This is a genomic window from Burkholderia sp. LS-044 (genome assembly GCF_004803625.1).
In the GTDB taxonomy this organism is placed as follows: Bacteria; Pseudomonadota; Gammaproteobacteria; order Burkholderiales; family Burkholderiaceae; genus Burkholderia; species Burkholderia cepacia.
Genome location: NZ_SSWO01000005.1, coordinates 456,908 through 569,257, shown reverse-complemented (window position 1 = coordinate 569,257; position 112,350 = coordinate 456,908). Strand labels below are relative to the sequence as shown.

Sequence of the window (112,350 nt, the reverse complement as noted above, 5' to 3'; positions counted from 1 at the left end):
AAGCGGCGCGGAAACACTTCGTCGGCCGTCTTGCCGAGCAGGTCACGCTTGTCCTTGTAGCCGCAGCGCATCGCCAGCGTGCGGTTGACGAGCGCGTAGCGGCCGTTCGCGTCCTTCACGAAGAACGCGACGTCCGGCAGCGCATCGAACACCGGTTCGAGCAGGCGGAAGTGCGCGAGCATCGCGCCGAGATCGGCGTTGTCGGGCTGGTGGCGCAACGTATCGGACAGGCTCATGGGCGGTACGGCTGGCAAGGTCGTCATCCCGGCAACCGCAATGCGAGTGGCAGATGGCGTCGATTATAGAAGCGCCCCTCCGATCGCGTCGCGCCGATCGCAAGGGCGGGCAAGCTGGCGGCAGCCGTCACGTCGCGCCGTCGGCCGACCGGCTTCGACACGCAACATATGTTGCGTGTACAACCACTGCGCCGCGCATGCAGCGGCCGGCCGCAAATCCGCATGCGACGATGCCGACCTGCCGTGAGCGCACAGGCTCACCGGCGCACCGGCACGGCGTGCTCGAACTCGCCAGCATAAAAATGCAACCGTACAGCGTCTTGGCGCGTTTGCGCATTCGGCATGACGATTTCGGCATATATCAGGGTTATCGACGATATGCCGATATCGTCGCCGGTCGCGCACCGAACGCGCAAGACGCACGCATTTTCGCTGTCTAGACTTCGCTTCACGGTCACGAGACGACCTTCCGCCGCGGCAGCGACCGGCGTGCAGGGCCTGCGGCATCGGCCACCACACGCGCCGATTCCGGCACAGCCCGGGCAGCACGCGGCACGCACGCACGGCCCTCGCATCGGCCTGCCGACCGAACCGTCTCGCCCGGTTTACCGGTGCCGGCCCGCCAGCCGGCGGCGGCCCAACCACGCCATCAAGGGGAAGTGAAAGTGAAGCTGAAGGTATCGCACGTCGCGCTGGCCGCTGCCTGCGCACTGTCGGGCGCGCACGCCATTGCCGCCGACGTCGTCAAGATCGGTTTCGCCGCACCGCTGACCGGCCCGCAGTCGAACTACGGCACGGACATGCAGAAGGGCGTGCAGCTCGCGATCGCCGATTTCAACGCGACGCGTCCGACGATCGGCGGCAAGCCCGTCACGTTCCAGCTCGATTCGCAGGACGACCAGGCCGACCCGCGCACGGGCACGACCGTCGCTCAGCGGCTGATCGACGACAACGTCCGCGGGATCATCGGGCACTTCAACTCGGGCACGAGCATTCCCGCGTCCGACCTGTACGATCGCGCGGGGCTGCCGCAGATCTCGATGGCCACGTCGCCGCAATACACCGCACGCGGCTACAAGACGACCTACCGGCTGCTGACGAGCGATGCTCAAGCGGGCCGCATCGTCGGCACGTACGCGGTGAAGACGCTGCGCTTCAAGCGCATCGCGATCATCGACGACCGCACGGCCTACGGCCAGGGCATCGCCGACGAATTCGCGAAAGCCGTCGAGGCGGCGGGCGGCACGATCATCAAGCGCGACTTCACGAACGACAAGGCGCTCGATTTCTCCGCGATCCTGACCAACCTCAAGGGGATGAACCCGGACGCGATCTTCTACGGCGGCGGCGACGCGCAATCGTCGCCGATGATCCGCAAGATGCGCCAGCTCGGGATGAAGTCGGCGTTCGTGACGGGCGAGATGTCGCGCTCGCCGACGTTCCTGAAGGTCGGCGGCGACGCGGCCGAAGGCGCGATCGTCTACATGGGCGGGCTGCCGAAGGAGAAGATGCCGGGCTTCGCCGGCTACGCGGCACGCTACAAGGCGCGCTTCAACGAAGACGTGATCACCTACTCGCCGTACTCGTACGACGGCACGATCGCGCTGCTCACCGCGATGAAGGACGCGAACTCGACCGACCCGAAGGTGTACACGCCGTATCTCGGCAAGGTGTCGGTCAAGGGCGTGTCGGCCCCGAGCATCGCGTACGACGCGAAAGGCGACCTGAAGGATGCGCCGGTGACGATCTACAAGGTCGAGCGCGGCACGTTCAAGCCGGTCGATACGATCGCCGGCAACTGATACGCAACCCGGCCCCGCGCGGCGCGTCGGCGGCTCACCGGCCGCCCGCGCCGCGCGCGCTTTTGCCCCGGCCCCGCCCGCACGCTCCGAAGCCTTCCCCGTCGCCCACCCGCGCACGCATTTCGCGCTCCTGTAGAATCCTCCCACCCGCTTTGACGCTTCGTCCCTGCCGTGCCCCATCCCGGTGCGGCGGCGAGTGTTGCGCGCCTCACCCGGCACACGACACGCTTCGACGATGCAAGCCGCGCCTTGTCAGTCCATGCCGATAGCGGGCCCTGGAGACGCAGCACCGACAACAACATTCGAAAACCGATCGTCCTGACCATGCAAGCTTCCGAATTGAGCGGCGTGCCTCGCGCCGCCGAACGCGCGCTCACGCGCAGCGACTACAAGACCCTTGGCCTTGCCGCACTCGGCGGCGCCCTCGAGTTCTACGACTTCATCATCTTCGTGTTCTTCGCGCCGGCGATTGGGCAACTGTTCTTCCCGCACGACATTCCCGACTGGCTGCGCCAGTTGCAGACGTTCGGCATCTTCGCGGCCGGCTATCTCGCGCGTCCGCTCGGCGGCGTGATCATGGCGCACTTCGGCGACCTGTTCGGCCGCAAGCGGATGTTCACGCTGAGCGTGCTGATGATGTCCGTGCCGACGCTGCTGATGGGCCTGCTGCCGACCTACGACACGATCGGCATCCTCGCGCCGGTGTTGCTGCTGCTGTTCCGCGTGCTGCAAGGCGCGGCGGTCGGCGGCGAGGTGCCGGGCGCGTGGGTGTTCGTGTCCGAGCACGTGCCGTCGCGTCATATCGGCTATGCATGCGGCACGCTGACCGCAGGCCTGACGGCCGGCATCCTGCTCGGCTCGCTCGTCGCCGCCGGCATCAACAGCCGTTACTCGACCGCCGAAGTCGCCGCGTTCGCATGGCGCATCCCGTTCCTGCTCGGCGGCGTGTTCGGCCTGTTCTCCGTGTACCTGCGCCGCTGGCTGCATGAAACGCCGGTGTTCGCCGAAATGAAGGCGAAGAAGGCGCTCGCGGCCGAGATTCCGCTGAAGGCCGTGCTGCGCGACCACGGCCGCGCGGTGATCGTGTCGATGCTGCTCACGTGGATGCTGTCGGCCGCGATCGTCGTCGTGATCCTGATGACGCCCGCGCTGCTGCAGAAGCAGTTCCACCTGACGCCCGCGACGACGCTGTTCGCGAACAGCGTCGCAACGCTGTGCCTGACCGCCGGCTGCATCACCGCGGGTTCGCTCGCGGGCTGGATCGGCGCGAAGCGCGTGCTCGGCATCGGCGGCATCGGGCTGGCCGCGTGCTACTACCTGCTGTTCGTGCAGGTCGCGGCCGATGCGTCGACGCTGCCGCTCTACTACGGGATCGCGGGCTTCATGGTCGGCACGATCGGCGCGGTGCCGTTCGTGATGGTCAAGAGCTTCCCGGCCGTCGTGCGCTTCTCGGGCATCTCGTTCTCGTACAACGTCGCGTATGCGATCTTCGGCGGCCTCACGCCGGTGATCGTGTCGCTGATGATGAAATCGAATCCGCTCGCGCCGGTCGTGTACGTCGCGGCGATCTGCGTGCTCGGCGCGATCGCCGTGCAGTTCTCGAAGGATGCGAAGGACGTGAAGGATGTGAAGGGCACGCACTGAACGTCGGCGCCCGCTTGATGAACGAAGGGCCGAATCCCGCGGCGTGCGGGATTCGGCCCTTTTGCCTTGCCTCGGCCTGGCGGCGCGAGTCGGCCCGGTTCAACGCAGCACGCCGTACGACGAACTCGGCCGGCGCAGCGCGTCGATACTCGCGCCGCCGGCGCCGGTGACGAACAGCAGCAGGAACCCGCCGGCGATCGCGACGTTCTTCCAGAAGTGAATCACCATGTCGTGCTGGACGGCGGCGCTCGTCGCGTCCCAGAAATTGTGCCCGACCATCGCGGTCGCGATCGTGTACACCGCCATCAGCAGCGCGAGCGGCCGCACCTTGTAGCCGACGATCAGCAGCAGGCCGCCGAGCCCCTCGATCGCGACGACGATCGGCGCGACGACCTGTTGATAGGGCACGTTCATTCCGTGCAGATACGCGATGAAATCGCTGTAGCCGAGCAGCTTCATGATGCCGCCCCACAAGAACAACGCCGCCAGCGCCAGGCGTGCGAAAAAAATGACGCCGGAATCGACGGTACGCGTCATGCCTCTCTCCTCGTATGCAATTCGGCCGCTTGCCCCGGGCGCGCCCGGGCGGTTCGACGCCGCGCGGCCCGGGAGGGGGCGCGGCAAATGGGCCAGCATAGAGGGTCTTTTCGCCGTGTCCAAGAAAAAGGTTGTAGCAAATCTTTACACTGCGGCGGCCGCGCCGGCGGCTCGACGCACTGAAAAACGCGTTTAGCCCGCGTCGCTCAACAACACGCCTTTCTTGAAGATGAAGCAGCCATAGCCGCGCAGTTCGCCGGTGACGATCACCGCGTAGGCCTGCTGCGCACGCTCGTAGAACGCGAAACGGTCGATGCCCGCGAGCGGCACCGCGCGCCCTTCCGCGCGGTCGATCTCGGCCTGCACCTCGCGCTGCACGGGCGGCACCGCGGCTGCGTCGCCGACGACTTCCATCCGCCATGCGGGTGTGTCGACGAACGTGTCGAGCGGCAGCACGGACAGCACCGCGCGCACGACGCGCGCCGAATCGGCGCCGTCGATGCGCAACGCGCGGCCGACCACCGTGTGCTCCGCGACGGATTCCGCCGGGAAATTGGCGTCGCAGATCGCGATTTCGTCACCGTGCCCCATCGCACGCAGCGTGTGCAGGATGTCGGCGTGCAGCAGCGGGTCGAGATTCTTCAGCATGTCGGCTAGTCTCCGGGATCAGGAACGAATCGCATAACGTTACCCGATCCCGGTGGCCGTTGCGCATGCATCGCTCGCGTCACGGCGCCGCGGCCGGCATCTCGTCGATGAAACCGGTGACCGTCGCGAGGCGGCCCGACGCGTCGACCGTGCCGAAGTCCGAACCCTTCACGATCGCCGCGCCGTCGGGCGACACGAGCGCCCACGAGAACCGCAGGTGCTGGCCGAACGCGTCGACGTCGGTCGTGCGGCGAAAGCGGAACGCGGGGAAACGCGCCTGCACGGCCGCGATCATCGCGTCGATGCCCGCGTGGCCGTCGCCGGCCATCAACGGATCGCGATAGGCCGCGTCGCTCGCGTAGGTCGCATCGATCAGCGCGCGGCGGCGCGCGACGTCGGGTTCGTTCCAGGCGTCGAAGTAGCGGTCGATCAGGTCGGCGTGAATGGACGAGGCGGACGAAGCGGATTGAGCGGTGTTCATGGCGAGGCTCCTTGTGTCGATGAGGGGACGAGGTCGCGAACGTTGCGTGTTTCGTATTCGCGTGCCGTCATCGTCGCCGGCCTCGCGCGGGCGGTCGATTACGTACGAGGTAAGGAAATCGCGCCCGCGCCGCCGCGATCAGCCGGCCGCGTAGTTGGCCGCGTAGTTGGCCGCGTAGTTGGCCGCGTAGTCGACCGCCAGGCTCCACGCCGGATCCTCGTGCTTCGCCCAGTACGCGTCGAACAGCCGGCGCATCATCGGGCCCGGCCGGCCGTCGCCGATCGGTGCGCCGTTCAGCCGCGTGACGGGCATGATCCCGCCGGCCGTCGACGTGATGAACACCTCGTCGGCTTCGCGCAGTTGCGCATCGTCGACGCGGCCGGCCTGCGCGTCGATGCCCATCGACGCCGCCAGCTCGAACACGGTCTGCCGCGTGATGCCGTGCAGCACGCCGCGCTCGGGCGTCCGAAGCCGGCCGTCGCGCACGATGAAGACGTTGAACCCGGGCCCTTCGGCGATGCTGCCGTCCGTGCACTTCAGCACGACCGACTCCGCACCCGCGTCATACCCCTTCAGCAGCCCGGCGACGAGGTCGAGCCAGTGGTAGTTCTTGATCTGCGGATCGACCGATTCGGGCGGAATCCGCCGCACGTCGTCGACCAGATGCAGGTGCAGGCCCTCGCGCAACTGCCGCTCGTTCGCGACCGAGCCGTACGGCACCGCGAACGCGATGAACTGGTTCACCGCGTCGCGCGGGTCGCGGCTGAAGGTGGGCGATACGCCGCGCGTGCACAGCATTTCGACGTACGCGTTGCGCAGGCCCGAGCGGCGCACACATTCGACGAGGATGTCGCGCAACGCGTCGTCGCCCAACGGCACGTCCAGCCGCAGCCTCGCCAGCGAGCGCCTGAACCGCGCGATGTGCCGGTCGAGGCGGAAGAAGCGGCCGTTCCACACGTGCACGGTGTCGTACGTGACGTCGGAATGCAGGAAACCCCAGTCGAGCACCGACACGCGCGCGTCGGCGATCGGAATGAAGCGGCCATTCATGTACGCGGCGCCCGGCGGATACGCGGATGCTTCGGCGGACTGAATGCGCTCCGGCGCCGAACGTTTCACGTTGGGCGCGTGCGGCGCGTAGTCGACCTGCGCGACAAACGACGCGCGATCGGCGTCGAACACGCTGCGATGCACGACCGCATTCGGCCCCGCCGCGCGATCGAACGACAGCTTGCCGTCGAGATGGTCGATCTCGTGCTGCATCAGCTCCGACACATCGGGCGACAGCGCGTCGCGCCGATGCAGCTCGCCGTCGAGCGTCGTGTAGTGCACGCTCACCGACGCGTGGCGCTCGACACGCACGAACAGGTCGGGAAAGCACATGCAGTCGTCCCACAGCGTCATCCGCGCGTCGCTGCGCCACACGATTTCGGGGTTCACGATCACGTCGGGCCAGCCGTCCAGCGCGAGCGCGATCATCCGTTGCCCGACGCCGATCTGCGGCGCGGCGACCGCGCGGCCGAAACCGTGTTCGTCGCGAAACGCGCGCAGCGCGGCGCGCAGTGCGCCGGCGGCTTCGCGTACGGCGGGATCGGTAACGTCGCCGACCGGCCGCGCGACGTCGCGCAGCGATGCGGTGCCCACCGGAAGAATCCGCGTATTCATTTCACTACCTCCGACAAAGTCACCTTGTTGCCTCCCTTGAACGTCGAAATCGTTGCCGCCGGATTGCGCAGCTCGCCGTTCGCGTCGAACGCGATCCGGCCGGTCACGCCCTGGAAGTCGACGCGATGCAGCGCGTCGACGATCTTTGCCGGATCAGTGGACTGCGCGAGCATCACCGCGTGGTAGACGGCCATCATCGCGTCGTAGGCGTACGGTGCGTAGAGCTGCACGGGGGCGCCGTACTTCCGCGTGAAGCGCGCCGCGAACGCGGGGCCGCCCGGCATCTTCGCGAGGCTTCGGCCGCCGTCCGCGCACACGAGGTTGCCGTCGAGCGCATCGCCGGCCAGGTTCAGGATCTCGTGCGTGCACAGACCGTCGCCGCCCAGCAGCGGCACGGCAATCCGCAGCTTCTTCATCTGCCTGAGCATCGGCCCGCCCTGCGTGTCCATGCCGCCGAAGAAGATCGCGTCGGGCGCACGGCCCTTGATCAGCGTCAGCGGCGCGCCGAAGTCGAACGCCTTGTCGGTCGTGTATTCGCGTGCGACCACGGCGGCGCCCGTGTTCCCGAGCCCGCCGGCGAACACGTCCGCGATGCCCTGCCCGTAGGCCGTGCGATCGTCGACGACACCGATGCGGCGCGCGTGCAACTGCTCGACCGCATAGCGCGCGACTGCCTGCCCGAGAAAGTCGTCGTTCGCGAGCATCCGGAACGTGGTGCGATAGCCGAGACGCGTGAACGCCGGATTGGTGGCCGACGGCGTCAGCTCCGCGATGTTCGCCGTCGCGTAGAGCCGCGCGACGGCGATCGACGTCCCCGAATTCTGGTGGCCGATCACGGCGCTGACGTGCGTATCGACGAAGCGCTGCGCGACCGTCGTCGCGACCTTCGGGTCGGCCTGGTCGTCCTGCGCGTCGAGTACGAACGTGACCGGATGCCCGGCGACGCCTGGATGCGCCGCGTTGATTTCGTCGATCGCGAGCCGAATGCCGCGCGCGCTGTCCTCGCCGAAATGCGCCTGCGCACCCGTGAGCGCGCCGGCAAAACCCACGACGACCGTATCCGCGCCGAACGCGGGAACGGCCGGTACAAGCGACACAAGTGGCACCAGCAGCACGAGCGGCACCAGCAGCAGATGTCGGAAACGCATGATGTTTTCCTCGCAGCTTCATCGTTGACGGGTGCTACGATTATCGGCAGCCGTCGCGAAATCCGATAAACATCGGGCGGCATCATTCGCGAGTTTGTTTCGTTTTTTCTCTCCGAAGGAAATCCGATGAATCCCGCCGCCACACCGCTCGACGATTTCGACCTGCGGATCCTCGCCCGCCTCCAGCACGACAACCAGATCACCAACCAGGCGCTCGCCGCCGAGATCGGCCTGAGCCCGCCCGCATGCCTGCGCCGCGTGAAGCGGCTGCGCGACGAGCGCTATATCCAGCAGGACGTTTCCGTCGTCGATCCGACCAAGGTCGGCCTCCCGTTGACGATGCTCGTCCTCGTGCAGGTCGAGCGCGAACGGGTCGACCTGCTCGACGAATTCAAGCGGTTCCTGAAGTCGCTGCCGGAAGTCATGCAGTGTTATGTGGTGACGGGGCGCGCCGATTTCGTGCTGATGATCGCGATGCGCGACATCGACCACTACGAGGAGTTTTCCACGCGCGTATTCCGGCAGCACCACAACATTCGTCACTTCGAAACGATGGTCGTGATGTCGCGCGTCAAGGTCGGGCTGTCGCTGCCGATCGACATCGCATAACGATCGCCGCAATGAAAACGGGCGCCGTCGGGCGCCCGCATCGTCCGGCGGCATCGGCCTCGCGCGTCAGGTCACCGGCGCCGGATTGAACAGCGTCAGCGCATTCGCGAGCTTCCACTGCTCGGCCCACGTGCGGCGCTTGCCGCTCGCGACGTCGAGCATCAGCCGGAACAGTTCCCAGCCGGTGTCCTCGATCGTCGCCGCGCCGGTCGCGATCCGCCCCGCGTCGAGATCCATCAGGTCGTGCCAGCGGCGCGCGAGATCGCTGCGCGTCGCGACCTTGATCACCGGCACCTGTGCGAGTCCGTACGGCGTGCCGCGGCCGGTCGTGAAAACGTGCAGGTTCATCCCGGCCGCGAGCTGCAGCGTGCCGCAGATGAAGTCGCTCGCGGGCGTCGCCGCATAAAGCAGCCCCTTCTGCTTCGCGCGATCGCCGGGACGCACGACACCGGCGATCGGCGCGCTGCCCGACTTCACGATCGAGCCCATCGCCTTCTCGACGATGTTCGAGAGGCCGCCCTTCTTGTTGCCGGGCGTCGTGTTCGCGCTGCGGTCGACGCGGCCGCGCTGCAGGTAACGGTCGTACCAGTCCATCTCGCGAATGATCTCGCGCGCAACGTCCTCGTTCGCCGCACGCGACGTGAGCTGCGCGACACCGTCACGCACTTCCGTCACCTCGGAGAACATGATCGTCGCGCCCGCGCGCACCAGCAGGTCGGCCGCGAAGCCGACGGCCGGATTCGCGGTGAGCCCCGAGAACGCGTCGCTGCCGCCGCACTGCACGCCGACGACGAGATCCGACGCGGGGCACGTCTCGCGGCGGCGGCGGTTCAGCCGCTCGAGATGCGATTCGGCCATCTTCATGATCGAGTCGATCATCGAGTTGAAGCCGACGTGCGCGGCGTCCTGCAGGCACACGACACCGCCGTTGTCGCCGTCGGCCGCCACCGGAATCGCGCCGGGCGGCAGCAGGCGCTCGGGCTGAAGCTTCTCGCAGCCGAGGCTCACGGTCATCACCTCGCCGCCGAAGTTCGGATTCAGGCTGATGTTGCGCAGCGTGCGGATCGGGATGTCGGCGTCGGGCGCGTCGATCGCGACGCCGCAGCCGTACGTGTGCTCGAGCCCGACCACGTCGTCGACGTTCGGGTAGCGCGGCAGCAGCTCGGCCTTGATCCGCCGCACCGCATGCTCGACGACGCCCGACACGCACTGCACGGTCGTCGTGATCGCGAGGATGTTGCGCGTGCCGACCGAGCCGTCGGCATTGCGGAAGCCCTCGAACGTATAGCCTTCGAGCGGCGGCAGCGGCGGCGCGGCACGCGTCGCGAGCGGCAGGTTGTCCAGCCCCGGCGGCTCGGGCATGCGCATCGTGCGCTCGTTGACCCAGCTGCCGCGTCGCAGCTCGGCCAGCGCATAACCGATCACCACGTTGTAGCGGACGATCGGGTCGCCGGCCGCGAGATCGACCAGCGCGACCTTGTGCCCCTGCGGCACGCCTTCGCGCAGCGTCAGCCCGTCGGCGAACGTCGCGCCCTCGGGCAGGCCGCCGTCGTTGACGACGATCGCGACGTTGTCGTCCGGATGCACACGGATGTAGAGCGGGGAAGCAGTCATCGGAAATCCTGGAGGCTGTCGGCCATATCGTTAGTCATCATACGACATTCAACTCTGGCCGGCGATGCTGCGTAAACCCTTATCCGGAAAGACCCTATCATTTACCCGCCAGCAAACCGCTTGCGTGGTCCTTTCCCTCGTTGTACGATGACATACAACGACATCGCCAATTTGGCTCGTATGCCGTTCCCGACGAACCAGCACTCGCGCTAGACGGACGACCCAACCATGACTTCACCGCAAGAACTCAAACAGATCATCTCCCACGGCCTGCTGTCCTTTCCGCTGACGGACTTCGACGCCGACGGCAGCTTCCGCCCGTCCACCTATGCCGAGCGCCTGGAATGGCTCGCGCCGTACGGTGCGAGCGCGCTGTTCGCGGCCGGCGGCACCGGTGAATTCTTCTCGCTCACGCAGCGCGAGTATTCGGACGTGATCCGCGTCGCGACGGAAACCTGCAAGGGCAAGGTGCCGATCCTCGCCGGCGCGGGCGGCGCGACGCGCGTCGCGATCGAATATGCACAGGAGGCCGAGCGCCTCGGCGCGAGCGGCGTGCTGCTGATGCCGCATTACCTGACCGAAGCCAGCCAGGAAGGGATCGCCGAGCATGTCGAGCAGGTGTGCCGCGCACTGAAGATCGGCGTCGTGGTGTACAACCGTGCGAATTCGAAGCTGAACGCCGACATGCTCGAGCGCCTCGCCGATCGTTGCCCGAACCTGATCGGCTTCAAGGACGGCGTCGGCGAAATCGAAAGCATGGTGACGATCCGCCGCCGCCTCGGCGACCGCTTCGCGTATCTCGGCGGCCTGCCGACGGCCGAAGTCTATGCCGCCGCGTACAAGGCGCTCGGCGTGCCGGTGTATTCGTCGGCCGTGTTCAACTTCATCCCGAAGACGGCGATGGAGTTCTACGAGGCGATCGCGAAGGACGACCACGCAACGGTCGGCCGCCTGCTCGACACGTTCTTCCTGCCGTACCTGAAGATCCGCAACCGCCGCGCGGGTTATGCGGTCAGCATCGTGAAGGCGGGCGCGAAGCTCGTCGGCCACGACGCGGGCCCCGTGCGGGCGCCGCTCGTCGACCTCACCGAGGCCGAAGCGGCCGAACTCGACGTGCTGATCAAGAAGATGGGCTCGCAGTAAGCGGGTACGGCCTGCGCGGCGCCTTGATCGGCGCCGCAGGCCGGTTGTCGCGTCGCGTGCCGGTTCGACGGTATCGCGACCGTCCGCAGCAGTATCCGCGCCCGCATCCGCCGCGACGAGTGCCGCCTCCGGCGCGACGCTTCGCGTGACGCCAACCCGCCTCGCAAGCCGGCCGGCCGCGTCACATCTGCGCGATGATTCCGACGATCCGGTGGCGCACGTTCGCGAGCCTGACCCGCGTCGCCTCGATCTGCCCCTGCGTCCCGGCCCGCGCGCGTGCATTCGATTCGCCGTCGAGGATCTGCCCGAGCACGTCGCGGTCGACGACCGCATCGAAGAACCGGCCGACCGTGATCGTCGCCGACTGCTTCGCGGTCGCGAGCTGGCTGTTCGCCTGCAGCAGTGCTTCGGTGCGCAGGCCCGGGTCGCGTTCGTCGATGCCGCGCCGGTACTGGAGCGCGAACACCAGCGCTTCCATGTCCTGCCGGAAACGGCGCACGGCTTGCCCGAACACGAGCGAATGCGCGTCGGCGCCCGTGACGACGCGCCCCTGGTTGATCGTCACGTCGAATTCGCTGCCGCCCAGGTCGCGCTGGAATTCCAGCAGCGCATTCGCGAGCACGCGCCCTTCGCTGTACTGGCCGACCTGGGTGCGCACGGATTTCGCGACGTCGCCGATCGCTTTCCACAATCCGGCCGCGAACAGGTGATCGCCACGCTTGTTGATGTTCATCGGGGGTTCCCTCGTTGTCTTTTGTCGGTCTCTCAGGCTTGCCTGCGGGCCGGCCGGCCCGAGGCTTCGCTACTGTAGGAGAAAACCGGGGGACGGGGAAGACGGCAAGATCCACGGCAGTCACGTACCCCGAGGCCGCTGCTCCGACCGCCGACTTCCATGCTGCCCCGACATGATTCTTGTCGACACTTCGAACAAACCCATCAGCACCGAAACCCGCCATGCAAAAAAGGCGGACGCGGCCCACCGGCCACATCCGCCTTTTGGTTTCCGCGTGCCGGCACCGACCCCGACGCACTGGCCGCCGGAAATCACACGCTCAATCGTCGCCGCCCGTCACTCCGCCTTCCCGTCCCGCAGCCGCGGAATCGCGAGCGGATTCTTCTCCTGCAGCCCTTCCGGCAGCAGATCGTCCGGGAAATCCTGGTAGCACACCGGGCGCAGGAAACGCTCGATCGCCGTCGCGCCGACCGACGTGACGGACGGGTTCGACGTCGCGGGGAACGGCCCGCCGTGCACCATCGCGTCACACACCTCGACGCCGGTCGGGTAACCGTTCACGAGCAGGCGCCCGGCCTTGCGTTCGAGGATCGGCAGCAGCCGGCGGGCCAGCGGCTTGTCGTCGGCGTCCATCTGCAGCGTCGCCGTGAGCTGGCCCTCGAGCGCGTCGAGCACGCGCGCGACTTCGTCGAGATCGCGGCAGCGCACGATCAGCGACGCCGGGCCGAACACTTCGTGGCTGAACGCCGGCTCGGCCAGGAACGCCTGCGCACCGACTTCGTACAACGCGCCGCCGGCCTGGCAGTCGGTCTGCGCGGCCTCGCCCACGCCGATTTCGCGCACGCCCGGCAGTTCGGCCAGCTTGCCGCGGCCATGGCGATACGCATCGGCGATCCCGGGCGTGAGCATCACGCCGGCCGGCTTCTTCGCGAGCGCCTGCGCGGCAACGGATTCGAAGCGGTCGAGCTCGGGGCCGTCGATCGCGAGCACGAGGCCCGGATTGGTACAGAACTGGCCGACGCCGAGCGTCAGCGAATCGACGAAACCCGTCGCGATCGCATCGCCGCGCGCGGCGAGCGCCGCAGGGAACAGCACGACGGGGTTGATGCTGCTCATTTCCGCGTAGACGGGAATCGGCTGCGGGCGGGCATTCGCGATCTGCACGAGCGCCATGCCGCCCTGCCGCGACCCCGTGAAGCCGACGGCCTGGACCGCCGGATGGCCGACGAGCGCCGCGCCGATCACGCGGCCGGGGCCGATCAGCAGCGAGAACACGCCGGCCGGCATCCCGGTTTTCGCGACGGCGGCGCGAATCGCGCGGCCGACCAGTTCGGACGTGCCGAGGTGCGCCTCGTGCGCCTTCACGATCACCGGGCAGCCGGCCGCGAGCGCCGACGCCGTATCGCCGCCGGCCACCGAAAACGCGAGCGGGAAATTGCTCGCACCGAACACGACGACGGGCCCGAGCCCGACTTTCTGCAGCCGCAGGTCCGAGCGCGGCAGCGGCGTGCGGGCAGGCTGCGCGGGATCGATCGACGCGGCGAGGAAGCGGCCGTCGCGCACGACACGCGCGAACAGCCGGAGCTGGCCGACGGTGCGGCCGCGCTCACCCTGCAGCCGCGCGACGGGCAGGCCCGTTTCAGCGTGCGCGCGCTCGATCAGCGCGTCGCCGAGCGCGACGATTTCATCCGCGATCGCGTCGAGAAACGCCGCGCGGGCCGCGAGTGGCTGCGCGCGGTACGCGTCGAACGCGTCGCGTGCGAGTTCGCATGCACGCTCGATGTCGGCCTGCGCCGCGACGCCGAATGCCGGCGCATCGATCGGCGCGCCCTTCGACGGGTCGAACGCGCGCAAGGTACCGGCCGAGCCGGCGACCGCTTCGGCGCCGATCAGCATCTCTCCTGTCAGTTGCATGGGTGTGCTCCGTGGTTCGGGAATGATGGGCTCATTGTAGCCCAACAGATACGATGTCTGCCGACATGATTTTGCGATTCACGCGGGTCGTCGATCTTGCCACACAATGCGCGAATCCCTTATTTATTCGGCCCATGCCCAAATGGTGGACGTTTTGCGTCGTACCCAACGGGAAAACCCGAGGTTTCCGGGGTCGACCAACCCACATAAACTCCGCACCATGTCATACGACGACGTACATTAAAGTGCCGAATCAGACCACCCCTCGCGATCTTCCGCTCGACCTCGCGCGCACCGCGCGCCGGACCGCCGTGCGCTACTGGATCCTGGCGATGCTGTTCGTCGTCACGACGCTCAACTATGCGGATCGCGCGACGCTGTCGATCACCGGCACGCCGATCCGCAAGGCGTTCGGCATCGACCCGGTGACGATGGGCTATATCTTCTCGGCGTTCAGCTGGGCGTACGTGCTCGCGCAACTGCCGAGCGGCTGGCTGCTCGACCGCTTCGGCGCGCGCCGCGTGTATGCGGCCAGCATCTTCCTGTGGTCGGCGTTCACGCTGCTGCAGGGCACGATCGGGCTCGGCGGCAGCGCCGCGTTCGCGGTGGCCGCGCTGTTCGCGATGCGCTTCGCGGTCGGCATCGCCGAGGCACCCGCCTTTCCCGCGAACGCGAAAGTCGTCGCGAGCTGGTTCCCGACCGCCGAGCGCGGCACGGCGTCCGCGATCTTCAACGCCGCGCAATACTTCGCGGCCGTGGTGTTCTCGCCGCTGATGGCGTGGCTCACGCATGCGTACGGCTGGCACCAGGTGTATCTGTGGCTCGGCCTCGCGGGCATCGCGCTCGCGTTCCTGTGGCTGCGGGTCGTGAAGGATCCGGCCGACCATCCGGCCGTGAACCGCGCGGAACTCGAGCATATCGAGCAGGGCGGCGGCCTCGTGCGCACGTCCGTGCGCGGCACCGACGGCCTGCGCTCGGAAGGCCGCCGCGTGGCGGGCTGGTACTACGTGCGCCAGCTGCTGTCGAACCGGATGCTGATCGGCGTGTATCTCGGCCAGTACTGCGTGAACGTGCTCACCTATTTCTTCCTCACATGGTTCCCGATCTACCTCGTGCAGGCGCGCGGGATGTCGCTGCTGAAGGCCGGCTTCATGACGTCGCTGCCCGCGATCTGCGGGTTCCTCGGCGGGGTGCTCGGCGGAATGCTGTCGGACGGGCTGATCCGCCGCGGCGTGTCGCTCACGCTCGCGCGCAAGATTCCGATCGTCGGCGGGATGGCGCTGTCGATGGTCATCATCGGCTGCAACTACGTCGACAGCGAAGCGCTCGTGATCGTGCTGATGGCCGTGTCGTTCTTCGGCAAGGGCATCGGCTCGCTCGGCTGGGCCGTCGTCGCGGATACCGCGCCGAAGGAAGCGATCGGCCTGTCGGGCAGCCTGTTCAACATGTTCGGCAACACGGCCGGCATCGTCGCGCCGATCGCGATCGGCTACCTCGTCGGCGCGAGCGGCTCGTTCAACGGCGCACTCGTGTTCGTCGGGCTGAACGCGCTCGTCACCGTGTTCAGCTATCTCGTGATCGTGAAGGACATCAGGCGCGTCGAGCTGCGGCATCGCGACGCGTGAGATTCGGCGAAAAGGGAAGAAAAACGACGGCGGCCGCGTAACAGCGGCCGCCGTTTTTGCATCAGGCCGCGGAATGCGCGACGCGCAGCATGTCGTGCACGCCGGACGTCATCAGCGCGAGGAACGCGAGCAGGCCGACGTAGCAGAGCGCGTACGTCGTCTTCGTCTCGATCGACGTCGCGTAGTACACGCGATTCTCCGGCGCGTCGGGATCGTAGCGCCACGCGCGCTTGAGCTGCGGCAGCGCGAGGATCGCCATCACGATCAGCAGCGGGCTCGGCCGATACACGAACAGCGCGATCAGCACGGGCACGCCCGCGAACCAGATGCGCGGCGACAGCACCGCGGTGATCCGCCCGCCGTCGAACGGCGACAGCGGAATCATGTTGAACAGGTTCAGGAAGAAGCCCGTGTACGACAGCGCGAGCAGCAGGTTGCTGTCGTAGTGGCGCGCGGCCGCGTAGCAGGCCAGCGCACCGAGCGTGCCGACGAACGGCCCGGCGAGCCCGACGTACGCCTCGGTTTCCGCGTCGTGCGGCATCTCCTTCAGCTGGATCCACGCGCCGACGAACGGGATGAAGGTCGGCAGCCCGACGTCGAGCCCGCGCCGCTGCGCGGCCACGTAGTGGCCGGCCTCGTGCACCAGCAGGAGTGCCACGAAACCGGCCGCGAACCGCCAGCCGTAGAACAGCGCGTAGACCGCGATCGACGCGAGCATGGTGCCCGCCGACACGAGCACCTTGCCGAGCTTGAGGCCGCCGAAGATCAGCAGCAACAGCTTCGTCATTCCTTGCGCTCCGTGGCGGATGCATCGGACATGCCGGACGCGCCGGACGCATCGGCGACGGCCGGCACCGCGGCCGGTTTCGGCTTGCGCCCGAAGAAGCGTTTCAGCGCGGCGCCGCCGGCCAGCAGCGCAACCGCGCCCACCTTGAAGAACTTCACCGCGAACGCGCCGATCAACGCGAGCAGGCCGAGCTTCTTCGCGCCGACGCCGACGATCAGCGCCGCGAGGCCATACTCGGCGACGTGGTCGGTCGACTTGTTGAAATCGGCGTAGCGCTTGCCGTCGTTGAAGCTGATGTTCGACAGCAGCTCGTCGGCCGACGCCTTGTATTTCGGCAGATCGGCGAGCGTCGACGCCATCGTCAGCGACAGGTAGCCGTCGCGGCCGAGCACGAGCGTCCGGTAGTTCACGCCGTCGTTTTCGGCGTTCGGGGCCGCGCCCTTGTCGCGGATGATCGCGGACCACACGAGCCGGTGCGTGGCCGCGTCGTACGCGGGCGCCTTCGCCCAGCCGACCACCTCGGTTTCGGGCAGGCCGCGCTCCTTGCGCCCGGGGTTGTCTTCCTCGGTGCCGGCCTGCAGGCTCTTCAGCAGCTCGTCGGGTTTCCAGTCCTTCGCGTCGTCGTCGCGGATATAACCGCTCGGCTCGAACGACACGACCGAGATCCAGTCGGCGTCGGGATCGTCGGGCAGCACGAGGCCGACCAGCCTGGTTTCGTCGATCGAGTTGCCCATCGAGCGCAGGTAGCGGCCGGCTTCGGCGGCCGGCACGAACGATTCGCCGGCTTTCAGCTTCAGCACGGCTTCGTGTTTCACATCGATGTCGGTCGGGCCCTTCACGACCGCGTCGTTGGCGGCGGCGGCCGCGGCCCTCATTTCCACCTGCGCGGCTTCGGTCTGCGCGTGGCCGCTGATCGCGGTGAATGCAAGCGTCGCCATGCAGGCGAGCCGGACGGCAAGTTTTTTCATTGTTGGATTCCCCTGGAATGCCTTGTCGTAAATATGCACGGCGTCGGCCCTTGCGTTTTCAATCGCGGGTCCGGCGTCGTCTCTCAGTTGGCACGGGGGCTATGGTAACGCAGCGCCGCGACACGCCCGGGGAGGCGCGATGCTTACGTCGCAGGTAATGCCCAAGGCACTCGGGATTGCCTATCATCTGCTGCATGAACCCGACCGCCGCCCTCCACTCGCCCTCCCCGTCAGCCGGCCGCGCGTCCGGCATCGGCCCGCTGCTGCGCACGTGGCGACAACGCCGGCGCCTGAGCCAGATGGCGCTCGCGCTCGACGCGGACGTTTCCGCGCGCCACCTGAGCTTCGTCGAATCGGGCCGCGCGCAGCCGAGCCGCGAGATGGTGCTGCATCTCGCGGAGCGTCTCGACGTGCCGCTGCGCGAACGCAATGCGCTGCTCGTCGCGGCCGGCTTCGCGCCGCTGTTTCGCGAACGGCCGTTTTCGGATCCGCAGCTCGATGCCGCGCGCCATGCGGTGGAAGCCGTGCTGCGCGGCCACGAGCCCTATCCGGCGCTCGCCGTGGATCGTCACTGGACACTGCTCGCCGCGAACCGGATGCTCGGCGCGCTGGTCGCGCAGGCCGATCCGTCGCTGCTGCAACCGCCCGTCAACGTGCTGCGGCTGAGCCTGCATCCGGACGGCCTCGCGTCGCAGATCGTCAACTGGCACGAGTGGCGCGCGCACATCCTGCATCGGCTGCAGCGGCAGATCGATGCAAGCGGCGACCGCACGCTGCACACGCTACGCGACGAACTCGCCGCGTATCCGGCACCGGCCGGCCAGCCCGACGACACGCATGCGCGCACCGATTTCGCGGATATCGCCGTGCCGTTGCGGCTGCGCACGGCGGCCGGCGAACTGACGTTCTTCAGCACGACGACGGTGTTCGGCACGCCGGTCGACGTGACGCTGTCGGAACTCGCGATCGAGGCGTTTTTCCCCGCGAATCCGGAGACGGTGGAAGCAATGCGGGCGCTCGCGGACGCTTTGCCCGCGCAATAACGCGTGCGCCACGGAGCGTGAAGGAAAGCGGCACACGAACGCCGGCTTCCAGGCCAACGCCGGTGCTGCCGATGCAGTTGCGCTCGGCATCGACAGCTCGGCATCCGCGACCGGCAGCGTCGCGATCGCCCGCGCGACGGCCTCCGCGGTAAATGCGGTCGCCATCGGCGAGGGCGCGAATGCGGCCGACGCGAATTCCGTGGTGCCAGGTTCGAAAGCGGCCACGCGCGCGACGACACGTGCACGAGCGCCCCGCCATCAGCGACGCTCGAGCGCCAGCTTCACCCCGAGCCCCAACAGCACCACCCCGCTGACGCGGTGCATGCGCGTCAATATCCGCGGGTTGCGGCGAATCGATGCGGACAGCAGGCCGGCGAACACCGCAACCGGCCCCTTGACGAGAAACGTCAGGCCCGCGAAGGTCGCGCCCAGCACGAACAGCGACAGCATCGGATGCGCGGCGCCCGCCGGCACGAACTGCGGCAGGAACGCCAGATAGAACAGCGCGATCTTCGGATTCGACACGTTCGACAGCGCGCCTTGCGCGAACGTACGCAGCCGCGATGCCTGCGCGCCGTCGCCGCTCGCGAGCGTCAGTTCGCCCGACGAGCGCAACAGCGTGATGCCGAGGTACAGCAGGTACAACGCGCCGACCACCTTCAGCGCCGTGAACAGCCATTCGGACGCCTGCAGCAGCGCGCCCAGCCCGAGCGTCGCGAGCATCGTGTGCACGAGCAGCCCGACGCTGACGCCCGCGGCGGTCACGAGGCCCGCGCGCGTGCCGTCGGACAGCGTACGCGACATCACGAGCACCATGTCCTGGCCCGGTGTGACGATGATCAGCAGCGACGTTGCGATGAACGGCAGCCAGGATAGATGCGACATGGGAAAGCTCCTGAACGGGATTGCCGGCGGACGGGAATCGCCCGGCCTGTCGTCGGATTATCGGCGCCTTCCCATGGAGATTGGATGCGTATTCGGCTACTTCGACTACCGATTTTGGCGCTATTCTCTAACATTCACCGCTCGGGTAGTCAAATATGTCAATCAAACTGGATGCAATCGACCGGCGCATTCTGCGTGCGTTGCAACGGAATTCGAACCAGACGAATGCCGAACTCGCGCAACAGGCCGGACTGTCCGCCACGCCCTGCCTGCGCCGCGTTCACCTGCTCGAGGAACAGGGCGTGATCGACGCGTATGTCGCGCTGCTGAACCCGGCCGCCGTCGACCTGCGATTCACGGCGTTCGTGCGCGTCACGCTGGAGCGCCAGGACAAGACGACGGTCGAACGCTTCGCGCGCGAGATGGAGCAGGCGCCCGAAGTGCTCGAATGCCACCTGATGGCCGGCAGCTACGACTATCTGCTGCGCGTGATCGCCCGCGATCTCGACGACTACCAGCGCTTCCAGATGGAAACGCTCACGCAGATCGAAGGCGTTCGCAACGTCGAAACCGAGATTCCGCTGAAGCGCATCAAGCAGACGGTTCGCCTGCCGATCTAGGCGTCCAGGAACGTGACGGCCTGCCCCTGCGGCTGCCCGTTCAGCGCGCCGTCTCGCACCACGACCTGGCCGCGCACGACCGTATGCACGGGCCAGCCCGTGACCGCGCACCCGTCGTACGGCGTCCAGCCGCTGACGCTGGCGATCCATTCGTCGCGGATGATCCGCCGCGCGCGCAGGTCGACGATGCTGAAATCGGCGTCGTAGCCCACCGCAATGCGCCCTTTGCCCGCGATGCCGAAGACGCGCGCCGGCCCGGCGCTGGTCAGGTCGACCAGTCGTTCGAGGCTCACGCGGCCCGCGTGCACGTGATCGAGCATCAGCGGCAGCAGCGTCTGCACGCCGGTCATCCCGCTCGGCGACTGCGGATAGGGCCGGCGTTTTTCGTCGCGCGTATGCGGCGCGTGATCGCTGCCGATCACGTCGACCACGCCGTCGCGAACGGCCTGCCACAGCGCGTCCCGATGATGCCGTTCACGCACCGGCGGATTCATCTGCGCGAACGTGCCGAGCCGTTCGTAGCAATCGGGGGCATGCAGGCTCAGGTGATGCGGCGTGACCTCGACAGTCACGCGCTGCCGGTGCCGCGCGAGCAACGCCATTTCCTCGGCGGTGGACACGTGCAGCACATGCAGCCGGCGGCCCGTCTCGGCGGCCAGCGTGACGATGCGCCGCGTCGCCTCCAGCGCGCTTTGCACATCGCGCCAGCGCGGATGGTCGCGCACGTCACCGCTTGCTTCGACGAGCGCCCGGCGTGCGCGCAGCCGCGCTTCGTCCTCCGCGTGCACGGCCATGCGCCGCCGCCCGTTGCGCACGATCCGGCGCAACACGGCTTCGTCGTCGGCCAGCAGGTCGCCGAACGAACTGCCCATGAAGACCTTCACGCCCGCGCAGCCCGGCAGCGCTTCAAGCGCCGGCAACCGTTCAGCGTTCGCGGCCGAGCCGCCGATGTAGAACGCGTAGTCGCACCACGCGCGGCCGCGCGCGCGTTCCAGCTTGGCCTGCAGATCCTGAGCGGTCAGCGTCAGCGGATGCGTGTTGGGCATCTCGAAGATCGTCGTGACGCCGCCGAGCACCGCGCCGCGCGTGCCGGCCTCGATGGTCTCCTTGTGCGTCAGGCCCGGTTCGCGGAAATGCACCTGGCTGTCGACGACGCCCGGCAGCACATGCAGGCCGCCGGCATCCAGGAGAACGTCGGCGCTCCACGTGCCATGCAACGCACCCAGCGCGACGACACGGCCATCCACGCACGCGACGTCGACCTGCTCGGCACCGTTGGGTGTCATCGCCGTGCCGCCGTGCACGAGCAGGTCGACATGGCGTCGCTTCAGCGCGTCGCGCGCGCCCTCTTCACGTCGAACGGGTTCGTCCATGGCTCAGAACTCGTTCTGGATGTGCTTGTAGCCCAGCACCAGCGCATTGTTCGTGCGCGCGACGTCCTCGGAGAAGTCGCTCGCGTCGGCCGTCACCTGCGGCAACACAGCGAGATCGGTTTCCGGCCCGATGCGCTCGGTCGAGCGCACGTAGAAGCCCGGCGGCAGGTGGCAGCCGTCGACGACCGCGTTGTAGCGCACCACGCAGCCGTCGTCGATGGTGCAGTTGAACAGCACGCTGTTGAAGCCGACGAACACGCCGTTGCCGACCTTGCACGGCCCGTGGACGATCGCGCGATGCGCGATCGACGTGTGCTGGCCGATGGTGACGCTCGCGCCCGACTTCGAATGGATCACCACGCCGTCCTGGATGTTCGAATGCGTACCGATCACGATCGGCGCGATCCGGCCGTCGCCATCCGTTTCGTCGGCGCGGATCACCGCGTACGGGCCGATGAACACGTTCTCCTCGACGATCACGAGCCCGCACAGAATGGCGGTCGGATCGACGAATGCACTCGGATGTATCTGCGGCAGGTCGCCGCGCGGGTTCTTTCTGATCATCAGGATTCCTGTCTTGACATCGAACGGCCGCGCTTGATCCGCTCGAACAGGCCCGGATCGCGCCACTGTCCGGCGATGGCCGGCGCGAACACGATGTCGTCCAGATCGATGCGGCCCATGCGCGGGTTGAACGCATCGTCGCGAAAACACTGCGCGTAGCCGGTCTCGGTTTCGTGAATGATGATCGAATGCAGCCGCACGCCGGCTTCGCCGTTCGACATGCGCGTGCAGGACAGCGCCGCATCGACGAGGCGAAAGAACACGCGCGAGAACTGCTCGGCGCTCGGCGACACCGGCAGCAGCACCCAGCGCTCGGAATGCCGGCGCATGCTCTCGACATAGCAGGGATCGTCGTCCGACCACAGCGTCACCGCGTGGTCGAACGCGTCGATCAGGTCGCGCACGTCGCCCTTGAGCAGCCCGAAGTCGTAGATCATCTGCCCGTGGTCCAGCGCATGCGCCTCGAGCAGCAGCTCGACGCGATACGAATGGCCGTGGATCGAATGCGAGCAGCGCCGCGTGCTGCAGCCGCGCACCACGTGCGCGTTCTCGAACCGGAACAGCTTGCGGATCAGCATGCGTCGGCGCCTTCGCGAACCGGCGCGGCCCAGGCCACCGCATCGTGCGGGTGCAGGCTTTCCAGATGGCGCACGTGCACGCGCGAGTGCGCATGGCGGCCGTCCAGCGCGGCCTGGACCCGGCGCGCGGCATCCTCGACGAACATCAGGTTGCCGCCGTTCAGCACCGCGAACGCCTGCTCGTCCGCGCGTTTGACGGCCGTCTGCACCGGCGTGCCGAGCGCGTGCTCGATGCGATCGATCAGGTCGATCAGCCCGAGCGTCGCGCCATCGGCCGGCAGCCCCACGCTGACGACGGCTTCGCTACGCTGGCTGTGCGGCGTGGCCGCCGTCGCATGCCGTTTCAGCCACGCGGCGACCGCTGCCGGTTCCACGCGATCGTCGCGGCCGAACGCCGCCAGGAACGCCTGTTCGACCCAGTGCCGCGACAGCGCGGCCGAGCACGGGCACGTCGACGAATAGACGACCGTCACCTGCGCGCGCAGCTCGAACCCGACGTCGGTCAGCATCGCGTCGATCCGGACCGGATAGGCCTTCCACCCGGCAAGTCCGTCGGTCACCAGCGCGGCGCGGCGCGCCAGCAGGTCGAAGTGCAGCCGTAGCCGCGCACGGCGCGTGTCGCAGTCGCGATGGCTGTCGACCATCGCCTGCAGCACCGGCCGAAGGCCGGCCGGCGACAGCGCGGCGCCATCGCCGAGCCCGTCGAGCAGCCTGTACAGCCGCGACATGTGGATGCCCTTCACGTGCGGTGCGGGAAGGTCGACCTGCACGTCGGCACGCGCATGCACGTCGCGCCGGCAGCCGGGCTCGGCCACCGCAACGGGCAGGTCGATGCCCTGCATGCCGACCCATTCGAGCGGGCGGCGGCCCGGCGCGGCATCGGTCAGGGAGATATCGGGAAGGGGGGCATTCATGCTCGGGATCCGGTGGAGCGCCTTCTCCATCCGGATCGATGCAGGAAGCGCGTTCAGGTCAGGGCCAGTCGCGAAACGGGTTGTCCCACGTGGTCCAGTGTTCGGGGCCGGTGGCCATCTCGGCGTCGGTCAGCAGACACGCGTCGAAGCGCGCGCGCAGCGCGGGCTCGTCCATGTCCATGCCGATCAGCACGAGTTCCTGCCGCGCGTCGCCGACGCGCTCGTCCCAGCGGGCGCGGATCTGCGCGACGGCTTCCGCGTCCTGCGGCCAGCGCTCGGGCGGCACGGCCGCCCACCAGTGGCCGGCCGGCCCGTGCCGCGCGACCGCGCCGGCCTGCGACCACGAACCGGCGACGGTCGGATGGGTGGCCAGCCAGTAGAACCCCTTCGAGCGGACGACGCCCGGCCATTCGCTTTCGACGAGCGCGAAGAAACGCTGCGGATGGAACGGCCGCCGCGCGCGGTAGACGAAACTGCGGATGCCGTATGCGTCGGTTTCCGGCGTGTGCGTGCCGCGCAGCTCCTGCAGCCAGCCCGGCGCGCGCGATGCTGCGTCGAAATCGAACAGGCCCGTGTCGAGCACGCGCTCGAGCGGCACCTTGCCGAATTCGGCGATCTCGATCCTTGCCCGCGGATTCAGCCCGCGCAGCAGCGCGACCAGCCGCTCGCGTGCGCTGTCGTCGATCAGGTCGATCTTGTTGATCACGATCACGTCGCAGAACTCGATCTGGTCGATCAGCAGATCGACCACCGTGCGCGCATCCTCGTCGCCCATCGATTCGCCGCGTGACTGCAGGCTGTCGAGCGACGCGTAGTCGCGCAGGAAATTGAACGCATCGACCACGGTCACCATCGTGTCGAGCCGCGCGACTTCGCCGAGGCTGCGGCCGTCCTCGCCTTCGAACGTGAACGTCTCGGCCACCGGCAGCGGCTCCGAGATGCCGGTCGATTCGATCACGAGCTGGTCGAAGCGCCCTTCGCGCGCGAGCCGGTCGACCTCGATCAGCAGATCCTCGCGCAGCGTGCAGCAGATGCAGCCGTTGCTCATCTCGACCAGCTTCTCGTCGGTGCGCGACAGCCCTGCGCCGCCGTCGCGGACGAGCGCGGCGTCGATGTTGACCTCGGACATGTCGTTGACGATCACCGCGACGCGCCGGCCCTCGCGATTGTTCAGGATGTGGTTGAGCAGCGTCGTCTTGCCGGCGCCGAGAAAGCCGGACAGGACGGTCACGGGAAGCCGCGTGGACGGAGGGAGGGCGGTGCTCATCGGGCGATTCCGGAAGAGGACGTTGAGGAACGAATGATATATTGTATCGCAACGATATAACATATCATTTTGAACGTCCAGCAGATCGGCCACGGTGCAGCGCTTCGGCACCGCGCGTGGCATGCCGATTGAAAGGTGTGGTTGATAAGCTTGCCGGCGAGACCGTTGGCCGACTACCTACACGATGAACAAGAAAATACTGACCGCGTTGTCACTCTGCGCCGCGCTGCCCGGCGTCGCCCTCGCCCAATCGATCGCCGCGCCGACACTGAAGCCCGGCGATACCTGGACCTACATCAACACCGTCGAAATCGGCCCGAACGGCTGGCGCCAGTCGCGCGACGAGGTTACCGTGCAGCGGACGACACCCGGGCACATCTACATCGAAACCCGGCAAAGCGGCACGACGCAAGCGCCGCACGAATTGATCGTCGACGCGGACTGGAGCCGCGCGCGCAGCGTCAACGGCACGGAAACCGTGGTGAACCGCCCGTTCACGTTTCCGCTGACGGTCGGCAAGACCTGGGCGATCAGTTATGCCGAGACGAACCCGAATCCGCAGCATGCGTCGGAAGCGTACGACACGCATTACAAGGTCGTCGGCCGCGACACGGTCACGGTGCAGGGCGGGAAATTCGATGCGATCAAGATCGAAGCCGAAGGCACGTGGAAGGCGCAAAACGCGCCCGGGCAGTCGATCACGTCCGGCTTGTCCCGCACCGTGAACGGCTCGACGATCCTGATGCAAAGCCACAACAACGGCACGGCGGAACAGACCGGCAAGACCTACAAGGCGTTCTGGTACGTGCCGGCGGTCGGACGCTGGGTGAAGTCGGTCGAGGAGTACTACGACTCGAACAGCATGCGCACCGCACGCTATACGAACGAACTGGTGTCGTACCGGCGCGCGGGAACGGAAGGCGGCGCGCCGCTGCCCGCTCAGCCCGCGCCCGCACCGATGGCGCCGGAAGGCACGCCCCCCGGCGATCAATGACCCGGCGCGCGCCCGCTTACGTATAGAGCGACGCCGGCGGCAATTCCCCGGTCAACGCGAACCGGCCGACGTCACGCAGCCGATAGTCGAGCGGATCGTGCAGCGTATGCGTACGCGCGTTGCGCCAGAAGCGGTCGAGGCCGAGCGACGCGGCCGTCGCGCGCGCGCCGCATGCGTCGAACAGCGCCTCGCCGTTGTCGAGCGCCGCGCGCTGCGCGACGATCTTCGCCTCCGATACCGCGAGCGCCACCTCGGCGCGCTCGTCCGCCGTCAGCGCATCCTGCCGCGCCCACGCGCGCTGCAACGCGGCCGCCGCGCGATCGGCCAGCGCCGCCGCGGCGATCGCCCGCACGCGCATGTCGCCGAAGCGCTGCAGCGTGTACGGATCGTCGCTTGCCTGCGCGACCTCCGACTGTATCCATGGGCGGCCATGCTTCAGCACGTAGTCGCGCGCTTCCGCCAGCGCACCTTCCGCGAGCCCGACGAACAGGTTCGTCAGCACGAGCTGAGACACGAGCGTGCGCAGCGTCGCGCGCGGTGTCGGCGGCGCCTCGGAGCGGTGCAGCACCTCGTCCGGCGCGAGCGTCACGCCGTCGAAGCTCACGCTGCCGCTGTCGGTCTGGCGCTGGCCGATCGGGTCCCAGTCTTCGTTGACCGTGATCCCCGCGCGATCGGTCGGCACCACGCCGAACACGGTGCGGCCCGCTTGCGGATCGTGCGCGGACACCGTCATGCGCTGCGAGCCGCGCGTGCCCGAACAGAAGCCCTTCACGCCGTCGAGCCGGTAGCCGCCGTCCGGCGTCGCGGTCGCCGCCAGCCGCGTGTCGAGCGGGTTGACCGCATTGCCCCACCACCAGCGATGCTCGACCGTGCCGCGCAGATAGCGTTCGCGCTGTGCCGCGCTACCCCACACGTCGACGCTCACCACCTGCAGGATCTGGAACCCGACCAGATGCGCGAGCGCGCTGTCGACGCGCGCGATCCGCCGGATCGTGTCGTAGATCGCCGGCCACCCGGCTTCCTGCCCGCCGAATTCGCGCGGCACCGCGAGCGTCAGCAGGCCCGCGTCGGCGAGCCACTGCTTTTCCTGCGCGGCGTGGCCGCCCGCGCGATCGCGCGCGGCGGCGGTTTCGCGCAGCGTTTCGATGACGCGCGCCAGTGCGTCCGGATCGACGGCTGACACATCCGTTGCAGCGGCGAGCGTCGCCGGGCCGCGGGGATCGTTCATGCGACGGCTTCCTGTTCCTGGGTCGAGACAGCTTCCGACAACGGCACGAGTTTCCCGAGTTCGCGCCTGCCGGTCAACCGCGCGAGGATCTCGCGCCGCCAGTCGTCGTAGATCGCGCGGTATTCGGCGATATCCGCGCCGAACACGTGCGCGGTGTGCGCGTACTCGTCGTGCAGGTAACCGTCGAGCCGCGCCTGCGTTTCCTCGTCGGCCGCGATCACGCGATCGATCAGCGCGTCGCGTTCGGCCGCCGGCAGCGCCTTCAACGTGTCGAACCACCACTGGACGATCTGCACGCGATGCCACTCCTCGTCCGGCCGGATCCGGTTCTCGCCATGCTCGCGCATCGCGCTGTCGCCGATACGGCCGGTCTTGCGCTGGATCCACAGCTTCGCGAGGATGTGCAGCTCGTAATGCCACTCGAACGCGAGAAAGCCCGCGACGTCGCGCACCGCGATGTCGCCGATGCGCGCCCAGTGCGCGGCGACGAGCCGGTCGATTTCCGGCAGCGGATCGCGCCCCGTCAGTTCGGTCACGCGCTCACGGCCGATCACCGCATGCGCGCCGTCGTCGCCGAGCTGGCGCGACAGGATCAGCTGGAAATGCGGGTCGTCGCGGAACAGCGTGTCGATCGCCTTCGCGACGACCTGCACGATGAACAGGTCGTGCGACGCCATCTTCGTGTAGTAGTCGGCGACGGCGGCCAGTTCGTCTTCGCCGCGCGGCTCACGCGGCGGTGTCGCCAGCTTGTCCGGGAAGCCGGGACGATGGCGTCGTGCGACGTCCAGGAACAGCGCTTCCTCGAATTGTCCGTTCCATTCGCGCGGCGCGCCGATGGGTAAGGTCATGGGTATCGTTCTCTCAGGGTCTTCAATGAAAAGAGCCGGCGCTTGTGGCGCCGCTCAGGTACGCCGGGTCACGCGTCGGACCAGGCGGTCGCCCGTGATTTGCACGGCCGAAACGAGTGCGATCAGGATCACGATCACGGTCGCCATGACGGTCGTGTCGAAACGCTGATAGCCGTAGCGGATCGCGAGATCGCCGAGCCCGCCCGCGCCGACGGCACCCGCCATCGCGGTCGAGCCGATCAGCGCGACGACGGTGATCGTGAAGCCGCCGAGCATGCCGGGCAGCGCCTCGGGCAGCAGCACGTGCCAGACGATGTGACGGCGCTTCGCGCCCATCGCGAGCGCGGCCTCGATCAGCCCGCGATCGACTTCGCGCAGGCTCACCTCGGCGATCCGCGCGAAAAACGGGATCGCGGCGATCGACAGCGGCACGACGGCCGCCCACACGCCGATCGTCGTGCCGATCAGCACGCGCGTGAACGGCAGCAGCGCGACGAGCAGGATGATGAACGGCGTCGAGCGGAACACGTTGACGAGCGCGCCGAGCACCGCGTTCACGCCGCGCCGCTCGTAGATGCCGCCGGGCGCCGTCGTCACGAGGATCACCGCGAGCGGGACGCCGAGCAGCGCCGCGACCGCGGCCGACGCGGCGACCATCGACAGCGTGTCGCGGATCGCGTCGAGCAGTTCGGGCCACCAGAGATCAAACATAGCCGAGCACCTCCGCGTGATTCGCGTGGCGGCGCGCGCGTTCGAGCAGCGCCGCCACCGCACCGCCGCGGGCCGCCGGCTGGCCGGCGTCGTCCGCGCGCGGCGTCGCCGCGATCACGAGCCGCCCTTGCGCATGCCCCTGGATGCGCTCGATCCCGCCATGCAGGAAACGCACCGAGCCGCCGAGCGCCGCCGCGAGCGCGCCGACATCCGGCTCGCCGCCGCTCTCGCCCGTATAACGGACGTCGAGCACGACCTGTGCGCCGTCGGGCAGCGCGGCCTGCTCGGGCAGCGGCTGCACGCGCGCGGCCAGTTCGGCCGGCAGGTCGTGCACGAGCGTGCTGAGCAGCGCGCGCGTCGCGCCGTGGCGCGGATCGCCGAACACGCGCCACACGGGACCCGTTTCGACGACTTCGCCTTGTTCGATCACCGCGACCGTGTCGCACACCGCGCGGATCACTTCCATCTCGTGCGTGATCAGCACGATCGTCAGCCCGAGGCGACGGTTGATGTCGGCGAGCAGCGCGAGGATCGACTGCGTCGTCTCGGGATCGAGCGCCGAGGTCGCCTCGTCGCACAGCAGGACCTCGGGATCGTGCACAAGCGCGCGGGCAATGCCGACGCGCTGCTTCTGCCCGCCCGACAGGCTGGCCGGATACGCGTCGCGTTTCGCGGCGAGCCCGACGAGTTCGAGCAGCGCCTCGACCTTGCGCACGCGCTCGGCCTTCGGCACGCCGGCGATCTTCAGCGGCAGCGCGACGTTCTCGAACACCGTCTTCGCGGACAGCAGGTTGAAATGCTGAAACACCATGCCGGTGCGACGCCGCAGCGCGACGAGCCCGTCCTCGTCGAGCGCGCCGACGTCGACGCCCTGCACGCGCACGCGACCCGAACTCGGCCGCTCGAGCCCGTTCACGAGCCGCAGCAGCGTCGACTTCCCCGCGCCGCTGCGGCCGATGATGCCGAACACCTCGCCGCGCCGCACGTCGAGCGTCACGTCGCGCAGCGCGGCGGCCTGGCCGCGCGGCGTCGCGAACACCTTGCCGACCTGCTCCAGCGACACGGCGGCGCCACCGGCGGCGGCCGCGGCCGCCGCGTCATGCGGGCCGGCAACGGTGCCGGCACGCGCGGCCGATGCATCGACGAAACCCAGCGTATCGAACAATTGCGTCATCGCTTCGCTCCGTCACGTTCAGGCATGCGCGGGATGCGCGGGTTCGGATGCCGGCACGGCAGCCGGCCGGTGCTGCGCGCCCGTGTGCCACGCGGGCAGGCGCGGGCCTGCGCCGAACAGTTTCTCGCGCAGCGTCGGCGCGGGATCGTAGTCTTCCTTGTAGACGCCGCGGTTCTGCAGCTCGGGCACGACCCAGTCGACGAAATCCTCGAACGACTCGGGCATCACGGTGCGCGTCAGGTTGAAACCGTCGATGCCCGTCTCGTCGATCCACGACTGCAGTTCGTCCGCGACCTGCGACGGCGAGCCGACGATCGGCGCATACCGGCCGCCGAGCGACATCTGTTCGAGCATCCGCCGCACGGTCCACGTGCCGGTCGTGCTCTTGCGCGAGATCGCGTCGACGGCCGACTGGATCGAGTCGGTCCTCACGTACGAGATCGGTTCGTCAAGGCCGTACTTCGCGAAGTCGATGCCGGTCGAACTCGCGAAATGCGCGAGGCCCGCTTCGGGGCTCGCATAGCGCCGGTATTCGTCGAACTTCTCGCGCGCAAGAAGTTCGGTCTCGGCCGTCACGACGCTCACGCCGGCAAAGATCCTGATCGACGCCGGATCGCGCCCCTGCCGCGCGGCAGCCGCACGGATGTCGAGCGCCGCCGCACGCGCGGCGGCCTTGCTCTGCCCGTTCACGAACACGCATTCGGCGTGACGGCCCGCGAACTCGACGCCGCGCGCGGACGAACCGGCCTGGTACAACACCGGCGTGCGCTGCAGCGACGGCTCGCTCAGGTGGATCGCATCGATCGAATAGAAGGGCCCGTCGTGCTTCACGCGCCGCACCTTGCCCGGCTGCGCGAACACGCGCGCCTGCGCATCGCGGATCACCGCGTCGTCGTCCCAGCTCTGCTCCCACAGCTTGTAGACGACGTCCATGTAGTCGTCCGCGCGCTCGTAGCGGTCGTCGTGACCGATCTGCTGCGCGAGGCCCATCCCGCGTGCGGCGCTGTCGAGATAACCGGTGACGATGTTCCAGCCCACGCGCCCTTTCGTCAGGTGATCGAGCGTCGACATGCGGCGCGCGAACAGGTAAGGCGGCTCGTAGGTCAGGTTCGCGGTCACGCCGAAGCCGAGATGCCGCGTGACCTGCGCCATCGCGGGCACCAGCAGCAGCGGATCGTTAACGGGCACCTGCACCGATTCGCGCAGCGCGGCATCGGGGCCGCCGCCGAACACGTCGTACACGCCGACGATGTCCGCGAGGAAGATCCCGTCGAACTTGCCGCGTTCGAGCGTTTTCGCGAGGTCGGCCCAGTAGTCGAGATCGGTGTAGTGCGCGGAGCGGTCGCGCGGATGCGTCCACAGCCCATGGTTGATGTGCCCGACGCAGTTCATGTTGAACGCGTTGAGCAGGATCTTCTTGCGGTTCGCCGTCGTCATGTGCGCCTCCGTCACCACGCGATCGCGTACAGCGAGCCGAACGCGTTGTCGAGTGCCTTGCGCACGGCCGGCGACTGCTGGTAGATCGCGATGAACTTGCGGATGCGCGGATCGTTCACGCTGTCCGGCCGCACGACCCACTGGATCGCGAAGATCTTGTTCTCGGTGCCGTCGAACAGCAGCGCGCTGTTCGGGTCGGTCGTGCCGGCGAGCTTGATGAAGCTCGGGTAGCCCTGCGCGAGATCGACGTCGTCGAGCGAACGCGCGAGTTGCGATGCCTCGAGCGGGATGATCTTCAGGTGCTTCGGGTTCGACACGATGTCGTGCGTCGTCGCGCGGTAGTCGGCGCCCGGCTTCAGCTTGATGAGCCCCGCGCGCTGCAGCAGCAGCAACCCGCGCCCGCCGTTCACCGGATCGTTCGCGATCGCGACCTTCGCGCCGTCCTTCAGCTCGCTGAAGCTTTTCACCTTCTTCGAATAGAGGCCGATCTTCATGATCGTGCCGGGCGCGATCGACACGAAGTTGTAGCCGCCCTGCTTGTTCGCGTTCTCGAGGAACGGGATGTGCTGGAAGTAGTTGACGTCGATGTCCTTGTTCGCGAGCGCCGCGTTCGGCGTATTCCAGTCGGTGAATTCGACGATCCGCACGTCGAGCCCCTGCGCCTTCGCCTCCTTGGCGGCAACCTTCAGCGCCTCGATCTGCGGGCTCGTCGAAATGCCGACCTTCAGCGGCGCGGTGTCGGCCCGCGCACCATTGAGCAGCGCGACGCCGAGCAGGGCGGCAGCCAGCAGGCGCGCGACGCGGCCGGCGGAAAGACGGGCGGAAAAAACGGCATGCAGCATGGGAACCACTCTCCTGTCCAAAGACGGTATCGACGGATGAGCGACGCCGCGGCGAACGCGCGGGCGTTCTCCGGACAAGGGTCAAGCGCGTCGGAAAAGGATCAGCCGATGATAGAGAGCGGAGCCGGGACGGTCTACGAAGCGATTGTGCGAAGAAAATCGCGCGCGGCGATATGGGCGGCGGCCACGCAGGATCGGCGGCCCGACCGGGCGCCCGGCCGAAATCTCGGCCTGGACGCCGGGCGAATTCCGAAATCTCGGCCAGCCGGCCGGGCCGTCATTTCCGCAGACGAAATAAATCCCTTATGAATCAATGGATTAAAAATATTCCGGCAGGCTGCATTTCTGGCATGGGGGTTGCGTAATAGACGGCACACGATGCCGCGAAGCGATGCAGGCATTCCAACATCAGGAGACACGTCTTGCAGACCTCTATCCATACCCCGTCCCATCCGGAGCCGGTTTCCAACGCCGTCGCCGCCCCGCGCGAGCGCTTCTGGCCGGAAGGTTGGTGGAAGCTGATGGAAATCCGCATCGGCATCATCCCGCTGCCCGTCTATTTCATCCTGCTTGCGCTGATCGTCGGCTTCTCGGTCACCGGCAAGGTGCCCGGCGAGATCTCGATGGCGATCGCGGTGCTCGCGTTCTTCGGCTTCACCTGCGCGGAACTGGGCAAGCGCTTGCCGCTCCTGCGCAACATCGGCGCCGCCGCGATCTTCGCGACCTTCGTGCCGTCGGCGCTCACGTACTACCACGTGCTGCCGAAGCCGGTGCTGAACCTGACGGTCGAATTCACGAAGTCGACCAACTTCCTGTACCTGTTCATCGCGTCGATCATCGTCGGCAGCATCCTGAGCATGGACCGGCGCGTGCTGATCCAGGGCTTCGTGAAGATCTTCATCCCGCTCGCGGCCGGCTCGGTCGCGGCCGCGATCGTCGGCACGGCGGTGGGTACCGCGCTCGGCCTCGGCGCGCGCCACACGCTGCTGTACATCGTCGTGCCGATCATGGCGGGCGGCGTCGGCGAAGGCGCGATTCCGCTTTCGATCGGCTATTCGGAACTGATGCACCTGCCGCAAGGCGAGATGTTCGCGATGGTGCTGCCGCCGGTGATGCTCGGCAGCCTGACCGCGATCATCCTGTCGGGCGCGCTCGACATGCTCGGCAAGCGCTTCCCGCACCTGACCGGCAACGGCCGCCTGCAGGTCGGCGAATCGGGCGACATGACGCCCGAGAACGAGGAAATCCGCGGCCACGTCGACGTCTCGCACATCGCGGGCGCCGGCATCACGGCGATCACGCTGTACCTGGTCGGCCTGATGGCGCACAAGCTGTTCGGCCTGCCCGCGCCGGTCGCGATGCTGTTCCTCGCGGTGCTCGTGAAGCTCGCGCGCGCGGTGTCGCCGCCGCTGCAGGAAGGCGCGTTCGTCGTCTACAAGTTCTTCTCGACCGCCGTCACGTACCCGCTGCTGTTCGCGATCGGCGTCGCGATGACGCCGTGGGACAAGCTGACCGCCGCGTTCACGATCGTCAACGTGGTCACGATCGTGTCGACCGTCGCGACGCTGATGGGCACCGGTTTCGTGGTCGGCCGCCTGATGAAGATGTACCCTATCGACACCGCAATCGTGAACGCCTGCCACAGCGGGCAAGGCGGCACCGGCGACGTCGCGATCCTCACGGCCGCGAACCGGATGCAGCTGATGCCGTTCGCGCAGATCGCGACCCGCATCGGCGGCGCGATCGTCGTCACGGTCACGCTGATCCTGATCGCACACTTCGGATGACGCGCCGCCGCGCGCTCCGTCGCGCAGGCCGCTTCGCACGCGCCGCCGCCGGCCTTGCCGGCGCGCGGCGCGCGTCGTTCGGGGCGTCGCTCCGGGCGGCCGGTTGCGGGCTTCGATGAGGGCGAACGTGCAGAAGAGCTTCAAGGGAATCCCGTGGTGGGGCTGGGCATCGGCCGGCGTGCTGTACGTGTGCGTGGCGGCCGCGGCCGTCGATTTCGCGTGGGAACGCGCGATCGACGCGCTCGAGGAAACCGGCGCGCATCGGCTCGACCTGTATGCGTCGAGCCTGAAGAGCGAACTCGGCCGCTTCGAGATCCTGCCCGGCCTGGTCGCGCGGCAGGACCGCGTGCGCGCGATGCTGAAAGCCGCGCCGCACGATGCCCCCGAGCTCGTGCACACGGTCGACACGTACCTCGAAGCCGTGAACCGCGACGCGGGCAGCGGCGCGGTCGACGTGATCGACCTGCAGGGCGACGTGATCGCCGCCAGCAACTGGAACGAAACGCTCAGCTTCGTCGGCACCAACGTGTCGTACCGGCCGTATTTCAAGGACGCGCTCGCGCGCGGCAGCGGCCGCTTCTTCGGCATCGGCACCAATACCGGCGTGCCGGGCGTCTACTTCGCGAGCGCGGTGCGCGACGACGGCGTGCCGATCGGCGTCGCCGCCGTGAAGATCAGCGTCGACCCGCTCGAATCGGCGTGGCGCGCGCCGGGCGTCGCCGCGATGGTCGTCGACGGCAACGGCGTGGTCGTGATCTCGACCGAACCCGCGTGGAAATTCACCGCGCTGCGCCCGATCACCGCGCAGCAGCAGCGCGACATCCAGGCGTCGCGACAGTACGCGGGCCGCACGGTCGACGCGCTGCCGTACCGCCGCATCGGCGACCGCAGCGCGGCCGCATGGTTCGGCACCTTTCCCGATCCGCGCCACGCCGGCCGCACCACACGCTATCTCGTGATGTCGCGCCCCGCGCCGCAGGCCGGCGATTCGCTGATGGTGCTGCTCGACATCGCGGGGGCACGGCGCCAGCAGCAGACGGCCTTCGTGTTCGTCACCGGCGCGTTCCTGATCGCCGCGCTGCTGGCCGGTTACGCGATCCAGCGCCGCCGCGCGATCGTCGCGCGGCTGAACGCGCAGGACGCGCTGCGGCGCGCGAACGACCGGCTCGAGCTGACCGTCGCGCAGCGCACGGCCGCGCTGACGGCCGCGAACGAACGGATGCAGCGCGAGATCGTCGAGCGCGAGCGCACCGAGCAGCGGCTGCGCGCGTCGCAGCAGGAAGTCGTGCATGCGGGCAAGCTCGCGGTGCTCGGGCAGATGGCCGCCGGCCTCACGCACGAGCTGAACCAGCCGCTCGTCGCGATCCGCACGCTGTGCGACAACGCACGCACGTTCTTCGAGCGCGGCCAGCCGGCGCCGGCGCTCGCCAATCTCGAACGGATCGGCAAGCTCGTCGACAGCATGGCCGTGCTCACCGGCGAGCTGAAGACCTTCGCGCGCAAGCCCGACGTCGAGCGCGTCGCGGTCTCGTTGAACGAGGCCGTCGCACATGCGCGGCTCATCTACGATGCGCGGATCCGCGACGAAGGCGTGCAGCTCGACGTGCACATCGCGCCCGGCACCGCCGTGTCGGCCGAATCGAGCCAGTTGCAGCAGGTGATCGTGAACCTGCTCGGCAACGCGCTCGACGCGGTCCGCGACGCGCCCGTGCGCCGCATCGTCATCGAGGCCACCGGGCCGGACGAAGCCGGCCGTGTGCGCGTCACGGTCGCCGACAGCGGCGCGGGCATCGCGCCCGAGGTGCTGCCGCACCTGTTCGAGCCGTTCGTCACGACCAAGCCGCGCGGCCAGGGCCTCGGGCTCGGCCTCGCGATCACGTCGCGCATCGTCGAGGCGTTCGGCGCGAAGATCGCCGCGACGAACCGCGACGAAGGCGGCGCGCAGTTCAGTATCGAATTCGCGGCGGCAACGCTGCAAAGGACAGAGCATGGAAGATGAGATTCGGGTGCTGGTCGTCGAGGACGATGAAAACGTCCGGATCGGCGTCGAGCAGGCGGTGGCGCTTGCCGGCTTCGCGGTCGATGCCTTCGCGTCGGCCGCCGACGCGCTTCATCACGTCGCGCCCGGCGCGCCGGTCGTGATCGTGTCGGACGTGCGGATGCCGGGCATCGACGGGCTGCAGCTGCTCGATCGCGTGATGGCCATCGACGCGCAGATCCCGGTCGTGCTGATCAGCGGCCACGCCGATATCTCGACGGCCGTCGGCGCGATGCAGGTCGGCGCGTACGACTTCATCGAGAAGCCGTTCTCGTCGGACGTGATCGCGGGGCGCGTCGCGCGCGCGGTCGAGAAGCGCCGCCTGACGCTCGAGGTGCAGGGCCTGCGCGCGGCGCTGAACAACTGGCAGGGCATCGAGGCGTTCGTGCTCGGCAAGTCTCCTGCGATGGCCGACGTGCGCAAGAAGATCCTGCGCCTCGCCGATACGTCGGTGTCGGTGCTGATCACCGGCGAAACGGGCACCGGCAAGGAACTGATCGCGCGCAGCCTGCACGACTTCGGCGGCCGGCGCGACGCGCATTTCGTCGCGCTGAACTGCGGCGGCCTGCCCGAGCAGGTCTTCGAAAGCGAACTGTTCGGCCACGAGGCCGGCGCGTTCACGGGTGCGATCAAGAAGCGCATCGGCAAGATCGAATGGGCGGACGGCGGCACGCTGTTCCTCGACGAGATCGAGACGATGCCGGTTCCGCTGCAGGTCAAGATGCTGCGCGTGCTGCAGGAGCGCGTGGTCGAGCGGCTCGGCGCGAACGAGCTGATTCCGGTGGACTGCCGCGTGGTCGCCGCGTCGAAGGCCGATCTTGCCGAACTGGCGGCCGACGGCCGCTTCCGCGCCGACCTTTTGTATCGCCTCAACGTCGCGCAGATCGAGCTGCCGCCGCTGCGCGAGCGGCGCGAAGACGTGCCGCTGCTGTTCGAGCATTTCGTGCTCGCGGCCGCACGGCGCTTCGGGCAGCCGGCGCCGGTCGTCACGGCCGCGCAGGTATCCGAACTGATGACGCACGCATGGCCCGGCAACGTGCGCGAGCTGCAGAACGTGGCCGACCGCTTCGTGCTCGGGCTGACCGGCGACAGCCTGCTGTCGTCCGGCGGCACGCCGGCCGCGGGCGGCACGCTCGCGGAGCAGCTCGCGTATTTCGAGCGGATGCTGATCGAAGACATGCTGCAGCGTCACAACGGCAACGTCGCGGAGGCCAGCGAAGCGCTCGGCATGCCGAAGAAGACGCTCTATCACAAGCTGCGCAACCTGCGGATTCCCGCGCGCGGCGACGCGGCAGCCGATGGCGGCGAATGACGCGAACGAGGACACGCACGACAGCATGGATCGCATCGACATCACCGAACACGGCCGCGTCGCCGGCCACCTGATCCGCGGCGTCACGCGCGCGCAGAAAACCTTCCGCCCGAGCGACTGGCCCGAGCGCCTCGCGGGCGTCATCACGCTGTTCGTCGGCGAGCGGCGGCCCGGCTATCCGTGCGCGCTGTCGCGGCTCGCGATGCCCGTCGTCGTCGGTAGCGCAAATGCCTGTTCGTGTCGGATGAATTGCGCACCGTATGCGCGGACGCCTTCGACTTCGCGATGCAGTTCGCGGCCGACAACGACCTCCCCGTCGAGCTTCAGACCGCGCCCGCGCTGGCGGTGCGCTGAAACGCGGGCCGCGTTCGCGGCGCGCGTCCTTGCCGTTTCCCCGTTTCCCCGGTTGCGGTGCACGGGTGCGCAGGCCGTCGCACGCGCCTTTCCGGGCTTGTCCGGCTTCACGGCCAATCGTTAGACGATTGAAAGCATCGGCACCCATCCCCTTCCGACAAGGGTTTGCGGCCGAGCCATCAAAAAAATTGATCGTCACGATGAAAATTATGCGTTTTCCTTGCAGGTCGCCGTGATGCATAGTTGCGTCGTGTTGACGCACCTTTGAGTCTTTCAGTCATGAACATGCGAATCGAGCCGTCCGTGCTCGCGAACCCCGACCTGCAATTTGCGACGCTTTCGTCAGGCATCAGCCTGCCGTATGTCGAGCGGGGCAGCGGCGCGCCGATGGTGTTCGTGCACGGCTCGCTGTGCGACTACCGCTACTGGGATCCGCAGCTCGCGTCGCTGTCGGCGCACTACCGCTGCATCGCGCCGAGCCTCAGCCATTACTGGCCGGCCGTCGAAGCGGGCATCCAGGACGAGTTCAGCTGGCAGAACCACGTCGACGAGCTCGCCGAGTTCATCGACGCGCTCGATCTCGGCCCCGTGCATCTGGTCGGCCACTCGCGCGGCGGCAGCGTCGCGTTCAACGTCGCGCGCCAGCATCCGCAACTCGTCGAATCGCTGACGCTCGCCGATCCGGGCGGCCCGCTGCAACAGCCGGGCGTGCGCGAAGCCGCGCTGCCGGCCGCCGCGATCGCGCTGCGCACGAAGGCCGTGAGCCTGATCGGGCAAGGCGACGTCGAAGCGGGCCTCGAGATGTTCGTCGATTCCGTGAGCCTGCCCGGCGCGTGGAAGAAAAGCACGTCGCGTTTCCGCACGATGGCGATCGACAACGCAAGCACGCTGCCGAAGCAGTTGCGCGACCCGCTGCCCGCGTACTCGCAGCACACGGCCGGCGACATCTCGTGCCGCACGCTGCTGATCGACGGCCAGCGCAGCCCGAAGATGTTCCGCAACAACGTCGATACGCTGACGCAGTGGATCGGCAATGCGCAACGGCAGACCGTCGCCGGCGCATCGCACGGGATGAACGCGGCAAGCCCCGCCGTGTTCAACCGTTACGTGCACGAGTTCGTCGCCGCGTAACGCGAGCGGGCGGCATGCGCGCCGCCCGGCCTTCCCCTCTCTTGCGGAAGCGAAACGGCGCGGGCAATCCGCATCGTTTCGCATCCCCCTGCATCACGCAGCCGATGCCGCCTTGCGCGTCACCGCATCCGGCAACCCGAACACGCTGTCGAACGCCCAGTTGTACGTGAACGTGAAGATCGGGAAGAACACGATCAGCACCGCGTCGTACAGGAACGCCTGCCATAACGACACGTCGAGCCACCACGCGATCAACGGAATCAGGAACGTCACGAGCGCGACCTGAAACCCGATCGCATGCACGACACGTCGCCCGACGGTGCGCGTCGTTTCGATGCGCCGCCGCTCCCACGCCTCGAACCCAAGGTTGTACAGAAAATTGACGGTGACGCCCGTCGTCGAGATCATCACGCCGAGCAGGCCGCTCGTCGCCGCGCTCGCGCCGCTCAGCATGCCGAGCACCGACGACGCGACGAGGATGCCGAGCACCTCGAACATCACGACGTAGACTATGCGTCTCTTCCATCCTTGCATGACCGACCACCTTCGTTTCGAACAAGGTGGCGAGACTACAGCGGACACTTCGTCCGTAAAAGTCAGGTCCTTTCAATTTTTCTGACAGGAGGCGGCCGACCATGCTGACCAGCGATCACATCGACATGCTGCTGACCGTCATCGACGAAGGCTCGTTCTCGGCGGCCGCGCGTGCGCTCGGCCGCACGCCGTCGGCGGTCAGCATGGCGATCGCGAACCTCGAGGCCGAACTCGACCTCGTGCTGTTCGACCGCGGCACGCGCGAGCCGACGCCGACCGCCGCAATGGCCGCGCTGCTGCCCGACGCGCGCGCGATCGCCGAACGGCTGCATGCGCTGCGTGCGCATGCGCAGCACTTGTCGGAGGGTGTCGAGGACACGCTGCGACTCGGGCTCGCGGCCGAAATCGACGGTGCGCCGATTGCGCGCGCGCTGGCCGCCGTCGCCGCGAAATATCCGGCGCTCGCGGTCAGCGTCGTCACCGCACCGCAGGATGCGATCGTCGACGCGCTGCATCGCGGGGCCGTCGATCTTTGCGTCGCGTACGGCGGGCTCGATCTTCATCCGCAGGAACAGATTCACGCGCTGTGGACCGAGACGCTGATCGCGGTCGCCGCGCCCGGCCATCCGGCGATTGCCGAAGCCGCGCATCCGGAGGCGATCGAGCGCTTGTCGGGGTTTCGGCAGATCGTGATCGCCGATCCGGAGCGGCCGCTCACCGACGTGCGGCCGCTTATCGGCAACCGCACGTGGAAGGTGACCGACATGGCGACCGCGATCGCGCTCGTGAAGGCCGGTCATGGCTGGGCGAACTTGCCGGAATCGATCATCGACCGGTATGTGGCGGACGGCGAACTCGCACCGCTCGTGTTCGCGAACATTCGCAACGGGCTGCCGCTGCCTGTGTATTTGCGGCGGCCGAAACATACGGGGCTCGGCAAGGCCGCCGGGGAACTCTTGCGGGCACTGCGGGCTGAAGACAGTCCGCATTGAGCGGTGCGGCGATGGCGTCGCGACACCGTCCGTCAACGCCGGACGACTTGACCGTTAGTTGCAGTCACTGGACCACCGCCGCGCGCGTTCGGCGGCAGAAACGCGTTCCCGGTCGGTCATCGCTCGACCTGCCCGACCATGCCGGCCGTGAGGCGGGTCATACGACCGTGATGGCGAGCTCCTCCGCAAACGCCTCCAACCGGTCTCCTACCCGCAACTTAAGGACATCGATGAACCGTTTGATCTTCGCGTCGACGAACTGACGGGACGAATACACCGCATAGACGTTGCGCTGAGCGGTGTGGAATTCAGGCAGCACGCGAACGAGCGATCCTGTACGCAAATCGTCGATTGCCGAGAAGGCGGCGATCAGCCCGATCCCCGCGCCCTCGCGCAGTACCGTGGACATCGCATCCATGTCGTTGACGCTGAAGTGCGATCCCGCCGGACGATACACCGCCTCGCCGGCCCTGCCTTGCAGACGCCATTCGTCGGGCGCGTAATCGACCGTGCTCAGGAGCACACATGTGTGGTCGACGAGGTCTTCCACGCACGCGGGAGCCGGACGATGCGCCAGATAATCGGGCGACGCCGCCAGAATGCAATGACTGACGCCGATCTTCTGGCTCACATACGCCGAGTCCGGCAGCGTGCGCGCAATCACGATCGCCACGTCGAGTTGCTCTTCGAGCAGGTTCGGCATCCGCTGCGACAGCATGAGATCGACCGATACCTCCGGGTATGCGTTCCGATAGGCAAGCACGGCTTGCGAAACGAGTTGACGGCCTAATCCCGGCACCGCATGCACGCGCAACACGCCGCGCGGCTCCAGCAGCGCATCGCGCGCTTCCGCTTCTGCCCGTTCGATGTCCGAGAGGATCGCAACGCTGCGCTCGTAAAAACGTCGCCCCGCATCGGTGACGACGAGCCGTCGCGTCGAGCGCTGCAGCAACCGCGTGTTGAGATTGTCCTCGAGTACCGAGACCGCTCGGGAAATGTTGCCGACCGTCGTATCGAGGTGGTTTGCGACAGCCGTGAAACTGCCCATCTCGACCACCTTCGCAAACACCGACATGGTGTGAACCTTGTCCATTACGCACCCTGGTTTTGAATTGATCGCCGAATCGCTGCGTTTCGGCCCGCGCGAGCCTGTTGATCATAGGGCCCGCGCCTGCTTCGTGCAGTCAGCGCGCAATCCCCCTGTCGTTTTCGCGCATCCTTTCAATACGCTTTCATGCTGGCATGGAGATTTTCCCTCCCGAGACAAGATTCATTCTTTCCGGCCCCTCTAAGTTGCCGCCCGCTTCACGCCTAGACTGGGTCCCGAAGTCAGGCAATCAGAACGCGGAAGTATCGAACCCGAGCTCGGCCCGCCACGGCGAATCGTCCAGATACGGCGTGGCGCAGGTTCCCCTGTCCGGCTCGTGGCGAACACACATCGAATCGCAATCCTAACCATAGAGGCTAATACCATGGACATCAGTTACGACGCGCTTCATCTTTTCATCAACGGCGAATGGATCGGTGCGAGCGAACGCGAAACGGCGCCGGTGATCAACCCCGCCACGCAAATCGAGATCGGGCGCGTCCCGCTGGCGACGGCAGCCGATCTGGATCGCGCCCTGCAGGCCACCGCACCGGCTTTTGACGTCTGGCGCAACACCGTGCCTGCCGAACGCGCGCGCATTCTGAAGCGTGCGGCGGAACTGATGCGCGAGCGCGCCGAGCACATCGCGACCGTCATGACGCTCGAGGAAGGCAAACCACTGGCAGAAAGTCGCGACGAAGTCCTGCGTGCCGCCGACTATTTCGAATGGTTCGCCGAAGAGGCTCGCCGTATCGACGGCCGCGTGGTGCCATCCAACCGCCCGGGTGTGCAACAGCTCGTGAAAAAACAGGCAATCGGGCCCGTTGCCGCATTCACGCCATGGAATTTTCCCGCGATCACCCCGGCGCGCAAGCTCTCCGCCGCACTCGCCGCCGGATGCAGCGTCATCATCAAACCCGGCGAGGAAAGCCCCGCAACGGCGCTCGCGCTGGCACGTGCACTGGACGACGCCGGTTTGCCGAAGGGCGTGCTTCAAGTCGTATTCGGCGTGCCCGACCAGGTGTCGAAGCATCTGATCGCTTCCCCGGTCATCCGGAAGGTGACGTTCACGGGCTCGGTACCGATCGGCCGCCTGCTGTCGGCGCGTGCCGCCGAAGGCGTCAAACCCATCACGCTGGAGCTGGGCGGCCACGGGCCCGTCCTCGTATTCAACGACGCGGATGTCGAGAAGGCCGCGGTCGACGGTGCGGCGAACCGCTTTCGCGGTACGGGCCAGGTCTGCATCTCGTCGACGCGCTTCCTGATCCAGCGCGAAGTCTACGACGCGTTCGTCGGGCACTTCGTGCGCGCCACCCAGGCCCTCAAGGTCGGGAATGGCATGGATGCCGGCACGCAGGTCGGGCCGCTGGCCAATCCGCGCCAGCTTGCCAAGATGGAAGAACTCATCGCCGATGCGGTGGAACGTGGCGCAAGGGTCCTCGCCGGCGGAAAGCGCATCGAGGGCGAAGGATATTTCTTCGAACCCACGGTCCTCGCCGACGTACCGAAGGACGCGCGCGTGATGCATGAAGAACCGTTCGGCCCGATCGCGGTGCTGATGCGCTTCGATGCCCTCGCCGACGGGCTCGCCGAAGCGAACCGGTTGCCGTACGGGCTCTCCGCCTATGCGTTCACGCGCAGCGCGCGCACGGCCATTGATGTCGCGGACGGTCTCGAAGCCGGGATGATCGGCATCAACCAGTACCGCATCGTGTCGACCGAACTGCCGTTCGGCGGCATGAAGGAAAGCGGCCACGGCTCGGAAGGCGGCACCGAGGGCATCGAGTACTACCTCACGCACAAGTTCATCAGCCAGGCTTGAAGGAGTATCGCCATGTCTCATACGCATTTCGACAGTCCGCGCGAGGCCGCGCGGGCCTTCACGCCGACGCTCTCGGCATTCGTCGACGACACGCTCTACCCGCGCATCTGGAGCGATCCGTCGCTCGCGCCGCGCGACCGCAGCCTCGTGACCGTCGCCGCCCTGATCGCGGGGGGCCATCTCGATGAGTTGCCGGCGCACCTGCGGCGCGCGTTGACGAACGGCGTCACCCGCGAAGAGCTCTCCGCGGCAATCACACACCTCGCGTTCTACGCCGGGTTTCCCGCAGCGATTTCCGCTTCGGCCGTGGCGCAGGCAACGCTGGGCGCACAACCTCGGTCCGACGATCTCGCCGGTCATTCAGCTCCCGCACAGGAAGGTGTGAAATGAAAGCCATCACATTCAAGGAGTTCGGCGAGGCCGAGGTTCTCCAATTGGCCGAAGTCCCGGCACCCGAGGTTCGCCCCGACGATCTACTGGTACGCGTTCATGCCGCGGGCGTGAATCGCGCGGATCTGACACATCGGCGAGGCGGATACGGCCGGCCCAATTTCGGAGACTCCACCCTCATGGGGCTCGAAATCGCCGGCGAGGTGATCGAGACGGGAAGCGCCGTGCAGGGCTACAAGGTGGGTGATCGTGTAATGGGCGTCGTGGGCGGCGGGGCCTATGCGGAACAGGCGCGCATCGACTGGAGAATGGCGATGCCCATTCCGGCAACGATCGACTACGTGCACGCGGCTGCCATACCGGAAGTTTTCGTCACTGCGCACGAAGCGTTGTTGCATCTGGGCCGCTTGCAACGCGGCGATTCGGTGCTGATTCACGCAGCGGCGGGCGGGGTGGGTTCCGCGGCGGTCCAGCTCGCCTACGCAACCGGCGCGACGATATTCGCGACCGCCGAAGCGGCGAAACTGGAACGGATCGTTCAACTCGGCGTGGACCATGCGATCGACTACAAGGCGCAGGATTTTTCGGAAGTCGTCGCAAGCAGGACAGGCAAACGCGGTGTCGACGTCGTCATCGACTTCGTGGGCGCGCCGTATTTTTCGCGGAATGTCGCGTCATTGGCAAACGGCGGCCGGCTGGTGCAGGTCGGCATACTCGGCGGCGGCGGTGACGTGAGCGTTGCGCTCGATCAGATCCTGTACCGTCATCTGCAAATCATCGGCACGGTGATGAAGTCGCGCGACCCGCGCGAGAAACACGCGATGGTTCGGCGATTTCGCGAACATTGGCTGGACCGCTTTGCGGGAGGCGCGGGTCTCGAATCGGTCGTCGACAGCGTGTTTCCTCTCGCCGATGCCGCGGCGGCTCATCGACGGATGGAGTCGGCCGCGAACGTAGGCAAGATCATCCTGACGATGAGCGAAAACGCGTGACGCCATAAAAAAACCCGGCATGCAGACCTGAGCCTGCATGCCGGGGTTCTTCGCTTCACTGCCGGCGAGCGACGAATCGCCCGCCGTTCGCGCTCAACGCGCGGCGACTTCCGCCTTGACGGACGCCGCATCGCCGACCGCCGTCGGCGCGGGCCCCCATCCGCCGCCGAGCGCGCGGATCAGGTTGACGGTCGACACGGCCTGCGCACCGGTGAGCTGGTTCGCCTGCAGTTGCGACTGCAGCACCGAGCGCTCGCTGTCGATGACGTCGAGATAGGCGACTTCACCTTCCTGATACTGCGTGCGCGACAACGTCGCCGCGCGCCGCGACGCATTGACAGCCGCATCCTGCGCGCGGATCTGGTCGTCGAGCAGGCGCAGGTCGGCGAGATTGTCCTCGACCTCGCGGAACGCGACGAGCACCTGCTGCCGGTAGTTCGCGACCTGCTCGTCATACTGCGCGCGCGCCTGCTGCACGCCGGCCGCACGGCGTCCGCCGTCGAACAGCGGCAGCGTCAGCGCGGTGCCCGCGAACGGCCCGAGCAGGAACGTGCGGCTCGACCACAGGAACAGGTTGCCGAGCGTCGACGCCTCATAGCCGAACGCCCCCGTGATGTCGAGCTTCGGGAAATACGCCGACTTCGCGAGGCCGATCCGCGCGTTCGCGGCCGCCATCGCGCGCTCGGCCGCCGACACGTCCGGACGGCGTTCGAGCAGCGCGGACGGCAGGCCCGGCGGCACCTTCACCGCGACCGGCACGATCGGCGTTTCCTTGAACGCGAAATCCGCGGGCGCCTTGCCGAGCAGGATCGCGAGCGCATGCTCGGATGCCGCGCGCCGGCGCGCGACACCGACCGCATCGGCCTGCGCGCTGGCCAGCTCGTTCTTCGCGCGCGACACGTCGAGCTCGCTGATGTCGCCTTCGTTGAAGCGGCGCTGCACAAGCTGCAGTGCCTGCTCGCGCAACTCCACCGTGCGGCGGTACAGATCCTGGTCGGAATCGAGCTGGCGCAGTTCGAAGTAGTTCTGCGCGACGTCCGCCTGCAGCGCGAGCTGCACCGAACGGAACAGCGCTTCGCTCTGCGCCTGGTCGGCACGCGACGCCTCGACGTTGCGGCCGACACGGCCGAACAGGTCGGCTTCGTAGGACACCGTCCCCTGCGCGCGCCACAGCGTCGCATTGGTCGGGCCCGTGCCCTGCGGCTGGAACTGCGATGCCGACGACAGCCCTTCGCGCGTCGGCCCGAACCCGGCGCCGATCTGCGGGAACCATTGCGAGCGCGCCGAACGCGTCGCCGCGCGCGCTTCCTCGACCCGCGCCGCCGCGGCTTTCAGGTTCTGGTTCGCGGCGAGCGCCTGGGTCTCGAGCGAGTCGAGCACCGGATCGCCGAACACCTTCCACCATTCGCCGCGATGTTCGCCGTCCGCCGGCTCGGCCGTCTTCCAGGTGCCGGCCTGCTCGCCGGCGGCGAGCGTCGGCGCTTCCTTGAACGCGGCGGGCGCCGCCGCATCCGGGCGCTTGTAGTCGGGGCCCACCGCGCACGCGGCGAGCAGCGTCGCGAGCAGGGTGCTCGCGGCCGTCACCTTCGCGAAGCGCATCAGGCCGTTCGTGTTGTGCATGTTGTCCATCTTTTTATCCTCAAGCATCCGAAGCCGGTACGCCCTGGGCCGGCACGCCGTAGCCGGACGAGTCCTTGCCGGCGACGTGGATCTTGCCGCCTGCCAGCGTACGCAACACGACGTAGAACACCGGTGTCAGCATCAGCCCGAACAGCGTCACGCCCAGCATCCCGAAGAACACCGCGACACCCATCGCATGGCGCATTTCCGAACCGGCCCCCGTCGACGTGACGAGCGGCACGACGCCCATGATGAACGCGATCGACGTCATCAGAATCGGGCGCAGCCGCAGCCGGCTCGCCTCGATCGCGGCCTCGAGCGGCGTCCTGCCGTCGTGTTCGAGCTCGCGTGCGAATTCGACGATCAGGATCGCGTTCTTCGCCGACAGCCCCACCAGCACCATCAAGCCGATCTGCGTGAAGATGTTGTTGTCGCCCTGCGTGAGCCACACGCCCGTCAGCGCCGACAGAATGCTCATCGGCACGATCAGGATCACCGCGAGCGGCAGCGTCAGGCTTTCATACAGCGCGGCGAGCACGAGGAACACGAGCAGCACGCTGATCGGGAACACATACATCGCCGAATCGCCGGCAAGGATCTGCTGGTACGTGAGGTCGGTCCACTCGAACCGCACGCCGCGCGGCAGCGTTTCATGCGCGATGCGCTCGATCGCGGCCTGCGCCTGACCCGACGAGAAGCCCGGCGCCGGGCCGCCGTTGATGTCGGCCGCCGTGTAGCCGTTGTAGCGCACGACCATTTCGGGGCCGAACGTCGGCGTCACCGTGACGAGCGACGACAGCGGCACCATCTCGCCCTTGTCGTTGCGCGTCTTCAACTGCAGGATGTCGTCCGCACGCTGGCGGAACGGCGCATCGGCCTGCACGCGCACCTGGTACACGCGCCCGAAGCGGTTGAAGTCGTTCACGTACAGCGAGCCGAGATACACCTGCATCGTGTTGAACACGTCGGTCACCGGCACGCCGAGCTGCTTCGCCTTCACGCGGTCGAGATCGACGTTGAGCTGCGGCACGTTGATCTGATAGCTCGTGAACAACGGGCCGAGTTCCGGCGCCTGCTGCGCGCGCTTGATGAAGTCGTTGGTCGCATCCGCGAGCCGCGCATAGCCGACTGCGCCGCGATCCTCGATCTGCATCTTGAACCCGCCGAGCGTGCCGAGGCCGAGCACCGGCGGCGGCGGGAACACCGCGACGAACGAGTCCTTCATCGCGCTGTACTGCTGGTTCAGCGCACCCGCGATCGCGCCCGCCGACAGCGCCTTGCCATGCCGTTCCGAGAACGGCTTCAGCGTGACGAACACGATGCCCGCGCTCGAGCTGTTCGTGAAGCCGTTCACCGACAGACCCGGGAACGCGACCGCACTCTCGACGCCCGGCTGCTTCAGCGCGATCGAGCCCATGTCGCGGATCACCTTCTCGGTGCGGTCGAGCGATGCGCCGTTCGGCAGCTGCGCGAATGCGATCAGGTATTCCTTGTCCTGCGCGGGCACGAAGCCGCCCGGCACGACCTTCGACACCAGCACGGTCGCGCCCACGAGCACGAGGTACACGCCGAGCATCAGGGTCTTGCGCGACAGCACGCCGCGCACGCCGCGGCCGTAGTTCTCCGCACCGCGATGGAACACCTTGTTGAAGCCGCGGAAGAAGCCGCCGAGCACGCGATTCATCACGCGCGTGAGCCAGTCTTCCTTGTCGCCATGCCCCTTCAGCAGGATCGCGGACAGCGCCGGCGACAGCGTCAGCGAGTTGAACGCCGAGATCACCGTCGAGATCGCGATGGTCATCGCGAACTGCTTGTAGAACTGGCCGGTCAGGCCCGACATGAACGCGAGCGGCACGAACACGGCGACGAGCGTCAGCGCGATCGCGATGATCGGCCCGCTCACTTCCTGCATCGCCTTGTAGGTCGCCTGCCGCGCGTTCATCCCGCTTTCGATGTTGCGCTCGACGTTCTCGACCACCACGATCGCATCGTCGACCACGATCCCGATCGCGAGCACCATCCCGAACAATGACAGCGCATTGATCGAATACCCGAACGCGAGCAGCAGCGAGAACGTGCCGATGATCGACACCGGCACCGCGATCAGCGGAATCAGCGACGCGCGCCAGGTCTGCAGGAACACGATCACGACGATCACGACCAGTGCGATTGCTTCGAGCAGCGTATGCACGACGGCCTTGATCGACGAACGCACGAACTGCGTCGGGTCATAGACGATCTTGTAGTCGACGCCCGCCGGCATGTCCTGCTTCAGCTCGGCCATCGTCTTGCGCACTTCGTCCGAGATCTGCAGCGAGTTCGCGCCCGGCGACTGGTTGATCGCCATCGCGACGGCCGGCTTGTTGTCGAGCAGCGAGCGCAGCCCGTATTCGGATGCGTCGAGCTCGATCCGCGCGATGTCGCGCAGATGCGTGACGCCGCCGTCCGGCGTGGTCTTCACGACGATGTCGCCGAACTCGTCTTCCGTCTGCAGACGGCCGCGCGCGTTCACCGACAGCTGCAGCGGCGTGCCGGGCAGCGACGGCGACGCGCCGATCACGCCGGCCGCGACCTGCACGTTCTGCTCGCGGATCGCCTGCACGACGTCCTCGGCCGACAGCCCGCGCTGCGCGACCTTCTGCGGATCGAGCCACACGCGCATCGCGTAGTCGCCCGAACCCCACAGCTGCACCTGGCCGACGCCCTGGATCCGCGACAGGCGATCCTTCACGTTGATCAGCGCGTAGTTGCGCAGGTAGGTCATGTCGTAGCGGTTGTCCGGCGAGATCAGGTGGACCACCATCGTCAGCGTCGGCGAGCTCTTCACCGTCGTGATGCCGAGCCGCTGCACGTCTTCCGGCAGGCGCGGCAGCGCCTGGTTCACGCGGTTCTGCACGAGCTGCGTGGCCTTGTCCGGATCGGTACCCAGCTTGAACGTGACGGTGATCGTCATGTTGCCGTCGCTGTTCGCCTGCGACTGCATGTAGAGCATGTCCTCGACGCCGTTGATCTGTTCTTCAAGCGGCGACGCGACCGTCTCGGCGATCACTTTCGGGTTCGCGCCCGGATACTGCGCCTTCACGATCACGGAAGGCGGCACGACTTCCGGATATTCCGAGATCGGCAGCAGGAACATCGCGATCACCCCGCCGAGCAGGATGATCACCGATAGGACTCCTGCGAAGATCGGCCGGTCGATAAAGAATTTTGAAATGTTCATGTGTGGCTCTGTCTGGTTGAACGCGGATGCGAAGCGGCGGGCCGCTTACGAATCCGCCTTCGCCGGGGCGGCCGGCTTCGCGTTGTCCGCCAGCGGCGCGGACGGCGCGTCACCGCCCGTCATCGGGACCATGTGCGGCTTCACCTGTTCGCCGGGGCGCACGCGCTGCGTGCCGTTCACGACCACGCGATCGCCTGCCGCGAGGCCGCTCACGATCACGCGCCGGTTGCCGTGCTGCAGCCCCTGCTGCACTTCGCGGTACGACACGCGGCCCTGCTGGTCGACGACGAACACGAACTTCTTGTCCTGGTCGGTGTTGATCGCCGCGTCGTCGACGAGCAATGCCTCGTGCGGCGCGCTGCCGCCCACCTTCACGCGTGCGTACAGGCCCGGGACGAGCGCACCGTCCGCATTGTCGAAGCGTGCGCGCACGCGGATCGTGCCCGACGACGTGTCGAGCCGGTTGTCGACCGAGTCGATCTCGCCGCTGCGCGAGTAGCCGGTTTCGTTCGCGAGGCCGAGCTCGACCGGCACCTTGCGGCCGTTGCGCGCGCCGTTGATGTATTGCAGGTAGGTCTGTTCGTCTGCGTCGAACGATGCGTAGATCGGCGACACCGACACCAGCGTGGTGAGCGGCGCGGCCGACGCACCGGCCGACACGACGTTGCCGAGCGTGATTTCCGCGCGCGACACGCGGCCCGACACCGGCGCGGTGATCCGCGTATAGCCGAGGTTGATGCGCGCCGTTTCGAGCGCGGCTTCGGCGGCCTTCAGGTTCGCGGCCGCTTCGCGCGCCGCGTTCTGCTTCTCGTCGTAATCGCGCTTCGCGATCGCGTTGTCGCCGATCAGCCGCTGTGCGCGCTGCCAGTCGGTCTGCGCGTAACCGTTGCGCGCTTGCGCGGCCGCGAGCTGCGCGGCCGCGCGATCGGTTTCGGCCTGGTACGGGCGCGGGTCGATCACGAACAGCACGTCGCCCTTCTTCACGAGCGCGCCGTCCTTGAAGTTCACCGCGACGATCGTGCCCGACACCTGCGGGCGCACGTCGACTTTCTCGACCGCCTCGAGGCGGCCCGAATAACTCTGCCAGTCGGTGACGGTCTGCGGCACGACGGTCGCGACGTCGACTTCGGGCAGCGGTGCAGCCGCTTTCTCGGGTGCGTTCGCGTTCACGCGCATCGCGCCGAACGTTCCGAGGCCGACGACGGCAAGCGTCACGATCGCCGCTGTCGCGATTCGGGAACGGGAGGTGCGTAGGATGGCCATGTGGATCTCCAGGTAAACGTGGATTGGTTCTGGTTATTCGGAACGGTTGGGCTGTCGCGCCTGGAAGCGGCACTGGAAGAAGCGCACGGCTTCCTCGAAGGCGGCTTCGTGCGTCGCGAGCGCGGCGTGCGTGATGTCCGGATAGCGGATCACCTGCGTGAGCACGCCCGACGAGATCAGGCAGCCCGCATATTTCTCCGCCTCGACGTGCAGCACGTCGTTCTGCGCGGTGACGACGAGCGTCGGCGGCAGGCCCGCGAGGCGCACCGATTCGAGCGGCGCCGCATACGGGTGCATGCGTTGCGCGGCCTGCGGCAGATATGCGCGATAACAGGCCGCGCATTCGCGCGCGGTGATGTCGGACGCGAGGCGCTCGGCGTCGCCGATGCGCGTCATGCTCGGGTCGAGCATCGGCCCGAACAGCGCCTGCGCGACGATCGACACTTCGCCGCGATCGCGCGCAATGAACGCGAGGCAGTTCGCGAGCTGGCCGCCCGCGTCGTGACCCGCGACACCGATCTTCTTCGGGTTGCCGCCGAACGCGCGGGCGCGCGTCGCGGCCCACACGGCGGCGCGATACGCATCCTCCGGCGCGGCCGGAAAGGGAAAGGCCGGCGCGAGCGAATAGTCGACCGACACTACGAGAGCTGGTAAGCGTTCTGCTAAAAAACGCGCAGCGAAATCGGCGTCTTCGAGCGAACCGCGGACGAAGCCGCCGCCGTGGAAGTAAAGCACTACTGGCAACCCGGTCTTGTCCGGGCGCCGGTACAGGCGCAGCACGATGTCCTGCGCGTAGCCGGGAATTTCCACTTCGGCGACCGTCAGCGCCGCGCCCGCCGTGGCTTGCGCGGGCAACGCGGCCTTCAGGAATTTGCTGAATTCAGAAGCGTCCATGACGATGCAGCATCCATTTCGAGATGGAACGAATTCTGGGTCCGGCAGACATTGGGATAAATGCCTATAATCCGGCAACACAATTCAACGCCCCCGAACAATCCGAGGCTGCGTTTACCCACGAGGTAGCGCAGCCTTCTTGTTCCGGCGGCAAATTAGATTGCGGAGGTTGTGATGGACCGGCTTCAGGCCATGCAGGTGTTTACTCGCGTCGTCGATACAAGCAGCTTCACCAAGGCAGCAGAAACGCTCAGCTTGCCGCGGGCGTCCGTCACGACGATCATCCAGAATCTCGAAGCATTCCTCGGTGTGCGGCTGATGCACCGGACCACGCGTCGGCTGTCGCTCACGCCGGACGGCGCCGCCTACTACGAACGATGCGTGCGGATCCTCGCGGACGTCGAGGAAACCGAGGCGAGCTTCCAGGCGAACAACCGGAAGCCGCACGGAAAGTTGCGTATCGACATGCCGGGCTCGATCGGGCGGCTGCTCGTGATTCCGTCGCTGTGCGAATTTCATACGCGCTACCCGGACATCGACCTGCAGCTCGGCCTGTCCGACCGGCCGGTCGACCTGCTGCAGGAAGGGGTCGATTGCGTGATCCGCGTTGGTGCATTGCAGGACTCGTCGCTCGTCGCGCGCCGGGTCGGCCTGTTCGAATGCGTGACGGTCGCGTCGCCCGACTATCTCGAGCGCCACGGCGAGCCGAAGACGATCGACGACCTGAGCCAGCACAAGGCCGTCAACTACTTCTCGAGCCGCACCGGCCGCACGATCGACTGGACGTTCCTGACCGACGGCCAGGAAGTCGAGATGAAGATGGAGGGCATCGTGTCGGTGAACGATGCCGATGCGTACGTGACCTGCGGGATCGAAGGCTTCGGGCTGATCCAGCCGCCGCTCTTCATGGTGCTGCCGCATCTGCGCGAAGGCCGGCTCAAGGAAGTGCTGCCCGGCGTCAAGCCGCTGCCGATGCCGATCTCCGTCGTGTATCCGCACAGCCGCCATCTGTCGCCGAAAGTGCGCGTATTCGTCGACTGGATCGCCGAGGTGTTCGACCGTTGCCCGCTGCTGAGCGGCAAGGGCAGCCTCGACGCGACATGCAGCAAGCGCACGTTCGAGGAAGCCGAACGCGCGCCGGTGCTCGACACGCCGGTCATCAACGAATGGGTCGCGTAGGCGCGACGCTCCCGCGCACGCCTGTCACTTCGTTCGCCACGTGCGCATGAACTCCGCGGCCCCCGTGCCTGGCGCGCAACTGCCCGGCCGCCTTGCGCGCGCCATCGCCCGCGCGAGTTCCGCACGCTGCGCGCTTACGTGCCGAGCGCAATAGCGGTCGATCACGCCGAGTTGGCCTTTCAGGAACGCGATGGTCTGCTCGATGCCGCCGCGCACGCTCGCGTGCGATCGCGCGAGCACTTGATATTCGGCCATCATCGTGCGCGCGAGCTGCCGGCGGCGCTGCACCAACGCCTGAACATACTGCAGCGGCGGATCCGACAACGGTTCGGCGAGCCGCGCGCACATCGGATACCGGTCGAACTCGCGGGCCAATGACGAGAGCAGACGGGCACGCGCGCCCTTGCCTTCGGGCGGCATCCCGGCCGCCCCCGCGATGAAATCGCAAGCCTGATGCGCGTGGGCGACGGCCACCGGCAGTCGCGCCGCCTGCAACGCGCATGCCGCGTGGGACTCGGCACCGCCGGACGACTCCAGCACGATGCGCGCCGGCGCCCATTCGGCAATCGCATCGGTCAGCGACTCGATGCCGTACGTCTCGTTCCGGTAACCGAGAATCACTCGCAACGACGAGACGTCGACCTCGAGGATCTCGCGCGTCACGCTAATGCCGACGAATACGCGCTCCGGCGTCAGTTCGTTGCCGTCCCGTCGCGCTGCCGCCTCATTGTTCATACGAATCTGCCCGTCGGGCTCGTCTTGCGATCCGGTCGAAGACAAGAAAAATGGGGCGTTATTGTTCGCCACTAGAACTGTCATAATCTAAATGTAATATTCACGGACAGAACCGGTTCCATTCGCGGCGCGGCTCAACCCGAGCCATCGCGGTCGGCCCTCGGCGTGTTCCATGCCGACGGTACCCGGCCCTCGCATCGACACCCCCGATACCCGCATGACAAGAAAACGCCCTTTCATCCGCTCACTAATCAGGAATCCTGACCCTGCGACTGCTCGAACGACGACCTGTCGATCAGAAACCGGTCGCGATCCTGACCACGCAGCCATGCCGGCTCGCGGCCCACGCCGCACCACGTCTGCCCCGTCCGCGGGTCGAAATACTTTGCCCTGCGCTTCCGGGCGCCGGCCGCACCTGCCGGGAATACATCCTTGTACGTGAACCCGAATTCCTCGATGCAGCGCCGGACTTCGAGCAGCACCGTCTCCGATATGGCGAGACGCTCGCGTTCGAGCTGCTCTTCGAGCAGCGCCTTTTTCTCCATGAACGACTTGTATATCAGCATGCGATTTTCCCCTCAATTCGGCTCTTTACAGGACTTCACCGAGACGTTGCCGGCACATCCAAGCGTAATCACGCTGCCGCTTCGTATTGACAACGTTTGTCAACAACAATCGTTGAAAACAGATGATTCATACGTCGTTAAAGGCTGTTTTTGCCTATGATTAGCATGTTTTATGCGTTCAAAATTGTTGACAATTACGAACATGAAACGATGCGAACATGCGCGGCAAACCACCGGCCGCCCGCCCTCGCACCGTTCGTCAGAATCCTCCGACCCACGCTCGATGCAGCACGATCGACCTGCTCGCTAACAAAGGAGTGCGAATCATGAACGTTTTATATCTCGAGGACGACAACGCATATGTCGAAATGATCACTTCAATACTCGAGAAATCCGGACACCGCGTGCATGCGGTCGGCAACGGCTGTCACGCGATCCGTCACCTGGAGAACGCGGTCGTCGACCTGCTGATTCTCGACTGGCAAGTGCCGGGGCTGTCGGGGTTCGAGGTACTGAAATGGACGCGCGAGCGCATCGGCGGACGCTTGCCGATCCTGTTCCTGACGAGTCGCGTTCGGGACGACGAGATTTTCTCCGCGATCAACGCCGGCGCCGACGATTACATGGTCAAGCCGATCAACCAATTCGAACTGCTGGCCCGCGCCAACGCGCTGCTGCGGCGCGCGTATCACAGCGGCGGCGCGCCGCAGGACGCCCTCGATATCGGCGGCTACCGGATCGACACGAAGGCGCGGACCGTGCTGCTCCATGGCGAGCATGTCCGGCTGACGCCGCGCGAATTCGATCTCGCCGTGCTGCTGTTTCGCAACCTCGGCCGCATCATGCCGCGCGACGCGCTGATCCTTTCATTGTGGGGTCGCGACATGACCGGCGTATCGCGTAGCCTCGACACGCACATCTATCGACTCCGGATGAAGATGGCGCTCCAGCCGTCGAACGGCGTGCGGCTCAGCGCGGTCTATACGCTCGGCTATCGGCTCGAAGCGATCTGACGTTCGACGGCGGCCACGCCCGTTCCGCCGGCGGACGGCATCGCCGGGCTGCCGCGTTCGTCGGCCGCCGCATGCACCGGCGCGTCGCGGTGTGCGGCATTGCACCACCGCGTGCAGAAGACTATTGCGTCATTCGGATTGATCGCCGCGCGACGCCCCGCCCGATCGGTCGAATTCCGCTGCCGCCCCCGGCCAGCAAGGCGTCCCGTATCCCCCACTAGCTGTGCGGCTTTCGATTGTTCCGCCATCGCGACAATTCAATTCGCGTCTGCCGCATTTATCGCGACGGAACAGATACCTAGAGTAAACCCTGTCGCGCACCTCGTTGCGCATCGAACAGATCCCGCTTGATGGGACCGGGGCAAGCGCTCAAGCGCCAGCTCCGACAGTGCAAAGCATGGGATCTGAGTAAGCGCTGAAGCGCTAACTCATATCGACCGCAAAGCATGGGATCTGAGTAAGCGCTGAAGCGCTAACTCATATCGACCGCAAAGCATGGGATCTGAGTAAGCGCTGAAGCGCTAACTCATATCGACACAGGAGCTACATCATGAACCGCCGCCACCTTCTCTCCGCCCTGGCCCTCACGCTCGCCGTGTCCGCCCCGGCCTTCGCCGATTCGGGCACGCCGCATGCCGGCGACTACAGCAATACGTCGTGGTACTCGCAGCACTACGGCCCGCGCACGCGCGCCGAAGTCAGCGCGGAAGTCGAGCAGGCCCGCAAGGACGGCACGCTCGCGTACCTGCGCAAGGCAAATTCGTACCCGCAAGGGCTCGAACTCGCGCAAGGCCCGTATCGCTCGATGCCGGAAAGCAACCAGCTCGCCGGCGGGGGCCGGTAAACGTGCAACGCCGCGCAGCGGGGTGCCCCGTGCGCGGCGTCGCGACACACCTATCGACGACTCGCCGAGTCAGTCAGTTGCAGGAGCACATGATGAACGACCAACTCCCTTCGCCGCTCGATCACTGGGACGACACTACCCCGGTCTGGACGCCTTTCCGTTCGGCCCCGCACTCGCATTGACCGCCGGCTGAGCCGTCGCCTGGCCCTCAACGGCGCGGCACCCCGTCGCGCCACTCGCCCCAGTGCGTCACGATGTCCTGCACGAGCGGATTGCCCGCGCGATACAGGTTTTCGGTCGCCGGAGCAAAGCCGCCCTGGTCCGCGTAGTTCAGCAGGTTGTCGGCACTCGTCTGCCCCGCATACGGCCGGTCGAAATCGGACCCGGTACGCAGCACCGCGACGCGCGACAGGTCGACCCGCTTCACGCTCGCCGCACGCTTGAGCGCTTCATACGTCGCGTTGTCTTCCTGGGCGGTCATGCAATAGGTGCCCTTGCCGTCGGTCAGGATCTTCGTCCACTGGCGCGCGCGCTCGCCGATCAGCGTGCCCGAGAACCACGTGTTGCCCGATGACGTATCGCACTGGATCACCGTCGGCGGCCGGTTCGCCGGCGCATACGTGAACTTCGCGCGCGCGGCCTGCGCCTGCGCGCTGTCGGCGAGCACGACGTTGCGCGACAGCGCGACCGCGGCGTCGGTCAGCTGCGGATTGAGCTGGAACACCTCGGTGCGATAGTCGAGCGGCGGCTTGTCGTTCGGGCTCTTCGTGTTGATGCCGAGAAAGCCGGTATTCCAGCCGGCCGGAATCTCGCGTGCATCGAGCTCCCACTGCAGGCTGAAATCGACGAGGTACTTCGACCACGCGGCCGAGCCGACCGTGCCTTGCGCGGGGTCGACGCCCGCGATGCCGGAGATCAGGAAATACGTGCGGCGCAGGTCGAAGCGCTGCGAGAACGTGAGCGCCATGATCGTCGCCGACGCGTTCGCATAGCCCATGCCGGTCGTGACCACGCACACGTCCTGCTTGTTGCAATGAACGTTCGGGTAGTCGGGCGACAGGCCCGGCACGGCGATGTCGCGCCACGGGCCGAGCCGGTCGAGCCATGCCTGGCCCTCCGGACCGAACATCGTGATGATCATGACCTTGACCGGGCGGCCCTGTGCACCGGTCTCGGCGAATGCATTGTTGCCCGCGTTGTTGCCCTGGTTGTCCTGCGCGATCGACGGCGCGGTTGCACAGGCTGCGAGCGAGAATGCAGCGGCGGAAAGAATGGAGCGAGTCAGCATCGGCGTTCCTTGTTTCGATGATGTTGGGTGAGAACGGCTCTCGTAGACTGCGCGACGGAGTATAGAACGGGCGTGCGCGTTGCGGAACCCGACTACGAAACGACGGCCGGTGCGTCGGTTCGGGTGCGGCGCACGCGGGAAGCACAACGGAAATTCGCTCCGCACCTCGACATACCGTCAGGAATACTATCCGGTTGATCGCCACCGACACGTCGATCGCACTTGCGTGCCCGCCGCCCGGCAAACCGCTACAGCCGTGCCAGTCCTGCCACCCCATACCCCAGCACGACAAGCGCCGCGACCACGTGGCTCGCCGCGAGCAGCCCCGGCGACTTCACGATCCGGCCGATCACGCTGCCGCCGAATGCGAACACCAGCTGCCCCGCGAGGCTGCCGGCAAACACGCACGCGGCACCGAGCAGCCAGTGCCGCTGCGCGCCAGCGGCGGCCGTTGCATAGCCGTAGAACAACAGGATCGTCAGCGGGTTCGCCAGCGTGACGAAGAACATCGATGCAAACGGGCGGCTGCCCGGCGGCCGCGCATCGCCGTCGAGCGTGCGGCGGCGATCCCGCAACGCCTGCCACAGCATCCGCGCGCCCATCGCGAGCAGCACGAGCGCCCCCACCAGACGAAACAGCGACAGATGTGCCGCGAGCGTGCTCGCCAGCATCGCGCCGAGCGTGAACGCGACGACCGCGTAGCAGCCGTCGGCCGTCGCGACACCTACCGCCGCGCGCACGCCGCTTGCGGTGCCGGCGCGCATCCCGTAGTTCGCGATCATCAGCGCAACGGGCCCGACCGACAGCGCGATCATCAGCCCGAACAGGAAATCGTTCATCGGTCGTCGATGCCTTCGATCGAAGGCACCGATTCTAGCGAACGCAAAAATCTCCGGTGCGGCGATTCGGCGTCACGCGACATCGACGCGCGCCGGCCCGTCCACCATCTCGCCGATCACGCCCGCGCGGTCGAAGCCGTCGGCACGGAAGCACGCGAGCACGTCGTCGACGGCCTCGGGCGCGCACGCGACCAGCAGGCCGCCCGACGTCTGCGGATCGGTCAGCAGCGCCTGCGCGACGGGCGGCAGCGTGTCGGCCAGTTGAACGTCCGCGCCGTACGCGGCCCAGTTGCGGCCCGATGCGCCGGTGAACACGCCGTCGGCCACGAACGCCTCGACGCCCGCGAGCCACGGCAGCGACGCGTAGTGCACGCGCGCGGTAAGGTGCGCGCCACGTGCGAGCTCGAGCGTATGACCGAGCAGCCCGAAGCCCGTGACGTCGGTCAGCGCATGCACGCCCGGCAGCGCGGCAAGGTCGGCGCCCGGACGGTTCAGCTTGGTGGTCGTCGCGACCATCTGCGCGTAACCCGCGGCATCGAGCTGGTTCTTTTTCAGCGCGGCCGACAGCACGCCGACGCCGAGCGGTTTGCCGAGCACGAGCACGTCGCCCGCACGCGCGGCCGCGTTGCGCTTCACGCGCGACGGATGCACGACGCCGATCGCCGCGAGCCCGTAGATCGGCTCGACCGAATCGATCGAATGGCCGCCCGCCACCGGAATGCCGGCGTCCGCGCACACCGATTCGCCGCCGCGCAGCACGGCCGCGATCGTCTCGTGCGGCAGCACGTTGATCGGCATCCCGACCAGCGCGAGCGCGAGGATCGGCTTGCCGCCCATCGCGTAGACGTCGGACAGCGCGTTGGTCGCGGCGATGCGGCCGAAGTCGAACGGATCGTCGACGATCGGCATGAAGAAGTCGGTGGTCGCGACGATCGCCTGCTCGTCGTTGAGACGGTAGACGGCCGCGTCGTCGGACGTCTCGGTACCGACCAGCAGATCCGGGAACAGCGCGGGCGGCGTCGCGCGCTTCAGCAGCTCGGACAGCACGCCCGGCGCAATCTTGCAGCCGCAGCCGCCGCCGTGCGACAGGCTCGTGAGGCGCGGAACGGCAGGCTGGGCTTGGGTGGCTTCGGTCATCGTCGGCATCCGGTGAATAACAACACGACATTATCGACAATTCCGTGCGAGTGCGCCCGATAGCCACATAATGGCGGCGCACTCCCCGCCCCCGCTGCCGCCCGCACCTTCCGTCCATGGATCACCTCTTCATCGGCCTCGTGCTGTGCTCCGCGTTGCTGCACGCCATCTGGAATGCCTTCCTCCACGTCAGCGAAGACCGGCTCGTACAGCTCGGCACGATGTCACTGCCCTATTTCGCGTTCGGCGTCGCCGGCGCCGCGCTGCTGCCCGCGCCAGCACTCGCCGCGTGGCCGTATATCGCCGCGTCGGCCGCGCTCGAGGTCGCGTACTGCTTCACGCTGGCGCACGCCTATCGCAGCGGCGAGTTCGGGCAGATCTATCCGATCGCGCGCGGGATCTCGCCGCTGCTCGTGTCCGTGCTCGCGCTCGCTTTCCTCCACGAACAGCCGACCCCGTTCGGCTTCGCGGGCATCGCGCTCGTGTCGTTCGGCATCATGTCGCTCGCGCTGCGGCGCGGCTTCCGGTTCTCCGGTGAAGGCGTGCCGTTTGCGCTGCTCACGGGCGTGTTCATCGCCGCGTATTCGATCTGCGACGGCATCGGCTCGCGCGTATCCGGCAGTGCGCTCGGCTACATCGCGTGGGTGTACGTGCTGTGGAGCGTGCCGCAGTTCGTGCTGGTCTGCGCGGTACGTGGCGGCCCGCGCGCGGTGCTCGCCTCGCGCACGGCGCTCACGCAGGGCGCGATCGCCGGCACGATCTCCCTCGCCGCTTACGGGATCGTGATCCTCGCGTACCGGTACCTGCCGGTCGGGACGGTGTCGGCGCTGCGTGAAACGAGTTCGATCTTCGCGGTCGCGATCGGCTGGCTCGTGATGCGCGAGCGGCCCGGCGCGCAGCGGCTTGCCGCGTGCGCGCTGGTGGTCGTGGGCGCGGCGCTGATCCGCCTGTAGGCAGCGCGCGCGACACGCGTTCGTCTGCAGGTCGTGCCGACCTGCCAGGCGTCAGACCGCGACCGCCGCCCCGCCGAATGCCCGCTCGTCGATCGCCTCGGCGAGCGTCGCGAACGCCGTCGCGATCTCGTCCTCCGGCACGCACGCATAACCGAGCAGCAACCCCGGCGCCGCGCGTTCGCGGTCCGCGTAATAACCCGACAACGGTCGCACGACGATATTGCGTTCGAGCGCGGCCTGCGCGACCGCACGATCGTCGACGCCCTCCGGCAACTGGGTGACCAGATGCAGCCCGGCATCGCTGCCGAGCGCGTGCAGCGTGTCGCCATAGCGTTGCGCGACCGCGTCGAGCAGCACCTCGCGGCGCTGTCCGTACAGCGTGCGCATCTTGCGGATATGCGACACGAAGTGCCCTTCCGCGATGAATTCGGCAAGCACCGCCTGCTGCAGCAGCTGCCCTTCGCGGTACAACTCGGCGCTCGCGGTCGCGAAACTTTCCGCGAGCGGCTCGGGCGCGACCAGGTAGCCGACCCGCAGCCCCGGGAACAGCGTCTTGCCGAAACTGCCGACGTAGATCACCTGCCCGGCCGTGTCGAGCCCCTGCAGCGACGCAAGCGGGCGGCTGCCGTAGCGGAATTCGCTGTCGTAGTCGTCCTCGATGATCCAGCAACCGTGCTGGCGTGCGTATTCGAGCAGCATCCGCCGCCGCGCGAGGCTCATCACCATCCCGAGCGGATACTGGTGCGACGGCGTGACGAGCATCAGCTTCGGCGGTTCGGCGAGATCGGCCGCCGACGGGGCGATGCCTTCCTCGTCGACCGGGATCGGCCGCGTCGTCAGCCCCGACACGTTCAGCACGCTGCGCACGCCCCAGTAGCACGGATCCTCGGTCCAGATCGCGTCGCCCGGGTCGGTCAGCAGCCGTACCGCGAGATCGATCGACTGGTGGATGCCGGTCGTAATCACGATCTGCTCGGGCGTGCAGCGCACCGAGCGCGACGTGCGCAGGTAATCGGCCAGCGCCTCGCGCAGCAGCGCGAGCCCGCCGCCCGGCGCGTAGGTCAGCAGGTCGGGGCGCAGCCGCCGCCAGTATTTGTTGTGCAGCCGCGTCCACACGCGAGCGGGAAAGCGCGACACATCGGGCACGCCCGGCATGAACGCACCGCCCTGCCGTTTCGACACGCCGGCCCCTTCGACGAGCCGCGTACCGCGCGCCGACAGCCGCCGCGCTGACAGCTGCACGAGCGCCGGGTGGGTGGCGGTCGCGTCGGGCGGCGCGCCGACGATCTCGTCGGGCGCGCTGTCGGCCACGAACGTGCCGCGGCCGGTCGCCGAGTTCACGTAGCCTTCAAGTGAAAGCTGTTCGTAAACCTGCGTGACCGTGTTGCGCGCGATTCCGAGTTCGGCCGCGAGGAGCCGCGACGACGGCACGCGCGTGCCGGCCGGCAGTTCACGCGACAGGATCGCCTGTTGCAGCAGCCGGTGAAGCTGCCGGTAGATCGGCTGTTCGCCGCCTCGCACGAGGCGCTGCGCCAGCCAGTCCGACAACACGCTCGCGCGCATGATTGGCTCCTGAATATTTATTGAAATGGCTCTGATTGTCAGAGCCAAATGTGATTATAGTCGCCTCCATGGGCTGTCGAAGCGCCCGATTTTCACCTCACCGGAAAGAACATCAAGGAGATGACCGTGAAGAATGCCGACCTGCAGGCCCGCAAGAACGCCGCCACCCCGCGCGGCGTCGGCGTGATGTGCGATTTCTACGCAGCCCGCGCCGAGAACGCGGAACTGTGGGATGTCGAAGGCCGCCGCTTCATCGATTTCGCTGCCGGCATCGCGGTGCTGAACACCGGCCACCGCCACCCGAAGATCGTCAAGGCGATCGCGGATCAACTGAACAACTTCACGCACACCGCTTACCAGATCGTCCCGTACGCGTCGTACGTCGAGCTGGCCGAGAAGATCAACGCACGCGCGCCGGGCGATTTCCCGAAGAAGACCGCGTTCTTCACGACCGGCGCGGAAGCCGTCGAGAACGCGATCAAGATCGCACGCGCGGCCACCGGCCGTCCGGGCGTCATCGCCTTCTCGGGCGGTTTCCACGGCCGCACGATGATGGGCATGGCGCTGACCGGCAAGGTCGCCCCGTACAAGCTGAACTTCGGCCCGTTCCCGGGCGACGTGTTCCACGCGCCGTACCCGAACGCCGTGCACGGCGTGACGACGGCCGACTCGATCAAGGCGATCGAGATGCTGTTCAAGGCCGACATCGATCCGAAGCGCGTTGCCGCGATCATCTTCGAACCGGTCCAGGGCGAAGGCGGCTTCAACCCGGCGCCTGCCGAATTCGTGCGCGCGCTGCGCAAGATCTGTAACGAACACGGCATCCTGCTGATCGCCGACGAAGTGCAGACGGGCTTCGCGCGTACCGGCAAGCTGTTCGCGATGCAGCACTACGACGTGCTGGCCGACCTGATCACGATGGCGAAGAGCCTCGCGGGCGGCATGCCGCTGTCGGGCGTCGTCGGCCGTGCCGACCTGATGGACGCGGCAGCGCCCGGCGGCCTCGGCGGCACGTATGCGGGCAACCCGCTGGCCGTGGCATCGGCGCACGCCGTGCTCGAGATCATCGACGAAGAGAAGCTGTGCGAGCGCGCGACGCAACTCGGCGACGTGCTGAAGGCGAAGCTGAACGCGCTGCAGGCCGACGTGCCGCAGATCGCCGACGTGCGCGGCCCGGGCGCGATGATCGCGGTCGAGTTCCTGAAGCCGGGTTCGGGCGAGCCGGATGCCGAGTTCACGAAGCGCGTGCAGACGCGTGCGCTCGAGCGCGGCCTGCTGCTGCTCGTGTGCGGCGTGTACTCGAACGTCGTGCGCTTCCTGTTCCCGCTGACGATCCCGCAGGCCGTGTTCGATGAAGCGCTCGTGATCCTCGAGGAAGTGCTGAAGGAAACGGTCGGCGTGCCGGCCTGAGTTCCTGCCTTCCGAATGAGCCGCCGCCGTCGTCACGACGGCGGCGGCCTTTTTATCCGTCATCTTCAAAGCAGGCGATTCATATGAGCACTGTTCAGGAAACCCTGGCACTGAAAGATCCGTCGCTGTTCCGCCAGCAGGCGTACGTCAACGGCGAATGGCAAGGCGCGACGAACGGCGAGACGTTCGAAGTCCGCAACCCGGCGACGGGCGGCCTGCTCGGCACCGTGCCGGCGATGGGCACGGCCGAGACGCGTCACGCGATCGAAGCCGCGAACGCCGCATGGCCGGCGTGGCGCAAGAAGACCGCGAAGGAACGCGCGGTCGTCCTGCGCAAGTGGCACGACCTGATGATGGAAAACGCCGACGACCTCGCGCTGATCCTGACGACCGAGCAGGGCAAGTCGCTGGCTGAAGCGAAGGGCGAGATCGGCTATGCCGCATCGTTCCTCGAATGGTTCGCGGAAGAAGGCAAGCGCGTGTACGGCGACACGATCCCGACGCCGGCGAGCGACAAGCGCATCGTCGTGACGAAGGAAGCGATCGGCGTGTGCGCGGCGATCACGCCGTGGAACTTCCCGGCGGCGATGATCACGCGCAAGGTCGGCCCGGCACTCGCCGCAGGCTGCCCGATCGTCGTGAAGCCGGCCGAGGCGACGCCGTTCTCCGCGCTTGCGATGGCCGTGCTGGCCGAGCGTGCGGGCGTGCCGGCCGGCGTGTTCAGCGTCGTCACGGGCGACCCGAAGGCGATCGGCGGCGAGCTGACGTCGAACCCGATCGTGCGCAAGCTGTCGTTCACCGGCTCGACGCCGGTCGGCCGCCTGCTGATGTCGCAATGCGCGGCGACGGTCAAGAAGGTGTCGCTGGAGCTCGGCGGCAACGCGCCGTTCATCGTGTTCGACGACGCCGATCTCGACGCGGCCGTGCAGGGCGCGATCGCATCGAAGTACCGCAACAGCGGCCAGACCTGCGTGTGCACGAACCGCTTCTACGTGCATGAAGCCGTGTACGACCAGTTCGCGCAGAAGCTCGCGGCAGCCGTCGGCCAGTTGAAGGTGGGCCGCGGCACCGAGCCGGGCGTCACGCAAGGCCCGCTGATCAACGAAGCAGCGGTGCTGAAGGTCGAGGCGCACATCGAGGACGCGCTCGCGAAGGGCGCGACCGTCGTGACGGGCGGCAAGCGCCACGCGCTGGGCCACGGCTTCTTCGAGCCGACCGTGCTGACGGGCGTCACGCCGGCGATGAAGGTCGCGAAGGAAGAGACGTTCGGGCCGCTCGCGCCGCTGTTCAAGTTCGGCAGCGACGATGAAGTGATCCGCCTCGCGAACGACACCGAATTCGGCCTCGCCGCTTACTTCTACAGCCGCGACATCGGCCGCGTGTGGAAGGTCGCCGAAGCGCTCGAATACGGGATGGTCGGCGTGAACACGGGCCTGATCTCGAACGAAGTCGCACCGTTCGGTGGCGTGAAGCAATCGGGCCTCGGCCGCGAAGGCTCGCACTACGGCATCGACGACTACGTCGTGATCAAGTACCTCTGCCTCGCCGTCTGACGGTTCAGGGCCTGGCACCGCTTCGGTGACAGGCCCTGACCGCCCGGCCGGAACCGGGCGGTCCGACGCGGGCCGACGTCCCTCTCCGTCGTGCCCGCGTCGTCTTGATACGCATGAGATCGCCACGCTCTGCGTACCCTGTTTCGATCGCTGTATCCCCCGATACGTCGTATCGCGCGCGAATCTCGTTCCAGTCTCATTTCTCACTTCGCTGCACGCCGCCAGATTGAGCGCTCCGTCTCGATCCGGTTTGCACGCGCATGAACACTTCACCCGACGGCACGGTGTGTGCGGAGTCAGCGCATGCAAGTACTGTCGTAGCCGACTGTGCCGTGACACACGTTAACGGTCGCCGGCATGACGGACGGGCGGTTATACGTCCGGCCGCGTTCTACTCGCTCGCCCCTTCGCCTCAGTCTCGACGATCGTTTTGGATCATCAATCTCCGTCGGATTCCAAAATAAGAATCGTACTCGTTCTATAGACAGAGAAAATCTTACCGGCCACTGTCTATGGCTCGTCCATACACAAGGGATACGAGTCCATGGAAGAAAAACATGCCGCCTGCCCTTACTTTCTTCACTCGTCGATCCGGCTTTACGCGATGGTGCAGCAGCAATACACGCGGCCGAAAAATGCGCCCGACTCGATCGATCGGGCGTATAGCGACAACATGCAGATCATCTGTATGCACGATCCATCTAACCGCCGCTGCATTCGTGTTGATCTGCGCACATACGGCGTTCGCGTGCGATGGCCCGTCGAACATGCCCGCCCATTACATCGATATTGTTTTCGATGCGGATTCGAGTGCGATTTCTCCGACCGAACTCTCGAGGATGTCGGCATGGTCGAGCGACATGCACAAGCGCTTTCCGATCATTGATACGGTATGGCTTATCGGACTGGCCGAACGAACCGAGAACAACGCGCAACAGCTCGCAACGCAACGAGCGAAAAACGTGATGGCTGTTCTGGATCGGCATTCGATCCGTGGCGAGAAAAGCGCCCTGGCGGGGAAGATTTTCACGCCGGACGAGTTCGGTCAATCCGGGCGACGCGTTGAAGTGAACGTCAGTCCGGGATGCCCCAACCACTGTTGCCCGAACCTGAATCCCATACCCAGGGCGCAATGACATAGCAGGACACGCCCAAACCGGCCCGCACAACGCGGGCCGCCTTCCTCCTGCTTCACGCGTTCCCGCCATCACCGAAACACGTTCACCGCCTCCACCAGCCGCGTCGCCTGCTGCTTCAGGCTCTCCGATGCCGCCGTGCTCTGCTCGACCAGTGCCGCGTTCTGCTGCGTGATGTTGTCCAGGTGCACCACCGCCTGGTCGACCTGCGCGACGCCCGTGCTCTGCTCGGCCGTCGACGAGCTGATCTCCGCGATCAGATCCGACACGCGCTTCACCTGCGTGACGATGTCCTCCATCGTCTTGCCCGCGCCGTCGACGATCCGCGCACCCGATTCGACGCGCTCGACGCTCGCACCGATCAGCGTCTTGATCTCCTTCGCCGCATTCGCGCTACGCTGCGCGAGCGCCCGCACCTCACCGGCAACCACCGCGAAACCGCGCCCCTGATCTCCGGCGCGCGCCGCCTCCACCGCCGCATTCAGCGCAAGAATGTTGGTCTGGAACGCGATGCCGTCGATCACGCCGATGATGTCCGAGATCTTTCGCGAGCTGGCGGTGATGTCGTTCATCGTCGCCACCACCTCGCTCACCGCCTGCCCGCCGCGCCCGGCGGCTTCGCTCGCCGACACCGACAACTGGTTCGCCTGCAGCGCCGTCTCCGCATTGCTCGACACGGTCGCCGTCATCTCGGCCATCGATGCGGCCGTCTGCTGCACGCTTGTCGAAGCCTGCTCGGTGCGCGCGCTCAGGTCGTTGTTGCCCTGCGCGATCTCGTTGCTCGCGCGCTGCACGTTCAGCACCTGTTCGCTGACATCGTCGACGAGCCAGCGGAACATCAGCCCGAGCTGGTTGATCGTGCGCAGCGTCATGCCGATCTCGTCGACACGGTTCATCCGCACGCCGCTGCGGCTCTCGCCGGTCGCGACGCGCAACGCCTCGTCGCGCAACTGCACGAGCGGGCGCGCAATCTGCGCATCGAGCCACAGCCCCGCGGCCACCGCGGCGCCGGCCGTCACCGCCGCGAACGCGGCGAGCCCGCCACCGGCCAGCCCGCACGCCCAGCCGCCGGCCACCACGACCGGCGCAAACACGCACAGCGCCGCATGGAGCCGCGCCCGCACCGACATCGTCTGGAACAGCGACATGAAACCGGCCACGCCCTTGCGGACGATCAACCCCTTGTGAAAATGCCGGTTGCCGGCCCGCCCTTCGCGGAATTCCTTGTAGAGCGCCTCCGCGGCCGCGATCTCGTCGCGCGTCGCCTTCGTGCGCACCGACATGTAGCCCTTCGGCTCGCCGTTGCGCATCACGGGTATCGCGTTCGCGCGCACCCAGTAGTGATCGCCGTTCTTGCGGCGATTCTTCACGAGCGCGGTCCACGGCTCGCCGCCCTTGAGCGTCGCCCACATGTCGGCGAACGCCTCCTTCGGCATGTCCGGATGCCGCACGACGTTGTGCGGCTGGCCCTCGATCTCTTCGGGAGAAAAACCGCTGACCTGGATGAATGCCGCGTTCGCGTAGGTAATGTAGCTGTTCGCGTCGGTGGTCGACATCAGCGTCGCGTCGTCGGGAAAATCGAATTCGCGTTGCGTGACGGGCTGGTTGTTGCGCATGGTGTGGAGCTCCGGGTAACGGATCTTGCGTCCGCTTGTCGATTGATTCGCGACCCTGCACATTGCGGTCAATCCGCATGCGCATCGGTCATGCTCCTGCACTTTCGGCAACTTTTACGAAAACATTATGCCTTGCCCGGGTAAATATGCATTAAAAATGCATCACCTTGCCCTTACCGAACAATTCGTTTACTGATGAAACTAAACACCAGGCCAGGCAACGGTTTGGCGGATATTCGTCTGATTAATCCGCGTAATTCGTCCGAATCGATTCAATGCATAAATGCAAAATCCTGAATACGAATATTTCTCGTTTCGCGTATTTTGATTGAATCGAAAAACCTGAACGCGCATTACGCGCGTCAATCACGATGTCACGATGCATCGATCGGGCGCGCACATCGCGTGCGCGCCCCGACAATCACCGGAACACGTTCACCGCATCCACGAGACGCGTTGCCTGTTGCTTCAGGCTCTCCGACGCCGCCGTGCTCTGCTCGACCAGTGCCGCGTTCTGTTGCGTGATGTTGTCCAGGTGCACCACCGCCTGGTCGACCTGCGACACCCCGGTGCTCTGCTCGGCCGTCGACGAGCTGATCTCCGCGATCAGATCCGACACGCGCTTCACCTGCGCGACGATGTCCTCCATCGTCTTGCCGGCCTCGTCCACGCGCCGCGCACCCGACTCGACGCGCTCGACGCTCGCGCCGATCAGCGTCTTGATCTCCTTCGCCGCGTTCGCGCTGCGCTGCGCGAGCGCCCGCACCTCGCCGGCGACCACCGCGAAGCCGCGCCCCTGTTCGCCGGCGCGCGCCGCTTCCACGGCCGCGTTCAGCGCAAGGATGTTGGTCTGGAACGCGATGCCGTCGATCACGCCGATGATGTCCGAGATCTTTCGCGAGCTGGCGGTGATGTCGCTCATCGTCGCGACGACCTCGCCCACCGCCTGCCCGCCGCGGCCGGCCACTTCGCTCGCCGACATCGCGAGCCGGTTCGCCTGCAGTGCGGTCTCCGCGTTGCTGTCGACGGTCGCCGTCATCTCGGCCATCGACGCAGCCGTCTCCTGCACGCTCGACGCCGCCTGCTCGGTACGCGCGCTCAGGTCGTTGTTGCCCTGCGCGATCTCGTTGCTCGCGCGCTGCACGTTGTGCACCTGCTCGCTGACGTCGTCGACGAGCCAGCGGAACATCAGCCCGAGCTGGTTGATCGTGCGCAGCGTCATGCCGATCTCGTCGACGCGGTTCATCCGCACGCCGCGCCGGCTTTCGCCGGTCGCGACGTTCAGCGCCTGGTCATGCAGCCGCTTCAGCGGACGCACGATCTGCGCATCGAGCCACAGGCCGGCCGCCGCCGCCACGCCGACCGTCACGCCGGCAAATGCCGCGAGGCCGCCACCGGCGAGCCCGCACGCCCAGCCCGCGCCGACGACCGCCGGCGCAAGCACGCACAGCGCCGAATGCACGCGCGCGCGCACCGACATCGTCTGCGACAGCGACGCGATACGCAGTAGCCCCGTGCGGATCACCAGCCCCTTGTGGAACCGGCGCTGGCCGGCCTTGCCGTCGCGGAACGCGCGATACAGCGCGTCGGCGGCCGCGCTCTCGTCGTGCGGCGCCCTCGTGCGCACCGACATGTAGCCCTGCGGCTCGCCGTTGCGCATCACGGGTATCGCGTTCGCACGCACCCAGTAGTGATCGCCGTTCTTGCGGCGGTTCTTCACGAGCGCGGTCCACGGCTCGCCGCGCTGGAGCGTCGCCCACATGTCGGCAAACGCCTCGCGCGGCATGTCCGGGTGGCGCACCACGTTGTGCGGCTGGCCGACGAGTTCCTCGTTCGTGAAGCCGCTCACCTGCGCGAACGTCGTGTTGGCGTAGGTGATGATGCTGTCTGCATCGGTCGTCGACATCAGCGTGACGTCGTCGGGAAAATCGAATTCCTGTTGGGTAACGGGCTGGTTATTGCGCATGCAAGGCTCCGAAAGGCGGATCTGTCGTCCGCGCCGCGCTGAAATCACGCTCAGTAGCCGAAAAACGGTTTATCGCTTAACGACGGTCTTCATCTTACTGTCGGCATATTGGGGAAAAACCTTACCCTTTCCTTGAATAAAATATCCAATTCGTCCGCCGCCATGATTTCGATCAAATAATCCGGCAATAATCGCCGCGAGCATTCATCCAGATGTCACGCCATGCTGCGCAACGACGTCGCGCGGCAGACCCACGCCATCGACCGTTGCGCGCGGCGAAACGATTCCGTTTATCCTGCTCCATTCAACCGGTATTCGAATTCGATGAAAAAGGCATTACACGAACTGAATCGGCTGTCCTGGAATACCGCGACAGTCGCGCATAACAGCCACAAAGGCGATCAGGCCGCGTTTTTCCGCGCGGGCGGCTCGACGCTCTATCCGGAAGAACGCGAACTGCTCGGCGACGTCGGCGGGCTGCGGCTCCTGCACCTGCAGTGCAACGCGGGGCAGGACACGCTGAGCCTCGTGCGCGAGGGCGCGGATGCGACGGGCGTCGACATCTCCGACGAAGCAATCGCCTTCGCACGGCAACTGTCGGCCGACGCCGGCCTGCCCGCGCGTTTCGAGCGCGCCGACGTGCTCGACTGGATGCCCGAGGCCGCCGCGCGCGGCGAGCGCTTCGATCGCGTGTTCACGTCGTATGGCGCGATCTGCTGGCTGTCCGACCTGAACGCGTGGGCGCGCGGGATCGCCACGCTGCTCGCGCCGGGCGGCCGTTTCGCGATGGTCGAGTTCCATCCGTTCGCGCTGTATTTCGACGAACAGTGGAAGCCGCACTACGACTATTTCAAAAGCGACGCGACCGAGGAGCCGACAGGCGTCGGCGATTACGTCGCCGTATCCGGCACGGGGCTCGGCGCGCAGCACGACCATCCTGGCGTCGTCGATTTCGCGAACCCGCATCCGAGCTACGAGTTCATGTGGGGCATCGGTGAGGTCGTGAACGCACTCGTGTCGGCGGGGCTCGCGATCGACCGCCTGACCGAATATCCGTATTCGAACGGCTGGAAGGGCTTCGACGGCATGCGCGAGCTGGACGGCCGCCGGATGGTGCCGCCCGGTCACATGCCGAGCCTGCCGCTGATGTATGCGATCGCCGCGCATCGGGAGGCCGCATGACGCGCCGCACCGCCGCCGAACGCGACGCGCTTTGCGCACGCCCGCTCACGCGCGACGAAGTGCCGCTCGTGTGGACCATCGACCGGCGCGAGATCATCGAGCACCTGTACGTGCTGCGCGACGGCGCGCTGCATCTCGTTCCGGAGTTCTACGACGTCGGCGGCTGGCCGGAAGGCGAAGCCGACCACTACACGCCGATCCTGATCGACTGCCACGATCGCGGCGGCTGGTGCCTCGGCATGTTCGACGGCGAACGGCTCGTCGCGGCGGTCGTCGTCGACAGCCGGCCGCTCGGCCCGCACGGCGACATGCTGCAATTGAAGTTCCTGCACGTGAGCCGCGACTGGCGCGGCTGCGGGCTCGGCGAGCAGCTCTACCGCGCAGCCCGCGAGCAGGCGCACGCGATGGGCGCCACACGCCTGTATGTGTCCGCGACGCCGTCGCAGCGCACGATCGACTTCTACCTGCGGCTCGGCTTTACGGTCAGCGCGTCGCCCGACCCGGCGCTTTACGCGCTCGAGCCGGACGACATTCATCTGGAAGGGCCGGCGGCCTGACGCGCCGGCACGCGTATGAAGCGCGGGATGTCCCGCGTTGCCTCGGCTGCCATCGGCCATCGCGCAATCACGGAGAGCAAAATTGCAGGACGAAGCACAGCCGCCAACCATGCCGAAGATCCTCGTCAGCATGTGCGTGGTCGGCCATCCGGTGCGTTACAACGGCTCGGCCAGGACCGCCGCGCACGCGGCACTCGAACGGTGGCAGCGCGAAGGGCGTCTCGTGCCCGTCTGCCCCGAACTGGCCGGCGGCTTCAGCGTGCCGCGCCCGCCCGCCGAAATCGCCTGCGGCGCATCGGGTCAGCAGGTGCTGTCGGGCGCCGCGCGCATCGTCGACGTGAACGGCACCGACGTGACAGCGCCGTTCGTCTCCGGCGCGCAAGCCGCGCTGGCCCTCGCGCGCACGCACGGCTGCCGCTTCGCTATCCTGGCCGACGGCAGTCCGTCGTGCGGCAGCACGTTCATCCATGACGGGAGTTTCGGGAACCGGCGGCACGCGGGCGCCGGCGTCACGGCGGCGTTGCTGCGCGAGCACGGGATCGAGGTGTTCGCGGACACCGAGATCGACGCGCTCGAGGCGCGCCTCAGGGAGTTGTCGCAGGCCGGTTAACGACGATGCGCGGCACGAGCATCCTCGTGCCGCGCATCGTTTCCAAAGCGGCGAATCGGTCGAGAGGCAAAGCGGTCGAGCAGCGAAGCGGCTCGTGGCCGCCGCTTCGCCGCGAGACATGAAACGCGGGTCAGACGCGTTCGATCGCGATCGCGATGCCCTGACCGACGCCGATGCACATCGTGCACAATGCGAAGCGGCCGTTCGTGCGATGCAGCTGGTACATCGCGGTCGTCACGAGCCGCGCGCCCGATGCGCCGAGCGGATGGCCCAGTGCGATTGCGCCGCCGTTCGGGTTCACGCGCGGATCGTCGTCGGCGACGCCGAGCATGCGCAGCACCGCGAGACCTTGCGATGCGAACGCCTCGTTCAGCTCGATCACGTCGAACTGGTCGATCGTCATCCCGAGCCGGGCGAGCAGCTTCTGCGTGGCAGGCGCGGGGCCGATGCCCATCACGCGCGGCGCGACGCCGGCCGTCGCGATGCCCAGCACGCGGGCGCGCGGCGTCAGGCCGAAGCGCTTTGCGGTTTCCTCGTTCGCAAGCAGCAGCGCGGCGGCACCGTCGTTGACGCCCGACGCGTTACCGGCCGTCACCGAGCCGTCCGGACGCACGACGCCCTTCAGCTTCGCAAGCGTTTCGAGCGACGTTTCGCGCGGATGCTCGTCGCGCGAAACGACCACCGGATCGCCCTTCTTCTGCGGAATCGTGACCGACACGATTTCCTCGGCGAGCGTGCCGTCCTGCTGCGCACGCGCGGCCTTCTGCTGGCTGCGCAACGCGAACAGGTCCTGGTCGGCGCGGCTGACGTTGTAGTCGACCGCGACGTTCTCGGCCGTCTCCGGCATCGAATCGACGCCGTACAGCTGTTTCATCAACGGATTGACGAAGCGCCAGCCGATCGTCGTGTCGTAGATGTCGGCCTGGCGCGCGAATGCGCTCGCGGCCTTGCCCATCACGAACGGCGCGCGCGTCATGCTCTCGACGCCGCCCGCGACCATCAGCGCGGCCTCGCCCGACTTGATCGCACGGGCGGCCACGCCGACCGCGTCCATCCCGGAGCCGCACAGGCGGTTGATCGTCGAACCCGGCACGCCCTGCGGCAGCCCCGCGAGCAGCGCCGACATGCGCGCGACGTTGCGGTTGTCCTCGCCGGCCTGGTTCGCGCAGCCGTAGATCACGTCGTCGATCGCCGTCCAGTCGACGTCGCGGTTGCGCTCCACGAGCGCCTTGAGCGGCACGGCGCCCAGATCGTCGGCGCGCACGCCGGACAGTGCACCGCCGTAACGCCCGATCGGCGTACGAATCGCATCACACAGAAAAGCTTCGGTCATCAGTGTCTCCGCTCCCAGGACAGGCTGGGGAATGAACAGGGCGCGCCCCTTGCATTGCCCGCCGGGATGCGCTTAAATGTTCTATATACGAACATAAGATCGTGTATCGAACGTTCAACGCATCATAGGGAGTGCGGGGACGACCTGTCAAGCGCCCGGTCCGCCGTGCGGTTGGCGTGTCGGGCCCCGTGCGCTATCTTCTCGGCTGCACGATATTCCAGGCGCTCATGACAACCGAAGACACTCAGACGAAACCCGGCGACTCCTACGTACAGTCGTTCGCACGCGGCCTCGCGGTGATCCGCGCGTTCGACGCGGCCCGTCCGGAGCAGACGCTCACCGAGGTCGCCTCGGCCACCGGGCTCACGCGCGCGGGCGCGCGCCGGATCCTGCTCACGCTGCAGACGCTCGGCTACGTCGAGGCCGACGGCCGGCTGTTCCGGCTCACGCCGAAGATCCTCGAGCTCGGCTTCGCGTACCTCACGTCGATGCCGTTCTGGAATCTCGCCGATCCCGTGATGGAGCAACTGTCCGAGCAGATCCACGAAAGCTGCTCGGCGGCCGTGCTCGACCGCACCGAGATCGTCTACGTACTGCGCGTGCCGACCCGCAAGATCATGACGATCAACCTGTCGATCGGCAGTCGGCTGCCCGCGTACTGCACGTCGATGGGCCGCGTGCTGCTGTCCGCGCTCGACGACGCCGCGCTCGACGAAACGCTCGCGCAAAGCGGCATCCGCGCGCATACGCCGCGCACGATCACCGACCTCGGCGAACTGAAGGCGGCGATCGCACAGGTGCGCCAGCAGGGCTGGGCCGTGGTCGACCAGGAACTCGAAGTGGGCCTGATGTCGCTGTCCGCGCCGATTCGCAACCGGCGCGGGCAGATCATCGCGGCGATGAACATCAGCGGCAACGCGCAGCGGCATACCGCGAAGCAGATGGTGAAGGAGTTTCTCGAGCCGCTGCAGCAGGCCGCGCAGACGGTGTCGGAGCTGGTGGCGCGGCGCGGGTGAGCGCCGATCCGCGCGCGGGTAGGTGCAAGCCGCGCGACGTGAAACGACGCGCGGCGCCCTGTGTCGGCCGGCGCGACGGCGTTGTCCAGGACAGCTGCCCGCTCGCCGGCGCACCGGCGCGCCGGCGGCGGGCCGTGCTTCAGCCGTTGCCGGCGAATGCGTCGCCCATCGGCTTCGTCCGGATGCCCGGGGCCAGCCGGGTCCAGGGCAACTCGGCCGGATCGGCCGTCATCGGGCCGGGCGCCGTGGCAACGAGCACCGCCTCGGCGATCCCCTGGAAGTCGGCGCGAAAATGCACCGAGCTCTTGTTGACGAGGATGCGCATCGCTTCCGGCTCGACGCCGCCCACGCGATAGAGATTGCGGTCGAGCATCTGCGCCTTGCCGCTGCTCACCACGATCAGCACACCATCGATCCGCAGGCAGGCGACGGGGCCGATATCCGCGCGCATGCCGTTCATCATCGGGCCGTCATACCGGCATACGCCGTCGGACAACTTCACGACCTCGAAACGCGCGTGGACCGGCTCGTCGCCGGGCACGCCGGAAACGCCGCCGAGCGCCAGCTCGACGAACGCCCCGACCCCGGCGCGATGAGCCGCCGCGGCGGCGGCCGGGTCCCAGATCAGGCCGATCGCCGCCTCTCTCGCGCCATTGCGCAGCAACGCCCGCAGCATGCCCGTCGTGTTCGAGTCGCCGCCCGCGCCGGGGTTGTCCTGCGTATCGGCGATGACGACCGGCTTGCCGGCCCCGTCGGCAAGCCGCATCGCTTCGCGCACGGCGGCATCGGGCAACAGGAACGGCACCTGCCACGCGGCCTCGTCCGCCAGCATCCTGTCGTAGAGCGCCTGCACGGCGGCCTCGGCCGACGCGGCGTCATCGCCGTAACCCCAGATGACCGGGCCGCATTCGGGAAAATCGGCCGCCGGAAAACCCGGCGCGAACGACAGCGATACCACGGCCCCGGTTTCCAGCGCCGCGAGCTGCGCATACATGCCGCGCGAAGGCTCGAGCAGCGTGCACATGCCGTTGATCGGGATCAGGAACGGCAGCCGCCGTGCCGCGCGATGCAGCGGGCGGCCACCCGCCGCCCGCGAGACGAGCAGGCGCTCGAGCAGCACGGCCGCGCGTTCGCCGGTCTCGGCCATGTCGACATGCGGATAGGTGCGGAAGGCAACCAGCGCATCGGCCTCGTGCAGCATCTTCGCGGTGACGTTGGCATGCAGGTCGAGCGACGCGATCACCGGCACGGCCGGGCCGACCGCGGCGCGCACGCGCTCCAGCAACGTGCCTTCGCCGTCGTCGGTATGCTCGGCGACCATCGCGCCGTGCAGGTCGAGGTACACCGCGTCGTAGCCTTCGCTGCGAACCGCCGCGAGGATTTCACCGGCAATGCGCTCGAACGCATCCTCGGTCACGTGGGCCGACGGGCTCGCGCCCGCCCAGATGACCGGCAGCAGGGTCCAGCCGCGTCGCTCCGCCGCGACGATGAATCCGCCCGCGGGAATGTTGACGTCGCGCAGCGCAAGCACGTCGTCGCCCCGCACCATGGCCGGGAAGCCCTCGCCGCGCTCGAAGTTCGCGTAAGCGGCTTTCGACGGCGCAAACGTATTGGTTTCATGCTGAAAGCCGGCAATCAATATCCGCGTGTTCAAAAACGTGTCTCCGGAAATAGGTAGTCAAGGCACGGGCCGTGCTGCGCCGCGACGGAGGTCGCGAGCGCTTGCGCGCCCGCGATATCACGCCGTCGCCAATGCGTCCTGCGGCGCGGGCAGCCGGTTCGCCACGAGCACCGCGGCGCCCGCGACCAGCAGCGCGACCATGACCAGCAGGCCGGCTGCCATGCTGCCCGTCGCCGAGTGGATCGCACCGATGATGGTCGGGCTCAGGAAGCCGCCGATCAGGCCGATCGTATTGATCAGCGCGATGCCGCCCGCAGCCGCGTCGCCCTTCAGGTATTGCGACGGAATCGCCCAGAACACCGTGTACGCGGCCCAGATCATCGACGTGGCGATCGTCATGCCGACCAGTGAGATGACGAGATTGCCGTTGGCCGTCGTCGCCACGGCCAGCGCGATCGCGCCGATCAGGGCCGGCACGGCGCTGTGGAAACGGCGTTCGCCGCGGCGGTCCGACCGGCGGCCGATGACGATCATCGCGATCGCGGCGCAGACGTACGGGATCATCGAGTACAGCCCGATCTGCATCGTGTCGGTCACGCCGTCGGCCTTGAGGATCGACGGCAGCCAGAAACTCACCGCGTAGATTCCGCAGATGATCGTGAAGTACGCGAACGCCAGCAGGTACACGCGCGGGTCGCGCAACACCTGTCCGAACGAGTGATGACCGGCGCCGGGTGCGTGCAGCTCGGCGGCGAGCAACCGCTTCTCGTCGTCGGTCAGCCAGGCTGCGTCGGCCGGCCGGTCGGACAGGACCTTGAGTGCGAGCGCGCCGAGCAGCACGCACGGCAGGCCTTCGACGATGAACATCCACTGCCAGCCGGCCAGGCCGTGGGCACCGGACAGCCCGGTCATCAGCCACGCCGACAGCGGCGAGCCGAAGGCGCCGCCGATCGGGCCCGCGAGCATCACGACCGCCATCACGCCGGCCATGCGGCGCTGGCCATACCAGTAGGTCAGGTAAAAGATCATCCCCGGCGCGAAGCCGGCCTCGAACACGCCGAGCAGGAAACGCATCCCGTAGAAGGTGGTCTCGTTGTGGACGAACATCATGCCCGCCGAGGTCAGGCCCCACAGCACCATGATCCGGCTGATGGTCTTGCGTGCGCCGATCCGCGGCAGCAGCAGGTTGCTCGGGATCTCGAACAGCACGTAGCCGAGAAAGAAGATGCCCGCGCCCAGCCCGTACACCGCATCGGAGATGCCCAGGTCGCTCTGCATCGAGAGCTTGGCGAACCCGATATTCACGCGATCGAGATAGGCGAACGTGTAGCAGAGCAGCAGAAAAGGCAGCAGGCGCCAATTCAGCTTGCGATACAGGGCCTGATGCGCCGGGCTGTCGGGCGCGACCGGGTCTTGAGGGGATGGAATGGCGGACATGCGCTCTCCTTTAGGGCGTATTGCTTCGAATCCCGCATCGATGATCGACTCCGTTCGAATCGTCGAGGAGCCGAAAAAGCAGCGCAATAGCAACCTAAGCGAGTTATCGTTGCTCAACGAGCAACACTTCAACGGCAAACGGACCGACACCATGCGCGAACTGAACCAGCGCCGCCTGCGCTATTTCCATGAAGTCCTGACGCACGGCTCGATCCGCGGCGCGGCCGACAGCATCAACACGTCGCCGTCCGTCATCACGCGGCAGATCCGGCTGCTCGAGGAAGAAATCGGGGCGCCGCTGTTCGAGCGCCAGCCGCGCGGCGTCCGGCCGACCGAAGCCGCGGCGCACCTGCTCGAATACTGGCGCGGCTGCCGCTCCCAGCAGGAACTGTTCGAAGATCGCCTGCAGGCGCTGCACGGCCTGCAACACGGCCAGATCCGCATCGCCACCAGCGAAGGCTATATCGACTGCCTGATGGACGAGGTGCTCACCGATTTTTGCGCGCGCTATCCGAAGCTCGACGTCACCGTCGATATCCTTCCGGTCAGCACGTTGCTGCAGGAAGTCGCCGAGAGCCGCGCGCATATCGGCCTCGCCTACAATCCCCCGGCGCATCCGGATATCGAGTACGTCGCCACCGCGCCGCAGCCGGTGGTGGCGCTCGTGCATCCCGGGCACCCGCTCGCCGTGCGGGGCCGGCCCGTCGCGGTACACGAACTCGCCGGGTATCCGCTCGCGCTGATGCCGCCGGCGTTCGGTCTCGGGCAGGCCGTGCAGATGCTCGCCTATGCGGAGAACATCCAGCTCCACCCGACGCTGACCACCAACTCGCTGGCCGTGCTGCGCCACTTCGTCAGGCGCAACGACGGCGTCACGCTGCTCGCGGCGTTCGCGGCCTATCAGGAACTGGAGGCGGGAGAACTCGTCGCCGTTCCCGTCGCCCATCCGCTGCTCGAGGCAGCCAACGCGCGGCTGCTGGTCAAGGCCGGCCGCACGCTCGGGGTGGCAGCCGATACGCTGCTGCGCGGCATCCTTCGGGACATGAAGATGTTTTCGGACGCGGGCGGGCACAACGGCGGGACGACGGCGCGCGGCAAGCCAGGCAAGCGTGCTGCCGTGCGTCGCGGCGGGCCATGAACGTCCCTGCTGACGATGCGGCCTGCGTCCGCCGGCCGTCTCCAGGCGGCCGCCCCGGTGCAGGCCGGGGTCGAGCGGCGAGCGATTATCTGAGGAAACCGAAATTTCTCGACGATTTCGTAAAGGTCGGGTTCGTCGCACGCGACGCGCGCCGCTCGTCACGCGCCGAGCAACATCCCCTTGCGCACCGGCACTGCGCCCGTCACGCGGCCGAGCGGCGCGCCGGCCGTGACGAAACGGATCGCGCGGCGCATGTAGAACACGCCGTCGGTCCCGCTCGAGATCGTCGTGATCGCATCGGTCAGCGGATCGACGATGTCGAACAGCGGATCGCCGGCGCGGATCGTCGCGCCGATCGCCGCGCGGTGCACGAGGATCCCGCTCACCGGCGCGTAGAACTGCTCGCTGCCCGCGAGCGGCGTGGCCGGCGCGGCGAGCGGCGGCAGCGGCACGCGTTCGCCGCGTATCGCGCCGCGCCACACGAGATAGGCGACGAGCGCATCGGCATCGCGCTCCGCATGGTCGTACGTGACGTCGCGCTGCCCCCGGCACTCGACCGTCACGGCCACGGCGCCGGCCGCCATCGGCGTGCCGGCCGGCAAGTGCTGCCGCAACTGCGACCACAGCAGATGATGCGCATCGTCGAACGCGTGCCCGCCCGAATCCTCGGCGAGCAGCGACACCTGCGCGCCGAGATAGCGCGCAAGCGGCTCGACTTGCGGCCACGCGGTATCGCTCGTGTACACGTGCATCACCGCTTCGAGCGAGCAATGCAGGTCGATCACGACCTCGGCGTCGAACGACAGCTTCAGCAGCGCCAGCTGAAGCGCATCGAATTCCGTACGCGGTGCGATATCGTCGAGCGCCGCGCCGACACATTCGCGCACGATCGCGCGATTGCGTTCGCCGTCGTCGCCGAGCCGGTCGCGCGCACGCGCGGCGATGTCCGCGAGCGGCAGGAAGCCGCGATTGAAGTTGCGGCCGCTCGCAAGGTCGAAACGGCCGATGAACTGCCCGAGCAGATGATGATTGAGGCCGACCGGGTTCGCGACCGGCACGAGCACGATCTCGGCCGCGAGCCGGCCTTCGGCCTCGAGCTGCGCGAGACGCTGCTTCAGCACGAACGCCGCGAGCATCGCGGGCGTCTCGTCCGCGTGCAGCGCGGCCTGCAGGTAGATCTTGCGGCCGGTGCCGGCCGGCCCGAAATGAAAGCTCGTCAGCGTGCGCTGCGTGCCGATCGACGGCGACAGGAGTGGCGTGGTGCGAATCTGCATCGAGGGTCTCGAACGGATGAAAACGGGGCCGCGGGTACAACGGCGCGGTGGCTCGGCGCTCAGTCGCCGTACGGGTTGAAGTCGAAATACTTCTTCGCGATCCGGTCGTACGTACCGTCCTTCAGCATCGACGCGATCGCGCCGTCAATCGACGCCTTGAGCGCCGTATCCGACTGCCGCATGCCGATGCCGACGCCGCGATCGCCCATGTCGAGCGGCGCGCCGACGAACGCGAAACCGTTGCCCTTCGGTGTGCGCAGGAAGCCGTAGTCGGCTTCCACGGTGCCGAGCAGCGCCGCGTCGAGGCGGCCGTTGACGAGATCGGCGAACACGTCGTCCTGGCTCTTGTACGGCACCACGCTCACGCCGGCGGTCGCCCAGTGCGCGAGCGCCCACGATTCGAACTGCGTGCCCGACTGCACGCCGACACGCTTGCCGGCCAGCGACGCGGTCGTGCTGCCGAGGCCGCTCCCGGGCCGCGCGACGAGCCGCGACTTGAAGCGGAACAGCTTCGACGAGAACAGGATCTGCTTCTCGCGCTTTTCGGTGATCGCCATCGACGACAGGATCGCGTCGATCTTGCGCGCCTGCAGTGCGGGAATCATCCCGGAGAATTCGAGCTCGACCCACTGGCAGCGCAACTGCGCGCGGCGGCAGATCTCGTTGCCGAGATCGACGTCGAAGCCCTTCAGGCTGCCGTCCGGCGCTTTCGAATCCATCGGCGGATAGGTCGGATCGATGCCGAGGCGCACGACGTGCGCGTCGAGTGCAAACGCGGACGTGGCGGCCCAGCCAAGGCACAGGGAAACGAGCGGGACGAGGATACGTTTCATGGTCGACGGAGGACAGGAAGGAAGGCAAACGGCATCAGCCGGACTGCCTGCGATCGTAGGCGGCACGGGCCGCCGCCGGAACCATCGACTGCCTTATCATGATCGGTATTTCCGATCACCGGCCCCGCGCGTGCCCATGGCGTTCACGCTCTCCCAGCTCCGCATCTTCCAGGCCGTCGTCGAGCACGGCAGCCTGCGTGCCGCCGCACGCGCGCTCGATCTCGCGCAGAGCGGCGTCACGCAGCAGCTGCAGAGCCTCGAGGCGACGCTCGGCGCGACGCTGTTCACGCGCACCAATCGCGGGATCGTGCCGACGGCCGTCGGCCAGCGGCTGCTCGCGCGCTCCGGTTCGATCCTCGGCGAATGCGAGCAGGTCGAGCGGGAGATCCGGCAGTTGAGCGGCGCGTACGAAGGCACCGTCACGCTCGGCCTCGTGGCCGAACCGCTGATCGACGCGTTCGCGCCCGTGCTGAGCGCGTTCCACGCGCGCTTCGACAAGGTCGACGTGCACCTGCGCACCGGCACGTCGCGGATGATGATCGGCTGGCTGCGCGAAAGCGCGGTCGATTTCGCGATCGCACTCGTCGCGAAGCAGACCGACACGACCGATCTCGCGGTCACGCCGTTGCGTGCGTCAGCGCCGGTGGTCGTGTGCCGCAACGGGCATCCGGCGATGCACGCAAAATCGCTCGCCGAACTGGCCGGCTACGCGTGGGTGTCGACGCGCTCGCCGAACCTGAGCGCCGACCCGGTCGTGAACCGGCTGCTCGCGTACTTCGACGCGCATGGCCAGCCGCCGCCGAGGATTCTCGCGACCGTCGAAGGGATGTTCGAGACGCTGCAGATCGTCACGCAGACCGATTCCCTCGCGCTCGAAACCGAAGCCATCACGCGGCACGGGCCGTTCGCCGGCGCGCTCGCGAAGGTGCCCGTGCGCGAGCAGGCCGAATCGCAGGACATCTGCCTGCTGCAGCGCGCGGCCGTGCCGCTGACACCGGCCGCGCAGGAACTCGCGACGATGCTCGCGTCGTACCTGCGGATGGTCCGCGGGCGGTAAGCGCGTACTGCAGCCCGCCGCCCGCCGTGCTGTGCCGCGCGTCAGTCGATCGACTCCCGCGCCGTCTCGCGCAGCATCGCGACCGCGATCAGCGACAACACCACGCACGCGGCCACGTAGCCGGCCGGCGCGAGCTTGCTGCCGGTCGTCTTCACGAGCCAGGTCGCGATCAGCTGCGCGGTGCCGCCGAAGATCGTCACCGCGAGCGCATACGCGATCGAGATGCCGGTCGCCCGCACGTGGCGCGGCAGCGACTCGCACATCAGCGCCATTTCCGACGCCGAGCCGAGCGAATAGAACAGCAACATGAGCGCGGTCAGCGGCAGGATCACCGACAGCGTCGGGTGATGGTTCATCAGCCAGAATGCCGGGAACAGCAACAGGACCAGCACGCCGCGGCCGACGAAGATCGGCAGGCGGCGGCTGCCGAGCCGATCCGACAGCCAGCCGAACAGCGGGCACGTGACCAGCATCACGCAGCCCGACGCGACGCCGACGAACATCGACAGCTTCATCGGTAGCCCGAGCGTGTGGATCGCGTAGGTCGGCATGTAGAACGTCAGGATGTAGGTCGACACCGTGCCGCCCATCACCGTGAGCATCAGCAGCAGCACCGTGCGCGTGTGCTTCGAGAACAGCTCGTGCAGCACGCCGCGTTCGATCCCGTGATGGCTGTCGCCGGGCGCATCGTCCGCGAGCCGGCGGCGCAGGTACATGCCGACCGGCGCGATCAGCACGCCGACGAGGAACGGCAGCCGCCAGCCCCAGCTTTCGAGCGCGTCCTTCGTCATCGTGTTCGACAGCAGCGCCGCGAAACCCGAGCCCATCAGCGCGGCGCCGCCCTGCGTCGCCAACTGCCAGCTCGCGCGGAACGCGCGACGCGACGTGCCGCCCTGCTCGAGCAGCGTCGACGTCGCCGCGCCGAATTCGCCGCCCTGCGAGAAGCCCTGCATCAGCCGCGCGAACACGACGAGCAGCGGCGCGGCCACGCCGACCTGCGCATACGTCGGCGCGATCGTGATCAGGCCCGTGCCGAGCGCCATCAGCATGATCGTCAGGTTCAGCGCGGCCTTGCGCCCCTTGCGGTCCGCGTAGACGCCGAGCACGACGCTGCCGAGCGGCCGCGTGAAGAAGCCTGCGGCGAACGTCGCGACCGACAGCAGCAGCGACGTGGTCGGGTCGCTCGACGGGAAGAACAGCTTGCCGATCAGCACCGCGAAGAAGCCGTACACGGTGAAATCGAAGAATTCCAGCCAGTTACCGATCACGGCCGCCGCGATCGCGCCGCGCCGCGTGACGGCCGGTGCGCGAGGCGTGCCGACTTCGGCGCTCCCCGTCGACGCGGGGTGCAGCGCGAGATGGTCTTTCTGCATCGTTGTCCTCTCCTCTCAATGCGGCCGGAAGCGCCGGCCGCGCGCCGCGCCGCCTGAATCACCGCCCGAGGTAACGCTCCACGAGACGCGTCCAGAACGCCGCACCGATCGGCAGGTTGCGATCGTTGAAGTCGTATTTCGGGTTGTGCACCATGCAGCCGTCCTCGCCTTCGCCGTTGCCGAGCCGCACGAACGAGCCCGGCCGCTGCTGCAGCATGAACGCGAAATCCTCGCTGCCCATCAGCAGGTCGGTCTGCTCGACCACGTGCGCGTCGCCGACCAGTTCGCGCGCGACCTGCGCGGCGAAATCCGTTTCGGCATCCGTATTGACGACGACCGGATAACCTTCGATGTACTCGACGCTGGCCGTCGCGCCGTAGCTCGCGGCCTGCGATTCGGCCAGCTCGGTGATGCGGCGCTTGAGCAGCGCGCGCACGTCGGGGCTGAACGAACGCACGCTGAGTTCGAGGCGCGCGCCGTTCGGGATCACGTTGTTCGCGGTGCCCGCGTGCATCGAGCCGACCGTGACGACCGCCGGTTGCGCGGGGTCGACGTTGCGCGCGACGATCGTCTGCAGCGCCATCACGATGCTTGCCGCGACGACGACCGGGTCGACCGTCAGGTGCGGCCGTGCCGCGTGGCCGCCAACGCCTTCGATCGTGATGATCGCCTTGTCGCCGGCCGACATGAACGGGCCGCGCCGCGTGAGGAACACGCCCGGCGCCGCGCCCGGATGGTTGTGCATGCCGAACACGGCGTCGCACGGGAAGCGTTCGAACAGGCCGTCGTCGATCATCTTCTTCGCGCCGCTGTCGACGCCGTGCTCTTCCGCCGGCTGGAAATACAGGTGCACGGTGCCGGAGAAGTTGCGTGTCTTCGCGAGCTGCTGCGCAGCGCCGAGCAGCATCGTCGTGTGGCCGTCGTGGCCGCAGGCGTGCATCTTGCCGTGCGTGCCGCTCGCATAGGGCAGCCCCGTCGCCTCGACGATCGGCAACGCGTCCATGTCGGCGCGAATGCCGATGCTGCGCGTGCCGTCGCCCACGCGCAGCGTGCCGACGACGCCCGTCCTGCCGACCCCGCGCGTCACCTGCCAGCCCCACTGTTCGAGCTTCTCGGCGACGAGCGCGGCCGTGTCGTGCTCTTCGTATGCAAGCTCGGGATGGTGGTGGATGTGGTGACGGATCTCGCGCAACCCGCCGGCGGCGGGCATCAGATCCTCGATTACGGTGAATCGGGTATCGGTGGTCATCAAGGGGCTCCTGCTGTTTGTCTGCACACGCAACCGGTGCGTGCGGGAAAGCGAGCCACTATATCGAGCCGATATCGGTTCAATAAGATGCGGAATTTTTCACCGCGATAAGGTTTTTTAATCAGGGTTAATACGGGCGTCGCTCGCCGTCCGTGCCTGATCGGATGGGCTCGACACGCGCCCGTTGATTTTTGAGACAAACGGTCTATTATTCGCGCATGGACGTTCGAACTGATCCGCCTCGCCGTCGCGGCAGGCCACCGAAGCAGCATGAAGACCTCGTCGCCACGCGGGACATGCTGTTGCGCACGGGGCTGGAAGTGCTCACCGAGAAGGGGTTTTCGGCCACCGGGCTCGACGAGATCCTCGGGCGCGCCGGGGTGCCCAAGGGCTCCTTCTATCACTACTTCGACAGCAAGGAAGCGTTCGGCCTCGAACTGATCGACCGTTATGCCGACTTCTTCGCGCGCAAGCTGGACCGCCATTTCAGCGACGCGGCGCGCTCGCCGTTGCAGCGCGTGCGCGCGTTCGTCGACGATGCCCGGGACGGCATGGCCCGCTACGAATACAGCCGGGGCTGCCTGATCGGCAACCTCGGGCAGGAAATGGGCGCGCTGCCCGAAAGCTTTCGCGCACGCCTGCGCACCACCTTCGAGGACTGGCAACGCCGCCTCGCCGATTGCCTGGCCGCCGCGCAGCAAGCCGGCGAACTGGCCGGCTCGGCCGACCCTGCCGAACTCGCCGCATTCTTCTGGATCGGCTGGGAAGGCGCCGTGCTGCGCGCGAAGCTGGAGCGCAGCGATACGCCGCTGGCCCTGTTCGCGCAGTTCTTCTTCAACGGGCTGCCCCGCCGCTGAATTTTTTTGCCATTAACTAGACGATCGGTCTAGAAAGGAGGACGCATGTTTCAAGGCATCGTGATCGACAGGCATGAAACCGGCCAGCAAGCGCGGCTCGAGACGCTGGACGACGCGCAGCTGCCGGCCGGCAACGTGACGGTACGCGTGGGCTATTCGACGCTGAACTACAAGGACGGGCTGGCGATCACCGGCAAGAGCCCGGTGGTCCGCAAGTTCCCGATGGTGCCCGGCATCGATCTGGTCGGGGAAGTCGAGGACAGCACGCACCCCGACTATCGCCCCGGCGACCAGGTCGTGCTCAACGGCTGGGGCGTCGGCGAAACGCACTGGGGCGGCCTGGCGCAGAAGGCCCGCGTCGATGGCGACTGGCTGGTGCCGCTGCCGTCCGCCTTTTCGCCGCAACAGGCGATGGCCATCGGCACGGCGGGCTACACCGCGATGCTGTGCGTGATGGCACTGGAGCGGCATGGCGTGCGCCCGGACGACGGCGAGATCGTGGTGACCGGCGCGGCAGGCGGGGTAGGCAGCGTCGCCACGGCCCTTCTCGCGCGGCTGGGATACCGCGTCGTCGCCGTCACCGGCCGCCCTGCCGATGCCGACTACCTGCGGCAGCTCGGCGCGGCGGAGATCCTGGAGCGGGCGCAATTCAGCGAGCCCGGCAAGCCGCTGGGCAAAGAACGATGGGCGGGCGCGGTCGACGTGGCGGGCAGCCATGTCCTCGCCAACGTGTGCGCGACCACGCGGTACCGCGGCGTAGTGACGGCCTGCGGCCTGGCCGCCGGCATGGATTTCCCCGCGACCGTCATGCCGTTCATCCTGCGCGGCGTCACGCTTGTCGGGATCGACAGCGTCATGTGCCCGCGCGCCGACCGCCTGGAGGCGTGGCGCCGGCTCGCGTCCGATCTCGACGTCGGGAAGCTGGGCGCGATCAGCCACCAGGTCGGCCTGGGCGACGTCATCCCGCTTGCCGGGGAGTTGATCGCCGGCAAGGTTCGCGGCCGTATCGTCGTCGACGTCAACGCGTAACGTCGCCGCCGACCACCGGCGCTTCGTTTTTCGGACGGCCGCCCGCGCATCGAGCGCGGCCGCGCCGTCTTATCCAGGAGACCTCATGACCGCCGCAAGCACCGCCCCCATCAGCCGCTTTCCCGTGCCCGCGCTCGAAGACCTGCCCGAGGACATTCGCGAACGCATCGCGGCCGTCCAGGAGAAGTCGGGCTTCATCCCGAACGTCTTCCTGACCCTCGCGCATCGCCCGGACGAGTTTCGCGCGTTCATGGCTTACCACGACGCGCTGATGGACAAGCCGGGCAACCTGAGCAAGGCCGAACGGGAAATGATCGTCGTGGCCACCAGCAGCGTGAACCAGTGCCAGTACTGCGTGATCGCGCACGGTGCGATCCTGCGCATTCGCGCGAAGGATCCGCTGATTGCCGACCAGGTCGCCACCAACTATCGCAAGGCCGACATCACCGCCCGGCAGAAGGCGATGCTCGACTTCGCGATGAAGGTGTCGCAGGCCGCGCACCAGGTCGGCGAAGCGGATTTCGACACGCTCAAGTCGCAGGGCTTCGTCGAAGAAGACATCTGGGACATCGCAGCGATCTCGGCCTTCTTCGGCATGTCCAATCGCATCGCGAACGTGACGAACATGCGGCCGAACGCGGAGTTTTACGCGCTGGGGCGCTGAGCGCTCGGCGGGCAGTCGCGCGCTCACGCGGGCGGGACGGCCACCGGGCTGCCGAGCTTCGCAGCGTTCTTTCATGTGCCGAGCCTGACGCTCACGCGGCTTGACCCGATTCCGGCCGACGGTTTCGCGATCGTCTGTACGCTCGCGATCCAGGCCGTGTCGCTGTACCGGATGCGTGTGCCGGTCGCCGTACCGATCGAGTGAGGCGACGCGGCTCGCAGGCCGGCGGCGCCACACCCTGCCGGCGAGCCGCCGCCCGACGACCGTCCATGCCGCTCGCCCGCTCCGGCAGCGGCCCGGCTCCTTCAACGCCCGCACCGCCTGCAACCCGCCTGCGACCCATCCGCCAGCTGCGCGACAGGAAACGGACACACACGCGATCCATCAAATGCGTGCACTATTAGGGTTTTGCCGTACCGGCGCCCTGTGCCTCGACGTTCGTTCCACGCTCACCGTTTCAGACGCGAACCTCCCATGACGAATCAGCCTACCCAGACCGCGGCCGACCGGCCCGTTGACATGATCATCTTCGGCGGCGGCGGCGACCTGGCCGCCCGCAAGCTGTTGCCCGCGCTGTACATGGCGCACCTGCACTGCAACCTGCCGCCCGAGACGCGCATCATCGCGGTCGGCCGCCGCGACTGGGGCATCGACGGCTATCGCAAGTTCATGGACGAGCAGTCGCGCCCGTTCATCGACGAAAAGGCGTTCGATCCCGCCGCCTGGAGCCGTTTCCTCGACCTGTTCAAGTACGTGCTGATCGACGTGAACGCGCCGGACGACTACCTGCGGCTCGCGGAAGCGGCGCGCGGCGACGCGATCCGCGTGTTCTACCTGTCGACGTCGCCGGAGCTGTTCACGACGATCTGCGACAACCTGTCGGCCGCGCATCTCGTCGACAGGCACTCGCGCGTCGTCCTCGAAAAACCGCTCGGTCACGACCTCGCGTCCGCGAAGGCGATCAACAATGCGGTCGGCAAGCACTTCGAGGAATCGCAGATCTACCGGATCGACCACTATCTCGGCAAGGAAACCGTGCAGAACCTGATGGTGCTGCGCTTCGGCAACCCGATCTTCGGGCCGCTGTGGCAGGCGCCGAGCATCCGCAGCGTGCAGATCACGGTGGCGGAGACGGTGGGTGTCGGCAGCCGCGCGGGCTTCTACGACCATACCGGCGCGCTGCGCGACATGGTGCAGAACCACCTGCTGCAGCTGCTGTGCATCGTCGCGATGGAGCCGCCCGTGTCGCTCGACCCGGACGCGGTGCGCGACGAGAAGCTGAAGGTGCTGCGCTCGCTGCGGCCGATGGCGCTCTCCGACGTCGCGCGCGACACGGTGCGCGGCCAGTACACGGCCGGTGCGGTCGACGGCCAGCCGGTCAAGGGCTATCTCGAGGAAGACAACGTGCCGGCCGACAGCCGCGCGGAAACCTTCGTCGCGCTGCGCGCGCACATCAACAACTGGCGCTGGGCGAACGTCCCGTTCTTCCTGCGCACCGGCAAGCGGCTGCAGCGCCGCCAGTCGGAAATCGTGATCGAGTTCGCGGACATGCCGTTCTCGATCATCCCGACCGGCCCGCGCCACTACAGCAACCGCCTCGTGATCCAGCTTCAGCCGGAAGAGTCGATCCAGCTGCAGATGCTCGCGAAGGAACCGGGCAGCGGGATGAACATGGTGCCCGTGAGCCTGAATCTCGACCTGCAGCAGGCGATTCCGGAGCGGCGCGCGGAAGCATACGAACGGCTGCTGATCGACGTGATCCGCGGCCGCCTCACGCACTTCATGCGGCGCGACGAGCTCGAAGCCGCCTGGTCGTGGGTCGAGCCGATCCTCGACGGCTGGAAGCAGCTCGGCGACCGGCCGCGCCTGTACACGGCCGGCACGTTCGGGCCCGCGGCTTCGTCGGCGCTGCTCGCGCGCGACGGGATGTCGTGGTCCGAGGAAGCGTAGGACGCGCGGCACGCGACGGCATGTCGGCGGCGCACGCGCCGTCGGCATGCCGGATCACATCGGCGCGCCCGCCGCGCACCGCCCGCCTCCGCGCCGTTCGCTTCGGCCGGAGGACGTCCGCCGAGCTGTCCCGCGCGGGAACGGCGCCCGGCGGCAACGATGCAGCCGCCCCGGCTACACCGTCCCCATCCACGCCGCCTTGCGCCGCGCCGGCGCATCGCTGCCGCCGCTCCCGCCGCCCAGCACCTCGATCATGTAATCGACGAACGACGCGATCCGCGACGAAATCGCGGTATTCCGGTAATACACCGCGTTGATCGGCTGTTCGACCTCGAGCGTCTGGCGCGCGAGCACCTGCACGAGCCGCCCGGCCTCGCGATCCTGCGCGGTCATGAAATCCGACAGGCAGACGACACCCGCGCCCTCCAGCGCGAGCTGCCGCAACGTCTCGCCGCTCGACGAACAGATGTCCGGCTCGATGCGGCACGCTTCGCCGTCCGCGCCGAGGATCGGCCACACGTTCAGCGATTCGGGCTGCGTGAAGCCGAGCAGCGTGTGCTTGCCGAGCTCCTCGACCTTGCGCGGCTGGCCGTGCGCTTCGAGATACGCGGGGCTCGCGAAGATGCGCAGCCGGCTGTTGCCGATGCGCCGGCTGTGCAGCGTCGAATCCTTCAGCCGCCCGATCCGGATCGCGACGTCGGTGCGCCGCTCCAGCAGGTCGATGATGCCCTCGTTGCTGTTCAGTTCCAGCTCGACTTTCGGGAAGCGTTCGCGATAGCCGCGCACGAGCGGCACGATCACGTGCAGCATGAACGGCGTCGCCGCATCGACGCGCAGCCGCCCCGACGGCATCTCGCGCCGCGCGAGCATCTGCTCTTCCGCCGTCTCGACCGATTCGATGATCGCGCGCGCGTCCTGCAGGAACGCGCGCCCTTCCTCGGTCAGTTCGAGCCGGCGCGTGGTCCGGCGCAGCAGGGTGGTCTTCAGCTTCTCCTCGAGCCGCGCGAGCGTGCGGCTCGTGGCCGACACGGTGAGGTCGAGCTGCTGGGCCGCCGCGGTGATCGAACCGGTGTCGACCACGGCGGCAAAGGCCTGGAGTTCGTCTAGCGTGATCTTCATTGTTGATCTGAAATCAAAACAATTTGGTTTATAGACCAGTTTTTCCGCAAAAGTAAAGTCGGCACACTGCGATCCATCCTTACTGGAACCTGGATCCCATCATGCCACTCGCCCTGCTTGCGCTGACCATCAGCGCCTTTGCCATCGGCACGACCGAATTCGTGATCGTCGGGCTGATCCCGACGATCGGCGCCGATCTCGGCGTCAGCCTGCCGTCGGCCGGCCTGCTCGTCAGCCTCTATGCGCTGAGCGTCGCCATCGGCGCGCCGCTGCTCACCGCGCTCACCGGCCGCGTGCCGCGCAAGACGCTGCTCGCCGGGCTGATGGCGCTCTTCACCGTCGGCAACCTCGTCGCCTGGCAGGCGCCGGGCTACGAATCGCTGATCGTCGCGCGCGTGCTCACCGGCCTCGCGCACGGCGTGTTCTTCTCGGTCGGCTCGATCATCGCGACCACGCTCGTGCCGAAAGACAAGGCCGCCAGCGCGATCGCGACGATGTTCAGCGGAATGACCGTCGCATTCGTCGCCGGGATTCCGCTCGGCACCTTCATCGGCCAGCACTTCGGCTGGCGCGCGACGTTCCTGATCGTCGCGCTGTTCGGCCTCGTCGCGTTCCTCGGCGCGGTGGCGTTCGTGCCGCGCGGCCTGCCGCAGACGCCGCCGGCGCCGCTCGCCCGCCAGCTGCGCGTGCTGGCCCAGCCGCGCCTGCTGCTCGTCTATGCGATGACGGCCGTCGGCTACGGCGGCTCGCTGATCGCGTTCACGTACATGGCGCCGCTGCTCGAACAGATCGCCGGCTTCACGCCGTCGCAGGTCAGCCTCGTGCTCGTCGGCTACGGCGTGTCGGTCGCGTTCGGCAACGTGTGGGGCGGCAAGCTCGCGGACGCCGTCGGCCCCGTGAAGGCGCTCAAGCGGATCTTCCTGCTGCTCGCGATCGTGCTGCTCGCGCTGACCTTCACGATCCACGTGAAATGGCTCGCGGTGCTGACGATGCTCGCATGGGGCGCGGTCGCGTTCGGCAACGTGCCGGGGCTGCAGGTGTACGTCGTCAAGCAGGCGCGCCACTTCGCGCCGGACGCCACCGACGTCGCATCGGGCTTCAACATCGCCGCCTTCAACCTCGGTGTGGCCGGCGGCTCGTCGCTCGGCGGCCTGATCGTCGCGAACGTCGGCCTCGGCCACACGCCGTGGATCGCCGCCGTCGTCACGCTCGGCGCGTTCGCGCTCACCGCGCTGAGCGGCCGTCTCGACCGCCGCCACGGGCTGCCGGAACGCACGGCCGAACCCGTCGAACTCGCTCATTGAACGTCACTTTTTGCAGGAGCCAACCAGCATGAACGCATCGACCCAACGTCCGCCGTTCGCCGGCAAGACTTTCGAAGTCCGTTACGACGGCCTCACCGCGCTCAACGCGTACGACGAGGACGGCCTCCACATGCGCTACGAGATCACCGAAGGCCCGTACGCGGGCGCGAAGGGTGAAGTCGAATACACGTGGCAGCACGTCGCCGGCGACACCTACGCGATCTCGTGGCAGGAAGCCGACCGCGCGACGGTCGTGCATGTCGACGATTTCGCCGCCGGCACGTCGCGCTCGTTCTTCACGGCGGCGTCGCTCGATTTCTACCGCCTCGAAGGCAGCCTGCGCGCGGTCTGAACGGAGCCCGACCATGTCCACTTCACTCGATAAACTCGCCGACGGCGGCTTCAGCGTCGGCATCGAACTGCCGCTCGACAACGACTGGTCGCCGGCCGGCGACGCGAAGCGCCAGCAACAGGGCCGCCGCCCCGGCGTGCCCGACCTGGCGATCCACGCGGAGCTTGCGCAGCTGGCCGACACGCTCGGCTTCCGCGCGCTCTGGGTGCGCGACGTGCCGGTGTACGACCCGTCGTTCGGCGACGCCGCGCAGGTGTTCGAAACGTTCTCGTATCTCGGCTACCTCGCCGGCATCACGAACGACATCCTGCTCGGCACGGCGGCCGTCGTGCTGCCGCTGCGCGAGCCGCTGCTGACGCTGAAATCGGCCGCGACGATCCAGGAACTGAGCGGCGGCCGCCTGATGCTCGGCGTCGCGAGCGGCGACCGGCCGGTCGAATATCCGCTGTTCGGCCGCGACTTCGCGTCGCGCGGCGCGAATTTCCGCGACCAGGTCGCGCTGCTGCGCGACGGCGCGCGCGGGCACCTGCCGCCGGGCCTCGAGGTGCTGCCGGCCGCGCGCTCGCCGGTGCCGCTGCTCGTCGCGGGTCTCGCCCAGCAGACGCCCGCGTGGATCGGCGAACACATGGACGGCTGCCTCGCGTATCCGGGCACGCCGGCCGACCATGCGCAGCGCGCCGCGAACTGGCGCGCGGTGGCCGGCGACAAGCCGTACGTGAGCTTCATCCACCTCGACCTCGCGGAAGATCCGCACGAGCCGCTGCAGCGCCACCGCTTCGGCGCCCGCGCCGGACGCATCGCGCTGACGGAAGAACTCGCGGCGATGCGCGACGCGGGCGTGCGGCACATCGGCCTGCATTTCCGCCGCAACCGCCGCCCGCTCGACGAGACGATGGCCGAGATCGCGTCGGACGTGCTGCCGGCATTCCACGCGAAGACGAAGGCAAACGCGCAGACGCGCGCCGCATAAGGCCGGCAACGGCCTCGAGCGAGCCCGCCGCACGACCGATATTTGAATTCAAATCAAATATTTTTGACCTCTAAAGGCGTTTATCTCATCAGTATCAAGCGCCAGAATGACTTCCATACCGCAACCGTTCCACCCCTTTCAGGAGCACTTGATGAGCAACATTCCCGCATTCGGCCTCGGTACGTTCCGCCTGCAAGGCCAGGTGGTCATCGATTCGGTGCGCAACGGCCTCGAAGTCGGGTACCGCGCGATCGACACCGCGCAGATCTACGGCAACGAAGCCGAAGTCGGTGAAGCGATCGCCGCATCGGGCGTGCGCCGCGAAGACCTGTTCCTCACGACGAAGATCTGGGTCGACAACTACGCACCGGAAAAGCTGGTCGCGAGCCTCGAGGAAAGCCTGCGCAAGCTGCGCACCGACTATGTCGACCTGACGCTGATCCACTGGCCGGCCCCGGGCAACGGCGTGTCGATCGAGGCGTTCATGACCGCGCTGGCCGACGCGAAGGCGAAGGGCCTCACGCGCCAGATCGGCATCTCGAACTTCAACATCGAACTGACGAAGGAAGCGATCGCGGCCGTCGGCAAGGATGCGATCGCGACGAACCAGATCGAACTGAGCCCGTACCTGCAGAACCGCAAGCTCGTCGAGTTCCTGAACGCCGAAGGCATCCACGTGACGTCGTACATGACGCTCGCGTACGGCAAGGTGCTCGGCGACCCGGTGATCGGCGCGATCGCACAGCGTCACGACGCGACACCGGCACAGGTCGCGCTCGCGTGGGCGCTGCAGCTCGGCTACTCGGTGATTCCGTCGTCGACGAAACGCGAGAACCTCGCGAGCAACCTGCTCGCGCAGACGCTGCGCCTGACCGACGAAGACATGGCGCAGATCGCCGCGCTGGAGCGCAACGGCCGCGAAGTCGACCCGGCCGGCCTCGCGCCGAAGTGGGACTAAGCGCACCGCTCTCTCAATCGAATCGTCCGCGGCCAGCCGGCCGCGGCCCCGACAGGACTCCATCATGACCCAGGACCCGCTTTTCCAACCGCTGCAATTCGGCGCGCTAACGCTGCCGAACCGCATCGTGATGCCGCCGATGACGCGTTCGCGCGCCAGCCAGCCCGGCGACGAAGCCAACGAACTGATGGCCGCGTATTACGCGCAGCGCGCGAGTGCGGGCCTGATCGTCAGCGAAGGCACCTACATCGCGCCGCTCGGCAAGGGCTACGCATGGACGCCCGGCATTCACACGCCGTCGCAGGTCGCCGGCTGGCGCAAGGTGACGGACGCCGTGCATGCCGCGCACGGCCGCATCTTCGCGCAGCTATGGCACGTCGGCCGCCTGAGCCACACGAGCCTGCTCGGCGGCGCGCAACCCGTATCGTCGTCGCCGCTCCAGGCGAAGGGCGTGAACGTGTTCATCGCCGGTGAAGACGGCAGCACGCCGGGCTTCGTGCAGGCATCCGAGCCGCGCGCGCTCTCCGTCGACGAAATCCGCGAGATCGTCGACCAGTACCGCGCCGCCGCGCGCCACGCGATCGAAGCCGGCTTCGACGGCGTCGAGCTGCACGGCGCGAATGGCTACCTCGTCAACCAGTTCATCGATTCGAACGCGAACACGCGTACCGACCAATACGGCGGCTCGCTGGAGAACCGGCTGCGCTTCCTGCGTGAAGTCACGCAGGCGCTGATCGAAGGCACCGGCGACGCATCGCGCGTCGGCATCCGCCTCGCGCCGCTGACCACGCTGAACGGCTGCGTCGACGACGATCCGGAAACGACCTACCTCGCCGCCGCGAAGCTGCTCGGCGAGCTCGGCGTCGGCTACCTGCACATCGCGGAAGCCGACTGGGACGACGCGCCGCTGATGCCGGTCGCATTCAAGCAGCAGCTGCGCGCCGCGTACCCGGGCGTGCTGATCTACGCCGGCGCGTACACCGCCGAGCGCGCACGCGAAGCGATCGCCGCCGGCTGGGCCGACCTCGTCGCGTTCGGCCGCCCGTTCGTCGCGAACCCCGACCTGCCCGAACGCCTGCGCACCGGCGCCACGCTCGCGCCGCACGACCGCAACACGCTGTTCGGCGGCGGTGCCCGGGGCCTGACCGATTACCCGACGCTCGCGCAAGCCGCGGCGTGACGATTCACCGGAGTCCGGAATGAAAGCAACGCTCGCCCGGCTCGCGCTCGCCGCGATCCTGCCGTTCGCGGCGGCCCAGGCGGCGCACGCCGCGCCGGCCGCACCCGCGGCCGACTGGTATCCGTCCGTCTACGGCGCGAACGACGAAATCGGCGCGGCCAACCTGCTGACACCCGACGTCGTCAAGCAGGCCGTCGGCCTCGTGAAGGCCGGCAAGACCTATCCGCTGGCCGTGCCGGTGGACAAGAACCTGCCGGCATTCCGCCACCGCAGCTTCCGCCTGTACAACGTGCAAGTCGGCCAGCAGGCCGGCAAGAGCCTCGGCCCGAACAGGTTCACGTTCAACGACGAGCTCGTGAACGCGTGGACCGGCGTCGGCACGCAGCTCAACGGCATCGGGCACATCGGCATCGACAACGTGTACTACAACGGCAACCGGGCGGCCGATTTCGTGACCGTCGACGGCGTGAAGAAGCTCGGCGTCGAAAAGGTGCCGCCGATCGTCACGCGCGGCGTCGTGCTCGACATGACCGCTTACTACGGTAAGCCGATCGTGCCGGGCGGCACCGAGTTCACGGTCGCCGACATCCAGGCCGTGCTGAAGAAGCAGGGGCTGACGCTGCGCAAGGGCGACGTCGTGCTGTTCAACACCGGCTGGCTCGAGCTGATCGGCAAGGACAACAAGCAGTTCCTCGAAGTCGAGCCCGGCATCGGCATGGAAGCCGCGAAATGGCTGGCCGACCAGGGGATCGTCGCGTTCGGCGGCGACACGTGGGCGTCGGAGGTCTATCCGAATCCGCACACGCAGGATGAATTCCCGATCAACCAGTACATGCTCGCGAAGCGCGGCATCTACAACCTGGAGCTGATCGACAGCCGCGCGCTGGTGCGCGACAAGGCGTGGGAATTCCTGTTCGTGCTCGGCCAGCCGCTGTACGTCGGCTCCACGCAGGTCAACATCAACCCGGTTGCGATCCGCTGATCGCGCATCCGCCTTCCCCGGACAATCGCGGCCGCTATCGCCGCGATTGTCATTTCCGGGTTGCGGCCCGCGCCATCGGCGTCTAGTGTTGACGAGATCGACTTCACACGACCTGAGAGGACGCTCCGCCATGCCCAGCCGTTCCCCGACACGCGACATGCTGCTGGCCCTTGCGGCCGGTCTTTCCTGCGCGGCGTTCATCGCGCCCGCGCATGCCGACGAGGCCGCCGGCCTCGCGCCGCCCGAGCCGGCCACGCCGGTGCTGTCGACCACCGCGAGCGGCATGCAGGTCTATGCCTGCGAATACGATGCCGGGCACCGGCTCGCGTGGGCATTCCAGTACCCCGAAGCGCTGCTGTTCGATGCCGGCGGCACCCTCGTCGTCCGGCACGGCGCGGGCCCGTCGTGGGAGGCACTCGACGGCAGCCGCATCACCGGCAAGAAGCTCGAGGAAGCGCCGAGCGCACGCCCGGGCAGCGTTCCTCAACTGCTGCTCGCGGCCACGCCGGCCGCCACCGGCACGCTTGCCGGCGTACGCTTCGTGCAGCGGCTCGACACGGCGGGCGGCACGCCGCCGGCCGCGACGTGCACGACCGAGCATGCGGTCGGACGCTTTCCTTACTTCGCGCGTTATGTGTTCCTGAAGTGAAGTGAGGTAACGCCCGGCGCCGCCGGCACCGGGCATCTTCCCGCTTCCTTCCGCCGCGCTGCCACGCCGCCATTCATTCAGTTTTCCTGTCTTTCATGCGCGGAAGCGTGAAAGCGTCGACACCCGCGTTACGCCCGTTCAGCGTATCCGCATCGACAATTCGACATCGCCGCCGAACGGCACCGACAGATAGCCGTTTTCCGGCGCGCGCACGTACGCGAGGTAGTCGGGGCTGTATTCCGCGTTGTCGGCCACGACGAACGCCCCCGCGCCGAGGTGAGGTTCGACCCGCGCCAGGATCTCCGGATACAGCCCCTTCGCGCCGTCGAGCAGCAACAGGTCGACCGAATCCGGAAGATCGGCGGCCAGCGTGCGCAGCGCATCGCCTTCGCGAATCTCCACGAGATCGGCGAGCCCGGCCGCCGTCAGGTTCGCCCTCGCGCGCGCGACCTTCGACGGTTCGAACTCGCTCGTGATCAGCCGGCCACCGCCGTTGTCACGCAGCGCGGCCGCGAGATGCAGCGTCGAAATGCCGAACGACGTGCCGAACTCGACGATCGCTCGCGCGCCGCGGCTGCGCGCGAGCATGTACAGCAGCGTGCCCGTCTCGCGCGACACGGGAAGCGGATAGTCCTTCAGGCGCGCATACAGATCGGTGTAGTCCGTCTTGCTGCGCATCAGCCGCGCCTGCTCGTCGCGCGACAGGTCGGCGAAGGCCGGGCTCGTCGCGGGCGACGCCGCCTCGGCTTCGTCGAACAGGCGCGCGAGCAGCGACGCCAGCGGGTCGTGAATCAGGGTGGTCATGCGGATCTCCGGTGTCAGGTTGAGTGCGTCAGTGCGCCCGACTAGAATATGACGAACTATTCAGGTTTTACTATTCGCATTGGCCAACCGCCCATGACCGACCGCCGAAACGCCCCGATTGCCACGCGCAAGCTGCCTCGGCAGGCGCGCTCGACCCGTCTCGTCGAAGACGTCCTCCAGGCTGCTGTTCAGGTTTTGGCGACCGAAGGCGCGCAGCGCTTCACGATGGCGCGCGTCGCCGAGCGCGCCGGCGTGAGCGTCGGCTCGCTGTATCAGTACTTCCCGAACAAGGCGTCGGTGCTGTTCCGGCTGCAGCACGACGAATGGCGGCAGACGTCGGACATGCTGTGCCAGATACTGCAGGACACGCAGAAGACGCCGCCCGAGCGACTGCGCACGGCCGTCCATGCGTTCATTCAGTCGGAATGCGACGAGGCAAGCATGCGCATCGCGCTCGACGATGCCGCACCGCTTTATCGCGATGCCCCCGAAGCGCAGGAAGTGAAAGCCGAAGGCAACCGGGTCTTCAACGCGTTCATGCGCGAAGCGTTGCCCGGCGTGCCCGACACCACGCATGCGCTCGCCTGCGAGCTGGTCATGACGACGCTCACGTCGGGCGGCAAGGCGTTCTCCGAAACCGCGCGCACACCGGCGGAAATCGACGCCTATTCGACCGCGATGGCCGACATGTTCTGCGCGTACCTCGCGCATCTCGCAAGCGCCTGACGCGATCGGCGTGACCGAAGCGACGAGGGCCGGAACGCGCGAGCGCAAGCCGCGTGCGGCACCGGTATCATCCGGGTGCCGCTTGTACACGGCCGCGCACCGCGTCTCGCGCTGCCGTTTTCATGCGCGTGCACCGCCTCGATGAAAGATATTCGTAAGATTCAATGCCTCACCCGCTCCCGCCCTGCCCGTCGACCCTGCATTCAAATAGTCGCCTTAACGGATTCGAACTAGGCGTATACACGCGTGTCGTCGCGACGGAGCCCGGTTGCACGCCGATATAAGCGCTGCGACATGCGCTGCATGCACTTCCCCCGATGGGACGTGATGGGCCGCTCGCCTAACCTTCGCTACGGCAAAGCACACGTGACGGGGTCGACCACACCACGCGTCGTCCGACGCGACACCCTCGCGATCGTTTCGATTCGCACGTAACGACACGCATCACGCGTCATTCGTCCCCACGACGTTGCCGACAAATCCCAACTAGATACGAGACACCCTGACGACGGTTCGCTACGGGCCGTTTCAGCATGCTGATAAAGGAGCAAGCTCATGAGTGATACCCCGGTGCAGCCGACGGTCGACGTCGGCGCGGCAGAATCTGACTTTGGCACCCAGGGAGTCATCGACCGGTACTTCGGCATTTCGTCGCGCGGCAGCACGCAACGCACCGAGATCGTCGCCGGCGTCACCACCTTCCTCGCGATGGTCTATTCCGTGTTCGTCGTGCCCGGCATGTTCGGCAAGGCCGGCTTCGACACGAGCGCGGTGTTCGTCGCGGTCTGCCTCACGACCGCGTTCGGCTCGCTGCTGATGGGCCTGTGGGCGAAGCTGCCGATCGCGATCGGCTGCGCGATCTCGCTGACCGCGTTCACCGCGTTCGGCCTCGTGCTCGGCAAGGGGCTGCATCCGACGGTCGCGCTCGGCGCCGTGTTCCTGATGGGCCTCGTGTTCACCGGCATCTCGGTGACCGGCGTGCGCTCGTGGATCCTGCGCAACCTGCCCGCGGGCGTCGCGCACGGCACCGGGATCGGCATCGGCCTGTTCCTGCTGCTGATCGCGTCGAACGACGTCGGCCTCGTGATCAAGAACCCGGGCGCCGGCCTGCCGGTCTCGCTCGGCCAGATCACCGCCCTCCCGGTGATCATGTCCGTCGTCGGCCTCGCCGCGATCTTCGGCCTCGAGAAGCGTCGCGTGCCGGGCGGCATCCTGCTCGTCGTGATCGCGATCTCGATCTTCGGGCTGATCTTCGATCCCGCCGTGAAGTACCACGGCGTCTTCGCGCTGCCGTCGCTGAGCGCACCGGGCCATGCATCGCTGATCGGCGCGATGGACATCAAGGGCGCGCTGTCGATGGCCGTGCTGCCGAGCGTGCTGGCGCTGGTGATGACCGCCGTGTTCGACGCGACCGGCACGATCCGTGCGGTCGCGGGCCAGGCCGGCCAGCTCGACGAGAACGGCCGCATCATCAACGGCGGCCGCGCGCTGACCGCCGATTCGATCAGCTCGATCTTCTCCGGTTTCCTCGGCGGCGCGCCGGCGGCGGCCTACATCGAGTCGAGCGTCGGCGTGGCCGCCGGCGCGAAGACGGGCCTCGCGGCCGCCGTGGTCGGCCTGCTGTTCCTCGTCGTGATGTTCTTCTCGCCGCTCGCGGGCCTCGTGCCGTCGTACGCCACCGCACCCGCGCTGATGTACGTCGGCCTGCTGATGCTCGGCAGCGTGAGCAAGCTGCACATGGACGACATGGTCGACGCGATGTCGGGCCTCGTGTGCGCGGTGTTCATCGTGCTGACCGCGAACATCGTGACGGGCATCATGCTCGGCTTCTCGACGCTCGTGATCGGCCGCATCGCCAGCGGCGAATTCCGCAAGCTGAACGTCGGCACCGTGCTCATCGCGGCCGTGCTCGTCACGTTCTATCTCGGCGGCTGGGCGATCTGACCGCGAAACCTGCGCGACGTCGCCTGCAGAAGGGCGGCGCGCATCGGGACGACATCGTCTCCTCCACCATCGTCGTTGATGGTCTCCAGGCCTGGGAACGCAAGTTTCCGGGCTTTTTTTGTGCGTGCAGTGCAGCACGATGCGCGTCGCGGAAACGGCGCGACGCAAATTCGCGCCCGGTGCTACGATCGCGCTTTGCCCCCTTCAGGAGCCGCGATGAACGCGCTCGGCATCGTCTCCGAATCGAGCACCCGGACCTCGGCGCGCAAGCCGCCGTTCATCCCGTCGTTCGGGTTCCACGAAGTGCATGAATCGCAGCCGATCGACGCGCCGCCCGCGCGCATCATCGACGCCGTCGCGTCGCTCGACATGCGCGCCGATCCCGTCATCGACGCACTGCTCGTGGTGCGCGAATTCCCGGCCGCCGTCGCCGGTGCGCTCCGCAACGGGCCGGCCCGCCCCGAACACGCGCGCTTCGGCTTCGACTCGTTCACGCTGCTCCACCGCGACGACACGTCGCTGTCGCTCGGCCTCGTCGGCCGCTTCTGGCGTCCCACGCCCGACGTTCGAACGATCGCCGACGCAACGGCCTTCGTGCGGCACGACGACCCGCGCGATGCGAAGCTGGTGCTCCGCTTCGAGGTCGTCGGGCTCGCATCGGGCGCGCACATGCTGCGCACGGAAACGTTCATCCACTGCCCGAGCGAGCGCACGCGCTGGCTGCTCACGCCGTACTGGCTCGCGATCCGGCTGGGAAGCGGCTGGATCCGGCGCCGTACGCTGGCGGCGGTCGAAACGGCACTCGTCAGAACGGCTTGATCACGACCAGCCCGACGACGATCGCCGTCGCGGCCACGACCGCGCCCGCCGCCTGCCCGAGCCACGGTGTCGGCACGACGACGAGATCGTCGCGCTCCATGCGCCGCAGCGTGCCGGCCAGCATGCCGTGCAGCGCCGACAGCGCGACGACGATCGCAAGCTTCACCGACAGCCACGCCGCGCCGAACCAGTGACCGCTCAGCGCGATCGCGATCCCCGTGATCCAGACGATCGCGAGTGCAGGCGCCGTCACCGTGCGATCCCAGCGCCGCACCGCACGATGCACGGCGAGGTTCGCGATCCGGACACCGACGGACAGCATCAGCAGCCCGCCGACGAACGTGACGACGGCCGCCACGTGCACGGTCTTCATCATCAGGTAGATCATCGCGCGTGCCTCCGGCGCGCGATCCATCCCGCGCTCGCCAGCCCCGCGAACGGCACGACGGCCGACAGCACGAGCCGCGCGACGTCGCCCCTGCTCCACAGCCCGCTCGATGCGGTGCCGACGACCGCCCACACGTACATCGCGAACGCGATGCCGTGGACCGGCCCCATGATCGATACCGCGACCGGGTAGCCGGCCAGATGCTTGAGCGGCACGGCGACGCACACCAGCACGACGAGCGTGGTCGCCTCCAGCAACGACAGGTACTGCAGGTTCCGCAACGCATTGCGATCGTCTTGTTTCATCGGCGGGCTCCAGGTTGATCCGCCGCGATTGTCGCGCGTGGTGCGGGTTCGAGCCATTGGCTAGAATGACATCTTTCAACGGATTCCGGCCACGGCCGCGAACGCCATGCACACGGTCGCCGTTCTCGCCTTGCCCGATGTCGTCCCGTTCGACCTGGGCGTCGCCTGCGACACGTTCGCGCGCGTGCGGTCGCCCGACGTCGCGCCGGCCTACCACGTGCGGGTGTGCAGCGAGCAGCCGCGCGTCACCGGCGACCTGTTCGAGCTGCGCCCGCCGTTTCGGCTCGACGCGCTGGCCGGCGCCGATACGATCATGGTCCCCGGCACGTCCGAGCCGCTCGCGCCCACGTCGCCCCGCGTGCTCGCCGCGTTGCGCGCGGCTGCCGCGCGCGGTTGCCGGATCGCGTCGATCTGCAGCGGCGCGTTCGTGCTCGCGGAAGCCGGGTTGCTCGACGGCCTGCGCGCGACGACGCACTGGCTCGCGGCCGCCGAACTCGCACGCCGCTATCCGGACGTCGACGTCGATCCGAACGTGCTGTTCGTCGACAACGGGCGCATCCTGACGTCGGCCGGCGCGGCGGCCGGTCTCGACCTGTGCCTGCACATGATCCAGGCCGACTACGGTGCGGCGGTTGCCGTCGACGCCGCACGCAGCGCGGTGGCGCCGCGCGTGCGCGAAGGCGGGCAGGCGCAGTTCATCGCGCCGGAATGGCCGGCCGGCGGCGACGGGCTGCACGACCTGATGGACTGGCTCCAGGCGAACCTGCGCAAGCCGCTCACGCTCGACGAGATGGCCCGCAAGGCATCGACGAGCGTGCGCACGCTGACGCGGCGCTTCCAGGAACAGACCGGCACGTCGCCGCGGCAATGGCTGCAGACCGCACGCGTCAGGCACGCGCAGCAGTTGCTGGAGGTGACGGCGCTGTCGATCGAGCATGTCGCGACGGAAGCCGGATTCGGTTCGGTCACCGCGTTTCGCGAGCGGTTCGCGCGCATCGTCGGCACGTCGCCGCAGCGTTATCGCCAGACGTTCCGCGCACGCGCCGGCGCGTGACGTTCGTCAGGATCACTACCTGAAGCATCCAGCCGCCGCCCCCTTTCGCGCCAACCGGACCCGATCGATGACCCGCATCCGCAATCCCCTGAACATCGCGCAGCTCCAGCCGTTCGTCTCCGCCGCGCATCACAAGAGCCTGCGCGCCGCGGCGCGCGAACTCGGCGTCACGCAGCCCGCGATCACGCATACGATCCGCGAGCTCGAAACGGCGCTCAACGCGGAGTTGCTCGCGCGCAGCGTCCGCGGCGTCGAGCTGACCGCGTGCGGCCATGCGCTGCTGCCGCGCGCCGAGCAACTGCTCGGCGATATCCGCCGCACGGTCGAGGCCGTCGAACAGGTGAAGGGCGAGATGTCCGGCCGCGTCGCGGTCGGCACGATGCCGTCGATCGCGCTGACGGCGCTGCCGCGCGCGGTGACGGCATTCCGCCGGTCGATGCCGGACGTGAGCCTGCATCTCGAGGAAGTGACGGTGCCCGACGCGCTCGCGCAGTTGCGCAACGGCACGCTCGACATCGCTGCGATGCACCACGTGCCCGCGCTCGATCGCGATTTCACGCAGCTGCCGCTGCTGTCGACCGAATTCACCGTCGTGATGCGCGAAGGCCACCCGCTCGCGCACGCGCGCCGGTTAGAGGAATTGCTCGATGCCGAATGGATCGTCACCGTCGGCGCCGAGCAGTTTCCGCACAGCGTGATGGTCGGGATGTTCCAGGCGCACGGGCTGCCGCTGCCGAAGCGGCTCTTGCGCTCGCCGATGTCGTTCGCGGTGACGCTCGGGCTCGTCGCGCGCTCGGACGTGATCGGCTGCTTCACGCGCCCGCTCGCCGCGACGGTCGCGCCGCTCGGCATCCGTACGGCCGAACTCGACGAGCGCATGCCGCGCTTCGACCTGTCGATCATCGCGCGGCGCGACCTGCTGCCCACGCCCGCCGTCACGCAATTCGTCACGTGCCTGCAGCGTGCGGTCAACGAAACGCTCGGCTGAATCGTTCCTGTGTCTGAAACGGCGGCGCACGCAACGCGCCGCCGCCGGGCCCGGTATCGGGGCTTGTCCTAGGCGCCCTGCCGGTATTTTGTCTTGATAATCTTGCGCACGTCGCGCGCCCGCATCGGGTGGGCGAAACGGACAGCCTGACGCGAAGCCGCGGCGGGCCGAAGGCTTACGGCGCGGCACAACCGCGCACCCATCGAACAAAACGAGGAGTCACCTGGTGAAAAAGATTCTTGCGGCTGTGACCGTTGCCCTGCTCGCCGTATCGGCCGGCAGCGCGTATGCGAAGGACTGGTCGACCGTGCGGTTCGGCGTCGACGCAAGCTACCCGCCTTTCGAATCGAAAGGCGCTGACGGCAAGGTTGTGGGTTTCGACGTCGATCTCGGCAACGAAATCTGCCGCCGCATGAACGCGAAGTGCGTGTGGATCGAAAACGACTTCGACGGGATGATCCCGGCACTGAAGGCCCGCAAGTTCGACGGCGTGCTGTCGTCGATGTCGATGACGCCGGCGCGTCAGGAACAGATCGCCTTCTCGGCGAAGCTGTTCAACACGCCGACGCGCCTCGTCACGAAGAAGGGTGCCGGCCTGATGCCGACGGCCGAATCGCTGAAGGGCAAGTCGGTCGGCGTCGAGCAGGGCACGATCCAGGAAACCTACGCGAAGACGTACTGGGCCCCGAAGGGCGTGAACGTCGTGCCTTACCAGAACCAGGACCAGGTCTACGCCGACCTGATCTCCGGCCGTCTGGACGGCGCGCTGCAGGACGCGGTGCAGGCCGAAATCGGCTTCCTGAAGACCCCGCGCGGCGCGAACTACGACTTTGCCGGCAAGGATCTCGACGATCCGAAGACGCTCGGCGAAGGCGCCGGCATCGGCCTGCGCAAGGAAGACACCGACCTGAAGGCGAAGATCGACAGCGCGATCGCCGGCATGCGCAAGGACGGCACGTACGCGAAGATCGCGAAGAAGTACTTCGATTTCGACGTCTACGGCAAGTAATCCGCCACGCAAGCGCACGCTTCGCTTCGGCACGAACGGGCTCCGCAAGGAGCCCGTTTTTTTCGTGCACGGCGGCCGCGGCGTTATTTTTTCCGCACCAACCTGATGATTCGCAACGAAAATCGGCGCGTTCTGGCGCCGGTTTGATGGGGGCGAGGAAGGCAACGTACAATCGATCTTCCACGCACACCGGATCATTCGCGGCTGCGCCGCACTCCCCCATCATGCAAACGCAGACCCATCCGCTGATTTCCCCCGCCGTCGGTACCGAACGCCAGATCACGAGCTTTCACTACGGCCCGCGCGGCGGCAAGAAGGTCTACATCCAGTCGTCGCTGCACGCGGACGAACTGCCCGGCATGCTGGTCGCCACGCTGCTGCGCCGCAAGATCGCCGCGCTCGAAACGGCCGGCAAGCTGCGCGGCGAAGTCGTCATCGTGCCCGTACCGAACCCGATCGGCCTGTCGCAGCACGTGTTCGGCGATCACCTCGGCCGCTTCGAGCTCGGCTCGATGCAGAACTTCAACCGCAATTTCTACGATCTCGCGGCGCTCGTGCTGCCGCGCGTCGAACACCGCCTCACGCACGATGCGCAGCACAACCTCGTCGCCGTGCGCGCCGCGATGCGCGAAGCGCTCGACGAGCAGAAGCCGCGCACCGAGCTCGATTCGCAGCGCCTCGCGCTGCAGAAGCTGTCGTTCGACGCCGATATCGTGCTCGACCTGCACTGTGACAGCGATGCGGTGATGCACCTCTACACGAATCCCGATCTGTGGACCGACGTCGAGCCGCTGGCGCGCTATCTCGACGCGCAGGCGTCGCTGCTCGCGCTGAATTCGGTCGGCAATCCGTTCGATGAAATCCACAGCTTTTGCTGGTCGGATCTGCGCAGCCGTTTCGGCGACCACTTCCCGATCCCGAACGGCGCGATTTCCGTCACGGTCGAACTGCGCAGCGAACGCGACGTGTCGTACGAGTTCGCCGAAAAGGACGCGCAGGCGATCGTCGAATACCTGACCGAGCGCGGTGTCGTCGAAGGCACGCCGGCGCCGCTGCCGCCGCTCGCGCATCCGGCCACGCCGCTCGCGGGCACCGATCCGCTCGTCGCGCCCGTGTCGGGCGTGATCGTGTTCCGCACGCCGGTCGGCGTGATGATCGAGGCCGGCCAGGCCGTGGCCGACATCGTCGATCCGCTGACCGATCGTGTCGTCACGCTGAAGAGCAGCGTGTCGGGCGTGCTGTACGCACGCCAGATCGTGCGCTTCGCGACGGCCGGCATGGAAGTCGCGCGCATCGCGGGCGCGACCGCGATCCGCACGGGTTCGCTGCTGTCGGCCTGAGCGGCCGGCCCGCGCGCCGGGTCACGGCGCGTATCGGGCATCTCCCGGCGCTCACCCGCGCGCACCAACGAAATCGCCCGCTTGCGCGGGCGATTTGCTTTCCGGAATGCCCGGCGATCCATCCGGCCGGGCGAAGGCACGCGTGGGCGTTCAGAACGCCGGCACGATCGCGCCGCCGAACTTCTGGTCGATGAACTTGCGCACGTCGGCCGATTCATAGGCCGCGACGAGTTTCTTCACCCACGGCTTGTCCTTGTCCTGCGCGCGCACGGCGATCAGGTTCGCGTACGGCCCGCGCAGGTCCTCGATCGCGATCGCATCCTTCACCGGCGTGAGCCCGGCCTTGACCGCGTAGTCGGTGTTGATCGACGCGGCGTCGAGATCGGGCAGCGCGCGCGGCAGTTGGGCGGAGTCGAGTTCGACGATCTTGATCTTCTTCGGGTTCTCGGCGACGTCGAGCGGCGTCGCGTTCACGCCGTTGGTGCCGACGCCCGGCTTCAGCTTGATCACGCCGTATTTCTGCAGCAGCAGCAGCGCGCGGTTGCCGTTCGACGGATCGTTCTGGATCCCGACCTTCGCGCCCACCGGCAAATCCTTCAGCGACTTGATCTTCTTCGAATAAAAACCCATCGGCGCCGTGTAGGTGAGCCCGACGTTGACGATCTTGTAGCCGCGCTGCTTGATCTGGCTGTCGAGGAACGGCTGGTGCTGGAAGCCGTTCGCGTCCAGGTCGCCGGCATCGAGCGCCGCGTTCGGCTGCACGTAGTCGTTGAATTCGATGACCTTGATCGCGAGGCCTTCGCGTGCGGCGACCTTCGTCACCTCGGTCCAGATCTGCGCGTCGGGGCCGCTCATCGTGCCGATCTTCAGCGTTTGCGAGTCGGCGTGCGCGCCGGGCGCCGCGAATGCCAGTGCGGCTGCGAGCGCGCCGAGGCCGGTCAGGAATGAACGTCGCATGGTGTCCTCTTGTCCCGTGTCGTTTGTTGGAAGACGGATCGTGGCACGGGGCCGGAACGCCACCAACCAAGCTTATTTCATGTGCATATTCCGGGGCCGGATCGATTCTCAGCCGAATTCGGTATAACCCGCCACGGTACAACCGGGCAGAATTCAGTGTCGTATCGGCGCCACACATTCTTCATATGACAGTCGCTGTCATATTCATTACGTGGCCCCTCGATAAAGTTGCCGCCGGTCCGTGAAAGCGCCCACAGAGAGCGCCGGAACCGCAACTGGACACGCCATTTATTCGCTCGGAGAATCCTTTGAACAAGAAACTGTTGACCATCGCCGTCCTGGCAGCAACGGCCGGCACGGCGCACGCACAAAGCAGCGTGACGCTGTACGGCGTCATCGATGCCGGTATCAGCTACGTGAACCACAGCAAGACCGCCAACGGCGGCTCGGGCAAGCTGTTCAAGTATGACGACGGCGTTGCCCAGGGCAGCCGTTGGGGCCTGCGCGGCACCGAAGACCTCGGTGGCGGCCTGAAGGCGATCTTCGTGCTCGAAAACGGCTTCAACAGCGGTAACGGCACGATCGGCCAGGGCGGCGCGATCTTCGGCCGCCAGGCTTACGTCGGCCTGAGCCAGTCGCAATACGGCACGGTCACGTTCGGCCGCCAGTACTCGTTCTCGACCGACATCCTCGGCTCGAACTACTCGACGGGCGGCAACACGGTCGCGGGCAACTACGCGTACCACGTGAACGACATCGACCAGCTCACGTCGAGCCGCATCAACAACGCCGTGAAGTTCCAGAGCGCGAACTACTCGGGCTTCACGTTCGGCGCGTTGTACGGCTTCTCGAACTCGACGGACTTCGCCGGCGCACCGGCAACGACGTCGGGCACGACGACGACGGCAGGCTCGTCGCGCGCATACAGCTTCGGCCTGAACTACGCGAACGGCCCGCTGTCGGTCGGCGCAGCCTACACGGACATCCGCTTCCCGAGCCAGTCGACGCCGGCCTTCTCGACGTCGATCGCGAACCTGAGCACGGGCAACGTCCGCGACCTGCGCACCTACGGCGTGGGCGGCCGCTACGTCTGGGGCCCGGCAACGGCATGGCTGCTGTGGACGCGTACGCAGTTCTCGACCGTCTCGGGCGCGGGCGGCACGTTCTACAACGCGTATGAAGCAGGCGCGAAGTACGCGTTCACGCCGGCCCTGTCGGGTGGCCTGGGCTACACGTACACGAACGCAACGCAGAACGGCAACTCGTGGCACTGGAACCAGGTCAACGGTATCGCCGACTACGCACTCAGCAAGCGTACGGACGTGTACGGCCTGGTCGTGTACCAGCAGGCATCGGGCAAGGGCGTGCAAGCGCAGATCGGCTCGAGCACGAGCTACTTCAACACGTCGGGCACGGGTTCGAAGAACCAGATCGCCGCACGTATCGGTATCCGTCACAAGTTCTAAAGCATCCGCTTAACTCGCGGATCACGACGGCAAGAAGCGCCCCGCTCCACGCGGGGCGCTTTTTTATGGGCTTTTAAGTTTCGCTTAATTCTGGGCTGAGAGGATGCTCTCACCCCCCCTGTTGGCCGCCTGAACATCGGCGGCTTTTTTTTTGAACCGCCGACGGCGCCGCCATCGATTGCCCACAAGACAGGATCGGAGGCCATGATGATCGAAGATACCGTTTTCAGCCATCTGCACGCGATTCTGACGTGCCAACACTCGATGCCGGTCCAGAGCTGCCGCGTATCGGTCGAAATGCAGCGCCCGTGGGGACGGCCGTATCGTCTCGTCGAATGGACGATGCACCTCGACGCACCCGCGCGGCGCCAGATCGTGCCGGCCGAATCGACCGACGAAGAAATCGCCGAGGTCGTCGCGTCGCACGTGCCGGGCCGGCTTTATGGCGACGGCCGGCTGCAGTTCTGAACGCCGTCCCGTTCCACCCGCTGCCCGTCTTTCGAGCGCGCCGCACGCATCGTGCGGCAGTCGGTCTCGTTTGATGCAGCAACGAAACCTGCTACGCTGCGCGTTTTCGTCCACGCAACACACGATGGAAAACGCATTCAACGAACGCGGCGTGATGATCACGCGCAACGGCCTGTCGGCCGCCGGGCAGGTATTCGCGCTGCGTGACATCCGCCACGTCGATGTCGTCAAGATTCCGAAAAACCGCCTCGTGCCGTCGCTGATCTCGCTGATCGGCGCGGCCGCCGCCGTCGCGGGCGGCATCGCCGGATCGAGCGCCGCGCTCGTCGTCGGCGTGATGCTCGCCGTCGTCGGTTATCTCGCGTGGACCACGCAAGACGTCACGTATCGCCTGATGGTCGAGATGCCCGACGGCAAGCGCGAAGCGCTGTCGAGCGTCGACGTCGAGTTCGTCGAACGCGTCGCGCAGGTCGTGCGCGATGCGCAGGCCGCAACGACGGCCGGCTGATTCCGTTCGCATCCCTGCACGCTTCAATCCGTGGTGCCCGGCCGCGCGCGGCGCGTTTCGCGTCGCGCAACGGCGCCCTCGATTGCCCCGTCGAATCGCATTCCACCACCGCCTCGCCTGCGCTGCGTACGCCGACCGCCTAGTATGGAAAGAGCGGCTCGTCGCCGCATCGTCCGAGGAGGCCAGCATGAACGTCCAGACGCTGTCCGGCACGCTTCGCGCGCAGGAACTGCTGATCGTGTCGATGGTCCGCGCGCTTCCCCCTGACGCACGCCGTGCGCTCGTCGACCTCTACACCGAACAGATCGCGTTCGCCGAACAGGCCGGCCTCGAAGGCCACGGCGATCGCGCGACGCACGATGCGTTCATCACGCATGCGCGCAACCTGCTGATCCGCATCGAAGCACTCGCCTAGGGCCTGTTCACGCTCGTGGCGGGCTTGCTCCACGGCCCGCGTTTCTTCCGTATTTTCCGGCGCGGCTCGCCCGAGCCGCGCATGTGAGCGCTCACCCACGCGCGCCGCTTTTCGTTCTTGTATTGATAATAATTCTCATTTACACTGGCAAAATTGTCAGTTGCCTTTCAATTCGCCGCTCGCCGCATTCCGTGCGCGGGCGGGCCAGCCAGGTGAACGCGTCACCCAGCCAGCCTTCGGGCTTGTTTTCGTCAATGGGAGACCACCTGTGCATTGCTATACGCTGGCGCGGCGGCCGATCTGTGCCGCGCTGTTCGGCGCGTTCGGCCTGTCCGCCGCCCCGGCTCACGCCGATTCGTCGCCGCAAGGCGCCACCCCGCCTTCCACCCTGCTCGTTGCCGCGTCCACGCGCGGCGATGCGGCGCTGCTGGATCCCGTCACCGTCACGGCCAACCGCACCGCAACGGCCACGAGCCGCACGGCTGCGTCCGTCTCGGTGATCACCGACGAGGATCTGGAGGAACAGCAGGCCACCAACATCAAGGATGCACTGCGCTACGAGCCGGGCATCACGGTGCGCCGCACCGCGTACCGGCCCGGCAGCGCCGCGCTCGGCGGCGGCCGCGACGGCGATTCGAGCATCAACATCCGTGGCCTCGAAGGCAATCGCGTGCTGCTGATGGAAGACGGCATCCGCCTGCCGAACGCGTTTTCATTCGGCCCGCTCGAAGCGGGGCGCGGCGACTACGCCGATCTCGACACGCTCAAGCGCATCGAGATCCTGCGCGGGCCGGCGTCGGCGCTCTACGGCAGCGACGGCCTGACCGGCGCGGTGAACTTCATCACGAAGGATCCGCGCGACCTGCTGTCGATCTACAACAAGCCCTACTACTTCTCGTTCCGGCCGAGCTACGACTCGGCCGACCGCAGCATCGGCGCGACCGTGTCGGCCGCGGGCGGCAACGATCGCGTCCAGGGAATGATCATCGCCGACGGGCGGCGCGGCCACGAGGTCGACACGCGCGGCAGCAACAACTCGGCGAGCACGCTGCGCACCACGTCGAACCCGCAGGACGTCTATTCGGAATCGCTGCTCGGCAAGCTCGTACTGACGCCCACCGCACGCGACACGTTCAAGCTCACCGCCGAAACGGTGCAGCGGCGCGTGAGCACCGACGTGCTGTCCGCGATCAATCCGCCGAACACGCTCGGCCTCACGACGAACGACCGGCTCGAGCGCAACCGCTTCAGCGTCGACTACGATTTCCGCGACGATGCGTTCCGCTGGTTCCAGACCGCGCACGTGCAGTTCTACTACCAGGACGCGAAGCAGGACCAGTACGCGTTCGAGACGCGCGGCGCGCCGCTGAAATCGCGTTCGCGCGACAACCAGTACAAGGAACGCACGTTCGGCGGCTCGGCGTTCGCCGAAAGCGGCTTCGCGACCGGGCCGTTCGCGCACAAGCTGCTGTACGGCGTCGACGGCAGCGTGTCGCGCGTGACGAACCTGCGCGACGGCACGGTGCCGGGCGTCGGCGAAGCGTTCCCGAACAAGGCGTTCCCCGACACCGACTACACGCTGTTCGGCGCGTTCCTGCAGGACCAGATCGGCTACGGCCGCCTGCTCGTCACCCCGGGCCTGCGCTTCGACACGTACCGGCTGAGCCCGACCGAAAACGATCCGCTGTTCACCGGCAAGGCCGTGTCGACCAGCGCGAACGAACTGTCGCCGCGCGTCGCCGTGCTCTACGAGATCACACCCGCGGTCATTCCGTACGTGCAGTACGCGCACGGCTTCCGCGCACCGACGCCCGACCAGGTGAACAGCAGTTTCTCGAACCCGGTGTACGGCTACACGTCGATCGGCAATCCGAACCTGAAGCCCGAGACGAGCGATACCTTCGAAGCCGGGCTGCGCGGCAAGGCCGGCACCGGCTATGGCGTCGTGCGCTACAGCGCGGCCGCTTTCACGGGCCGCTACCGCAACTTCATCTCGCGCACGACGATCGCGGGCAGCGGCCGGCCGGCCGACCCGTTCGTGTTCCAGTACGTGAACTTCGCCGACGCGCGTATCCACGGCCTCGAAGGCCGCGCCGAATGGGTGATGCCGAACGGCATCACGCTGAAGACGGCGATGGCGTTCACGAAGGGCTCGACGCAGAACGACGGCGCGGCGAGCCAGCCGCTCAACACCGTCAACCCGTTCTCCGCCGTGTTCGGCGTGCGCTACGAGCCGACCGAACGCTGGTTCGTGCAGACCGACCTGCTGTTCCAGGCCGCGAAACGCGACAAGGACATCGACAAGTCCGACTGTTCGAACAAGACGTGCTTCTCGCCGCCGTCGTCGTTCGTCGTCGACCTGCGCGGCGGCTACCGCTTCAACAAGCACGTGAGCGCGACGATCGGCATCCGCAACCTGTTCGACCGCAAATACTGGAACTGGTCGGACGTGCGCGGCATCGCAGCCGATTCGCAGGTGCTCGATGCGTATACGTCGTCCGGACGCACGGTCGCCGTCAGCATGAAAGTGGATTTCTGATGCGCGCCGCCCGCGCTGCCACCCCTACCGTTACTTGAAGGAGTCCGACATGATGCAATCCGCCCTTCCCGGTCAACCGGCCACGCCGGCCCGCGCGGCCGCCGCGCTGCGCGACGCGTTCATCAAGCTCAAGACCGAGCGCCAGCTGCGCAACCGCGACGTCGCGCAGGCGCTCGGCGTCAGCGAAGGCGAGGCGCTCGCCGCGTTCGTCGGCGAGCACGTCGTGCGGCTCGACGCGCGCTTTCCGGCGATGTTCGAGGAAATGCCGCGCCTCGGCCGCGTAATGGCGCTCACGCGCAACGACACGGCCGTCCACGAGAAGGACGGCGAATATGCGCAGATGAGCCATGACGGGCCTGTCGGCCTCGCGCTCGGCGATATCGACCTGCGCATCTTCTATCGTCACTGGGTGTCGGCGTTCGCGGTGCGCGACGAGACCGCGCACGGCCCGCTGAAGAGCCTGCAGTTCTTCGACGCGCAGGGGCATGCGATTCACAAGGTCTACCTGCGCGCGCACAGCGACCACGCCGCGTACGACGCGTTCGTCGAGCGCTGGCGCGCGCCGTCTCAGGAGCCTGGACTCGAGGTCGCGGCCGCCGCGCCGAAAACGCCCGAGCGCGCCGACACCGAGATCGACGTCGCGGGTTTTCGCGCCGCCTG

General features: G+C 67.3%; 104 protein-coding genes and 2 pseudogenes (2 of these 106 only partly in view). 57 read left to right on the top strand and 49 right to left on the bottom strand.

The genetic code is table 11. From position 1 onward, the window contains the following. Positions 1-263: the 5' end (the start) of an AraC family transcriptional regulator gene (locus tag E9536_RS16910; protein WP_021159310.1), read on the bottom strand. It extends 532 nt beyond the left edge of the window; only the first 263 of its 795 coding nucleotides appear in the window; it begins with the start codon at positions 261-263; its stop codon lies beyond the left edge, outside the window. Between the two features lie 638 nt (positions 264-901). Here E9536_RS16910 and E9536_RS16900 point away from each other — a divergent pair. Continuing rightward, a complete protein-coding gene (locus E9536_RS16900; RefSeq protein WP_021159308.1) occupies positions 902-2,038 on the top strand; it encodes a branched-chain amino acid ABC transporter substrate-binding protein in 1,137 nt (378 codons plus the stop codon). A gap of 324 nt (positions 2,039-2,362) precedes the next feature. Next, positions 2,363-3,682 carry an MFS transporter gene (locus E9536_RS16895; protein WP_027790506.1) on the top strand — a complete coding sequence of 440 codons (1,320 nt, stop codon included), beginning with the start codon at positions 2,363-2,365 and terminating at the stop codon, positions 3,680-3,682. Positions 3,683-3,781: 99 nt separating this feature from the next. Here the strand turns inward: E9536_RS16895 and E9536_RS16890 are convergent, their stop codons facing one another. From E9536_RS16890 to E9536_RS16870, 5 genes are all read right to left on the bottom strand, one after another. Then, on the bottom strand, positions 3,782-4,219 hold the full coding sequence (locus tag E9536_RS16890) for a DoxX family protein (RefSeq protein WP_021159306.1): 438 nt from the start codon (positions 4,217-4,219) through the stop codon (positions 3,782-3,784). A 192-nt stretch (positions 4,220-4,411) separates the two neighbouring features. Further along, a complete protein-coding gene (locus E9536_RS16885; protein ID WP_021159305.1) occupies positions 4,412-4,867 on the bottom strand; it encodes an RbsD/FucU family protein in 456 nt (151 codons plus the stop codon). Between the two features lie 79 nt (positions 4,868-4,946). Next, on the bottom strand, positions 4,947-5,348 hold the full coding sequence (locus E9536_RS16880) for a nuclear transport factor 2 family protein (RefSeq protein WP_060083747.1): 402 nt from the start codon (positions 5,346-5,348) through the stop codon (positions 4,947-4,949). Positions 5,349-5,486: 138 nt separating this feature from the next. Beyond that, entirely contained in the window at positions 5,487-7,013 is a 1,527-nt protein-coding gene (locus E9536_RS16875; protein ID WP_136470212.1) for an aminotransferase class IV, read from the bottom strand. Beyond that, the gene (locus E9536_RS16870; protein WP_136470211.1) at positions 7,010-8,161 is read right to left on the bottom strand and encodes a branched-chain amino acid ABC transporter substrate-binding protein; all 1,152 of its coding nucleotides are present in this window, start codon (positions 8,159-8,161) and stop codon (positions 7,010-7,012) included. Before E9536_RS16870 ends, E9536_RS16875 begins: the two co-directional genes overlap by 4 nt. A 126-nt stretch (positions 8,162-8,287) precedes the next feature. Between E9536_RS16870 and E9536_RS16865 the strand changes: the two genes are divergently transcribed. Continuing rightward, complete coding sequence (locus E9536_RS16865) at positions 8,288-8,770, top strand: Lrp/AsnC family transcriptional regulator (protein WP_027790502.1); 483 nt, start codon at positions 8,288-8,290, stop codon at positions 8,768-8,770. 66 nt (positions 8,771-8,836) lie between these two features. Here E9536_RS16865 and garD read toward each other — a convergent pair whose 3' ends face one another. After that, positions 8,837-10,384 (bottom strand): galactarate dehydratase, encoded by a 1,548-nt coding sequence (gene garD / locus E9536_RS16860; RefSeq protein WP_136470210.1) that lies wholly within the window; start codon positions 10,382-10,384, stop codon positions 8,837-8,839. A gap of 228 nt (positions 10,385-10,612) precedes the next feature. On the opposite strand from garD, the gene kdgD reads away from it, so the two are divergent. Beyond that, positions 10,613-11,527, top strand: a complete 915-nt coding sequence (gene kdgD, locus E9536_RS16855) for a 5-dehydro-4-deoxyglucarate dehydratase (RefSeq protein ID WP_136470209.1) — start codon at positions 10,613-10,615, stop codon at positions 11,525-11,527. Between the two features lie 181 nt (positions 11,528-11,708). Here the strand turns inward: kdgD and E9536_RS16850 are convergent, their stop codons facing one another. Next, positions 11,709-12,260 (bottom strand): hypothetical protein, encoded by a 552-nt coding sequence (locus tag E9536_RS16850; protein ID WP_021159300.1) that lies wholly within the window; start codon positions 12,258-12,260, stop codon positions 11,709-11,711. A gap of 336 nt (positions 12,261-12,596) precedes the next feature. After that, positions 12,597-14,174 carry an aldehyde dehydrogenase (NADP(+)) gene (locus E9536_RS16845; RefSeq protein WP_124532396.1) on the bottom strand — a complete coding sequence of 526 codons (1,578 nt, stop codon included), beginning with the start codon at positions 14,172-14,174 and terminating at the stop codon, positions 12,597-12,599. Positions 14,175-14,419: 245 nt separating this feature from the next. On the opposite strand from E9536_RS16845, the gene E9536_RS16840 reads away from it, so the two are divergent. Next, positions 14,420-15,799 carry an MFS transporter gene (locus tag E9536_RS16840; protein ID WP_124532394.1) on the top strand — a complete coding sequence of 460 codons (1,380 nt, stop codon included), beginning with the start codon at positions 14,420-14,422 and terminating at the stop codon, positions 15,797-15,799. Positions 15,800-15,860: 61 nt separating this feature from the next. Here the strand turns inward: E9536_RS16840 and E9536_RS16835 are convergent, their stop codons facing one another. Next, positions 15,861-16,586 (bottom strand): site-2 protease family protein, encoded by a 726-nt coding sequence (locus E9536_RS16835; protein WP_021159298.1) that lies wholly within the window; start codon positions 16,584-16,586, stop codon positions 15,861-15,863. After that, positions 16,583-17,554, bottom strand: coding sequence for a DUF2167 domain-containing protein (locus tag E9536_RS16830; protein WP_060205795.1), 972 nt, complete (start codon positions 17,552-17,554; stop codon positions 16,583-16,585). The genes E9536_RS16835 and E9536_RS16830 overlap by 4 nt, the downstream gene beginning before the upstream one ends. Positions 17,555-17,748: 194 nt before the next feature. On the opposite strand from E9536_RS16830, the gene E9536_RS16825 reads away from it, so the two are divergent. After that, positions 17,749-18,597, top strand: a complete 849-nt coding sequence (locus tag E9536_RS16825) for a helix-turn-helix transcriptional regulator (RefSeq protein ID WP_060173954.1) — start codon at positions 17,749-17,751, stop codon at positions 18,595-18,597. Continuing rightward, positions 18,542-18,795 (top strand): annotated as a pseudogene (locus E9536_RS42650) (hypothetical protein); the annotation flags it as partial. The gene E9536_RS16825 and the pseudogene E9536_RS42650, both read left to right, overlap by 56 nt. Positions 18,796-18,855: 60 nt before the next feature. Here the strand turns inward: E9536_RS42650 and E9536_RS16815 are convergent. Next, positions 18,856-19,482 (bottom strand): LysE family translocator, encoded by a 627-nt coding sequence (locus E9536_RS16815; protein WP_060083753.1) that lies wholly within the window; start codon positions 19,480-19,482, stop codon positions 18,856-18,858. A 155-nt stretch (positions 19,483-19,637) separates the two neighbouring features. Between E9536_RS16815 and E9536_RS16810 the strand changes: the two genes are divergently transcribed. Further along, the gene (locus E9536_RS16810; protein WP_042974902.1) at positions 19,638-20,102 is read left to right on the top strand and encodes an Lrp/AsnC family transcriptional regulator; all 465 of its coding nucleotides are present in this window, start codon (positions 19,638-19,640) and stop codon (positions 20,100-20,102) included. Here the strand turns inward: E9536_RS16810 and E9536_RS16805 are convergent. Genes E9536_RS16805 through zigA form a run of 5 tightly spaced genes read right to left on the bottom strand, consistent with a single transcriptional unit; the run spans position 20,099 to position 24,798 of the window. Further along, positions 20,099-21,475: a dihydroorotase gene (locus E9536_RS16805; protein WP_136470208.1), complete on the bottom strand. Its 1,377-nt coding sequence runs from the start codon at positions 21,473-21,475 to the stop codon at positions 20,099-20,101. The two genes, E9536_RS16810 and E9536_RS16805, sit on opposite strands and share 4 nt — an antisense overlap. Before the next feature lie 3 nt (positions 21,476-21,478). Continuing rightward, positions 21,479-22,039: a carbonate dehydratase gene (locus tag E9536_RS16800; RefSeq protein ID WP_136470207.1), complete on the bottom strand. Its 561-nt coding sequence runs from the start codon at positions 22,037-22,039 to the stop codon at positions 21,479-21,481. Then, positions 22,039-22,617, bottom strand: coding sequence for a 6-carboxytetrahydropterin synthase (locus E9536_RS16795; protein WP_136470206.1), 579 nt, complete (start codon positions 22,615-22,617; stop codon positions 22,039-22,041). The genes E9536_RS16800 and E9536_RS16795 overlap by 1 nt, the downstream gene beginning before the upstream one ends. Beyond that, positions 22,611-23,531 (bottom strand): GTP cyclohydrolase FolE2, encoded by a 921-nt coding sequence (gene folE2, locus E9536_RS16790; protein WP_136470205.1) that lies wholly within the window; start codon positions 23,529-23,531, stop codon positions 22,611-22,613. Before folE2 ends, E9536_RS16795 begins: the two co-directional genes overlap by 7 nt. Positions 23,532-23,589: 58 nt before the next feature. After that, the gene (gene zigA / locus E9536_RS16785) at positions 23,590-24,798 is read right to left on the bottom strand and encodes a zinc metallochaperone GTPase ZigA (RefSeq protein WP_211097465.1); all 1,209 of its coding nucleotides are present in this window, start codon (positions 24,796-24,798) and stop codon (positions 23,590-23,592) included. Positions 24,799-24,982: 184 nt separating this feature from the next. Here zigA and E9536_RS16780 point away from each other — a divergent pair, with 184 nt between their 5' ends. Beyond that, a complete protein-coding gene (locus E9536_RS16780; RefSeq protein WP_136470203.1) occupies positions 24,983-25,792 on the top strand; it encodes a hypothetical protein in 810 nt (269 codons plus the stop codon). A gap of 16 nt (positions 25,793-25,808) precedes the next feature. Here the strand turns inward: E9536_RS16780 and E9536_RS16775 are convergent, their stop codons facing one another. The 6 genes from E9536_RS16775 to E9536_RS16750 are packed head-to-tail and all read right to left on the bottom strand — an operon-like array spanning position 25,809 to position 32,032. Continuing rightward, on the bottom strand, positions 25,809-27,020 hold the full coding sequence (locus E9536_RS16775; protein WP_060083758.1) for an acyl-CoA dehydrogenase family protein: 1,212 nt from the start codon (positions 27,018-27,020) through the stop codon (positions 25,809-25,811). Next, entirely contained in the window at positions 27,017-27,868 is an 852-nt protein-coding gene (locus E9536_RS16770; protein ID WP_021159288.1) for a hypothetical protein, read from the bottom strand. The genes E9536_RS16775 and E9536_RS16770 overlap by 4 nt, the downstream gene beginning before the upstream one ends. Before the next feature lie 54 nt (positions 27,869-27,922). Then, the gene (locus E9536_RS16765; RefSeq protein WP_060083759.1) at positions 27,923-28,579 is read right to left on the bottom strand and encodes a methionine ABC transporter permease; all 657 of its coding nucleotides are present in this window, start codon (positions 28,577-28,579) and stop codon (positions 27,923-27,925) included. After that, positions 28,572-29,753 (bottom strand): ATP-binding cassette domain-containing protein, encoded by a 1,182-nt coding sequence (locus E9536_RS16760; protein ID WP_136470202.1) that lies wholly within the window; start codon positions 29,751-29,753, stop codon positions 28,572-28,574. Before E9536_RS16760 ends, E9536_RS16765 begins: the two co-directional genes overlap by 8 nt. An 18-nt stretch (positions 29,754-29,771) precedes the next feature. After that, positions 29,772-31,190 carry an LLM class flavin-dependent oxidoreductase gene (locus tag E9536_RS16755; protein ID WP_136470201.1) on the bottom strand — a complete coding sequence of 473 codons (1,419 nt, stop codon included), beginning with the start codon at positions 31,188-31,190 and terminating at the stop codon, positions 29,772-29,774. A gap of 11 nt (positions 31,191-31,201) precedes the next feature. Further along, on the bottom strand, positions 31,202-32,032 hold the full coding sequence (locus E9536_RS16750; protein WP_027790482.1) for a MetQ/NlpA family ABC transporter substrate-binding protein: 831 nt from the start codon (positions 32,030-32,032) through the stop codon (positions 31,202-31,204). A 422-nt stretch (positions 32,033-32,454) separates the two neighbouring features. Between E9536_RS16750 and E9536_RS16745 the strand changes: the two genes are divergently transcribed. From E9536_RS16745 to E9536_RS16725, 5 genes and pseudogenes are all read left to right on the top strand, one after another. Further along, positions 32,455-33,819, top strand: a complete 1,365-nt coding sequence (locus E9536_RS16745) for a 2-hydroxycarboxylate transporter family protein (protein WP_021156390.1) — start codon at positions 32,455-32,457, stop codon at positions 33,817-33,819. 115 nt (positions 33,820-33,934) lie between these two features. After that, positions 33,935-35,818 carry an ATP-binding protein gene (locus E9536_RS16740; protein ID WP_027790481.1) on the top strand — a complete coding sequence of 628 codons (1,884 nt, stop codon included), beginning with the start codon at positions 33,935-33,937 and terminating at the stop codon, positions 35,816-35,818. Then, complete coding sequence (locus tag E9536_RS16735) at positions 35,808-37,169, top strand: sigma-54 dependent transcriptional regulator (protein WP_027790480.1); 1,362 nt, start codon at positions 35,808-35,810, stop codon at positions 37,167-37,169. The genes E9536_RS16740 and E9536_RS16735 overlap by 11 nt, the downstream gene beginning before the upstream one ends. 25 nt (positions 37,170-37,194) lie before the next feature. Further along, positions 37,195-37,523, top strand: a pseudogene (locus tag E9536_RS16730) (DUF3579 domain-containing protein). 279 nt (positions 37,524-37,802) lie between these two features. Beyond that, positions 37,803-38,654, top strand: a complete 852-nt coding sequence (locus E9536_RS16725; protein WP_134256679.1) for an alpha/beta hydrolase — start codon at positions 37,803-37,805, stop codon at positions 38,652-38,654. 93 nt (positions 38,655-38,747) lie between these two features. Here E9536_RS16725 and E9536_RS16720 read toward each other — a convergent pair whose 3' ends face one another. After that, positions 38,748-39,188, bottom strand: coding sequence for a PACE efflux transporter (locus E9536_RS16720; RefSeq protein ID WP_136470200.1), 441 nt, complete (start codon positions 39,186-39,188; stop codon positions 38,748-38,750). Positions 39,189-39,289: 101 nt separating this feature from the next. Between E9536_RS16720 and E9536_RS16715 the strand changes: the two genes are divergently transcribed. Then, positions 39,290-40,180 (top strand): LysR family transcriptional regulator, encoded by an 891-nt coding sequence (locus E9536_RS16715; protein ID WP_060173961.1) that lies wholly within the window; start codon positions 39,290-39,292, stop codon positions 40,178-40,180. 157 nt (positions 40,181-40,337) lie between these two features. Here E9536_RS16715 and E9536_RS16710 read toward each other — a convergent pair whose 3' ends face one another. Further along, entirely contained in the window at positions 40,338-41,273 is a 936-nt protein-coding gene (locus E9536_RS16710) for a LysR family transcriptional regulator (RefSeq protein ID WP_136470199.1), read from the bottom strand. A 379-nt stretch (positions 41,274-41,652) separates the two neighbouring features. On the opposite strand from E9536_RS16710, the gene E9536_RS16705 reads away from it, so the two are divergent. Genes E9536_RS16705 through E9536_RS16695 form a run of 3 tightly spaced genes read left to right on the top strand, consistent with a single transcriptional unit; the run spans position 41,653 to position 44,471 of the window. Continuing rightward, positions 41,653-43,089 carry an NAD-dependent succinate-semialdehyde dehydrogenase gene (locus E9536_RS16705; RefSeq protein WP_059695390.1) on the top strand — a complete coding sequence of 479 codons (1,437 nt, stop codon included), beginning with the start codon at positions 41,653-41,655 and terminating at the stop codon, positions 43,087-43,089. 12 nt (positions 43,090-43,101) lie between these two features. Then, complete coding sequence (locus tag E9536_RS16700; RefSeq protein ID WP_034181754.1) at positions 43,102-43,479, top strand: carboxymuconolactone decarboxylase family protein; 378 nt, start codon at positions 43,102-43,104, stop codon at positions 43,477-43,479. Next, positions 43,476-44,471 (top strand): NAD(P)H-quinone oxidoreductase, encoded by a 996-nt coding sequence (locus tag E9536_RS16695; RefSeq protein ID WP_136470198.1) that lies wholly within the window; start codon positions 43,476-43,478, stop codon positions 44,469-44,471. Before E9536_RS16700 ends, E9536_RS16695 begins: the two co-directional genes overlap by 4 nt. Before the next feature lie 93 nt (positions 44,472-44,564). On the opposite strand, the gene opcM is transcribed toward E9536_RS16695, so the two are convergent. The 4 genes from opcM to E9536_RS16675 are packed head-to-tail and all read right to left on the bottom strand — an operon-like array spanning position 44,565 to position 51,468. Continuing rightward, on the bottom strand, positions 44,565-46,100 hold the full coding sequence (gene opcM / locus E9536_RS16690; RefSeq protein ID WP_136470197.1) for a multidrug efflux transporter outer membrane subunit OpcM: 1,536 nt from the start codon (positions 46,098-46,100) through the stop codon (positions 44,565-44,567). 10 nt (positions 46,101-46,110) lie between these two features. Then, positions 46,111-49,311: a multidrug efflux RND transporter permease subunit CeoB gene (gene ceoB, locus E9536_RS16685; RefSeq protein ID WP_027790470.1), complete on the bottom strand. Its 3,201-nt coding sequence runs from the start codon at positions 49,309-49,311 to the stop codon at positions 46,111-46,113. 45 nt (positions 49,312-49,356) lie between these two features. Next, positions 49,357-50,574: a multidrug efflux RND transporter periplasmic adaptor subunit CeoA gene (gene ceoA, locus E9536_RS16680; RefSeq protein WP_027790469.1), complete on the bottom strand. Its 1,218-nt coding sequence runs from the start codon at positions 50,572-50,574 to the stop codon at positions 49,357-49,359. A 33-nt stretch (positions 50,575-50,607) separates the two neighbouring features. Beyond that, the gene (locus E9536_RS16675) at positions 50,608-51,468 is read right to left on the bottom strand and encodes an alpha/beta hydrolase (protein ID WP_027790468.1); all 861 of its coding nucleotides are present in this window, start codon (positions 51,466-51,468) and stop codon (positions 50,608-50,610) included. A 174-nt stretch (positions 51,469-51,642) separates the two neighbouring features. Here E9536_RS16675 and ceoR point away from each other — a divergent pair, with 174 nt between their 5' ends. Continuing rightward, positions 51,643-52,647 carry a putative multidrug efflux transcriptional regulator CeoR gene (gene ceoR / locus E9536_RS16670; RefSeq protein ID WP_021156406.1) on the top strand — a complete coding sequence of 335 codons (1,005 nt, stop codon included), beginning with the start codon at positions 51,643-51,645 and terminating at the stop codon, positions 52,645-52,647. A gap of 24 nt (positions 52,648-52,671) precedes the next feature. Here the strand turns inward: ceoR and E9536_RS16665 are convergent, their stop codons facing one another. Together E9536_RS16665 and E9536_RS16660 are read right to left on the bottom strand one after the other, a co-directional pair. Beyond that, complete coding sequence (locus tag E9536_RS16665; RefSeq protein ID WP_136470196.1) at positions 52,672-53,382, bottom strand: hypothetical protein; 711 nt, start codon at positions 53,380-53,382, stop codon at positions 52,672-52,674. Between the two features lie 251 nt (positions 53,383-53,633). Next, the gene (locus E9536_RS16660) at positions 53,634-53,948 is read right to left on the bottom strand and encodes an H-NS histone family protein (protein ID WP_027790467.1); all 315 of its coding nucleotides are present in this window, start codon (positions 53,946-53,948) and stop codon (positions 53,634-53,636) included. A gap of 218 nt (positions 53,949-54,166) precedes the next feature. Here E9536_RS16660 and E9536_RS16655 point away from each other — a divergent pair, with 218 nt between their 5' ends. Continuing rightward, positions 54,167-54,961 carry a response regulator transcription factor gene (locus tag E9536_RS16655; RefSeq protein ID WP_226128775.1) on the top strand — a complete coding sequence of 265 codons (795 nt, stop codon included), beginning with the start codon at positions 54,167-54,169 and terminating at the stop codon, positions 54,959-54,961. 550 nt (positions 54,962-55,511) lie between these two features. Continuing rightward, the gene (locus tag E9536_RS16650) at positions 55,512-55,805 is read left to right on the top strand and encodes a DUF4148 domain-containing protein (protein WP_060083769.1); all 294 of its coding nucleotides are present in this window, start codon (positions 55,512-55,514) and stop codon (positions 55,803-55,805) included. A gap of 208 nt (positions 55,806-56,013) precedes the next feature. Here E9536_RS16650 and E9536_RS16645 read toward each other — a convergent pair whose 3' ends face one another. From E9536_RS16645 to selD, 3 genes are all read right to left on the bottom strand, one after another. Next, positions 56,014-57,093 carry a purine nucleoside permease gene (locus E9536_RS16645; RefSeq protein ID WP_021156407.1) on the bottom strand — a complete coding sequence of 360 codons (1,080 nt, stop codon included), beginning with the start codon at positions 57,091-57,093 and terminating at the stop codon, positions 56,014-56,016. Positions 57,094-57,341: 248 nt separating this feature from the next. Further along, positions 57,342-57,932 (bottom strand): LysE family transporter, encoded by a 591-nt coding sequence (locus tag E9536_RS16640; protein ID WP_027790464.1) that lies wholly within the window; start codon positions 57,930-57,932, stop codon positions 57,342-57,344. Positions 57,933-58,004: 72 nt separating this feature from the next. Continuing rightward, entirely contained in the window at positions 58,005-59,069 is a 1,065-nt protein-coding gene (gene selD, locus E9536_RS16635) for a selenide, water dikinase SelD (RefSeq protein ID WP_027790463.1), read from the bottom strand. A 116-nt stretch (positions 59,070-59,185) separates the two neighbouring features. Between selD and E9536_RS16630 the strand changes: the two genes are divergently transcribed. Beyond that, positions 59,186-60,022, top strand: coding sequence for a DMT family transporter (locus tag E9536_RS16630; RefSeq protein WP_136470195.1), 837 nt, complete (start codon positions 59,186-59,188; stop codon positions 60,020-60,022). A 51-nt stretch (positions 60,023-60,073) separates the two neighbouring features. On the opposite strand, the gene E9536_RS16625 is transcribed toward E9536_RS16630, so the two are convergent. Next, positions 60,074-61,585 (bottom strand): PLP-dependent aminotransferase family protein, encoded by a 1,512-nt coding sequence (locus tag E9536_RS16625; protein WP_136470194.1) that lies wholly within the window; start codon positions 61,583-61,585, stop codon positions 60,074-60,076. A gap of 126 nt (positions 61,586-61,711) precedes the next feature. Here E9536_RS16625 and E9536_RS16620 point away from each other — a divergent pair, with 126 nt between their 5' ends. The 4 genes from E9536_RS16620 (at position 61,712) to E9536_RS42085 (ending at position 65,684) form a co-directional block, all read left to right on the top strand. Then, positions 61,712-62,995, top strand: coding sequence for a 4-aminobutyrate--2-oxoglutarate transaminase (locus tag E9536_RS16620; RefSeq protein WP_059523374.1), 1,284 nt, complete (start codon positions 61,712-61,714; stop codon positions 62,993-62,995). 83 nt (positions 62,996-63,078) lie between these two features. Continuing rightward, the gene (gene gabD, locus E9536_RS16615; RefSeq protein WP_021156413.1) at positions 63,079-64,548 is read left to right on the top strand and encodes an NADP-dependent succinate-semialdehyde dehydrogenase; all 1,470 of its coding nucleotides are present in this window, start codon (positions 63,079-63,081) and stop codon (positions 64,546-64,548) included. Between the two features lie 544 nt (positions 64,549-65,092). Then, positions 65,093-65,434, top strand: a complete 342-nt coding sequence (locus tag E9536_RS42090; protein WP_247873457.1) for a hypothetical protein — start codon at positions 65,093-65,095, stop codon at positions 65,432-65,434. Further along, positions 65,409-65,684: a hypothetical protein gene (locus E9536_RS42085; protein WP_247873456.1), complete on the top strand. Its 276-nt coding sequence runs from the start codon at positions 65,409-65,411 to the stop codon at positions 65,682-65,684. Before E9536_RS42090 ends, E9536_RS42085 begins: the two co-directional genes overlap by 26 nt. A gap of 71 nt (positions 65,685-65,755) precedes the next feature. Here E9536_RS42085 and E9536_RS16605 read toward each other — a convergent pair whose 3' ends face one another. Continuing rightward, positions 65,756-67,300: a PAS domain-containing methyl-accepting chemotaxis protein gene (locus E9536_RS16605; RefSeq protein ID WP_136470193.1), complete on the bottom strand. Its 1,545-nt coding sequence runs from the start codon at positions 67,298-67,300 to the stop codon at positions 65,756-65,758. 421 nt (positions 67,301-67,721) lie between these two features. Beyond that, entirely contained in the window at positions 67,722-69,266 is a 1,545-nt protein-coding gene (locus E9536_RS16600) for a PAS domain-containing methyl-accepting chemotaxis protein (RefSeq protein WP_027790458.1), read from the bottom strand. Between the two features lie 324 nt (positions 69,267-69,590). Here E9536_RS16600 and E9536_RS16595 point away from each other — a divergent pair, with 324 nt between their 5' ends. From E9536_RS16595 to E9536_RS16585, 3 genes are all read left to right on the top strand, one after another. After that, positions 69,591-70,448: a class I SAM-dependent methyltransferase gene (locus E9536_RS16595; RefSeq protein ID WP_136470192.1), complete on the top strand. Its 858-nt coding sequence runs from the start codon at positions 69,591-69,593 to the stop codon at positions 70,446-70,448. Beyond that, a complete protein-coding gene (locus E9536_RS16590; RefSeq protein ID WP_136470191.1) occupies positions 70,445-71,005 on the top strand; it encodes a GNAT family N-acetyltransferase in 561 nt (186 codons plus the stop codon). Before E9536_RS16595 ends, E9536_RS16590 begins: the two co-directional genes overlap by 4 nt. A 109-nt stretch (positions 71,006-71,114) precedes the next feature. Then, entirely contained in the window at positions 71,115-71,615 is a 501-nt protein-coding gene (locus tag E9536_RS16585) for a DUF523 domain-containing protein (RefSeq protein WP_136470190.1), read from the top strand. Positions 71,616-71,745: 130 nt separating this feature from the next. Here the strand turns inward: E9536_RS16585 and pcaF are convergent, their stop codons facing one another. Beyond that, positions 71,746-72,948 (bottom strand): 3-oxoadipyl-CoA thiolase, encoded by a 1,203-nt coding sequence (gene pcaF / locus E9536_RS16580; RefSeq protein WP_027790454.1) that lies wholly within the window; start codon positions 72,946-72,948, stop codon positions 71,746-71,748. A 227-nt stretch (positions 72,949-73,175) separates the two neighbouring features. Here pcaF and E9536_RS16575 point away from each other — a divergent pair, with 227 nt between their 5' ends. Next, entirely contained in the window at positions 73,176-73,964 is a 789-nt protein-coding gene (locus E9536_RS16575; RefSeq protein ID WP_021156426.1) for an IclR family transcriptional regulator, read from the top strand. Positions 73,965-74,103: 139 nt separating this feature from the next. On the opposite strand, the gene E9536_RS16570 is transcribed toward E9536_RS16575, so the two are convergent. Continuing rightward, on the bottom strand, positions 74,104-75,618 hold the full coding sequence (locus E9536_RS16570) for a M81 family metallopeptidase (protein WP_136470189.1): 1,515 nt from the start codon (positions 75,616-75,618) through the stop codon (positions 74,104-74,106). A gap of 84 nt (positions 75,619-75,702) precedes the next feature. Beyond that, positions 75,703-77,022, bottom strand: a complete 1,320-nt coding sequence (locus tag E9536_RS16565; RefSeq protein WP_060372849.1) for an MFS transporter — start codon at positions 77,020-77,022, stop codon at positions 75,703-75,705. A gap of 151 nt (positions 77,023-77,173) precedes the next feature. Between E9536_RS16565 and E9536_RS16560 the strand changes: the two genes are divergently transcribed. Next, positions 77,174-78,160 carry a LysR family transcriptional regulator gene (locus tag E9536_RS16560; RefSeq protein ID WP_136470188.1) on the top strand — a complete coding sequence of 329 codons (987 nt, stop codon included), beginning with the start codon at positions 77,174-77,176 and terminating at the stop codon, positions 78,158-78,160. A gap of 158 nt (positions 78,161-78,318) precedes the next feature. On the opposite strand, the gene E9536_RS16555 is transcribed toward E9536_RS16560, so the two are convergent. Together E9536_RS16555 and E9536_RS16550 are read right to left on the bottom strand one after the other, a co-directional pair. Beyond that, the gene (locus E9536_RS16555; RefSeq protein ID WP_119336899.1) at positions 78,319-79,434 is read right to left on the bottom strand and encodes a succinylglutamate desuccinylase/aspartoacylase family protein; all 1,116 of its coding nucleotides are present in this window, start codon (positions 79,432-79,434) and stop codon (positions 78,319-78,321) included. A gap of 59 nt (positions 79,435-79,493) precedes the next feature. After that, entirely contained in the window at positions 79,494-80,267 is a 774-nt protein-coding gene (locus tag E9536_RS16550; protein WP_059699752.1) for a transporter substrate-binding domain-containing protein, read from the bottom strand. 136 nt (positions 80,268-80,403) lie between these two features. Here E9536_RS16550 and E9536_RS16545 point away from each other — a divergent pair, with 136 nt between their 5' ends. Continuing rightward, complete coding sequence (locus E9536_RS16545; protein WP_136470187.1) at positions 80,404-81,324, top strand: LysR substrate-binding domain-containing protein; 921 nt, start codon at positions 80,404-80,406, stop codon at positions 81,322-81,324. Positions 81,325-81,365: 41 nt separating this feature from the next. Here the strand turns inward: E9536_RS16545 and E9536_RS16540 are convergent, their stop codons facing one another. Together E9536_RS16540 and E9536_RS16535 are read right to left on the bottom strand one after the other, a co-directional pair. Continuing rightward, positions 81,366-82,697 carry an MFS transporter gene (locus E9536_RS16540; protein WP_136470186.1) on the bottom strand — a complete coding sequence of 444 codons (1,332 nt, stop codon included), beginning with the start codon at positions 82,695-82,697 and terminating at the stop codon, positions 81,366-81,368. A gap of 58 nt (positions 82,698-82,755) precedes the next feature. Beyond that, on the bottom strand, positions 82,756-83,946 hold the full coding sequence (locus E9536_RS16535) for a M20 aminoacylase family protein (protein ID WP_060205774.1): 1,191 nt from the start codon (positions 83,944-83,946) through the stop codon (positions 82,756-82,758). A 218-nt stretch (positions 83,947-84,164) separates the two neighbouring features. Here E9536_RS16535 and E9536_RS16530 point away from each other — a divergent pair, with 218 nt between their 5' ends. From E9536_RS16530 to zwf, 5 genes are all read left to right on the top strand, one after another. Further along, positions 84,165-84,803 carry a TetR/AcrR family transcriptional regulator gene (locus tag E9536_RS16530; protein ID WP_059684112.1) on the top strand — a complete coding sequence of 213 codons (639 nt, stop codon included), beginning with the start codon at positions 84,165-84,167 and terminating at the stop codon, positions 84,801-84,803. A 45-nt stretch (positions 84,804-84,848) separates the two neighbouring features. After that, positions 84,849-85,832, top strand: a complete 984-nt coding sequence (locus tag E9536_RS16525; RefSeq protein WP_048023465.1) for an MDR family oxidoreductase — start codon at positions 84,849-84,851, stop codon at positions 85,830-85,832. An 85-nt stretch (positions 85,833-85,917) separates the two neighbouring features. Then, positions 85,918-86,496 carry a peroxidase-related enzyme gene (locus tag E9536_RS16520; protein WP_048023467.1) on the top strand — a complete coding sequence of 193 codons (579 nt, stop codon included), beginning with the start codon at positions 85,918-85,920 and terminating at the stop codon, positions 86,494-86,496. A 75-nt stretch (positions 86,497-86,571) separates the two neighbouring features. Further along, the gene (locus E9536_RS42545; RefSeq protein WP_282186918.1) at positions 86,572-86,700 is read left to right on the top strand and encodes a hypothetical protein; all 129 of its coding nucleotides are present in this window, start codon (positions 86,572-86,574) and stop codon (positions 86,698-86,700) included. 270 nt (positions 86,701-86,970) lie between these two features. Beyond that, positions 86,971-88,446 carry a glucose-6-phosphate dehydrogenase gene (zwf, locus tag E9536_RS16515; protein ID WP_060083781.1) on the top strand — a complete coding sequence of 492 codons (1,476 nt, stop codon included), beginning with the start codon at positions 86,971-86,973 and terminating at the stop codon, positions 88,444-88,446. A gap of 174 nt (positions 88,447-88,620) precedes the next feature. Here the strand turns inward: zwf and E9536_RS16510 are convergent, their stop codons facing one another. Then, a complete protein-coding gene (locus tag E9536_RS16510; protein ID WP_027790430.1) occupies positions 88,621-89,565 on the bottom strand; it encodes a LysR family transcriptional regulator in 945 nt (314 codons plus the stop codon). A gap of 101 nt (positions 89,566-89,666) precedes the next feature. Between E9536_RS16510 and E9536_RS16505 the strand changes: the two genes are divergently transcribed. The 7 genes from E9536_RS16505 to E9536_RS16475 all read left to right on the top strand — a co-directional run bounded on the left by E9536_RS16505 (position 89,667) and on the right by E9536_RS16475 (position 95,960). After that, positions 89,667-90,869, top strand: coding sequence for an MFS transporter (locus E9536_RS16505; protein ID WP_059699765.1), 1,203 nt, complete (start codon positions 89,667-89,669; stop codon positions 90,867-90,869). A gap of 28 nt (positions 90,870-90,897) precedes the next feature. After that, positions 90,898-91,221 carry a hypothetical protein gene (locus tag E9536_RS16500; protein WP_060173973.1) on the top strand — a complete coding sequence of 108 codons (324 nt, stop codon included), beginning with the start codon at positions 90,898-90,900 and terminating at the stop codon, positions 91,219-91,221. 13 nt (positions 91,222-91,234) lie between these two features. Further along, positions 91,235-92,191 (top strand): LLM class oxidoreductase, encoded by a 957-nt coding sequence (locus E9536_RS16495; RefSeq protein WP_060315630.1) that lies wholly within the window; start codon positions 91,235-91,237, stop codon positions 92,189-92,191. Between the two features lie 151 nt (positions 92,192-92,342). Beyond that, on the top strand, positions 92,343-93,149 hold the full coding sequence (gene dkgB, locus E9536_RS16490; RefSeq protein ID WP_059708866.1) for a 2,5-didehydrogluconate reductase DkgB: 807 nt from the start codon (positions 92,343-92,345) through the stop codon (positions 93,147-93,149). 64 nt (positions 93,150-93,213) lie between these two features. Then, entirely contained in the window at positions 93,214-94,329 is a 1,116-nt protein-coding gene (locus E9536_RS16485; RefSeq protein ID WP_060285916.1) for an alkene reductase, read from the top strand. A gap of 19 nt (positions 94,330-94,348) precedes the next feature. Continuing rightward, on the top strand, positions 94,349-95,311 hold the full coding sequence (locus E9536_RS16480) for a cyclase family protein (protein WP_059699774.1): 963 nt from the start codon (positions 94,349-94,351) through the stop codon (positions 95,309-95,311). A gap of 130 nt (positions 95,312-95,441) precedes the next feature. Beyond that, the gene (locus E9536_RS16475; RefSeq protein ID WP_136470185.1) at positions 95,442-95,960 is read left to right on the top strand and encodes a DUF3455 domain-containing protein; all 519 of its coding nucleotides are present in this window, start codon (positions 95,442-95,444) and stop codon (positions 95,958-95,960) included. A 138-nt stretch (positions 95,961-96,098) separates the two neighbouring features. Here the strand turns inward: E9536_RS16475 and E9536_RS16470 are convergent, their stop codons facing one another. Continuing rightward, positions 96,099-96,764, bottom strand: a complete 666-nt coding sequence (locus E9536_RS16470; protein WP_136470184.1) for an O-methyltransferase — start codon at positions 96,762-96,764, stop codon at positions 96,099-96,101. A gap of 48 nt (positions 96,765-96,812) precedes the next feature. On the opposite strand from E9536_RS16470, the gene E9536_RS16465 reads away from it, so the two are divergent. The 3 genes from E9536_RS16465 (at position 96,813) to E9536_RS16455 (ending at position 100,253) form a co-directional block, all read left to right on the top strand. Next, the gene (locus E9536_RS16465) at positions 96,813-97,490 is read left to right on the top strand and encodes a TetR family transcriptional regulator (RefSeq protein ID WP_059699780.1); all 678 of its coding nucleotides are present in this window, start codon (positions 96,813-96,815) and stop codon (positions 97,488-97,490) included. A gap of 555 nt (positions 97,491-98,045) precedes the next feature. Beyond that, the gene (locus tag E9536_RS16460) at positions 98,046-99,434 is read left to right on the top strand and encodes an NCS2 family permease (RefSeq protein WP_021156467.1); all 1,389 of its coding nucleotides are present in this window, start codon (positions 98,046-98,048) and stop codon (positions 99,432-99,434) included. 216 nt (positions 99,435-99,650) lie between these two features. Beyond that, positions 99,651-100,253: a hypothetical protein gene (locus E9536_RS16455; protein ID WP_136470183.1), complete on the top strand. Its 603-nt coding sequence runs from the start codon at positions 99,651-99,653 to the stop codon at positions 100,251-100,253. Here the strand turns inward: E9536_RS16455 and E9536_RS16450 are convergent. Both E9536_RS16450 and E9536_RS16445 read right to left on the bottom strand, forming a co-directional pair. Beyond that, positions 100,240-100,641, bottom strand: a complete 402-nt coding sequence (locus E9536_RS16450) for a CopD family protein (protein WP_027790419.1) — start codon at positions 100,639-100,641, stop codon at positions 100,240-100,242. The genes E9536_RS16455 and E9536_RS16450 overlap by 14 nt on opposite strands. Continuing rightward, positions 100,638-100,946, bottom strand: coding sequence for a DUF3817 domain-containing protein (locus E9536_RS16445; RefSeq protein WP_027790418.1), 309 nt, complete (start codon positions 100,944-100,946; stop codon positions 100,638-100,640). Before E9536_RS16445 ends, E9536_RS16450 begins: the two co-directional genes overlap by 4 nt. A gap of 106 nt (positions 100,947-101,052) precedes the next feature. On the opposite strand from E9536_RS16445, the gene E9536_RS16440 reads away from it, so the two are divergent. From E9536_RS16440 to E9536_RS16425, 4 genes are all read left to right on the top strand, one after another. Further along, a complete protein-coding gene (locus E9536_RS16440) occupies positions 101,053-102,000 on the top strand; it encodes a helix-turn-helix domain-containing protein (protein ID WP_136470182.1) in 948 nt (315 codons plus the stop codon). A gap of 67 nt (positions 102,001-102,067) precedes the next feature. Further along, positions 102,068-102,988: a LysR substrate-binding domain-containing protein gene (locus E9536_RS16435; RefSeq protein ID WP_168799534.1), complete on the top strand. Its 921-nt coding sequence runs from the start codon at positions 102,068-102,070 to the stop codon at positions 102,986-102,988. Positions 102,989-103,214: 226 nt separating this feature from the next. Then, the gene (locus E9536_RS16430; RefSeq protein WP_027790415.1) at positions 103,215-103,997 is read left to right on the top strand and encodes an ABC transporter substrate-binding protein; all 783 of its coding nucleotides are present in this window, start codon (positions 103,215-103,217) and stop codon (positions 103,995-103,997) included. Positions 103,998-104,221: 224 nt separating this feature from the next. Beyond that, entirely contained in the window at positions 104,222-105,337 is a 1,116-nt protein-coding gene (locus E9536_RS16425; protein WP_136470181.1) for a succinylglutamate desuccinylase/aspartoacylase family protein, read from the top strand. A 150-nt stretch (positions 105,338-105,487) separates the two neighbouring features. Here the strand turns inward: E9536_RS16425 and E9536_RS16420 are convergent, their stop codons facing one another. Further along, entirely contained in the window at positions 105,488-106,294 is an 807-nt protein-coding gene (locus E9536_RS16420; protein ID WP_027790413.1) for a MetQ/NlpA family lipoprotein, read from the bottom strand. 308 nt (positions 106,295-106,602) lie between these two features. Here E9536_RS16420 and E9536_RS16415 point away from each other — a divergent pair, with 308 nt between their 5' ends. The 6 genes from E9536_RS16415 to E9536_RS16390 form a co-directional block, all read left to right on the top strand. Beyond that, positions 106,603-107,760, top strand: a complete 1,158-nt coding sequence (locus tag E9536_RS16415; protein ID WP_027790412.1) for a porin — start codon at positions 106,603-106,605, stop codon at positions 107,758-107,760. Positions 107,761-107,967: 207 nt separating this feature from the next. Next, complete coding sequence (locus E9536_RS16410; protein ID WP_011353838.1) at positions 107,968-108,228, top strand: DUF2866 domain-containing protein; 261 nt, start codon at positions 107,968-107,970, stop codon at positions 108,226-108,228. Positions 108,229-108,352: 124 nt separating this feature from the next. Further along, a complete protein-coding gene (locus E9536_RS16405) occupies positions 108,353-108,736 on the top strand; it encodes a DUF6232 family protein (RefSeq protein WP_042972737.1) in 384 nt (127 codons plus the stop codon). Between the two features lie 187 nt (positions 108,737-108,923). Continuing rightward, positions 108,924-109,151: a hypothetical protein gene (locus tag E9536_RS16400; RefSeq protein WP_027790410.1), complete on the top strand. Its 228-nt coding sequence runs from the start codon at positions 108,924-108,926 to the stop codon at positions 109,149-109,151. A 268-nt stretch (positions 109,152-109,419) separates the two neighbouring features. Then, on the top strand, positions 109,420-111,690 hold the full coding sequence (locus E9536_RS16395) for a TonB-dependent hemoglobin/transferrin/lactoferrin family receptor (protein WP_059699786.1): 2,271 nt from the start codon (positions 109,420-109,422) through the stop codon (positions 111,688-111,690). A 49-nt stretch (positions 111,691-111,739) separates the two neighbouring features. Further along, a protein-coding gene (locus E9536_RS16390) for a hemin-degrading factor (RefSeq protein ID WP_027790408.1) crosses the window boundary here: on the top strand, positions 111,740-112,350 show its 5' portion. The gene runs 481 nt beyond the window's last position; the window shows 611 of its 1,092 coding nt (coding positions 1-611); its start codon is at positions 111,740-111,742; its stop codon lies beyond the right edge, outside the window.

What these genes read in the sequence shown, in the direction of transcription:
- E9536_RS16895 (WP_027790506.1), top strand. Translation starts at nt 2,363, where the DNA reads ATGCAAGCTTCCGAATTGAGCGGCGTGCCTCGCGCCGCCGAACGCGCG.
- E9536_RS16890 (WP_021159306.1), bottom strand. Translation starts at nt 4,219, where the DNA reads ATGACGCGTACCGTCGATTCCGGCGTCATTTTTTTCGCACGCCTGGCG.
- E9536_RS16885 (WP_021159305.1), bottom strand. Translation starts at nt 4,867, where the DNA reads ATGCTGAAGAATCTCGACCCGCTGCTGCACGCCGACATCCTGCACACG.
- E9536_RS16880 (WP_060083747.1), bottom strand. Translation starts at nt 5,348, where the DNA reads ATGAACACCGCTCAATCCGCTTCGTCCGCCTCGTCCATTCACGCCGAC.
- E9536_RS16875 (WP_136470212.1), bottom strand. Translation starts at nt 7,013, where the DNA reads ATGAATACGCGGATTCTTCCGGTGGGCACCGCATCGCTGCGCGACGTC.
- E9536_RS16870 (WP_136470211.1), bottom strand. Translation starts at nt 8,161, where the DNA reads ATGCGTTTCCGACATCTGCTGCTGGTGCCGCTCGTGCTGCTGGTGCCA.
- E9536_RS16865 (WP_027790502.1), top strand. Translation starts at nt 8,288, where the DNA reads ATGAATCCCGCCGCCACACCGCTCGACGATTTCGACCTGCGGATCCTC.
- garD (WP_136470210.1), bottom strand. Translation starts at nt 10,384, where the DNA reads ATGACTGCTTCCCCGCTCTACATCCGTGTGCATCCGGACGACAACGTC.
- kdgD (WP_136470209.1), top strand. Translation starts at nt 10,613, where the DNA reads ATGACTTCACCGCAAGAACTCAAACAGATCATCTCCCACGGCCTGCTG.
- E9536_RS16850 (WP_021159300.1), bottom strand. Translation starts at nt 12,260, where the DNA reads ATGAACATCAACAAGCGTGGCGATCACCTGTTCGCGGCCGGATTGTGG.
- E9536_RS16845 (WP_124532396.1), bottom strand. Translation starts at nt 14,174, where the DNA reads ATGCAACTGACAGGAGAGATGCTGATCGGCGCCGAAGCGGTCGCCGGC.
- E9536_RS16835 (WP_021159298.1), bottom strand. Translation starts at nt 16,586, where the DNA reads ATGACGAAGCTGTTGCTGCTGATCTTCGGCGGCCTCAAGCTCGGCAAG.
- E9536_RS16830 (WP_060205795.1), bottom strand. Translation starts at nt 17,554, where the DNA reads ATGAAAAAACTTGCCGTCCGGCTCGCCTGCATGGCGACGCTTGCATTC.
- E9536_RS16825 (WP_060173954.1), top strand. Translation starts at nt 17,749, where the DNA reads ATGAACCCGACCGCCGCCCTCCACTCGCCCTCCCCGTCAGCCGGCCGC.
- E9536_RS16815 (WP_060083753.1), bottom strand. Translation starts at nt 19,482, where the DNA reads ATGTCGCATCTATCCTGGCTGCCGTTCATCGCAACGTCGCTGCTGATC.
- E9536_RS16810 (WP_042974902.1), top strand. Translation starts at nt 19,638, where the DNA reads ATGTCAATCAAACTGGATGCAATCGACCGGCGCATTCTGCGTGCGTTG.
- E9536_RS16805 (WP_136470208.1), bottom strand. Translation starts at nt 21,475, where the DNA reads ATGGACGAACCCGTTCGACGTGAAGAGGGCGCGCGCGACGCGCTGAAG.
- E9536_RS16800 (WP_136470207.1), bottom strand. Translation starts at nt 22,039, where the DNA reads ATGATCAGAAAGAACCCGCGCGGCGACCTGCCGCAGATACATCCGAGT.
- E9536_RS16795 (WP_136470206.1), bottom strand. Translation starts at nt 22,617, where the DNA reads ATGCTGATCCGCAAGCTGTTCCGGTTCGAGAACGCGCACGTGGTGCGC.
- folE2 (WP_136470205.1), bottom strand. Translation starts at nt 23,531, where the DNA reads ATGAATGCCCCCCTTCCCGATATCTCCCTGACCGATGCCGCGCCGGGC.
- zigA (WP_211097465.1), bottom strand. Translation starts at nt 24,798, where the DNA reads ATGAGCACCGCCCTCCCTCCGTCCACGCGGCTTCCCGTGACCGTCCTG.
- E9536_RS16780 (WP_136470203.1), top strand. Translation starts at nt 24,983, where the DNA reads ATGAACAAGAAAATACTGACCGCGTTGTCACTCTGCGCCGCGCTGCCC.
- E9536_RS16775 (WP_060083758.1), bottom strand. Translation starts at nt 27,020, where the DNA reads ATGAACGATCCCCGCGGCCCGGCGACGCTCGCCGCTGCAACGGATGTG.
- E9536_RS16770 (WP_021159288.1), bottom strand. Translation starts at nt 27,868, where the DNA reads ATGACCTTACCCATCGGCGCGCCGCGCGAATGGAACGGACAATTCGAG.
- E9536_RS16765 (WP_060083759.1), bottom strand. Translation starts at nt 28,579, where the DNA reads ATGTTTGATCTCTGGTGGCCCGAACTGCTCGACGCGATCCGCGACACG.
- E9536_RS16760 (WP_136470202.1), bottom strand. Translation starts at nt 29,753, where the DNA reads ATGACGCAATTGTTCGATACGCTGGGTTTCGTCGATGCATCGGCCGCG.
- E9536_RS16755 (WP_136470201.1), bottom strand. Translation starts at nt 31,190, where the DNA reads ATGACGACGGCGAACCGCAAGAAGATCCTGCTCAACGCGTTCAACATG.
- E9536_RS16750 (WP_027790482.1), bottom strand. Translation starts at nt 32,032, where the DNA reads ATGCTGCATGCCGTTTTTTCCGCCCGTCTTTCCGCCGGCCGCGTCGCG.
- E9536_RS16740 (WP_027790481.1), top strand. Translation starts at nt 33,935, where the DNA reads ATGAGGGCGAACGTGCAGAAGAGCTTCAAGGGAATCCCGTGGTGGGGC.
- E9536_RS16735 (WP_027790480.1), top strand. Translation starts at nt 35,808, where the DNA reads ATGGAAGATGAGATTCGGGTGCTGGTCGTCGAGGACGATGAAAACGTC.
- E9536_RS16725 (WP_134256679.1), top strand. Translation starts at nt 37,803, where the DNA reads ATGAACATGCGAATCGAGCCGTCCGTGCTCGCGAACCCCGACCTGCAA.
- E9536_RS16720 (WP_136470200.1), bottom strand. Translation starts at nt 39,188, where the DNA reads ATGCAAGGATGGAAGAGACGCATAGTCTACGTCGTGATGTTCGAGGTG.
- E9536_RS16715 (WP_060173961.1), top strand. Translation starts at nt 39,290, where the DNA reads ATGCTGACCAGCGATCACATCGACATGCTGCTGACCGTCATCGACGAA.
- E9536_RS16710 (WP_136470199.1), bottom strand. Translation starts at nt 41,273, where the DNA reads ATGGACAAGGTTCACACCATGTCGGTGTTTGCGAAGGTGGTCGAGATG.
- E9536_RS16705 (WP_059695390.1), top strand. Translation starts at nt 41,653, where the DNA reads ATGGACATCAGTTACGACGCGCTTCATCTTTTCATCAACGGCGAATGG.
- E9536_RS16700 (WP_034181754.1), top strand. Translation starts at nt 43,102, where the DNA reads ATGTCTCATACGCATTTCGACAGTCCGCGCGAGGCCGCGCGGGCCTTC.
- E9536_RS16695 (WP_136470198.1), top strand. Translation starts at nt 43,476, where the DNA reads ATGAAAGCCATCACATTCAAGGAGTTCGGCGAGGCCGAGGTTCTCCAA.
- opcM (WP_136470197.1), bottom strand. Translation starts at nt 46,100, where the DNA reads ATGGACAACATGCACAACACGAACGGCCTGATGCGCTTCGCGAAGGTG.
- ceoB (WP_027790470.1), bottom strand. Translation starts at nt 49,311, where the DNA reads ATGAACATTTCAAAATTCTTTATCGACCGGCCGATCTTCGCAGGAGTC.
- ceoA (WP_027790469.1), bottom strand. Translation starts at nt 50,574, where the DNA reads ATGGCCATCCTACGCACCTCCCGTTCCCGAATCGCGACAGCGGCGATC.
- E9536_RS16675 (WP_027790468.1), bottom strand. Translation starts at nt 51,468, where the DNA reads ATGGACGCTTCTGAATTCAGCAAATTCCTGAAGGCCGCGTTGCCCGCG.
- ceoR (WP_021156406.1), top strand. Translation starts at nt 51,643, where the DNA reads ATGGACCGGCTTCAGGCCATGCAGGTGTTTACTCGCGTCGTCGATACA.
- E9536_RS16665 (WP_136470196.1), bottom strand. Translation starts at nt 53,382, where the DNA reads ATGAACAATGAGGCGGCAGCGCGACGGGACGGCAACGAACTGACGCCG.
- E9536_RS16660 (WP_027790467.1), bottom strand. Translation starts at nt 53,948, where the DNA reads ATGCTGATATACAAGTCGTTCATGGAGAAAAAGGCGCTGCTCGAAGAG.
- E9536_RS16655 (WP_226128775.1), top strand. Translation starts at nt 54,167, where the DNA reads ATGCGCGGCAAACCACCGGCCGCCCGCCCTCGCACCGTTCGTCAGAAT.
- E9536_RS16650 (WP_060083769.1), top strand. Translation starts at nt 55,512, where the DNA reads ATGAACCGCCGCCACCTTCTCTCCGCCCTGGCCCTCACGCTCGCCGTG.
- E9536_RS16645 (WP_021156407.1), bottom strand. Translation starts at nt 57,093, where the DNA reads ATGCTGACTCGCTCCATTCTTTCCGCCGCTGCATTCTCGCTCGCAGCC.
- E9536_RS16640 (WP_027790464.1), bottom strand. Translation starts at nt 57,932, where the DNA reads ATGAACGATTTCCTGTTCGGGCTGATGATCGCGCTGTCGGTCGGGCCC.
- selD (WP_027790463.1), bottom strand. Translation starts at nt 59,069, where the DNA reads ATGACCGAAGCCACCCAAGCCCAGCCTGCCGTTCCGCGCCTCACGAGC.
- E9536_RS16630 (WP_136470195.1), top strand. Translation starts at nt 59,186, where the DNA reads ATGGATCACCTCTTCATCGGCCTCGTGCTGTGCTCCGCGTTGCTGCAC.
- E9536_RS16625 (WP_136470194.1), bottom strand. Translation starts at nt 61,585, where the DNA reads ATGCGCGCGAGCGTGTTGTCGGACTGGCTGGCGCAGCGCCTCGTGCGA.
- gabD (WP_021156413.1), top strand. Translation starts at nt 63,079, where the DNA reads ATGAGCACTGTTCAGGAAACCCTGGCACTGAAAGATCCGTCGCTGTTC.
- E9536_RS42090 (WP_247873457.1), top strand. Translation starts at nt 65,093, where the DNA reads ATGGAAGAAAAACATGCCGCCTGCCCTTACTTTCTTCACTCGTCGATC.
- E9536_RS42085 (WP_247873456.1), top strand. Translation starts at nt 65,409, where the DNA reads ATGCACAAGCGCTTTCCGATCATTGATACGGTATGGCTTATCGGACTG.
- E9536_RS16605 (WP_136470193.1), bottom strand. Translation starts at nt 67,300, where the DNA reads ATGCGCAACAACCAGCCCGTCACGCAACGCGAATTCGATTTTCCCGAC.
- E9536_RS16600 (WP_027790458.1), bottom strand. Translation starts at nt 69,266, where the DNA reads ATGCGCAATAACCAGCCCGTTACCCAACAGGAATTCGATTTTCCCGAC.
- E9536_RS16595 (WP_136470192.1), top strand. Translation starts at nt 69,591, where the DNA reads ATGAAAAAGGCATTACACGAACTGAATCGGCTGTCCTGGAATACCGCG.
- E9536_RS16590 (WP_136470191.1), top strand. Translation starts at nt 70,445, where the DNA reads ATGACGCGCCGCACCGCCGCCGAACGCGACGCGCTTTGCGCACGCCCG.
- E9536_RS16585 (WP_136470190.1), top strand. Translation starts at nt 71,115, where the DNA reads ATGCCGAAGATCCTCGTCAGCATGTGCGTGGTCGGCCATCCGGTGCGT.
- pcaF (WP_027790454.1), bottom strand. Translation starts at nt 72,948, where the DNA reads ATGACCGAAGCTTTTCTGTGTGATGCGATTCGTACGCCGATCGGGCGT.
- E9536_RS16575 (WP_021156426.1), top strand. Translation starts at nt 73,176, where the DNA reads ATGACAACCGAAGACACTCAGACGAAACCCGGCGACTCCTACGTACAG.
- E9536_RS16565 (WP_060372849.1), bottom strand. Translation starts at nt 77,022, where the DNA reads ATGTCCGCCATTCCATCCCCTCAAGACCCGGTCGCGCCCGACAGCCCG.
- E9536_RS16560 (WP_136470188.1), top strand. Translation starts at nt 77,174, where the DNA reads ATGCGCGAACTGAACCAGCGCCGCCTGCGCTATTTCCATGAAGTCCTG.
- E9536_RS16555 (WP_119336899.1), bottom strand. Translation starts at nt 79,434, where the DNA reads ATGCAGATTCGCACCACGCCACTCCTGTCGCCGTCGATCGGCACGCAG.
- E9536_RS16550 (WP_059699752.1), bottom strand. Translation starts at nt 80,267, where the DNA reads ATGAAACGTATCCTCGTCCCGCTCGTTTCCCTGTGCCTTGGCTGGGCC.
- E9536_RS16545 (WP_136470187.1), top strand. Translation starts at nt 80,404, where the DNA reads ATGGCGTTCACGCTCTCCCAGCTCCGCATCTTCCAGGCCGTCGTCGAG.
- E9536_RS16540 (WP_136470186.1), bottom strand. Translation starts at nt 82,697, where the DNA reads ATGCAGAAAGACCATCTCGCGCTGCACCCCGCGTCGACGGGGAGCGCC.
- E9536_RS16535 (WP_060205774.1), bottom strand. Translation starts at nt 83,946, where the DNA reads ATGACCACCGATACCCGATTCACCGTAATCGAGGATCTGATGCCCGCC.
- E9536_RS16530 (WP_059684112.1), top strand. Translation starts at nt 84,165, where the DNA reads ATGGACGTTCGAACTGATCCGCCTCGCCGTCGCGGCAGGCCACCGAAG.
- E9536_RS16525 (WP_048023465.1), top strand. Translation starts at nt 84,849, where the DNA reads ATGTTTCAAGGCATCGTGATCGACAGGCATGAAACCGGCCAGCAAGCG.
- E9536_RS16520 (WP_048023467.1), top strand. Translation starts at nt 85,918, where the DNA reads ATGACCGCCGCAAGCACCGCCCCCATCAGCCGCTTTCCCGTGCCCGCG.
- zwf (WP_060083781.1), top strand. Translation starts at nt 86,971, where the DNA reads ATGACGAATCAGCCTACCCAGACCGCGGCCGACCGGCCCGTTGACATG.
- E9536_RS16510 (WP_027790430.1), bottom strand. Translation starts at nt 89,565, where the DNA reads ATGAAGATCACGCTAGACGAACTCCAGGCCTTTGCCGCCGTGGTCGAC.
- E9536_RS16505 (WP_059699765.1), top strand. Translation starts at nt 89,667, where the DNA reads ATGCCACTCGCCCTGCTTGCGCTGACCATCAGCGCCTTTGCCATCGGC.
- E9536_RS16500 (WP_060173973.1), top strand. Translation starts at nt 90,898, where the DNA reads ATGAACGCATCGACCCAACGTCCGCCGTTCGCCGGCAAGACTTTCGAA.
- E9536_RS16495 (WP_060315630.1), top strand. Translation starts at nt 91,235, where the DNA reads ATGTCCACTTCACTCGATAAACTCGCCGACGGCGGCTTCAGCGTCGGC.
- dkgB (WP_059708866.1), top strand. Translation starts at nt 92,343, where the DNA reads ATGAGCAACATTCCCGCATTCGGCCTCGGTACGTTCCGCCTGCAAGGC.
- E9536_RS16485 (WP_060285916.1), top strand. Translation starts at nt 93,214, where the DNA reads ATGACCCAGGACCCGCTTTTCCAACCGCTGCAATTCGGCGCGCTAACG.
- E9536_RS16480 (WP_059699774.1), top strand. Translation starts at nt 94,349, where the DNA reads ATGAAAGCAACGCTCGCCCGGCTCGCGCTCGCCGCGATCCTGCCGTTC.
- E9536_RS16475 (WP_136470185.1), top strand. Translation starts at nt 95,442, where the DNA reads ATGCCCAGCCGTTCCCCGACACGCGACATGCTGCTGGCCCTTGCGGCC.
- E9536_RS16470 (WP_136470184.1), bottom strand. Translation starts at nt 96,764, where the DNA reads ATGACCACCCTGATTCACGACCCGCTGGCGTCGCTGCTCGCGCGCCTG.
- E9536_RS16465 (WP_059699780.1), top strand. Translation starts at nt 96,813, where the DNA reads ATGACGAACTATTCAGGTTTTACTATTCGCATTGGCCAACCGCCCATG.
- E9536_RS16460 (WP_021156467.1), top strand. Translation starts at nt 98,046, where the DNA reads ATGAGTGATACCCCGGTGCAGCCGACGGTCGACGTCGGCGCGGCAGAA.
- E9536_RS16455 (WP_136470183.1), top strand. Translation starts at nt 99,651, where the DNA reads ATGAACGCGCTCGGCATCGTCTCCGAATCGAGCACCCGGACCTCGGCG.
- E9536_RS16450 (WP_027790419.1), bottom strand. Translation starts at nt 100,641, where the DNA reads ATGATCTACCTGATGATGAAGACCGTGCACGTGGCGGCCGTCGTCACG.
- E9536_RS16445 (WP_027790418.1), bottom strand. Translation starts at nt 100,946, where the DNA reads ATGAAACAAGACGATCGCAATGCGTTGCGGAACCTGCAGTACCTGTCG.
- E9536_RS16440 (WP_136470182.1), top strand. Translation starts at nt 101,053, where the DNA reads ATGCACACGGTCGCCGTTCTCGCCTTGCCCGATGTCGTCCCGTTCGAC.
- E9536_RS16435 (WP_168799534.1), top strand. Translation starts at nt 102,068, where the DNA reads ATGACCCGCATCCGCAATCCCCTGAACATCGCGCAGCTCCAGCCGTTC.
- E9536_RS16425 (WP_136470181.1), top strand. Translation starts at nt 104,222, where the DNA reads ATGCAAACGCAGACCCATCCGCTGATTTCCCCCGCCGTCGGTACCGAA.
- E9536_RS16420 (WP_027790413.1), bottom strand. Translation starts at nt 106,294, where the DNA reads ATGCGACGTTCATTCCTGACCGGCCTCGGCGCGCTCGCAGCCGCACTG.
- E9536_RS16410 (WP_011353838.1), top strand. Translation starts at nt 107,968, where the DNA reads ATGATCGAAGATACCGTTTTCAGCCATCTGCACGCGATTCTGACGTGC.
- E9536_RS16405 (WP_042972737.1), top strand. Translation starts at nt 108,353, where the DNA reads ATGGAAAACGCATTCAACGAACGCGGCGTGATGATCACGCGCAACGGC.
- E9536_RS16400 (WP_027790410.1), top strand. Translation starts at nt 108,924, where the DNA reads ATGAACGTCCAGACGCTGTCCGGCACGCTTCGCGCGCAGGAACTGCTG.